The sequence below is a fragment of the Martelella alba genome, from assembly GCF_006516955.1.
Taxonomy (GTDB): domain Bacteria; phylum Pseudomonadota; class Alphaproteobacteria; order Rhizobiales; family Rhizobiaceae; genus Martelella; species Martelella alba.
In genome coordinates this window covers 55,443-170,785 of sequence record NZ_VHLG01000008.1, presented here as the reverse complement: position 1 = coordinate 170,785, position 115,343 = coordinate 55,443, and the positions used below count along the sequence as shown (strand labels likewise).

Annotated in this window: 103 protein-coding genes, 1 tRNA gene and 1 pseudogene (2 of these 105 cut by a window edge); 51 read left to right on the top strand and 54 right to left on the bottom strand. The window is 58.2% G+C overall.

All coding sequences use genetic code 11. From position 1 onward, the window contains the following. The 5 genes from FJU08_RS13510 to FJU08_RS13490 all read right to left on the bottom strand — a co-directional run. Window positions 1-887, bottom strand: partial view of a bifunctional diguanylate cyclase/phosphodiesterase gene (locus FJU08_RS13510; RefSeq protein WP_181409846.1) — the start only. 1,741 nt of this gene lie to the left of the window's left edge; 887 of the gene's 2,628 nt are visible here — the first part of the coding sequence; the start codon lies at window positions 885-887; its stop codon lies off the left edge, out of view. Between the two features lie 185 nt (window positions 888-1,072). Then, window positions 1,073-1,627, bottom strand: a complete 555-nt coding sequence (locus tag FJU08_RS13505) for an RBBP9/YdeN family alpha/beta hydrolase (protein ID WP_141149532.1) — start codon at window positions 1,625-1,627, stop codon at window positions 1,073-1,075. A gap of 92 nt (window positions 1,628-1,719) precedes the next feature. Then, the gene (gene purB / locus FJU08_RS13500; RefSeq protein WP_141149531.1) at window positions 1,720-3,027 is read right to left on the bottom strand and encodes an adenylosuccinate lyase; all 1,308 of its coding nucleotides are present in this window, start codon (window positions 3,025-3,027) and stop codon (window positions 1,720-1,722) included. A gap of 175 nt (window positions 3,028-3,202) precedes the next feature. After that, window positions 3,203-3,868: a ribulose-phosphate 3-epimerase gene (gene rpe, locus FJU08_RS13495; RefSeq protein WP_141149530.1), complete on the bottom strand. Its 666-nt coding sequence runs from the start codon at window positions 3,866-3,868 to the stop codon at window positions 3,203-3,205. Between the two features lie 52 nt (window positions 3,869-3,920). Then, the gene (locus FJU08_RS13490) at window positions 3,921-5,027 is read right to left on the bottom strand and encodes an ABC transporter substrate-binding protein (RefSeq protein WP_235890692.1); all 1,107 of its coding nucleotides are present in this window, start codon (window positions 5,025-5,027) and stop codon (window positions 3,921-3,923) included. A 169-nt stretch (window positions 5,028-5,196) separates the two neighbouring features. Between FJU08_RS13490 and FJU08_RS13485 the strand changes: the two genes are divergently transcribed. After that, complete coding sequence (locus tag FJU08_RS13485) at window positions 5,197-5,697, top strand: flavin reductase family protein (protein WP_235890691.1); 501 nt, start codon at window positions 5,197-5,199, stop codon at window positions 5,695-5,697. A gap of 298 nt (window positions 5,698-5,995) precedes the next feature. Here FJU08_RS13485 and FJU08_RS13480 read toward each other — a convergent pair whose 3' ends face one another. Then, a complete protein-coding gene (locus tag FJU08_RS13480) occupies window positions 5,996-7,432 on the bottom strand; it encodes a DEAD/DEAH box helicase (RefSeq protein ID WP_141149529.1) in 1,437 nt (478 codons plus the stop codon). 207 nt (window positions 7,433-7,639) lie between these two features. Next, window positions 7,640-8,104, bottom strand: a complete 465-nt coding sequence (gene bcp, locus FJU08_RS13475; RefSeq protein ID WP_141149528.1) for a thioredoxin-dependent thiol peroxidase — start codon at window positions 8,102-8,104, stop codon at window positions 7,640-7,642. 1,472 nt (window positions 8,105-9,576) lie between these two features. Between bcp and FJU08_RS13470 the strand changes: the two are divergent. Continuing rightward, window positions 9,577-11,799, top strand: a pseudogene (locus FJU08_RS13470) (YhdP family protein); the annotation flags it as partial. 491 nt (window positions 11,800-12,290) lie between these two features. Here FJU08_RS13470 and tyrS read toward each other — a convergent pair. After that, on the bottom strand, window positions 12,291-13,544 hold the full coding sequence (tyrS, locus tag FJU08_RS13465) for a tyrosine--tRNA ligase (RefSeq protein WP_141149526.1): 1,254 nt from the start codon (window positions 13,542-13,544) through the stop codon (window positions 12,291-12,293). A gap of 140 nt (window positions 13,545-13,684) precedes the next feature. On the opposite strand from tyrS, the gene FJU08_RS13460 reads away from it, so the two are divergent. Next, the gene (locus FJU08_RS13460; RefSeq protein ID WP_141149525.1) at window positions 13,685-14,227 is read left to right on the top strand and encodes a GNAT family N-acetyltransferase; all 543 of its coding nucleotides are present in this window, start codon (window positions 13,685-13,687) and stop codon (window positions 14,225-14,227) included. Window positions 14,228-14,279: 52 nt separating this feature from the next. On the opposite strand, the gene FJU08_RS13455 is transcribed toward FJU08_RS13460, so the two are convergent. Next, complete coding sequence (locus tag FJU08_RS13455) at window positions 14,280-14,957, bottom strand: alpha/beta hydrolase (protein ID WP_141149524.1); 678 nt, start codon at window positions 14,955-14,957, stop codon at window positions 14,280-14,282. Window positions 14,958-15,159: 202 nt separating this feature from the next. On the opposite strand from FJU08_RS13455, the gene FJU08_RS13450 reads away from it, so the two are divergent. The 10 genes from FJU08_RS13450 (at window position 15,160) to FJU08_RS13405 (ending at window position 23,939) form a co-directional block, all read left to right on the top strand. Then, window positions 15,160-16,326, top strand: a complete 1,167-nt coding sequence (locus FJU08_RS13450) for a cysteine desulfurase family protein (RefSeq protein ID WP_141149523.1) — start codon at window positions 15,160-15,162, stop codon at window positions 16,324-16,326. 243 nt (window positions 16,327-16,569) lie between these two features. Continuing rightward, complete coding sequence (sufB, locus tag FJU08_RS13445) at window positions 16,570-18,060, top strand: Fe-S cluster assembly protein SufB (protein WP_141149522.1); 1,491 nt, start codon at window positions 16,570-16,572, stop codon at window positions 18,058-18,060. After that, window positions 18,060-18,542: a cupin domain-containing protein gene (locus tag FJU08_RS13440; protein ID WP_141149521.1), complete on the top strand. Its 483-nt coding sequence runs from the start codon at window positions 18,060-18,062 to the stop codon at window positions 18,540-18,542. Before sufB ends, FJU08_RS13440 begins: the two co-directional genes overlap by 1 nt. A 13-nt stretch (window positions 18,543-18,555) precedes the next feature. Next, a complete protein-coding gene (gene sufC / locus FJU08_RS13435) occupies window positions 18,556-19,311 on the top strand; it encodes a Fe-S cluster assembly ATPase SufC (protein ID WP_141149520.1) in 756 nt (251 codons plus the stop codon). Between the two features lie 14 nt (window positions 19,312-19,325). Further along, window positions 19,326-20,597 carry a Fe-S cluster assembly protein SufD gene (sufD, locus tag FJU08_RS13430; protein ID WP_141149519.1) on the top strand — a complete coding sequence of 424 codons (1,272 nt, stop codon included), beginning with the start codon at window positions 19,326-19,328 and terminating at the stop codon, window positions 20,595-20,597. Beyond that, on the top strand, window positions 20,590-21,840 hold the full coding sequence (locus FJU08_RS13425; protein ID WP_141149518.1) for a cysteine desulfurase: 1,251 nt from the start codon (window positions 20,590-20,592) through the stop codon (window positions 21,838-21,840). Before sufD ends, FJU08_RS13425 begins: the two co-directional genes overlap by 8 nt. Before the next feature lie 10 nt (window positions 21,841-21,850). Further along, a complete protein-coding gene (locus FJU08_RS13420; RefSeq protein WP_141149517.1) occupies window positions 21,851-22,231 on the top strand; it encodes an SUF system Fe-S cluster assembly protein in 381 nt (126 codons plus the stop codon). A gap of 71 nt (window positions 22,232-22,302) precedes the next feature. Beyond that, entirely contained in the window at window positions 22,303-22,686 is a 384-nt protein-coding gene (gene sufA / locus FJU08_RS13415; RefSeq protein WP_141149516.1) for a Fe-S cluster assembly scaffold SufA, read from the top strand. Window positions 22,687-22,866: 180 nt separating this feature from the next. Beyond that, window positions 22,867-23,322, top strand: coding sequence for an Lrp/AsnC family transcriptional regulator (locus FJU08_RS13410; protein WP_141149515.1), 456 nt, complete (start codon window positions 22,867-22,869; stop codon window positions 23,320-23,322). After that, the gene (locus FJU08_RS13405) at window positions 23,319-23,939 is read left to right on the top strand and encodes a LysE family translocator (RefSeq protein WP_328592418.1); all 621 of its coding nucleotides are present in this window, start codon (window positions 23,319-23,321) and stop codon (window positions 23,937-23,939) included. The genes FJU08_RS13410 and FJU08_RS13405 overlap by 4 nt, the downstream gene beginning before the upstream one ends. Before the next feature lie 61 nt (window positions 23,940-24,000). Here FJU08_RS13405 and fumC read toward each other — a convergent pair whose 3' ends face one another. Beyond that, the gene (gene fumC, locus FJU08_RS13400; RefSeq protein ID WP_141149514.1) at window positions 24,001-25,392 is read right to left on the bottom strand and encodes a class II fumarate hydratase; all 1,392 of its coding nucleotides are present in this window, start codon (window positions 25,390-25,392) and stop codon (window positions 24,001-24,003) included. A 540-nt stretch (window positions 25,393-25,932) separates the two neighbouring features. On the opposite strand from fumC, the gene FJU08_RS13395 reads away from it, so the two are divergent. Further along, a complete protein-coding gene (locus tag FJU08_RS13395) occupies window positions 25,933-26,598 on the top strand; it encodes an aquaporin (RefSeq protein WP_141149513.1) in 666 nt (221 codons plus the stop codon). Window positions 26,599-26,787: 189 nt separating this feature from the next. Continuing rightward, window positions 26,788-28,734, top strand: coding sequence for a L,D-transpeptidase family protein (locus tag FJU08_RS13390; protein ID WP_235890690.1), 1,947 nt, complete (start codon window positions 26,788-26,790; stop codon window positions 28,732-28,734). A 92-nt stretch (window positions 28,735-28,826) separates the two neighbouring features. Here FJU08_RS13390 and gph read toward each other — a convergent pair whose 3' ends face one another. Together gph and FJU08_RS13380 are read right to left on the bottom strand one after the other, a co-directional pair. Then, on the bottom strand, window positions 28,827-29,495 hold the full coding sequence (gene gph / locus FJU08_RS13385) for a phosphoglycolate phosphatase (protein WP_141149512.1): 669 nt from the start codon (window positions 29,493-29,495) through the stop codon (window positions 28,827-28,829). A gap of 275 nt (window positions 29,496-29,770) precedes the next feature. Then, on the bottom strand, window positions 29,771-30,694 hold the full coding sequence (locus tag FJU08_RS13380; protein WP_141149511.1) for a hypothetical protein: 924 nt from the start codon (window positions 30,692-30,694) through the stop codon (window positions 29,771-29,773). Between the two features lie 244 nt (window positions 30,695-30,938). Between FJU08_RS13380 and FJU08_RS13375 the strand changes: the two genes are divergently transcribed. From FJU08_RS13375 to FJU08_RS13315, 13 genes are all read left to right on the top strand, one after another. After that, a complete protein-coding gene (locus FJU08_RS13375; protein ID WP_141149510.1) occupies window positions 30,939-31,901 on the top strand; it encodes a hypothetical protein in 963 nt (320 codons plus the stop codon). 258 nt (window positions 31,902-32,159) lie between these two features. After that, a complete protein-coding gene (rpiA, locus tag FJU08_RS13370) occupies window positions 32,160-32,858 on the top strand; it encodes a ribose-5-phosphate isomerase RpiA (protein ID WP_141149509.1) in 699 nt (232 codons plus the stop codon). 13 nt (window positions 32,859-32,871) lie between these two features. Then, entirely contained in the window at window positions 32,872-33,411 is a 540-nt protein-coding gene (locus tag FJU08_RS13365; protein ID WP_141149508.1) for a DUF2059 domain-containing protein, read from the top strand. Window positions 33,412-33,539: 128 nt separating this feature from the next. Beyond that, window positions 33,540-34,928, top strand: coding sequence for a glutathione-disulfide reductase (gene gor, locus FJU08_RS13360; RefSeq protein ID WP_141149507.1), 1,389 nt, complete (start codon window positions 33,540-33,542; stop codon window positions 34,926-34,928). Between the two features lie 309 nt (window positions 34,929-35,237). Next, window positions 35,238-36,107: a LysR family transcriptional regulator gene (locus tag FJU08_RS13355; RefSeq protein ID WP_141149506.1), complete on the top strand. Its 870-nt coding sequence runs from the start codon at window positions 35,238-35,240 to the stop codon at window positions 36,105-36,107. A gap of 110 nt (window positions 36,108-36,217) precedes the next feature. Then, window positions 36,218-37,597, top strand: coding sequence for a class II 3-deoxy-7-phosphoheptulonate synthase (locus FJU08_RS13350; RefSeq protein ID WP_141149505.1), 1,380 nt, complete (start codon window positions 36,218-36,220; stop codon window positions 37,595-37,597). Window positions 37,598-37,953: 356 nt separating this feature from the next. After that, window positions 37,954-39,633 carry an NAD+ synthase gene (locus FJU08_RS13345; RefSeq protein WP_141149562.1) on the top strand — a complete coding sequence of 560 codons (1,680 nt, stop codon included), beginning with the start codon at window positions 37,954-37,956 and terminating at the stop codon, window positions 39,631-39,633. Window positions 39,634-39,660: 27 nt separating this feature from the next. Next, window positions 39,661-40,491 (top strand): TolB family protein, encoded by an 831-nt coding sequence (locus tag FJU08_RS13340; protein ID WP_141149504.1) that lies wholly within the window; start codon window positions 39,661-39,663, stop codon window positions 40,489-40,491. 160 nt (window positions 40,492-40,651) lie between these two features. Next, entirely contained in the window at window positions 40,652-41,485 is an 834-nt protein-coding gene (locus tag FJU08_RS13335) for a UDP-2,3-diacylglucosamine diphosphatase (protein ID WP_141149503.1), read from the top strand. 267 nt (window positions 41,486-41,752) lie between these two features. Next, complete coding sequence (locus FJU08_RS13330; protein WP_407943711.1) at window positions 41,753-42,916, top strand: ABC transporter permease; 1,164 nt, start codon at window positions 41,753-41,755, stop codon at window positions 42,914-42,916. 8 nt (window positions 42,917-42,924) lie between these two features. Further along, window positions 42,925-43,743, top strand: coding sequence for an ABC transporter ATP-binding protein (locus FJU08_RS13325; protein WP_141149502.1), 819 nt, complete (start codon window positions 42,925-42,927; stop codon window positions 43,741-43,743). A gap of 9 nt (window positions 43,744-43,752) precedes the next feature. Continuing rightward, the gene (locus tag FJU08_RS13320; protein WP_141149501.1) at window positions 43,753-45,123 is read left to right on the top strand and encodes an MlaD family protein; all 1,371 of its coding nucleotides are present in this window, start codon (window positions 43,753-43,755) and stop codon (window positions 45,121-45,123) included. Window positions 45,124-45,284: 161 nt separating this feature from the next. Then, entirely contained in the window at window positions 45,285-45,881 is a 597-nt protein-coding gene (locus FJU08_RS13315; RefSeq protein ID WP_141149500.1) for an ABC-type transport auxiliary lipoprotein family protein, read from the top strand. 413 nt (window positions 45,882-46,294) lie between these two features. On the opposite strand, the gene FJU08_RS13310 is transcribed toward FJU08_RS13315, so the two are convergent. Beyond that, window positions 46,295-52,699, bottom strand: coding sequence for an apolipoprotein A-IV repeat region-like domain-containing protein (locus tag FJU08_RS13310; protein ID WP_181409845.1), 6,405 nt, complete (start codon window positions 52,697-52,699; stop codon window positions 46,295-46,297). A 529-nt stretch (window positions 52,700-53,228) separates the two neighbouring features. On the opposite strand from FJU08_RS13310, the gene FJU08_RS13305 reads away from it, so the two are divergent. Beyond that, window positions 53,229-53,549 (top strand): 2Fe-2S iron-sulfur cluster-binding protein, encoded by a 321-nt coding sequence (locus tag FJU08_RS13305; protein WP_141149498.1) that lies wholly within the window; start codon window positions 53,229-53,231, stop codon window positions 53,547-53,549. A 428-nt stretch (window positions 53,550-53,977) separates the two neighbouring features. On the opposite strand, the gene FJU08_RS13300 is transcribed toward FJU08_RS13305, so the two are convergent. From FJU08_RS13300 to FJU08_RS13260, 9 genes are all read right to left on the bottom strand, one after another. Then, on the bottom strand, window positions 53,978-54,517 hold the full coding sequence (locus FJU08_RS13300) for a hypothetical protein (RefSeq protein ID WP_141149497.1): 540 nt from the start codon (window positions 54,515-54,517) through the stop codon (window positions 53,978-53,980). A 77-nt stretch (window positions 54,518-54,594) separates the two neighbouring features. After that, window positions 54,595-55,683, bottom strand: coding sequence for a YcjF family protein (locus FJU08_RS13295; protein WP_141149496.1), 1,089 nt, complete (start codon window positions 55,681-55,683; stop codon window positions 54,595-54,597). Next, window positions 55,680-57,158, bottom strand: coding sequence for a YcjX family GTP-binding protein (locus tag FJU08_RS13290; protein WP_235890688.1), 1,479 nt, complete (start codon window positions 57,156-57,158; stop codon window positions 55,680-55,682). The genes FJU08_RS13295 and FJU08_RS13290 overlap by 4 nt, the downstream gene beginning before the upstream one ends. Window positions 57,159-57,236: 78 nt before the next feature. Then, on the bottom strand, window positions 57,237-58,289 hold the full coding sequence (locus FJU08_RS13285) for an ABC transporter ATP-binding protein (RefSeq protein ID WP_141149495.1): 1,053 nt from the start codon (window positions 58,287-58,289) through the stop codon (window positions 57,237-57,239). A gap of 13 nt (window positions 58,290-58,302) precedes the next feature. Next, window positions 58,303-59,568 (bottom strand): MGH1-like glycoside hydrolase domain-containing protein, encoded by a 1,266-nt coding sequence (locus FJU08_RS13280; RefSeq protein ID WP_141149494.1) that lies wholly within the window; start codon window positions 59,566-59,568, stop codon window positions 58,303-58,305. A 3-nt stretch (window positions 59,569-59,571) separates the two neighbouring features. After that, complete coding sequence (locus tag FJU08_RS13275; protein WP_141149493.1) at window positions 59,572-60,819, bottom strand: carbohydrate ABC transporter permease; 1,248 nt, start codon at window positions 60,817-60,819, stop codon at window positions 59,572-59,574. Further along, window positions 60,819-62,123: a carbohydrate ABC transporter permease gene (locus tag FJU08_RS13270; RefSeq protein WP_141149492.1), complete on the bottom strand. Its 1,305-nt coding sequence runs from the start codon at window positions 62,121-62,123 to the stop codon at window positions 60,819-60,821. The genes FJU08_RS13275 and FJU08_RS13270 overlap by 1 nt, the downstream gene beginning before the upstream one ends. A 61-nt stretch (window positions 62,124-62,184) precedes the next feature. After that, window positions 62,185-63,528: an ABC transporter substrate-binding protein gene (locus FJU08_RS13265; RefSeq protein WP_141149559.1), complete on the bottom strand. Its 1,344-nt coding sequence runs from the start codon at window positions 63,526-63,528 to the stop codon at window positions 62,185-62,187. 279 nt (window positions 63,529-63,807) lie between these two features. Continuing rightward, window positions 63,808-64,326 (bottom strand): SixA phosphatase family protein, encoded by a 519-nt coding sequence (locus FJU08_RS13260; protein ID WP_141149491.1) that lies wholly within the window; start codon window positions 64,324-64,326, stop codon window positions 63,808-63,810. A gap of 568 nt (window positions 64,327-64,894) precedes the next feature. On the opposite strand from FJU08_RS13260, the gene dksA reads away from it, so the two are divergent. Next, window positions 64,895-65,314, top strand: coding sequence for an RNA polymerase-binding protein DksA (dksA, locus tag FJU08_RS13255; RefSeq protein ID WP_141149558.1), 420 nt, complete (start codon window positions 64,895-64,897; stop codon window positions 65,312-65,314). A 110-nt stretch (window positions 65,315-65,424) separates the two neighbouring features. Here the strand turns inward: dksA and FJU08_RS13250 are convergent, their stop codons facing one another. Further along, a complete protein-coding gene (locus FJU08_RS13250) occupies window positions 65,425-65,787 on the bottom strand; it encodes a flagellar biosynthetic protein FliO (RefSeq protein WP_141149490.1) in 363 nt (120 codons plus the stop codon). A gap of 463 nt (window positions 65,788-66,250) precedes the next feature. On the opposite strand from FJU08_RS13250, the gene cckA reads away from it, so the two are divergent. After that, window positions 66,251-68,869 carry a cell cycle histidine kinase CckA gene (gene cckA / locus FJU08_RS13245; RefSeq protein WP_141149489.1) on the top strand — a complete coding sequence of 873 codons (2,619 nt, stop codon included), beginning with the start codon at window positions 66,251-66,253 and terminating at the stop codon, window positions 68,867-68,869. Between the two features lie 147 nt (window positions 68,870-69,016). Here cckA and FJU08_RS13240 read toward each other — a convergent pair whose 3' ends face one another. From FJU08_RS13240 to FJU08_RS13215, 6 genes are all read right to left on the bottom strand, one after another. Next, complete coding sequence (locus FJU08_RS13240) at window positions 69,017-69,274, bottom strand: helix-turn-helix domain-containing protein (RefSeq protein WP_141149488.1); 258 nt, start codon at window positions 69,272-69,274, stop codon at window positions 69,017-69,019. Between the two features lie 4 nt (window positions 69,275-69,278). After that, the gene (locus tag FJU08_RS13235; protein ID WP_141149487.1) at window positions 69,279-69,869 is read right to left on the bottom strand and encodes a hypothetical protein; all 591 of its coding nucleotides are present in this window, start codon (window positions 69,867-69,869) and stop codon (window positions 69,279-69,281) included. A 266-nt stretch (window positions 69,870-70,135) separates the two neighbouring features. Next, window positions 70,136-70,996, bottom strand: coding sequence for a GNAT family N-acetyltransferase (locus tag FJU08_RS13230; protein ID WP_141149486.1), 861 nt, complete (start codon window positions 70,994-70,996; stop codon window positions 70,136-70,138). 570 nt (window positions 70,997-71,566) lie between these two features. Continuing rightward, entirely contained in the window at window positions 71,567-73,552 is a 1,986-nt protein-coding gene (locus tag FJU08_RS13225; protein ID WP_141149485.1) for a bifunctional 2',3'-cyclic-nucleotide 2'-phosphodiesterase/3'-nucleotidase, read from the bottom strand. Window positions 73,553-73,835: 283 nt separating this feature from the next. Further along, window positions 73,836-74,297 carry an Lrp/AsnC family transcriptional regulator gene (locus FJU08_RS13220; RefSeq protein ID WP_235890687.1) on the bottom strand — a complete coding sequence of 154 codons (462 nt, stop codon included), beginning with the start codon at window positions 74,295-74,297 and terminating at the stop codon, window positions 73,836-73,838. A 98-nt stretch (window positions 74,298-74,395) separates the two neighbouring features. Beyond that, a complete protein-coding gene (locus FJU08_RS13215) occupies window positions 74,396-74,866 on the bottom strand; it encodes a DUF1203 domain-containing protein (protein ID WP_141149484.1) in 471 nt (156 codons plus the stop codon). Between the two features lie 177 nt (window positions 74,867-75,043). Here FJU08_RS13215 and FJU08_RS13210 point away from each other — a divergent pair, with 177 nt between their 5' ends. Next, complete coding sequence (locus tag FJU08_RS13210) at window positions 75,044-75,706, top strand: PadR family transcriptional regulator (RefSeq protein ID WP_235890686.1); 663 nt, start codon at window positions 75,044-75,046, stop codon at window positions 75,704-75,706. A 2-nt stretch (window positions 75,707-75,708) separates the two neighbouring features. Here FJU08_RS13210 and FJU08_RS13205 read toward each other — a convergent pair whose 3' ends face one another. The 8 genes from FJU08_RS13205 to FJU08_RS13170 form a co-directional block, all read right to left on the bottom strand. Further along, window positions 75,709-76,548 (bottom strand): putative nucleotide-diphospho-sugar transferase, encoded by an 840-nt coding sequence (locus tag FJU08_RS13205; protein WP_141149483.1) that lies wholly within the window; start codon window positions 76,546-76,548, stop codon window positions 75,709-75,711. Window positions 76,549-76,579: 31 nt separating this feature from the next. Next, window positions 76,580-77,140: a GNAT family N-acetyltransferase gene (locus FJU08_RS13200; RefSeq protein WP_141149482.1), complete on the bottom strand. Its 561-nt coding sequence runs from the start codon at window positions 77,138-77,140 to the stop codon at window positions 76,580-76,582. Between the two features lie 5 nt (window positions 77,141-77,145). Next, entirely contained in the window at window positions 77,146-78,000 is an 855-nt protein-coding gene (gene sseA / locus FJU08_RS13195) for a 3-mercaptopyruvate sulfurtransferase (RefSeq protein WP_141149481.1), read from the bottom strand. Between the two features lie 25 nt (window positions 78,001-78,025). Then, window positions 78,026-78,754 carry an alanyl-tRNA editing protein gene (locus FJU08_RS13190; protein ID WP_141149480.1) on the bottom strand — a complete coding sequence of 243 codons (729 nt, stop codon included), beginning with the start codon at window positions 78,752-78,754 and terminating at the stop codon, window positions 78,026-78,028. Between the two features lie 16 nt (window positions 78,755-78,770). After that, window positions 78,771-79,802, bottom strand: a complete 1,032-nt coding sequence (locus FJU08_RS13185; RefSeq protein ID WP_141149479.1) for a cysteine synthase A — start codon at window positions 79,800-79,802, stop codon at window positions 78,771-78,773. 102 nt (window positions 79,803-79,904) lie between these two features. After that, window positions 79,905-81,332 (bottom strand): cryptochrome/photolyase family protein, encoded by a 1,428-nt coding sequence (locus FJU08_RS13180; RefSeq protein WP_141149478.1) that lies wholly within the window; start codon window positions 81,330-81,332, stop codon window positions 79,905-79,907. Between the two features lie 72 nt (window positions 81,333-81,404). Then, complete coding sequence (locus tag FJU08_RS13175) at window positions 81,405-82,031, bottom strand: DAK2 domain-containing protein (protein WP_141149477.1); 627 nt, start codon at window positions 82,029-82,031, stop codon at window positions 81,405-81,407. Between the two features lie 199 nt (window positions 82,032-82,230). Further along, window positions 82,231-83,535, bottom strand: coding sequence for a L,D-transpeptidase family protein (locus FJU08_RS13170; protein WP_141149476.1), 1,305 nt, complete (start codon window positions 83,533-83,535; stop codon window positions 82,231-82,233). A gap of 115 nt (window positions 83,536-83,650) precedes the next feature. Between FJU08_RS13170 and FJU08_RS13165 the strand changes: the two genes are divergently transcribed. The 8 genes from FJU08_RS13165 (at window position 83,651) to FJU08_RS13130 (ending at window position 91,606) form a co-directional block, all read left to right on the top strand. Then, window positions 83,651-84,505: a DUF4432 family protein gene (locus FJU08_RS13165; RefSeq protein WP_141149475.1), complete on the top strand. Its 855-nt coding sequence runs from the start codon at window positions 83,651-83,653 to the stop codon at window positions 84,503-84,505. 103 nt (window positions 84,506-84,608) lie between these two features. Continuing rightward, the gene (locus FJU08_RS13160; protein ID WP_141149474.1) at window positions 84,609-84,947 is read left to right on the top strand and encodes a protein tyrosine phosphatase family protein; all 339 of its coding nucleotides are present in this window, start codon (window positions 84,609-84,611) and stop codon (window positions 84,945-84,947) included. A gap of 91 nt (window positions 84,948-85,038) precedes the next feature. Next, window positions 85,039-85,383: a RidA family protein gene (locus FJU08_RS13155; RefSeq protein ID WP_141149473.1), complete on the top strand. Its 345-nt coding sequence runs from the start codon at window positions 85,039-85,041 to the stop codon at window positions 85,381-85,383. Window positions 85,384-85,546: 163 nt separating this feature from the next. After that, window positions 85,547-86,263 (top strand): ribonuclease T2 family protein, encoded by a 717-nt coding sequence (locus tag FJU08_RS13150; protein WP_141149472.1) that lies wholly within the window; start codon window positions 85,547-85,549, stop codon window positions 86,261-86,263. Between the two features lie 203 nt (window positions 86,264-86,466). Further along, window positions 86,467-88,116 (top strand): energy-dependent translational throttle protein EttA, encoded by a 1,650-nt coding sequence (gene ettA, locus FJU08_RS13145; RefSeq protein ID WP_141149471.1) that lies wholly within the window; start codon window positions 86,467-86,469, stop codon window positions 88,114-88,116. A 181-nt stretch (window positions 88,117-88,297) separates the two neighbouring features. Then, window positions 88,298-89,302 (top strand): ArsR/SmtB family transcription factor, encoded by a 1,005-nt coding sequence (locus tag FJU08_RS13140; protein WP_141149470.1) that lies wholly within the window; start codon window positions 88,298-88,300, stop codon window positions 89,300-89,302. A 4-nt stretch (window positions 89,303-89,306) separates the two neighbouring features. Beyond that, the gene (locus FJU08_RS13135) at window positions 89,307-90,194 is read left to right on the top strand and encodes a methylenetetrahydrofolate reductase (RefSeq protein ID WP_141149469.1); all 888 of its coding nucleotides are present in this window, start codon (window positions 89,307-89,309) and stop codon (window positions 90,192-90,194) included. Window positions 90,195-90,334: 140 nt separating this feature from the next. Continuing rightward, window positions 90,335-91,606, top strand: a complete 1,272-nt coding sequence (locus FJU08_RS13130; RefSeq protein WP_141149468.1) for a tetratricopeptide repeat protein — start codon at window positions 90,335-90,337, stop codon at window positions 91,604-91,606. A gap of 65 nt (window positions 91,607-91,671) precedes the next feature. On the opposite strand, the gene FJU08_RS13125 is transcribed toward FJU08_RS13130, so the two are convergent. After that, window positions 91,672-93,555, bottom strand: coding sequence for an ABC-F family ATP-binding cassette domain-containing protein (locus tag FJU08_RS13125; RefSeq protein WP_141149467.1), 1,884 nt, complete (start codon window positions 93,553-93,555; stop codon window positions 91,672-91,674). A 189-nt stretch (window positions 93,556-93,744) separates the two neighbouring features. Here FJU08_RS13125 and FJU08_RS13120 point away from each other — a divergent pair, with 189 nt between their 5' ends. The 4 genes from FJU08_RS13120 (at window position 93,745) to FJU08_RS13105 (ending at window position 96,499) form a co-directional block, all read left to right on the top strand. Then, window positions 93,745-94,806 (top strand): MBL fold metallo-hydrolase, encoded by a 1,062-nt coding sequence (locus FJU08_RS13120; protein WP_141149466.1) that lies wholly within the window; start codon window positions 93,745-93,747, stop codon window positions 94,804-94,806. 95 nt (window positions 94,807-94,901) lie between these two features. Continuing rightward, on the top strand, window positions 94,902-95,201 hold the full coding sequence (locus FJU08_RS13115) for an ArsR/SmtB family transcription factor (protein ID WP_210245227.1): 300 nt from the start codon (window positions 94,902-94,904) through the stop codon (window positions 95,199-95,201). Between the two features lie 17 nt (window positions 95,202-95,218). Beyond that, window positions 95,219-96,253: a permease gene (locus FJU08_RS13110; protein WP_407943712.1), complete on the top strand. Its 1,035-nt coding sequence runs from the start codon at window positions 95,219-95,221 to the stop codon at window positions 96,251-96,253. A gap of 12 nt (window positions 96,254-96,265) precedes the next feature. Further along, window positions 96,266-96,499 carry a thioredoxin family protein gene (locus FJU08_RS13105; RefSeq protein ID WP_141149464.1) on the top strand — a complete coding sequence of 78 codons (234 nt, stop codon included), beginning with the start codon at window positions 96,266-96,268 and terminating at the stop codon, window positions 96,497-96,499. Window positions 96,500-96,517: 18 nt separating this feature from the next. Here FJU08_RS13105 and FJU08_RS13100 read toward each other — a convergent pair whose 3' ends face one another. The 3 genes from FJU08_RS13100 to FJU08_RS13090 all read right to left on the bottom strand — a co-directional run bounded on the left by FJU08_RS13100 (window position 96,518) and on the right by FJU08_RS13090 (window position 98,122). Next, complete coding sequence (locus tag FJU08_RS13100; RefSeq protein WP_141149554.1) at window positions 96,518-97,030, bottom strand: DinB family protein; 513 nt, start codon at window positions 97,028-97,030, stop codon at window positions 96,518-96,520. An 87-nt stretch (window positions 97,031-97,117) separates the two neighbouring features. Continuing rightward, window positions 97,118-97,477, bottom strand: coding sequence for a ribbon-helix-helix domain-containing protein (locus tag FJU08_RS13095; RefSeq protein WP_141149463.1), 360 nt, complete (start codon window positions 97,475-97,477; stop codon window positions 97,118-97,120). 78 nt (window positions 97,478-97,555) lie between these two features. Continuing rightward, entirely contained in the window at window positions 97,556-98,122 is a 567-nt protein-coding gene (locus FJU08_RS13090) for a DJ-1/PfpI family protein (RefSeq protein ID WP_141149462.1), read from the bottom strand. A 175-nt stretch (window positions 98,123-98,297) separates the two neighbouring features. On the opposite strand from FJU08_RS13090, the gene FJU08_RS13085 reads away from it, so the two are divergent. Next, window positions 98,298-98,963, top strand: coding sequence for a glutathione S-transferase family protein (locus FJU08_RS13085; protein WP_141149461.1), 666 nt, complete (start codon window positions 98,298-98,300; stop codon window positions 98,961-98,963). A gap of 113 nt (window positions 98,964-99,076) precedes the next feature. Continuing rightward, window positions 99,077-99,499, top strand: coding sequence for a nucleoside-diphosphate kinase (ndk, locus tag FJU08_RS13080; protein ID WP_141149460.1), 423 nt, complete (start codon window positions 99,077-99,079; stop codon window positions 99,497-99,499). 102 nt (window positions 99,500-99,601) lie between these two features. Here ndk and FJU08_RS13075 read toward each other — a convergent pair whose 3' ends face one another. The 6 genes from FJU08_RS13075 to FJU08_RS13050 form a co-directional block, all read right to left on the bottom strand. Beyond that, the gene (locus FJU08_RS13075) at window positions 99,602-100,309 is read right to left on the bottom strand and encodes a DJ-1/PfpI family protein (RefSeq protein ID WP_141149459.1); all 708 of its coding nucleotides are present in this window, start codon (window positions 100,307-100,309) and stop codon (window positions 99,602-99,604) included. Between the two features lie 117 nt (window positions 100,310-100,426). After that, window positions 100,427-100,888 carry a molybdenum cofactor biosynthesis protein MoaE gene (locus FJU08_RS13070; RefSeq protein WP_141149458.1) on the bottom strand — a complete coding sequence of 154 codons (462 nt, stop codon included), beginning with the start codon at window positions 100,886-100,888 and terminating at the stop codon, window positions 100,427-100,429. A gap of 4 nt (window positions 100,889-100,892) precedes the next feature. Next, window positions 100,893-101,147 carry a molybdopterin converting factor subunit 1 gene (moaD, locus tag FJU08_RS13065; RefSeq protein ID WP_141149457.1) on the bottom strand — a complete coding sequence of 85 codons (255 nt, stop codon included), beginning with the start codon at window positions 101,145-101,147 and terminating at the stop codon, window positions 100,893-100,895. Continuing rightward, entirely contained in the window at window positions 101,144-101,740 is a 597-nt protein-coding gene (gene pgsA, locus FJU08_RS13060; protein WP_141149456.1) for a CDP-diacylglycerol--glycerol-3-phosphate 3-phosphatidyltransferase, read from the bottom strand. Before pgsA ends, moaD begins: the two co-directional genes overlap by 4 nt. A gap of 186 nt (window positions 101,741-101,926) precedes the next feature. Beyond that, entirely contained in the window at window positions 101,927-103,954 is a 2,028-nt protein-coding gene (uvrC, locus tag FJU08_RS13055) for an excinuclease ABC subunit UvrC (protein WP_141149455.1), read from the bottom strand. After that, on the bottom strand, window positions 103,951-104,718 hold the full coding sequence (locus FJU08_RS13050; protein ID WP_141149454.1) for an SDR family oxidoreductase: 768 nt from the start codon (window positions 104,716-104,718) through the stop codon (window positions 103,951-103,953). The genes uvrC and FJU08_RS13050 overlap by 4 nt, the downstream gene beginning before the upstream one ends. Window positions 104,719-105,079: 361 nt before the next feature. On the opposite strand from FJU08_RS13050, the gene FJU08_RS13045 reads away from it, so the two are divergent. Next, complete coding sequence (locus tag FJU08_RS13045; RefSeq protein WP_141149453.1) at window positions 105,080-105,727, top strand: outer membrane protein; 648 nt, start codon at window positions 105,080-105,082, stop codon at window positions 105,725-105,727. Window positions 105,728-106,084: 357 nt separating this feature from the next. Here FJU08_RS13045 and FJU08_RS13040 read toward each other — a convergent pair whose 3' ends face one another. Then, window positions 106,085-106,684 carry a glutathione S-transferase gene (locus FJU08_RS13040; protein WP_141149553.1) on the bottom strand — a complete coding sequence of 200 codons (600 nt, stop codon included), beginning with the start codon at window positions 106,682-106,684 and terminating at the stop codon, window positions 106,085-106,087. A gap of 4 nt (window positions 106,685-106,688) precedes the next feature. Beyond that, the gene (locus tag FJU08_RS13035) at window positions 106,689-107,555 is read right to left on the bottom strand and encodes a 23S rRNA (adenine(2030)-N(6))-methyltransferase RlmJ (RefSeq protein WP_141149452.1); all 867 of its coding nucleotides are present in this window, start codon (window positions 107,553-107,555) and stop codon (window positions 106,689-106,691) included. A 204-nt stretch (window positions 107,556-107,759) separates the two neighbouring features. Here FJU08_RS13035 and FJU08_RS13030 point away from each other — a divergent pair, with 204 nt between their 5' ends. Next, window positions 107,760-108,362 (top strand): NUDIX domain-containing protein, encoded by a 603-nt coding sequence (locus FJU08_RS13030; RefSeq protein WP_141149451.1) that lies wholly within the window; start codon window positions 107,760-107,762, stop codon window positions 108,360-108,362. Next, complete coding sequence (locus tag FJU08_RS13025; protein ID WP_141149450.1) at window positions 108,326-108,937, top strand: hypothetical protein; 612 nt, start codon at window positions 108,326-108,328, stop codon at window positions 108,935-108,937. The genes FJU08_RS13030 and FJU08_RS13025 overlap by 37 nt, the downstream gene beginning before the upstream one ends. 36 nt (window positions 108,938-108,973) lie before the next feature. Here FJU08_RS13025 and FJU08_RS13020 read toward each other — a convergent pair whose 3' ends face one another. Continuing rightward, window positions 108,974-109,747, bottom strand: a complete 774-nt coding sequence (locus FJU08_RS13020; RefSeq protein WP_141149449.1) for an NAD kinase — start codon at window positions 109,745-109,747, stop codon at window positions 108,974-108,976. Window positions 109,748-109,914: 167 nt separating this feature from the next. On the opposite strand from FJU08_RS13020, the gene FJU08_RS13015 reads away from it, so the two are divergent. Beyond that, a tRNA-Thr gene (locus tag FJU08_RS13015) sits at window positions 109,915-109,990 on the top strand. A gap of 197 nt (window positions 109,991-110,187) precedes the next feature. Next, on the top strand, window positions 110,188-111,726 hold the full coding sequence (tig, locus tag FJU08_RS13010; RefSeq protein ID WP_141149552.1) for a trigger factor: 1,539 nt from the start codon (window positions 110,188-110,190) through the stop codon (window positions 111,724-111,726). 60 nt (window positions 111,727-111,786) lie between these two features. On the opposite strand, the gene FJU08_RS13005 is transcribed toward tig, so the two are convergent. The 4 genes from FJU08_RS13005 to map all read right to left on the bottom strand — a co-directional run. After that, window positions 111,787-112,605, bottom strand: coding sequence for an aminoglycoside phosphotransferase family protein (locus tag FJU08_RS13005; protein WP_141149448.1), 819 nt, complete (start codon window positions 112,603-112,605; stop codon window positions 111,787-111,789). A 24-nt stretch (window positions 112,606-112,629) separates the two neighbouring features. Then, a complete protein-coding gene (gene sthA / locus FJU08_RS13000) occupies window positions 112,630-114,039 on the bottom strand; it encodes a Si-specific NAD(P)(+) transhydrogenase (protein ID WP_141149447.1) in 1,410 nt (469 codons plus the stop codon). Between the two features lie 123 nt (window positions 114,040-114,162). Then, window positions 114,163-114,990, bottom strand: coding sequence for a RadC family protein (radC, locus tag FJU08_RS12995; RefSeq protein ID WP_141149446.1), 828 nt, complete (start codon window positions 114,988-114,990; stop codon window positions 114,163-114,165). Between the two features lie 13 nt (window positions 114,991-115,003). Next, window positions 115,004-115,343 carry the 3' portion of a type I methionyl aminopeptidase gene (gene map / locus FJU08_RS12990; RefSeq protein ID WP_141149445.1) on the bottom strand. The gene runs 494 nt beyond the window's last position, so the window shows 340 of its 834 coding nt (coding positions 495-834); the start codon falls outside the window, past its right edge; the stop codon is at window positions 115,004-115,006.

The window sequence follows — 115,343 nt, the reverse complement described above, 5'->3', positions numbered from 1 at the left end:
GTGGTGTTTTGCAGCAGGGCTTCTGCTTCCTTACGCTCCGTGATGTCCCTGTCGGTGCCGATGATCCGCGAAGGGCGACCGTCATCGTAGAATTCCACCGCATCGCCGCGACACTCGATCCAGATGTAGTGGCCGTCGGCATGCTTCTCGCGATATTCGAAATTCATAAAGGCAGGGTTGCCGATCTGCTGCTGCTGAATGGCATAGCGAACCCGCACCCTGTCGTCAGGGTGAAGCTGGTTGAGCCAGTCTTCGGTCGTGGCAAAGGGCATCGTGCTCGACAAAGCGGTGAGGCCACGCATCTGGTGCCAGGTTGGTGAATAGTATTTTTCGCCGGTGCGGTAGTTGTGGTCCCATACCCCGAGGCCGGAAGACATAAGGGCAAAGTTCCAGCGTTTGGCGCGCTTGGTCGCGTCCCGCTCCAGAATGCCCTCGGCGTCGAGTTCGCAGATATGCAGCAAAATGCGGCGTTGCGGGGCTGTTGTACCGGAAAGGCTCAGCGGGGCGGCAAGGGCCAGCACCGAGCGGCTGTTCTGCGCCGGCCTGTCGAGGCGGGTGATGATGTAGCGGGCCTTCTCATCGCGCCGTCCGATCCTGCGAAGAAAGCTGGTAAAGGCAACACGGTCCTCGGGATGGACTGCTGCGGCAAGTCCTATGACCTCGTCCTTGACCGGTTGAAACAGGTAGGTAAAGGCCGTGTTGGCACCGAGAACATCCAGCGAATCAGCATCAATAAGGGCAAATCCGATTGGCGAGCGCCCAAGTATAACCTCTGCGAAACCGAGATTGTCGCGCAGAAAATCCTCCAACGGTTCGGCAATCGATGACGTGATCACAGTTTCTCCGGCCAGAACACCCGCTTTTATCCCTTCGGAGTAAACGAACATGACTGGCTTTCGTTCCCGGAAAAGGGCAAGGCCAAAAAAGTTCGCCATCCGCAAGGGATGATACCAACAGTATAAATCGGCAGGTCGCCCCGCCCTTCGCCAATTGTACGCAATTGGTCAAAGTAGTGGAGCCGAATTGGCAACGGAAGTCAATTGTGGGTTTTTTTGCCGCTTATGCCGAAAGATCAAGCAGGCAGGCTGGCTAGGAAGCGGGCGAACATCAACGTTCCTTCGGGCCAGGGACCAAAACCGGCCTGCTCATTGACGTGTCCGGCGTCGCCGACATCGTGAAATTGCGAACCCCAGGCATTGGCGAGCGCGCCCGCATGGTCGAAAGCGCCGAAGGGATCATTGCGGCTGGCAATCAGGATGCTCGGAAAGGGCAGGGGATCGCGCGGGTAGGGACCGAAGGTCATCAGGTGTTTCGGACGGATTTTCGGATTGTCCGTCTCCGGCGGTGCGACCAGAAAGGCGCCTGCGATTTTTTTCTCAAAAGCAGGGATGGAATGAACCACGGTCGGGATGCCGAGTGAGTGGGCCACCAGCACGACGGGCCGTTCAGCGCGATTGACCTCCTCGACAAGTTTTGCCGTCCAGTCTTCAAAGACGGGCTTCGACCAGGCTTCCTGCTCAACGCGCCGGGCGGTCGAAAGCCTGTTCTGCCATCGTGTCTGCCAATGTCCGGGGCCGGAATTGGTGTAACCTGGAACGATGAGGATTTCCGCTTCTGAGACTTTCATGATGTCGAATGCTTTGGTTTTCTGTTGCCATTCAGTGTGGGGCGGCGTGCTGAGACCGCCCCTACTGACTTTTAATCAGTCGGTTCTGGCTGTCACGCCTCACCGAAGACACGACGGAAAATCGTGTCGACATGCTTGGTATGATAACCGAGGTCGAACTTTTCGCGGATCACCTCTTCGCTCAGCGCCTTGCGCACATCTTCGTCTGCCAGCAGTTCTTCGAGGAAATCCTTGCCCTGTTCCCAGACCTTCATGGCGTTGCGCTGAACCAGGCGATAGGCGTCCTCACGCGAGACACCGGCCTGGGTCAGTGCGAGAAGCACGCGCTGGGAATGGACAAGGCCGCGGAACTTGTTGAGGTTCTGCATCATATGCTCGGGATAGACCAGCAGCTTGTCGATGACGCCGGTGAGTCGCGCCAGCGCGAAATCAAGCGTAACGGTCGCATCCGGGCCGATCATGCGTTCGACGGAAGAATGCGAGATATCGCGTTCATGCCACAATGCGACATTTTCCATAGCTGGCAGGGCATAGCCGCGGACCATGCGCGCAAGGCCGGTCAGGTTTTCGGTCAGCACCGGATTGCGCTTGTGCGGCATGGCTGACGAGCCCTTCTGGCCCGGCGAGAAATATTCCTCCGCTTCCAGCACTTCGGTGCGCTGCAAATGGCGGATCTCGATGGAGAGACGTTCAACCGAAGATGCGATGACGCCAAGCGTTGCGAAGAACATGGCGTGGCGGTCGCGCGGAATGACCTGGGTGGAAACCGGCTCGGCCTTCAGCCCCAGGGCTTCGGCGACATGTTCCTCGACACGCGGATCGATATTGGCGAAGGTGCCGACAGCGCCCGAAATCGCGCAGGTGGCAATTTCCTCGCGGGCAGCGACCAGACGGTCCCGGCAGCGGGAAAATTCTGCATAGGCCTGGGCCAGCTTGACGCCGAAGGTCGTCGGCTCGGCATGAATACCGTGCGAACGGCCAATGGTGACAGTATCCTTGTGTTCAAACGCGCGGCGCTTGAGGGCTGCAAGCAGCCCGTCGAGATCTTCCAGCAGCAGGTCGCTGGCGCGCACCAGCTGCACATTGAAGCAGGTGTCGAGCACATCCGACGAGGTCATGCCCTGATGGACAAAGCGGGCATCGGGACCGACGATCTCTGCCAGATGGGTGAGGAAGGCGATGACATCATGCTTGGTGACGGCCTCGATCTCGTCAATGCGGGCAACATCGAAGGTCGCAGCATTTCCCTTTTCCCAGATCGTCTTCGCCGCGCTTTCGGGGATGACGCCGATCTCGGCAAGTGCAGTACAGGCATGCGCCTCGATCTCGAACCAGATCCGGAACTTGGTTTCCGGAGACCAGATCGCGGTCATTTGGGGGCGGGAATAGCGCGGGATCATGGGTCTTGTCCTTGTCAGCAGCTTCTTTGCGTTGCGCTTAGCAAAGTCGGGCCATGCTTTCAACGCGAGAAGCCATGCCCGGCCGGTCAGCAGGCGGAAATCACGCATGTTTCCCGCCTGCTGCGTCCGTTTCCTTGCCTTTTTGCGCTAAGGTTAAGGCAAAAAGGCAGCCGCCTTAGCGGCAGGCGGCCCGGATCGCCTCAATGGCGGGGGCGTAGCTGCCATTTTCCGGGCGGCCGAAAATGGCCGAGCCGGCGACAAGCGCGTTGGCACCAGCCTCGGTAACGGCACCGGCCGTATCGGGCGCAATGCCGCCATCAACCTCGAGATCGATCGGCCGGTCACCGATCAGTGCATTGGCCTGACGGATCTTTTCCAGCGTTGCCGGAATGAATTTCTGGCCACCGAAACCGGGATTGACGGTCATGATCAGGATCAGGTCGACGTCATCAATCACATTCTCGATCGCTGAAACCGGCGTGGCCGGGTTCAGCGCGACGCCGGCCTTCTTGCCGAGCTGTCGCACGGTCTGCAACGAGCGGTGCAGATGCGGGCCGGCCTCGGCGTGGACTGTGATGTAGTCGCAGCCAGCCTTGGCAAAGGCTTCGATATAGGGATCGGCAGGTGCGATCATCAAATGGCAGTCAAACACCGCATCTGTATAGGGGCGCAGCGCTTTGATGACCGCAGGACCGAAAGTGATGTTGGGAACGAAATGGCCGTCCATGATATCGAGATGAACCCAGTCGGCGCCCTGATCGATGACGGTTTTTACTTCATCGCCAAGGCGGGCGAAATCCGCCGAAAGGATCGACGGGGCAATATAGGTCGGGCGTTTCATCTTGGCACTCCAGAGGTGGATAGGGCTCTTTCCGGTCCGAAGCCGGCGAGCCTTACTGCTGATTTTTGCCGCTGGCAACGGGCACGAAATGGTCGTTTTGCCATTGCTGCAGCGTGAAGGAATTGCGGTTGAGATCGCTGTCCTCGCCAAAGACAACTTTGCCCATGGCAGTATCGAATGTGCCATTGGCCAGGATCGGGGTGAGGGCGTCAGGCTTGCCTTTTGCCGCCTGAGCTGTCTTGGCGGCAATCTCCACCGCTGCGGCTGCGGGAATGACATAGCCTTCGACGACGATATTGGCTTTTTCCGCCGCAGCGGCGATCGTTTTTGCCGGTGGCAGCTGAGCATAGACGGGCAGCGCCATCGCCTGCACGCCGTTCTCAAGGGCAACCGGTTCATTCTGGGCGCGCATGGAATCGCCTCCCATAATGGTCAGATCCGCCCCGGCGTTCCGCGCGTCGCGAGCGATGATTGCAATATCATTGCGGTCTCCGCCGATGAAGATATTGGTTGCTCCGACCTGGGCGAGACGTCTGACGAGCGAGCGCTGTTGCTCCTGTGCCGGGCGGAATGTGTCAATCAGGACTGGCTTCAGGCCAGCACTTTCCAGCGTGTTGCGAATGGTGTTGACGCTTTCGCGATAGGAAATTGTTCCATCATCCAGAAGGGCTACCGGCTTGCCGGCCCAGCGTTTCAGAAGAAGCTGGGCGATGGCTGCGGGCTGCTCCTGCTCGTCGGGTGCCAGACGAAACATCGGCCAGCCATTCTTTCTGGCATCATTCATTAACGGCGATGAGCGCACTGAAACGGTAATGGCCGGGATTTTCGCTTGGGCAAGGCCGGGCAAGGCAGCATCAAGCGTTTCGGAACAGAGAAAGCCGATTGCGATCTCCGCGCCGGCCTTGATCAGTGCGGGCGCCACGTCGGTACCGCTATTGTCGCAGGGTTCGTCAATGAAGGCGAGTTTGACGCCGGATTGTGCGGCCTGAAGGCGTGCGCCGTCTTCAATCTGCTGACCAAGAATGGCATAGGGCCCCGATTGCGGTGCAACGACGCCAATCACGGTCTGGTTCTGGGCGGCGAATGCCTGCGGGCCGGCCGACAGCGTCATGGCAAGCAACCAGCAGGTGTGAAACAGGGCGCGACTGGATTTCATCATACGGGCCGTCTTGCTCAAGCGTGCTGTTCATCTTCCGGTTCGTTTCTGTCATACCCCTTGCCATGGCCGGGAGCAACGCCGTAAGTAGGCCAGCCACGTCAAAGCGCCGGCCGAACGGGCGACTAGAAATGACAAGACGAAGTTTTCAAGCTTCCAGCGGAGTGAAATCTTGACCAACGACACATCGTCGCTTTCCAGCCGTTATCGGGATGCCATGGCGCATTACGCCGGGCATGTTCAGGTTGTTACCACGGCATCCGGCGGGGCATTGCGCGGGGTGACGGCAACGGCCTGCTGTTCCGTATCCGATGATCCGCCCACCGTGCTGGCCTGTGTCAATCGTCACAATGCCCGCAATGTGATCTTTCAGGAGAGTGGCAATTTTGCCGTCAATAGCCTGTCGAGTGAACAGCAGCCATTGGCTGATCTCTTTTCCGGGCGCACAGGTGTCGAAAATGACGAACGCTTTGATCATGCGGTCTGGGAATATGGCGTTTCCGGTGCGCCGATCCTTGCAGGCACCATGGCCACATTCGACTGCCAGTTGATCGAAGCCCGGGAAATGGCGACCCATTTTGTGCTGTTCGGTGCTGTTCAGGATGTGCGGATCGGTTCGGATCGCGAGCCGCTTCTTTACTTTGGTCGGGCCTATCGCCGGTTGGTAATTTGATGATCGTCATTTTGTTGGCTGATTTTGGTCAAAAAATAGACTTGACCAAAAAAGAGGCGAGTTTTAAGATCGGGGCATATTACAACGAGTAACAAATATGTCTGTTTCTATCGCCTTTTTGATGAAGCTAGGCCTATTCTAGCAATATTGCATCGCCTGCATCCTATTTGACCATGCAATTAGAACCGCCATTCGCTCCCAGAATGGCGGTTCTTTCTTGTGTCTGTGCAATTGGGAGCATCGGGCGAAAAGGTAGACGCCGGTTTTTCGCCAAACGGATGCTCTCGGCAATGCTTGATCAGGCCTTGGCGCCGATCAGCATGAAGGCGGGGATATCGTCGCCAAAGCCGACCGGTGTCGGCTCGTCATCGCGATCGCGGCGGCGCGAACGGCTGCGGTCATCATTTGCTGCGCGCGCTTTGCTGCTGCGCGTTTCAGATGATTTCTGTCGTGTCACGGATTTCTCCTCGGCTTCAGCCTGTTTGGGGGCTGCTGCCTTGCTCGCCTTCTTCTCGGTGCTTTCGGGTGTCTTGGCGGATTTGTCTGCGCCTTTGCCACGGCGGGTCCGGGGCTTGGGGGCCTCTTCCTCTTCGGCACCAAGTGTCGAGAGGTCGCCATCCAGCCAGTCGATCTTGCGGTCGATCAGTTTCTCAATTGCATCCAACGGCTTCACATCCTTGCGGGTGACGATGGTAAACGCCGAGCCCTTGCGTCCCGCGCGGCCGGTGCGGCCAATCCGGTGCACATAGTCTTCGGCATGAATGGGAACATCGAAATTGAAGACGTGGCTGACATCGGGGATATCGAGACCACGGGCGGCGACATCGGATGCGACCAGCAATGGCAGTTTCCCGTCACGGAAATTCTGCAGGATCGTGGTTCGCGAATGCTGATCCATGTCGCCATGGAGCGCGCCGGCCGAATAGCCGTGGCGCTGAAGCGAGCGCAGGAGATCGGCAACCGATTTCTTACGGTTGCAGAAAATGATGGCGTTCTTGAGTTCGCTTTGGGTGTCGATCAGCGAGCGCAGGGTTGAACGCTTTTCGTAATCCTTGACACCGGAAGCCACGACCTTCTGCTCTACCGTTGCGGCTGTCGAGGACGGCGGAGCGACCTCGATGCGGGTCGGATTCTGCAGGAAGCGGTCGGCAAGGCCCTGAATTTCCGGCGGCATCGTCGCAGAAAAGAACAAGGTTTGCCGCGTGAACGGGATCATCTTGGCGATGCGCTCGATGTCAGGAATAAAGCCCATGTCAAGCATGCGGTCAGCTTCATCAATGACGAGGATTTCGACGCCGGTCATCAAAAGTTTGCCGCGTTCGGCGTGGTCAAGCAGGCGGCCAGGTGTGCAGATCAGCACATCGGCGCCGCGCTCAAGCTTGCGGTCCTGTTCATCGAAGGACACGCCGCCGATCAGAAGCGCAACGTTCAGCTTGTGGTTCTTGCCGTATTTGTCGAAATTCTCGGCAACCTGGGCAGCCAGTTCGCGCGTCGGCTCAAGGATGAGCGTGCGGGGCATGCGTGCCCTTGCCCGGCCGCGCTCAAGCAGCGTCAGCATCGGCAAAACGAAGGAGGCGGTTTTACCCGTGCCTGTCTGCGCGATGCCACAGACATCGCGGCGCTCAAGCGCAACAGGGATGGCGCCCGCCTGGATCGGCGTCGGATCGGTGTAGCCGGCATCGGCCACGGCAGACAATACTTTGGGGCTGAGCCCAAGTTCCGAAAATGAGGTCAAAGGGAAACGTGTTCCGTGCTGTTTGTCACAAACCTGACGGATAAGGACTACCGCCATGCGAATTCACCAGCGCGGCTTATTATCAAATCACCGTAAAGTCAAGGAAAGTCGGCGGCTTCGCTTTATCTGGCTGTCAGATAGCTGCTTGTGTGCGGCAGGCTGGCTACAGTGTCAGCAGGCGCGTACCGCCGGCTTGCTTTACTGGCGTTATCCTTCGGTGATGGCAGCCAGAACGGCATCTGCATGACCATCGACCTTCACCTTGGCGAAGACCTTGACGATCCTGCCCTCTGGCGAGATGAGAAAGGTCGAGCGTTCAATGCCCATATAGGTTTTGCCATACATGCTTTTCTGTTTCCAAACACCATAGGCCTGGGCTACGGCATGGTCCTCATCGGCACCGAGCAGGACGGTGAGCGCATGCTTGTCAGCAAAGCGGGCGTGGCTCCTGGCGCTGTCGGGCGATATGCCGAGCACCACCGCATTGGCTGCCGCAAAGGCATCGGCTCTGGCGGTGAAATCGATGGCCTCAATTGTGCAGCCCTTTGTGTTGTCTTTGGGGTAAAAATAGAGCACCAGGTATTTGCCTTGCGCATCCTTGAGGCTGAAGCTTCCCTCAGCCAGCGGCACGGAAAAGTCGGGGGCAACATCGTTCGGCTTCAATTCTGTCATAAAATGTCTCCTGTTCAGGCTGCATTCAATTTCAATGTTCAAAAAATGTTACGCTGAACGTCGGGTTTCGGATTATCGTTTCGAGGCCTGAATCACATGCCGGACTTAAATCTGGTCATTTATATTTGGCATCATTGCGGCCATGCCTTAGGTCATGGGCGTGGAATCAGTTTCGGCGGCGACTGATAGAAACAAGTTCTGGATTGTGAGTCTTGGGTAAAAAACGGGGCGACGATAGATTTATACGGGGGGAGAAGACGCATTTTTCGCGTCGTGAAAGGCCCGCCCTGCATCATTTTCCCTCTGCACGGGCAGAAAAGCCGCTCATCGTTCGCTCCCGTCCGCGTCGCGGGATAGCACATGCCTGCGCGCGCTATATGGCGCACATCACGCTTGCGCTCGTTATCCTGATTGCCGCCATTGTCTATGTGATAGAAAGCGGCAGTGTTGACCGCTATCTCACCGAAAAGGCGCGCCAGCAGATCGGCCGCGCGATCTCGCCCGTTTATCATGCAGAGCTTGAAGCCTCGACGCTGAGACTCGGTGAGGGGTTGAAGCTGGAGCTCACGGTCAACGGTGTCTCGATCCGCTCGGCTGCGCATGAGCGTGTTGCCGATGTTCAGGAAATCGCGCTGGCCATCAATCCGCTGCGTCTCCTGATCGGCCAGCTGTCGATCAATTCCGTTTCTGTAAAAGGCGTGCGTTTCGATCCATCAGCTCTGCCTGAGGCCGGTCCCTTTCGCCTGACCGACCACCGGGTTGACGGGTTTCCCGTGCTGGTCGAGCAGATTTTCGATCAGACAGATTTGATTCGCGGTGTTCTGGAAACAGCGGAAACGCAGGAAATCGCCATAAGCGATCTGCGCTTTCCGCTTCCCAGCGCCACACCTGATCAGAGTGTCGATATCAATCTGCGCCAGGTGGAAATCCAGCTTATGGCCGGCGGTGTGCTGCGTGTTGACGGCCAGGTCGCGCTGGATGGCACCGTGTCCGGTGTGACTGCGGAAGCAGTCGCAAGGGACGGACGCACCGAAACACTTCAGGCCGAGGTCACCAATCTTCTCGTCACGCCGTTTCTTTTGAGGAAGAATAAAGAGGGAGAACCGGATATCGGGGTTGAGGCGACCACCGATGTTGCGGTTCAGCTCAAGCGCGCTGACGGGGACAAAAAATCCGATGCTCTGGTTGGACTTCATGTCAAAAGCGGGCGTTTCGTTGCCGATCGGATCGCTCGTCCCTTTAGCAATGCTCAGCTGAACTTAAGCTTCGACAATAACAAGAAGTCATTCGAACTCTCTGATTCTTCGATCAATTTTGATGGTAGCTATTTCCCGTTTTCGGGCGGTATCATCGATCTGGACCACATAAAACCGGATGCGGCCGGTGCTTTCGGCGTCGATTTTCTGGTCAGCGGGGGACAGTTCAAATCCCGTGAGCCGGGGCTTCCGCCGCTGCTTTTCGATGCGCAGGTCAGTGGTGCCTATCGTGCCGATGAGAAGGCGCTTGATCTTGACCGCATCATGGTGACAAGCCCGCAGGGCAATATGGATGGAGCCTTTACCGCAGTCTTCGGCGATGCAAGCCCGGCCTTGACCTTCAACGCCTCCATCGATGCGATGGATACCGAGGCCGTGAAGCAGATGTGGCCGTTCTGGATTGCGCGCAAACCGCGCGAATGGGTGACGGCCAATATCGGCGGAGGGCGGATTTCCAACGGCACGATCATGGTCGATATTCCTGCCGGCCGGATAGAGGGTGAGGGCATCCCGCTCAATCTCGGCAGCGACGAGTTGAAGATCGACTTTGATATTGACAAGTCGCGCCTGACGATCAAACCGACATTTCCTGATGTCATCGGTGCCTCCGCCCATGTGCTGATCGATGGGGAAAGGCTGAATGTTGCCATCCGATCGGGCTATTTTGATCTGGGCAATCAGGGAACAGTAGCCATCAGTGACGGGACTTTTGAGATTGCCGACACATCTCTGCATCCACCGGTGGGCAGGGTCGATGCGCTTTTGAGCGGGCAGGCACGCGCGATCGTGCAGTTGGCTGCCGATCCGCCGATCAATGCACTGGACAAGACCGATTTCACGCCTGCCGATTTTACCGGAACGGGCAGCGCGAGGGTGCGCGCCGAATTGCCAATCACGATCGATGACGGCACGTCCGAGCCGGATGATGGTCAGTTGCCGCGTTCATGGAGTGTTGACGCCGATCTCACTGATGTTGCCGTGGCAAAGCCGATTGATGGCCACACCGTCAGCAATATCGATGGCAAGCTTTCTATCGTTCCGGGCAAGCTGGCGCTGAAGGGGAAGGCTGCGGTCGATGGCGTTGCAATTGATATCGACTGGAGCCTGCCACTGGATAGCGAGGCGGGCTCAGCCTCGCTCAATATTGGCGGGACGCTGAGCGAGGCGCAGCGCGAAGCGATGTATCCCGGCCTGTCGACGATCCTGAAGGGGCCTGTTTCCATAGAAGCGAGCAGCAAGGGGAATGACGGCCAGGTGGTCTCGCTTGACCTGACCAAGTCAACCATGGTGCTGCCCTGGATCGGTTGGCAGAAACCTGCGGGCCAGAGCGCAAAACTGCGCTTCACGCTCAAGGCTGGCGATGGCGGCGTGAACCAGCTGAGCGATCTACAATTGTCGGGCAGCGGCCTTGCTGCGGCCGGTACGATCACCCTGGACAAGGAGGGCCTCAGCTCGCTCGACTTGTCGCATGTCAGCCTTACTGCGGATGATGACTTCAACGTCAGCATCAAGCGGGTGGAAGGCAATCTGGTCGTCAATGTATCCGGCAAGCGGTTTTCGGCTGAGCCGATGTTGTCCACCATCAAAAAGGACGGCCATCTGCCGACTGATGGCGGTAGCGGTGATGCCAAGCGCAAGAACGGTGCCGCTGGCAGTTCCGCTACGGATAATGTCTCGGTGTCAATTGCACTTGACCGCATCATGGGGCTTGGCGGGCGCTATATTGACCAGTCAAAGGGCTCGCTTTCCGTCGTGAACGGCGACGTTGATACGGCTGCATTGGGCGCACTTACTGCCACGGGCAAGTCCGTGTCCCTGCAGGTGGCGCCAACCGGGGATGGACGGCACGTCGTCAAACTCAACACTGACGGGGCGGGTTCATTGCTGCGCTTTCTTGGTGTCTATCCCAAGATGAGCGGCGGGCAGCTTGCCCTCAATATGATCGAGGCCGGCGGGAACTGGAGCGGCAATGTTGAAATCGAGGATTTTCGCATTATCGATGATGACCAGCTGAAGACTTTCCTGTCCGCGCCGTCCGGCCGTAACGGGCAGAGCCTCAATGCGCGCTTCAACAATCGGATCAATAGCAGCAATCAGCATTTTCAGCGTGCTTCGATCGATCTGGTCTATGCGCAGGGCGTGCTGCAAATCAACAATGGCGTATTGCGTGGCGAGCAGGTTGGGGCAACCTTCAAGGGGGTGGCGCGCGATGCTGCGGGCAATATCGACATGACCGGTACATTCATGCCGGCCTATGGCTTGAACCGGATCTTTGCAGAAATTCCGATCATCGGGCCAATCCTTGGCAATGGCAATGACAAGGGCCTGTTCGGGATTACCTTCAAGCTCACCGGCAAGAGCGAGAAGCCGCAGCTGGTGATCAACCCGCTCTCGGCGATTGCGCCAGGCGTGTTCCGCAAGATATTCGAATTTCAGTAGGCGCTGAGTGGCGGTGCCGTTCAAGAAGTAAGGCGCTTTCCGTGCCCCTTCAGGCTGCTGACAAACCGCCTCCCTTTTTTTCTGACGTCATGCCTGTGCTTGGTCCACAGGTATCCAGCCGCCGTGCGTCTGCGCGGCGAAAGACTCTGTCTATTCTATGCCTTATGGATCTGGATCCCCGTGGACCAAGCACGGGGATGACGACGGAGGGAGGGGCTACTCCACCTCAAACATGCAATATGAGTGGCTTTGTCAGGCGTCATCCTCGGCCTTGCGCCGAGGATCTGATCACCGTTCCACACGGTTGGCGCGTTCGTTGCACAAATTATTGTTTTTTTAACGGCTTTTATCCGAGGCGACGTCTCGTGTGATTGTGTGCTTGGATGCTCGGGACAAGCCCGAGCATGACGGCAGCGAACGGGAACGAGATTTGTCAACACGCTGAAGGGGCGCTTGCGGCGCCCCTTTACGATTTGTGCGATGTCTGAAACTCAGACCGGTTTGATCAGCACATGCTTCTTCTTGCCCAGCGAGATCTTGATCACCCCTTCGCCGGTCACTTCGCCGGTACCGACCATCAGGCGGTCATCGGAGACAGGCTTGTCGTTGAGCTTGACCGCACCGCCCTTGATGTGGCGGCGCGCTTCGCCATTGGAGGCGGCAAGCTCGGCCTGAACCAGAAGCGTCAGAATGCCGAGGCCGCCTTCGAGTTCGCCTGCCGCAACCTCGATTGTCGGCAGGTTGTCGCCATGCGCGCCTTCTTCGAAGGTTTTGCGCGCGGTTTCGGCAGCCTGTTCGGCGGCGTCGCGGCCATGCAGCATGGCGGTGACTTCCGTGGCCAGGATCTTCTTGACCTCGTTGATTTCCGCACCGCCAAGGGCAGAAAGACGGGCAATCTCGTCCATCGGCAGCGTCGTATAGAGCTTCAGGAAGCGCGACACATCGGCGTCTTCGGTGTTACGCCAGAACTGCCAGAAATCGTAGGCGGAGAGCATGTCGGGGTTGAGCCAGACAGCACCGGAGGCCGACTTGCCCATCTTGGCGCCCGACGAGGTGGTCAAAAGCGGCGCCGTCAGCGCGTAGAGCTGCGGCGTATCCATCCGGTGGCCAAGGTCGATACCATTGACGATATTGCCCCACTGATCAGAGCCGCCCATCTGCAGCCTGCAGCCGGTGCGCTGGTAGAGCTCGACGAAGTCATAGGCCTGGAGGATCATGTAGTTGAATTCCAGGAAGGACAGTGACTGTTCGCGGTCAAGGCGCGTCTTGACGCTGTCGAAGGACAGCATGCGGTTGACAGAGAAATGGCGTCCGACATCGCGCAGGAATTCGAGATAGTTGATCTCGCGCAGCCAGTCGGCATTATTGATCATCAGTGCCGGGCTGTCGCTGCGGTCATAGTCGAGGTAATTGGCGAAGACCCGTTTGATCGAAGCGATATTGTCCTCGATCATATCGATGGTCATCAGCTTGCGTGCCTCATCCTTGAAGGAGGGATCGCCGACCATGCCGGTACCACCGCCCATCAGCGAGATCGGCTGGTGGCCGCTCTTCTGGAACCAGTGCAGCAGCATGATCTGGATCAGCGACCCGGCATGCAGGCTTGGCGCCGTCGGGTCGAAGCCGATATAGGCCGTGACCTGCTCCTTCGCCAGAAGGTCATCAAGGCCGCTTTCATCGGAGATCTGATGAACGAAGCCGCGCTCTGATAGCGTGTGCAGGAATTCGGATTTAAACGTCGACATGGCCCAATCTTTTCGTTGATGTGTCCTGTTTGGTGCGGAACCGCCGCGCTTTAGCACGGTTTTCCCATGCTGTGCACCTGTTTTACGGGCGAAACTTGGGCTATTGCTGTCGCATTCAGTCCAGCCAAAGCAGACCTCCCATGCCCTTTGTGATTCCCGACCATCCCGTTCTTCAAAGCGAACGCTTCTGCTACGCGGTTTTTGCGCCGGAGGATGCCGCGATGCTGGCTGGTCTCCACTCAGATCCTGAGGGGGAGCGCTATCTGTTTCGCGATGGCATGATCTGGAGCGAAGATTATGCGGCATCTGAAATTGCCAAGTGGCGTCAGACCTTTATCGATCACGGCTACAGCAAGTTCAAGATTATCCGGAAAGCGGACGGGGCCTTTGTCGGGCGCGCCGGTTTCGGCTATCTCGAAGATGAAGGCGTTGCCGAGCTCGGCTACACGATTGCAAAGGCACAATGGGGGAATGGCTATGCGCGCGAAGCTGCAGCGGCGCTGGCACGATGGTTCCTGGCCCATGGCTGCGGCGAGCGTTTCATCGCTTTCGCCGTGCCGGAAAACGCGCCCTCGGTCGCGGTCTTGCGCAGGATCGGCATGCGCGAGACCGCGCCACTGACCGTCAAGGGGATCGTCTGCACCAGCTTTGAGATGACGCGCGGTGATCTGGCTGCGCAATAAATGAAAACGGCCGGGCAGAGCCGGCCGTGTCAAATCATCTGTTGCCTTCGTCTCAGCGGATGCGCTTCGGCGCAGGTTCGGGCGTCAGTTCGCCATCAAGCCGGCGGTCGAGATAATCCTCGCATTCAGACAGCAGCTCGTCGCTCTTGCCGGCGAAGAAGTGGTTGGCACCGGTGATCACCTTCTGGGTGATGAGAATGCCCTTCTGCGCCTTCAGCTTTTCCACAAGCCCGTTGACATCACGCTGCGGCGCGACCTTGTCGGCATCGCCGTGGATGATCAGGCCCGAAGACGGGCAGGGCGCCAGGAAGGAGAAGTCATAGATATTGGGCTGCGGCGCAATCGACATGAAGCCTTCGATTTCCGGGCGGCGCATCAAGAGCTGCATGCCGATCCAGGAACCGAAGGAATAGCCGGCGACCCAGCAGGTCTTCGAATCAGGATGCAGGCTCTGCACCCAGTCGAGCGCGGCAGCGGCATCCGACAATTCGCCAAGACCGTGGTCGAACTCGCCCTGGCTGCGGCCGATGCCGCGGAAATTGAAGCGCAGCGTGGTAAAACCGCGCTTCTGGAACATGTAGAAGAGCTCGTAGACGATCGGATTGTTCATCGTACCGCCAAACCGCGGATGCGGGTGCAGGACGATGGCAATCGGCGCGTTCTTCTCCTTGGACGGCTGGTAACGGCCCTCAAGGCGACCGGCCGGACCGTTGAAAATCACTTCAGGCATTGGCTCTCCGGAAAGGGTTCTCTTGTTTCGAACCGGTTAGCAGGAAAGTTGACTTGACTGTGATGGTCATCTTTTCTACAAATCAGTTTAGAACAATTCAAAAAGTCTGGCGCAAGCGCCATGGCTCACATAGGACAGGCGGCATGGTAATATCAAGGAAAATGCGCCATATCTCCGTTCTGAAGACTGGAAATCGGACAAAATGAGCATGTCGCGAACCTATCTCGACTGGAATGCAACGGCGATGCTTTTACCGGAAGCGCGCGCGGCTGCCATTGAAGGTCTCGATCTTGCCGGCAATGCATCCTCGGTCCATCGCGAGGGACGAGCCGTTCGGGCGCGGGTTGAAGCGGCCCGGCGGGCGGTCGGTGAGTTGGTGGAGGCTGATTCCGCACATGTCATTTTTACCGCCGGTGCCACGGAAGCATCGAACCTTGTTTTGACACCCGATTTTCGCATGGGGCGCTCGCCGGTCCGCCTTGGCGGCGTTTATGTTTCGGCGATCGAGCATCCGGCGATTTTCGAAGGTGGCCGTTTCGGCGGTGATCAGCGTCATGAAATACCGGTTCTGGCTGATGGCCGCGTGGATCTTGCTGCCCTTGAGGCGCTGCTGGCGACCCATGACAGGTCGAAGGGGCTGGCCATGGTGGCAATCATGCTGGTCTCCAACGAGACGGGCGTTATCCAGCCGGTGAAAAAGGCGGCCGAAATCGTTCACGCCCATGGCGGGCTTCTGGTCGTCGATGCGGTTCAGGCGGTCGGGCGTATTCCGGTTTCGATTGAAGATATCGGTGCAGATTTCCTGATCCTGTCGAGCCACAAGATCGGCGGGCCTAAGGGAATTGGCGCGCTGGTCAGCCGTGGCGAGACGCTGATGCCCGCACCGCTGGTGCGTGGCGGTGGACAGGAAAAGGGCCATCATTCCGGTACGGAAAATGTCCCGGCGATACTCGGTTTCGGTGCTGCTGCCGAATTTGCGGCAGTGGGGCTTGATGCGCGCAATCAGCGCATCGAAGGTCTGCGAAACCGGCTGGAAGCGGCTATGCGTGACCTGGCGCCGGATCTGGTGATCCATGGCGCGGCCAGTCCGCGCGTGGCCAATACCAGCTATTTCACACTGCCGGGCCTGAAGGCTGAAACGGGGCAGATCGCCTTTGATCTCGAAGGGATTGCGCTTTCGGCAGGTTCGGCCTGCTCATCCGGCAAGGTCGGCGAGAGCCATGTTCTGAAGGCCATGGGCGAGGATGCGCGCCAGGGCGCGCTACGAATTTCGCTCGGTTGGGAGACCGGCGATGATGATGTCGATGCAGCGATTGCGGCTTTCACGCGCATTGCCGGGCGGCTGAAACCGTCCGGGAAGGCAGCCTGAGGGCCAAAACGTCTGAATGCGATGCGGCAAGGGGTTAACAATTATCACTTGTCTCATTAAATGAAGCGGTAGGCACCGCTTGGAGCGCCGCGTGGCTTTGCAGATGACGCGGGAACACGCTCGAATAGTTAAGACTTTGCGCAGCATTCCGGGGTGGGTGGGCGATTTCGTCCAACCGGATGATTATGCAAGAAACACGAGAAGCCGCCGGACCTTGAATCCGGTATAAAGTGGAGTGATGATATGGCTGCCGTGAAGGAGACCGTCGATCAGGTCAAACAGATCGACGTTGATCAATATAAGTATGGTTTTGAGACCATGATCGAGGTGGACAAGGCCCCCAAGGGCCTGTCCGAAGACATTATCCGCTTCATCTCGCACAAGAAAAGCGAGCCGGACTGGATGCTGGAATGGCGGCTGGAAGCCTATCAGCGCTGGCTGTCGATGGAAGAACCCAGCTGGGCGCGCGTCGATTATCCGAAAATCGATTTCAACGACTATTACTACTATGCCGCGCCGAAATCCGTGACCGGGCCGAAGACGCTGGATGAAGTCGATCCGGAGCTTCTCGCGACCTATGAGAAACTCGGCATCCCGCTGAAGGAGCAGGAGATCCTGGCCGGCGTGCAGCAGCCGCAGCACCAGTCGACAACAGGCAAGGTTGCTGTCGATGCGGTGTTCGATTCGGTCTCTGTTGTCACCACCTTCAAGAAGGAACTCGCCAAGGCCGGCGTGATCTTCATGTCGATCTCCGAGGCGATCCGGGAATATCCCGATCTGGTGAGGAAATATCTCGGCTCGGTCGTTCCGCAGACCGATAATTTCTATGCGACGCTGAATTCGGCCGTCTTTACCGATGGGTCCTTCGTCTTCGTGCCCAAGGGCGTTCGCTGCCCGATGGAGCTGTCGACCTATTTCCGCATCAATGAGAAGAACACCGGCCAGTTCGAGCGCACGCTGATCATTGCCGAAGAAGGGGCCTATGTCTCCTATCTCGAGGGCTGCACGGCGCCGCAGCGCGACGAGAACCAGCTTCATGCCGCCGTGGTCGAGCTGATCGCGCTTGATGATGCCGAGATCAAATATTCCACCGTCCAGAACTGGTATCCGGGCGACAAGGACGGCAAGGGCGGTATCTATAATTTCGTCACCAAGCGCGGTGATTGCCGCGGCAAGAACTCCAAGATTTCCTGGACCCAGGTGGAAACCGGTTCGGCGATTACCTGGAAATACCCGTCCTGCATCCTGCGCGGCGACAATTCGCGCGGCGAATTCTACTCGATCGCCGTTTCCAACGGCCATCAGCAGATCGACAGCGGCACCAAGATGATCCATCTCGGCAAGAACACGTCGAGCCGCATCATCTCCAAGGGTATTTCGGCGGGTTTTTCCAACAATACCTATCGCGGTCAGGTTTCGGCCCACCGCCGGGCGGAGAATGCCCGCAATTTCACCCAGTGCGACAGCCTGCTGATCGGTGACAAATGCGGCGCGCATACGGTTCCCTATATCGAGGCCGGCAATGCATCCGCGCGCTTCGAGCATGAGGCGACGACGTCGAAGATTTCCGAGGATCAGCTGTTTTACTGCATGCAGCGCGGCATTCCCGAAGAAGAGGCGATCGCGCTGATCGTCAACGGCTTCGTCCGCGAGGTTATTCAGGAGCTGCCGATGGAATTCGCCGTCGAAGCGCAGAAGCTGATTGGCATCTCGCTGGAAGGGAGTGTCGGCTGATGAGGCCGGTCGTCAATATCGATGAGGTTCCGCTCATCGAGGCTTCAGCCGGCACGTTGTTTGCCGAGCGATACGCGCCTCTCGGCAGTGTCATCGGCGCAAGGAAGCTGGGCTATAACCTGACGATCGTTCCCCCGGGAAAGCGCTGCTGCCCGTTTCATAACCACCATACCCGGGAAGAGATGTTTTTCATCCTTTCAGGGGAAGGGACCTATCGTTATGGCGGTGAACATTTCCCGGTTCGCGCCGGTGATATTCTCTCTGCCCCGGCCGGTGGCCGCGAAACGGCGCACCATCTGATCAATACCGGAACACAGGACCTGAAATATCTCTGTGTTTCGACGATGCAAGAACCCGACCTTTGCGAGTACCCGGACTCTGACAAGTTTCTGGTGAGCTCGCGTCAGGACGGTTCAGACGAACCCTTTAGATTCATCGGCCGCAAGGCCGCCAGCCTCGATTATTTCGACGGCGAGATTTGACAGGACTTTAACCATGCTTGAGATCAAGAACCTGCATGCCCGTATTGCCGATGAAGGCACCGAAATCATCCGTGGCCTGAGCCTCACCATTCAGGACGGCGAGGTTGCCGCCATCATGGGGCCGAACGGCTCCGGCAAGTCGACACTCTCCTACATCCTCTCCGGTCGCGATGACTATGAGGTGACCGAGGGGGAGATCCTGTTCAACGGCGAAAACATCCTTGAACTGGACGCCGCTGAGCGCGCCGCCAAGGGCATTTTCCTGGCCTTCCAGTATCCGGTCGAGATCCCGGGTGTTGCCACCATGCAGTTCCTCAAGGTGGCGATCAACGAACAGCGCAAGGCACGCGGCGAGGCCGAGCTTTCGACGCCGGACTTCATCCGCAAGGTCAAGGCCGGTGCCGCTGAACTGAAAATCGATTTCGACATGCTGAAGCGTCCGCTCAATGTCGGCTTTTCCGGCGGCGAGAAGAAGCGCGCCGAAATCCTGCAGATGGCGCTTCTGGAGCCGAAGCTCTGCGTGCTTGACGAAACCGATTCGGGCCTCGATATCGACGCGCTGAAGATCGTCGCTGACGGTGTGAATGCGCTGCGCTCGCCGACCCGCTCGACCATGGTGATTACCCATTATCAGCGCCTGCTCGATTACATCGTGCCGGACACGGTCCATGTTCTCTACAAGGGTCAGATCATCAAGACCGGCGACAAGAGCCTGGCGCTGGAACTGGAAGCCAATGGCTATGCCGATATCATTGGTGCTGCGGCCTGAGCCGGGAGGGCGTGATGAATATGCAGAAAACCACGACGCTGACGGCGGCCGAACAGGCATTGATCGCCTCTTTCGGCGCAAAGCTCGGTGAACTGCCGGGCGATGCCGACGTCACTACGGCGCGCGACCGTCTTGTCAGTGCGCTTTCCACCACCGGTCTGCCGACACGGCGTGTCGAGGCCTGGCATTACACGGATCTGAAAAGCCTGCTGCGCGCCATTCCCGAAGCCGATGGCGAGAGTGTCGGTGGTGTTGCGCCGCTGCTGCAAGGCGCTTCCGTGCTGAAGCTCAACAATGGCGCCGCCCGCGAAACAGCCCTTGAGGGCGGTGTCTCGGTGAAGACGCTTGCCGATGTTATCGGCGAGGGCGGCTATGCCGAGGCGCTCGCTGTCTCGCGTCGCGATGATGCGATTTCGATGATCAATGGCGCATTGGTCAGCGATGGCTATGTCGTCGACGTGCCGGAAGGGGCAGCACTTGCCACGCCGGTGGAAATTCAGGCGGTTCACAGCGGCGGCCAGACCCATACCCGCAATGCGGTGACCATTGGCGACGGCGCTTCTGCAACGCTGGTGGAACAGCATTTTGCACCGGGGGATGCCCCGGCGCTTGTCAGCGCCGTAACAGCGCTTACCCTCGGCAAGGACACCGAGGTGACCTATATCATCCTGCAACGTCAGGGCGCAGCCGATACGCATCTCGGCAAGCTGAAGATTTCGCTTGGCGACAACGCGAAGCTGAAGCTTCTGGTGGTCAATGCCGGCGGCAAGCTGGTGCGCCAGGAGATTGATTGCGATGTGGTGGGCGAGGGGGCCGATCTGATGCTGCGCGGCGTCAATCTGCTCGGTGGCGATACCCATACCGACATCACCTTCACGCTCGGCCACAACGTGCCCAACACGACCTCGACCGAGACGATCCGCAATGTGGTGTTCGACCGTGCCCGCGGCGTCTTCCAGGGCATGATCCGGGTGGCGCCCGATGCGCAGAAGGTTGATGCCAAGATGGCCTGCAACACGCTGCTGATGACCGATGACGGTTCCTTCTCCGCCAAGCCGGAGTTGGAAATCTTTGCCGATGACGTGCAGTGCGGCCATGGCGCGACCGTCACCGATCTGGATCCCGTTCACCTCTATTACATGATGGCGCGCGGTATCCCGGAAAAGGTGGCCCGCGGCCTGTTGATCAATGCCTTCCTGGCAGAGATCGTCGAGGAACTGGAAAGCGAAGCGATCTCCGAGGCTGTCGAGGCGATCATCGCGGATTGGCTGGAGCGTCATGAATGAGGCTGTTTTAAAGGCGGGGTCACCCGCCTATGATGTTGAGGCGATCCGGGCGGATTTTCCGATCCTTGCGCGCGAGGTCTATGGCAAGCCGCTGGTCTATCTCGACAACGGCGCATCCGCACAGAAGCCGCAGGCTGTGATTGACGCGGTGTCCAATGCCTATGCCCACGAATATGCCAATGTGCATCGCGGCCTGCATTTTCTGTCCAATGCGGCAACCGATGCCTATGAGGCGGCGCGCGAGAAGGTGCGCCGTTTCCTCAATGCGCCATCCGTTGATGATATCGTCTTTACCAAGTCGTCCACCGAAGCGATCAACACGGTCGCCTATGGCTGGGCGATGGACAATATCGGAGAGGGCGACGAGATCGTCATCTCGATCATGGAGCATCACGCCAATATCGTGCCGTGGCATTTTGTGCGCGAGCGCAAGGGTGCCAAGCTCGTCTGGGCGCCGGTCGATGATGAGGGCGTGTTCCATATCGAGGATTTCGAGAAGTGCCTGACGGAGCGGACCAAGCTCGTCGCGCTGACGCATATGTCGAACGCGCTCGGCACGGTCGTCGATGTCAAGGAAGTCTGCCGTATCGCCCATGAACGTGGCATTCCGGTGCTGATCGACGGGTCGCAGGGCGCGGTTCACATGCCGGTCGATGTGCAGGATATCGATTGCGACTGGTACGCGGTGACCGGTCACAAGCTCTACGGTCCCTCCGGCATTGGCGTGCTTTACGGCAAGGCCGAGCGACTGGCATCGATGCGTCCGTTTCAGGGTGGCGGCGAGATGATCGGCGAGGTTTCGCTTGATCGTATTACCTATGCGGAGCCGCCGCATCGCTTCGAAGCGGGAACGCCGCCAATCGTCCAGGCGATCGGGCTTGGTGTCGCGCTTGATTACATGGAAGGCGTCGGCCGCGCTGCGATTGCTGAACACGAGGCTTCGCTGACCGCCTATGCGCGCGAGCAGCTGTCGCATGTGAATGCGCTGAAGGTTTTCGGCAATGCGCCGGACAAGGGCGGCATCTTTTCCTTCGCCATTGAAGGCATTCATGCGCATGACATTTCCACGATTATTGACCGGCGCGGCGTGGCTGTCAGGGCCGGTACCCATTGCGCCCAGCCGTTGCTCACCCGTTTCGGTGTGACCTCGACATGCCGCGCATCTTTCGGCATGTATAATACAAAGGCCGAGGTCGATGCATTGGTCGAGGCTCTCGACTATGCGCGATCTTTCTTCGCCTGAGGAGCATTTCATGGCAGTTGAAGAGCCCGATCATCGGGAAGAGTTGAAGCTTGAAGACAATGGATCGGCAATCCCGGCCGAGGAACTGGCACGCCTTGGCGATGATATCGTCTCGGCGCTGAAGACGGTCTATGACCCGGAAATTCCTGCCGATATCTTCGAGCTTGGCCTGATCTACAAGATCGATATCGAGGACGACCGCATGGTGAAGATCGCCATGACGCTGACCGCGCCCGGTTGCCCGGTTGCCGGTGAAATGCCGGCCTGGGTCGAAAATGCCGTTGGTGCCGTCGAAGGCGTGTCCGGTGTCGAGGTCGAGATGACCTTTGACCCGCCGTGGACGCCGGACCGTATGTCGGAAGAAGCCAAGGTTGCCGTCGGCTGGTATTGACCGGCCGGCTTTCAGCACACACATTGAACCTGGACGCCGGGCCTTGAACCCGGATGTTGAAGGAGAAGAATATGGGCTTTCAGGTCATTACCCTTACAGATGCCGCCGCGGCCCGCGTGCGTGAGATCGTTGCCGCTTCCGGCCCCGATGCCAAGGGCATCCGCGTTTCGATCAAGAAGGGCGGCTGTGCTGGCATGGAATATGAAGTGGCGCTGGTGAGCGAGCCGAACCCGCGCGACGACCTTACCGAGCGCGATGGCGCTTCCGTCTGGGTCGATCCGGCTGCCTCGCTTTATCTGCTCGGTACCGAAATGGATTTCGAAGTCACCAAGCTGAAAACCGGCTTTGTCTTCAACAATCCGAACCAAACATCTGCCTGCGGCTGCGGCGAATCCGTCGAACTCAAGGCCGCCGATCTGGCGGAACTAGCCAAGGCGCGCGAAGCGGCACATTGAGCCTACGTGCCCGCCTGACGTCTGCTCCGAAGTCAGTTTCTTTGATTGTACCGCAAATTCAGCGGTCAGACATATGAAAGACCGCAAAATTTGCGGTCTTTTTGTATTCCACCGACTGAATTTCTTGTCATTGGCGCTGAGGCGTGTCAGTGCTCGTGCCATCGGGTGGAACGGATCATCATGGACCGCACAGACCGCAAGATCATCAACCTGCTTGGCGCCGACGCGCGCCGTTCGCTTGCCGATATCGGGGCGGCGGTCGGTCTGTCGCAATCGGCGGTCAACGAGCGTATTCGCAAGCTGCAGGCGACCGGCGTGATCCGGCGCTTTACCGTCGAGGTCAGTCATCGCGCGCTGGACGAAAGCGTATTGGTCTTCATCCAGCTTCTGCTGGCAGCTGATACCGATGAGGAGGCGTTCCGCAGGGCGATGGCACGCCATCCGGATGTGCTGGAATGTCATCATGTGTCGGGTCGCTGGTCGTATCTTCTGAAACTGCGCTTCGCCGTGCTCGGCGATGTCGAGGCCTTTCTGGGCGAACTCAAAAGGGCTGGCTACATCGCCGCCAGCGAGACAATCATCACGCTCTCCACCGCACGAGAACGTTCATTTCGAGATGATGGAGATCCGTCATGATGCTGATGCCCCTCTTTCTCAAATCCCTGGTCATCGGCCTTGCCATTGCCGCACCGCTCGGGCCGATCGGTACGCTCTGCATCAACCGGACACTCAGGCGCGGATTTTTTGCCGGCTTTTCCGGCGGGTTCGGGACCGCTCTTGCGGATGCCACCTATGGTGCGCTGGCGGCGTTCGGCTTTTCCGCCTTTTCATCCGTGCTGGCGGTGGTTTCCATGCCGCTCGCGGTTGCGGGCGGGGCGTTTTTGATCTTTCTCGGCTGGCGTGATATGCGGCGCAGCGGTGTCGAGGCTGCACCGGACACGGCGGGCAATGATCTCGTCAAGACCTTCGCCACGACCTATCTTCTGACGATTGCCAATCCGGCGACGATCCTGTCCTTTGCCGCGATCTTTGCCGGCTTCGGCCTTGCCGATGTCGGACGCGGCCAGGCGGCACTGGTCGTCGTTTTTGGCATTTTCTGCGGCTCGCTTTTATGGTGGCTGTTTCTGTCCGGCCTCGTCGCCATCGTCCGGCACCGCCTGCCGGAAAGCTTCGCCCACTGGGTCGCGCGCGTCTCCGGCGGCGTTCTGATCGGTTTCGGCATGGTCGCGGTGGCGGCGGCGCTGAAGGTCTGAGACCATGAAAAATCCCGGCCGTTTCCGGCCGGGATCATCATTCCATCAGATGCAGATCCGATCAGTGCGGCGCAATCATCAGCTCCGGACGGACCAGTTCGTCATATTCGGCTTCGGTGACGAGGCCGGTGGCAAGAGCTTCCTCGCGCAGCGTGGTGTTGTTCTTGTGCGCGGTCTTGGCGATCTTGGCGGCAGCGTCGTAGCCGATCTTCGGCGCAAGTGCCGTGACCAGCATCAGCGAGCGTTCCAGACCTGCCTTGATGTTGTCTTCGCGGGCCTTGATGCCAACGACGCAGTTGTCAGTGAAGGAGAGGGCGGCGTCGCCCAAGAGCTGCACCGACTGCAGGAAGTTGTAGGCCATCATCGGATTGTAGACATTGAGCTCGAACTGGCCCTGGCTGCCGGCAAAGGTGAGTGCTGCCTGATTGCCGAAGATATGGGCGCAGACCTGGGTCATGGCTTCGTTCTGGGTCGGGTTGACCTTGCCCGGCATGATCGATGAGCCCGGCTCGTTTTCCGGTAGCGCCAGTTCGCCGAGGCCGGAACGCGGACCCGAGGCAAGATAGCGGATGTCGTTGGCGATCTTGAAGCAGGCGGCTGCAGCGGCGTTGATGGCGCCGTGGGCAAAGACCATGGCGTCGTGAGCGGCAAGTGCCTCAAACTTGTTCGGCGCGGTGACGAAGGGCAGACCGGTGATCTTGGCTGCTTCCTCGGCAACCTTTTCGGCAAAGCCGATCGGGGCGTTCAGGCCGGTGCCGACAGCGGTTCCGCCCTGGGCGAGCTCGTAAAGACCGGTCATCGACAGTTCGATGCGCTTGATAGCGGAGGCAACTTGCGCGGCATAGCCGGAGAATTCCTGTCCCAGCGTCAGCGGCGTGGCGTCCTGGGTGTGGGTGCGGCCGATCTTGATGATCGCTGCGAATTCCTTTTCCTTGGCCGCCAGGGCCTGCTGCAGGTGCTTCAGGTTCGGCAGCAGGTGGTGGGCAATCTGTTCCGCGCAGGCAATATGCATGGCTGTCGGATAGGTGTCGTTCGACGACTGGCTCATATTGACATGGTCATTCGGATGGACCGGCTTCTTCGAACCCATCTCGCCGCCGAGCATTTCGATTGCGCGGTTGGAGATCACCTCATTGGCGTTCATGTTCGACTGGGTGCCCGAACCGGTCTGCCAGACAACGAGCGGAAAATGGTCGTTGAGCTTGCCGTCGATGACTTCCTGGGCGGCGGCAACAATGGCTTCGCCAATCTTCGGATCGAGGCGGCCGAGTGCCATATTGGCGCGGGCGGCCGATTGCTTGACAACACCAAGCGCACGCACGATCGACAACGGCTGCTTTTCCCAGCCGATTTTGAAGTTGCCGAGCGAACGCTGGGCCTGGGCACCCCAGTAGCGATCGCTTGCGACCTCGATCGGGCCAAAGGTGTCGGTTTCGATACGGGTTGAAGTCATGTTTCCTCTACCTCTCTCGGCAATGGCGTTATGCGCCATGCAGTTCATCAAAAATCCGGTCAAATGACGTTGCAACATGCAATCGCGCGCCAACGTGTGATCTGTCAATAATCATGCCGAACTTATTCGGTTTAAGGGATGCAGAAAGCTGGATGAGCGCCCTTCGGCGTTGGCAAGTGCGATCGTTGGCGGCTGGAATCACGTCCCTTGGCGAATTCTGCATCCTGTCATTATGCAATTGTCCGCATTTTGTTGCGTTCTTGCGGACTAATAATTGCCAGGAAACTGCCGGACAGGTCCGGCCGCCAATCCTGCCTGCGCAAGTCAGTCAAACCCTGCGACCTTTTGTCTCCTGAAGGTTCAGAAGCCGCGTTGCGCGCCGCTTCTCCATCACCAAACACAATTTCGTTGCGGAATTCGATTGAGATCAAAGTGAAATGGTGTTGATGTACGTAAATCAAAAATCAGCGTCGAGGCGCTCCGTGCCGGTCTGGTTCTTGATTCGTGTCCGGGGAGGGCATGGCATTTCGGGAGAGTAGTATGAATGAACGTGTAAGTCGCGCGGCGGCCGAATTTGTGGGAACAGCCGCGCTGCTGGCAACGGTGATCGGTTCCGGCATCATGGCGGATACGTTGTCGGTAGGGGCGGCGGGTACGGCATTGTTCGGCAATGTCATCCCGACGGCTGCGATCCTCTACGTTCTGATTCTCGCATTGGGGCCGGTCTCCGGGGCGCATTTCAATCCCGTTGTGACGAGTGTCTTTCTCAAGCGCGGCGAAATCGGCGTTGTCGACGCCACCATCTATGTCGTCATGCAATGCGCTGGTGCCGTGTTTGGCGTCTGGATTGCCCATGCCATGTTCGATCTGTCTCTCCTTCAGGTCTCCGATCATGTCCGTAGCGGCCCGGGCCAGTGGCTCGGCGAATGGGTGGCGACCTTCGGGCTGATGCTCACCATCCTGTGTGTACGCGTCAGCAAACCTGATTCGGTGGCTGCGGCTGTTGCGCTCTATATCGCGTCGGCATGCTGGTTCACAGCCTCGACATCCTTTGCAAATCCGGCTGTTACCTTTGCCCGTGCCTTTTCCGACACCTATGCCGGCATTCGCCCGCAAGATGTTCTGCCCTTCATTCTTTTCCAGTTTTTGGGTGGCTTTGCCGGCCATTATTGCAGCGCGATATTCCTTGCTGCGCGCAAGAGGTGATTAACAGCCTGTTAATTGCACTTGGTTAAGGTCGCCTGAAATACCGTATCCTCCGCCGACAGTCAGGTGTTGTTAAAGTTCAACACAACCCTTGATATGATTGACAGGTAGCAGAAATGTTATTGGAGGCTATTGGTAGGACGGGGTAAGGTGACCCATCATTGTTTCCTTCAACTACGGGGAAGAAAATTGCGCATTAATCTGGCTACTCGCGTATCATCGCTCGCACTGGCGCTTTCCATATCGGCCGCCTTCGTGCCGTCCAGCGCCAACGCCTTGACGCTGATGGACATTATACGCGGGCGCAGCAAGGAGGCCGAACGGCCCGTGGTCAACCCGACCGTTCCGGTAATCACCGAACAGAAAAAGCCGGTCTATACGCCCAAGGTCAAGGTTCCCCAATACTTTACCTACAAGCCGGAGGCGCTGACGCGGGTTGCGATCAAGGATATCCGTGATCCGGTCGTGACGGGATCTATTCCTGCTGATGACCAGATGGTCGGTCCGCAGCCGCAGACCGAGGTTGCGTCGATTTCTGCAGGCTCCCCTGTCGCAAGCGATGCCGCCAATTCGATCGATCAGACGGTTTCCATCTCTGCCGACGATCCGCGTCAGGCCCTGACCACGGCAAAGGTGCGCGCCACCAAAGAGGTGGCCAATGCGCTGGAAGATTATTACAGCAATGGCGGTGCGCTGCTCTGGGTCAAGGACGGCGCGGTTACCGATCAGGCCAAGGCTGTTCTCGATCTCTTCGCGAAGGCGCAGGCGGTTGGTCTTGACCCGGCTGATTATGCCGTTGCCCTGCCGGAGCTTTCCAGTCTGACTGACGATGGCGAGGCCGATAATCAGGCGCTGATGCAGTTTGAACTGGCCCTGTCCGCGCGCGCGCTGGACTATGCATCAGATGCCTATCGCGGCCGGATCATCCCGGACAATATTTCCGACTATCATGATATGGATCGCAAGAAGATCGATTTCGTTGCCAAGCTCGATGCGCTTTCGACGAGTGATGATCAGGCAGCTTTCCTGCTGGAGCAGAACCCGCAGGATGCCCAGTTTGCAGCGCTTCAGAATGAATTGAAAAAGCTGCGCCATGCGGAAGATGGTGTCATGCCGATCGTTTTCGCGCCAGGTACGATGATCTATCCGGGCAAAACGGATGATCAGGTGCCCAAGCTTGTCAAGGCGATCTGGCGCAAGAGCCCGACCGAGTTCCGCAACGACCATGCCGATGTCTTCGCCCAATATGCGGATGAGCCGGTCTATTCGCCCGAGCTTGTTGCGCTGGTGAAGGATTTCCAGACCGCGAATAATCTTTCGCCGGATGGTGTGGTCGGTCCTGCGACTGTCCGCGCGCTTGATGTTGAGACCAATGCGGAAAAAATCGGCAAGGTCGTCGATGCCATGGAGCGCCGCCGCTGGTTGCCGGATGATCTGGGCGCGCGTTACGTCTTCATCAATCAGCCGGCCTTCCGTGTCTATTACCATGATGATCATGGTCAGAATTTCGACATGGGCGTTGTTGTCGGCAGCCCGCGGCATCAGACCAACTTCTTCATGGACAAGATCGAGACGGTCGAATTCAACCCTTACTGGGGCATTCCGCGTTCGATCATCATCAACGAATATCTGCCGAAGCTGCGGGCGAATCCGGCCTATTTCGATCAGATTGGCTATGAAGTCAGCATCGGCGGCAAGCGGATTTCCTCTGCGTCGGTCAACTGGGCGGCCGCGCCGATGGTCGATGTCCGCCAGCCGCCGGGCGAACGCAATGCACTGGGGGATCTGAAGATCCTCTTCCCCAACAGCCATGCAATCTACATGCATGACACGCCGCAGAAGGAATATTTCTCGCGTGACATGCGCGCACTCAGCCATGGTTGCGTGCGTCTGTCTGATCCAAACAAGATGGCCGCTGCCGTTCTTGGCGTTCCGGTGAGTGATGTCGAGGCGAATATTGCCGAGGGCGAGAACCACCAGGTTGATGTGCCGCAGCAGTTCCCGGTCTACCTGACCTATTTCACGGCCTGGCCGGACGCCAATGGTGAGGTCCAGTATTACAACGATGTCTATGACCGCGACATGTATCTCGACCGCGCCCTCAAGGCGACGACGGATGTCCGGGAAACCAGCTGATCTTTCGATCATCTGTGATTAACCGAAAGGCGCGTTCCTTCTGGAGCGTGCCTTTTCGTTTTTCATCCGGCTGAGGCAACGGCCTGAACGTCTCAGCCGATCAGCCTGTTGATCAGATCGACCGTCAGTTCATCATAATGGTCGATGATCCGGTCCGGGCCATATTCCCTGACTGGCTTGTCCGTATAGCCGAAACTGACGGCGATGGTGGCGACGCCCGCTGATTTTGCCGCGCCGATATCGTTGGAACTGTCGCCGATCATGACGCTGTTCTCCTTTGTCGCGCCAGCCTTTTCGATCGTTGCCAGGATGTGGCGGGGATCGGGTTTGCGGTTGGGGAAATCACCGCCGATGATGGTTCTGAAACGGTTCTTCAGTGCGAGGCCGGATAGCAGCCGGTCCGTCAGTTCATCGCGCTTGTTTGTGCATACGGCGAGGTCAAAACCGGCCGCTTCAAGGCGGTCGAGCGCTGCCTCAATGCCGGGATAGGGTTTGCTCTGCCCCGGCATATTGGCGATGTAATGCTCGGTGAAGCGGTTGAAGCAGAGCTCGAACATTTCCGGATCGAGCGGTTTTTGATGAAAGGCAAAAGCGCGCTCAATCATCACGCGGACGCCGCGTCCGACGAGGATATTGACCTGTTCAAGGGAAAAGGGCGGCAGTTCTGCTGCTTCGATGGCGTGGTTGAGGCTTTCGATGAGGTCCGGTGCTGTGTCGACCAGCGTTCCGTCAAGGTCGAAGATGACCAGTGTCGATGGCATTGTGTCTCCTTTTTGCTCCGGCTTTTCGGCAAAATGCCGCTAAATTGTCTGAAGCCGAGGATATCGCCTGAAATATCGGCGAGGGAAGTGCTTGCGGCAGCGAATTTCAGCAAGAAAATTCCTTCCGCAGGACGTATCTACCGGCGGGTGCCTCCGCGACAGCATTCTCTCTAGCGCGGTCTTTGTTGAGACGTTGTGGCCTGGATCAAACGGCGCAGGCAAAATCTGCCATCATGAAAATGGCGGGCGACGTCGTGGCGGATCTGGATGCTTGATCACAGGCGAAGGACCCGGAAAAAAGCATTGAGCATATGCGCCAGCTTCTTGTTTCGGCGGGAGCGTTTCTTCTGTTCAGGGGAGTGCGGCGGTTCATGTGTGATTGGCCCCCAATGGTTCACCATTGCGCAGTCAATGAAAAGCCGCCCGCCGCGTTCCCGGACCGCCGCGTTGAAAGGCACATGCTCGCATATTTCACGGCCGTCTGCGGCAAGGCCTCTATAGCGGAGACCGCGGATGGTGGTGAAGCGATAGATTCCCAGGCCGCCGAAGGCGCTCCACACTTCCACAAGACCCTTGTCGCGCGGCAATTGTAAGGTGTTGTCTGTGACGAAGCGTTTGTAGGCTTCTTCCCTGCTCATGTCTGCGGGGCGTCGTCTTATCCGTTCCCATATGTCATATGGGCAGTATTCCGGATGCCTGAGGGCCCAGAGGTCATAGTAGAAGCCGGGCTGATTGGGGAATAGGCCTGCCCAGCTGTGGTCGTCGCTCTTGATGCGCTGGGCGATGTAATCGATATCGAGCTCTGCATTGACGTCATCGAGATCGAGCTGGAGATAATAGGCGTTTTCCGGGTTCGTAACCGTTTTCTCCGCGAGGTTCATCAGGCGGTTGCGCAGATGGGCGACCCGGTCCGAGCGTTTCCAGTAACGTGCATCGACAAGGGGGTAGGTCTTGAAGATGCAATTCTGTTGCACCTGTGCGAATTGCGTGAGAATGCGCCTGGTGTCATCGACGGAACTGTTTTCCAGGAAAATGAAATGTGACCGGGCAAACTGCGCCGACAGGGCAGTGAGCTTGGGTAGCAGGGTCACAAGGGAATGTGCACAGTCGCGGGCCAGTCCGGCGATCACCAGTTCCTGCGGCCTGTCCTGAGTGATCGGTGGGGTTTCCGGTGGCTCCTGCAAAGCTTGATTCGGCAAGCCTGCTCTCCTTCATGGCTGAAAAATGCGCCTTGTACTGTGACACAAAGGAACGGCTGGCCGATTTGTCTAGTATATTATAATTATAATTTCGATAATTAAATCATTTCGAATTATTTCATGATGAAAATAAATATAAATATAATTATAAATTATACTTTTAAAAAATAATCGAAATATATTTTTGACTGATGTTTTGTAGAAATATAATTAAAAAAATAACACCTATGAATATTCATATTTCATGGGTGTTGTTTCGAAAATCGAAATTGTACTAGAGGCTAGATTGCTCGAAAAGGTCTGTAAACAACGAGGGTTTCAGGATTCGATCCATGTCGGCAGAGGGCAGGAGCTTGTTATCGCCGGACTGGCCCGGGATTGCGCGCATTCGCTGACTTCGCTCCTGCCGAAGCTCACTGCGTTGGCCGCGCGGTTTGAGCGATCGCACTTCATTTTCCTGGAAAACAGTTCCGTCGATGACACGAAGCGCATTCTCACGCAATTCGCACAGGTGCAACAGAATTGCATCTTCAAGAGCTTTCGTCTCATTGAGGTGCGGCATTGGAAACGATGCGACCGGCTTGCTTTTCTGCGGAATCACCTTGTTTCGCTGGCGGAAGAGGCTGTCGCGGCACCGGAGAAAGCCTACTACCTGCTGCTTGATCTCGACAATGTGAATTCAGAGATCGACATTGACTACCTCACGCATCTGATTGAGACCGATGACGGCAGCTGGGCCGGTCTGTTTGCCAATCAGCCCGATGCCTATTACGATTTATGGGCTCTGAGGCATCCCCTCATCTGCCCGACCGATGTCTGGAAGAAACGGGCTTCGTCGCTGCCGGGAAAAGGAAACAAGCATGCTGCCTTATCGAGCATCGATAGCATATGTTTCTCTCTGCCCCGTGATCATGGGCGTCTCGAAGTTGAAAGTGCTTTCGGGGGGCTGGGGTTGTACCGCTTGTCGGCAATCCGCGGCTGCCGATATATCGGCATGGATGAGGATAATGACCAGATCTGCGAGCATGTGGCCTTCAACAAAATGATCTGCGCAAATGGTGGCCGGCTGTTTGTCGACAGCGCATTGGTCAATCACAACAGCCTGGCCGAGCATGCGCCACCGCACACAGGCAGACAGCGCCGAACGCTGCGCTGGCGCAGGAAATATATGCGATTGTTGCGTATCGTCTACAGGCTCATTGCGTGATATCGGACTGTTTTTCTGCAATTGGTGATCGGATTCCTGCCATTTTGGCAGAAAACGTAAATCTCCTGCTTTCAGGCGACCTATACGGCCGCTCGCAGGTGGTGCTATGTCACCAGTCTTGCGGGCGGGAGGCACCTTCGTCAGGCCTTCGCTCTTGTCTGGAAGATAAGAGATCAATGGGAATTGGTGCAAAGGGTCTTTTGTTTGTCGTTCTTGGCGTGTACTAAGCCAGATACGAAAAAGAGGAGCACTGGACGCATGGACGCGCGTCAGTTGAAAGTGAAAGCTGCTGAAACGGCCCTTGGCTATGTCGAGAACGGGATGCGGCTTGGTATCGGGACGGGAAGTACCGCACGGGAATTCGTCGCCCTGCTTGGTGAAAAGGTTGCCGAAGGTTTTGAGATCATCGGTGTGCCGACCTCCGAGAGTACGGCGCGGCAGTGCCTGGAGCTCGGAATTCCGCTCAAGTCGCTTGATGAAGTGCTTGAGCTTGATCTGACCATTGATGGCGCCGATGAAATTGACCCGGCGCTGACCCTTATCAAGGGTGGCGGCGGTGCGCTTTTGCGCGAGAAGATCGTTGCTTCCTCTTCGCATCGCATGATTGTCATTGCCGACGAAACCAAGGTCGTTGAGACGCTGGGCGCCTTTCCGCTGCCGATCGAAATCAATCCCTTCGGCTCGGGTGCGACTCGCCTCGCCATCGAGAAAGCTGCGACGCGACTCGGCCTTTCTGGAGGCATGGATCTGCGTCGTTCCGGTGACGGGGTCTTCATGACTGATGGCGGACATTACATTCTTGATGCATCTTTTGGCCGCATTCCCGATGCACAGGCATTGTCCGATGCCTTGCACGCCATTCCGGGCGTGGTGGAGCATGGGCTTTTTATCAATATTGCAACGCTGGCCATTGTCGCGGGAGCGGATGGCGTGCGCACACTCGAAGCAAGCCAGTAACAGGAGTTTTTGAATGCTTGTCAAAGCGAAGGTCGGTCGTTCCATCGCGGTTGCTGTTGCCGCTCTCGGCATTGGTTTTTGCTCGGTCGCCTCCGCCCAGGAGGTTTCGCCGGAGCAGTTGCAGGCCGCACGTGGCGCGCTTGATGCGCTCGGCATCACCGAACAGTTCAATTCGATTTTGCCGGATCAGGCCGGGCTTGTGGAGGCACAGTTGCTGCAGGTCTATCCGAACTATGCCGATGAGATTGATGATGTCGTGACCAATGTGGCGGTTTCGCTTGCCTCGCGACGCAACGATCTGGAGCAGGAAGCAGCCCAGATCTATGCCAAGGTCTTTACGGTTGACGAATTGAAGCAGCTGACCGCCTTCTACGCTTCCGATGTTGGCAAGAAGTTCATTCAGTATGGCCCGATCGCCTCGCGCGAGCTCTCTCAGGCTGGCGATACCTGGGCGCAGGGCATTGCCCGTGATCTCAACCAGCAGGCCATGGCCGAGCTGACCAAAAAGATCGGCTCTGCCGGCGGTGCACCGGCGCCTGAACCCGCGAATTAATCGGTCCCCGAAAGGGTTGACTGTCATTTGTCATGTAAAGCCCGGCTTGCCGGGCTTTATTTTTGCGCGGCCAATCGCCATATGGCGGAAGACCTATTGATTGATGCATTGCAGCAAGGAGCGGATGGATGGACACCTATGACTATGACCTGTTTGTGATTGGCGGCGGTTCCGGTGGTGTCAGGGCCGGCCGGCTTGCCGCCTCAATGGGCAAAAAGGTCGCGATCGCCGAGGAATATCGCTTTGGCGGCACCTGTGTCATCCGCGGCTGCGTGCCGAAAAAGCTGTTCGTCTATGCCTCGCAATATCCCGAGCATTTTGAGGATGCGAAAGGCTATGGCTGGAATGTCGGCGAAAGCCGCTTTGACTGGTCAAGCCTGATGGCGGCGAAGGATAAGGAAATCGCCCGCCTTGAAGGGCTTTATCGCAAGGGTCTTGAAAATAACGGCGCCGATATTCTGGAAACGCGGGCCGTTCTGACAGGACCGCACACAGTCAAGCTGGTCGCCACCGGGCGCGAGGTGACCGCTGAAAAGATCCTGATTGCCGTTGGCGGTGCGCCGAACCATCATGGCGAATTGCCGGGGGCTGAATTCGCCATCTCCTCCAACGAGGCCTTCCATCTCGCGCAGCTGCCGGAAAAGATCGTGATTGCTGGCGGTGGTTATATCGCGGTCGAGTTTGCCAACATCTTCCATGGGCTGGGTGTCGAGACGACGCTGATCTATCGCGGAGAGGAAATTCTGCGCGGATTTGATATGGATCTTCGGTCTGCACTGCATGAGGCGATGGAAGAAAAAGGGATCCGCATCATCCTCGAAGACGTGATCACCGGTATTTCCAAGGCCGAAGATGGCACGTTGCATGCGCAGACCGGCAAGAATGGCACGCTTGAGGCGGGGCAGGTCATGCTGGCACTGGGGCGTTTGCCCAATACGACCGGACTCGGCCTTGAGGCCGCTGGCGTTGCCGTGAATGACAAGGGTGCCATTCTGGTCGACGACTATTCGCGCACCAATGTACCGGGCATTTTCGCGCTGGGCGATGTCACCGATCGGATCCAGCTGACGCCGGTGGCGATCCATGAGGCGATGTGTTTCATCGAGACGGAATACAAGGACAATCCGACCATTCCGGATCATGATCTCATCGCGACAGCGGTGTTTTCCCAGCCGGAAATCGGCACGGTTGGTCTGCCCGAGGATGCGGCGGCGAAGAAATATGATGAGCTTGAAGTCTATCTCGCCAAGTTCCGGCCGATGAAGGCGACGCTTTCCGGGCGTTCCGAACGCACGGTGATGAAGCTGATCGTCAATGCGGCGGACCGCAAGGTCGTGGGTGCGCATATTCTGGGGCATGATGCCGGTGAGATGGCGCAGCTGCTTGGCATTGTGCTGAAGAGCGGCGCCACCAAGGATGATTTCGACCGTACCATGGCCGTTCATCCGACCGCGTCGGAAGAGCTGGTGACGATGTACAGCCCGAGCTATCGGGTGAAGAATGGCGTACGCGTCTGAAGAGCGCCGCGCCGTCAAGACGCAGCAGCCGGGCGATCAGCCCGGCTGTGAGCGTGAGTTCGCGCCATTCGGGCGCTTCCAGCGGGTCGGCAAAGGGCGGGCGGCATCGCTCCGGCCGCGGCGGGGTTGCGGCAAGCCAGTCGTAAAGCATAATGATCTCCTGACCTTGTCTTCTGGATGACACAAAGCTAGGCGCTCCGGGGTCTGCGCTGTAGTGGTCTTCGATGAAAGGCGCTTTTCATTTTCGAACGTTCCGCCGGTGAGATGCTCCGGTAAAAGGCTATGGAGCGTGTTGCGGGAGTGGTGATAATGGCGGATGCAAGCTGGGACGACCTCCAGCTCTTTTTCGAGGTGGCCGAAACCGGGGGCTTGAGCGGTGCATCGCAGCGTACCGGGCAGAGCGCGCCGACCATCGGGCGCAAGATGCTGGCGCTGGAGCGCACGCTCGGCCGCTCGCTGTTTTTCCGCTCGCAGCGCGGCTACCGGCTGGCCCATGATGGTGAGATCCTGTTTGAGCGGGTCAAGATCATGCGTGAGGCAGCCAATGGCATTGCCGACTGGCACAAGGATGCCTTCGCGCTGCCGATTGTCGCGGTTTCCATCGAAACATGGCTTTCGGGCCTGGTGACGGATCATGTCGGTCAGATCCGTAGCGCCGAGGACCCGTTCCGCATCTGCTGCAATTCCGTGCGCCAGGGGCTGGATCTGACCTTCCGTGGCGCCGATGTGGCGGTGTTGTTTTCTGCCCCTGAAAGCGGCAATCTGGCGGTCAGGCGCAGCGTCAGGATGGCCTATGCCGTCTATCGGGCGCGTTCCGAGCGCGGCAATCATGATCTCCCCTGGATTTCGCTCGGCACCTCGATCGCCGAGACGGCAGCCGACCGCTATGTGTTTGAAAACCACGAGCCGGGCATCATGATCTGGACCGAGGATCGCCATTTGGTGCCGCGCCTGATCGAGCAGGGGGCAGGGCGCTCAATCCTGCCGGTGCATGAGGGAGACAGAAACGGGAAACTGATGCGGGAGAGCGACGTGATCGAAACATTGACGCATCCGCTCTTTATCGTCGCCCATGATGATGACCGCCACCGCCCGGAAATCCGTCTGGTGATCGAGCGCCTTGCGGCGCTTTTGAAGGCGCTGGAGCCGCGCCTGACAGGCGTTGGCGGGGTCAGCTAGGCGTTTGCCCGTTTGGGTATACAAACCGGCCTGAAGCGTCTATAAGCCCCCGATCCAGGGAGAGAGGCCGGTTCGGGCGTTCCGGACCGTTAGGACAGGTAGAAAAGACAATGGATAGAGCAACAAACTGGACACCGGGAAGCTGGCGCAAGAAGCCCATTCTGCAGGTGCCGGAATACCCGGATAAGGAAAAGCTTGCCGAAGCTGAGGCATCGCTTGCGAAATATCCGCCGCTCGTCTTTGCCGGCGAGGCCCGCCGTCTGAAATCGGCGCTGGCCAATGTCTGCGAGGGCAAGGGCTTTCTGCTGCAGGGCGGCGATTGTGCCGAGAGCTTTGCGGAACATGGCGCGGACACGATCCGCGACTTTTTCCGTGCCTTTTTGCAGATGGCCGTTGTCCTGACCTTTGGCGCCCAGCAGCCTGTGGTTAAGGTTGGCCGTATTGCCGGACAGTTCGCCAAGCCGCGTTCCAATCCGAATGAGACCATCAATGGTGTGACGCTGCCGAGCTATCGCGGTGACATCATCAATGGCATCGATTTTACCGAGGAAGCCCGTATTCCCGATCCGCAGCGTCAGCTGATGGCCTATCGCCAGTCGGCGGCAACGCTGAACCTGCTGCGCGCCTTTTCCATGGGTGGCTATGCCAATCTGGAAAATGTGCATCAGTGGATGCTTGGCTTCGTCAAGGACAGCCCCCAGGGCGAACGTTACAAGAAGCTGGCTGATCGCCTTTCGGAAACCATGTCCTTCATGCGGGCGATCGGTATTACCGCCGATTCCAACCATGCGCTGAGCGAAACCGATTTCTTCACCAGCCACGAGGCATTGCTGCTTGGCTATGAAGAAGCGCTGACACGCGTCGATTCGACCTCGGGTGACTGGTATGCCACCTCCGGCCACATGATCTGGATCGGCGACCGCACGCGCCAGGCCGATCATGCCCATGTCGAATATTGCCGCGGCATCAAGAACCCGATCGGGCTGAAATGTGGTCCCTCGCTTGCTGAAGACGATCTTCTGCGTCTGACGGATATTCTCAACCCTGACAATGAAGCCGGCCGGCTGACGCTGATCTGCCGCTTCGGCCACGACAAGGTTGCTGAACATCTGCCGCGCCTTATTCGCGCTGTCGAGCGTGAGGGCAAGAAGGTGGTCTGGTCCTGCGACCCGATGCATGGCAACACGATCACGCTCAACTCCTACAAGACGCGCCCCTTCGAGCGTATCCTGGCGGAGGTCGAGGCCTTCTTCCAGATCCACCGGTCCGAAGGTTCCTATCCGGGCGGCGTGCATGTGGAGATGACCGGCAAGGATGTGACGGAGTGCACCGGTGGCGCCTGGGCGCTGACCGGCGACGATCTTCACGACCGCTATCACACCCATTGCGATCCGCGTCTCAATGCCGACCAGGCGCTGGAACTGGCCTTCCTGATGGCCGAGCGGATGAAGAGCGCTTACGAGGAAAAGAAACTGGCGATCAACGAGTAATCGTTGCCGGCGATGCTTTGAAGCGGGGCCCTTTGTGGCCCCGTCAGACTGTTGACAAAGTCATTCAGCTTGTCTGTTCGGGGGTCATAACCACCGCTGCGTCGTCATCCCCGTGCTTGTCACGGGGATCCATAGTCTTAAAGATCTGAATAGGCAGTTTCTTTCGCCGCGCGGACGCGCGTCGGCTGGATGTCTGTGGACCAAGCACAGGCATGACGTTAGAGAAGGGGCTAGGGTTGTCTGCAGTCTGGCGGGGCCCTTTGTGGCCCCGTTTTCTTTTCGCGGCTTGAGCTTGATTGCAAAACATGGTGTGCATGGTATCGGTTCGCCGAACCGTTTTTTGAACAATTTGCATGATGGGCGACATTGCCATGATCACCGACCATATGAAAATCGCGCTCGCACAGCTCAACCCGACTGTCGGGGATGTGGCGGGCAATGTCGAAAAGCTGAAGGCCGCGCGCGAAAAGGCCGCTGCGGCCGGTGCCGATCTCATTGTTTCGACCGAGCTTTTCATTTCCGGTTATCAGCCCGAAGATCTGGTGATGAAACCGTCTTTTCTGGCAGCCTGCCTGAAGGGCGTTGAAGAACTGGCGGCGCTGACGGCCGATGGCGGCCCGGGCATGATTGTCGGTTTCCCGCGTCAGGGGGAAGCGGGACGGCACAATGCGGTCGCTGTGCTCGACGGAGGTGCCATCATTGCCATTCGCGACAAGGTCGATCTTCCGAATTACGGTGAGTTTGACGAGAAGCGCGTCTTCGTTCCGGGAGCGATGCCGGGCCCTGTCAATTTTCGCGGTGTGCGAATTGGTATTCCGATCTGCGAGGATATCTGGGGCGATCTCGGTGTCTGCGAGACGCTGGCCGAAAGCGGAGCGGAACTGCTGCTTTCACCCAATGGTTCGCCCTATTATCGCGGCAAGGTGGATATCCGCCATCAGGTGGTTCTGAAACAGGTGATCGAGACGGGGCTGCCGCTGGTCTATCTCAATACGGTCGGCGGTCAGGACGAGCTGGTCTATGACGGCGCCAGCTTCGGCTTCAATACTGATCGGACCCTGGCTTTCCAGGCGAGCGAATTTGCCACAGAGATCATCATGTCGGAATGGCAACGCGGCGATGAAGGCTGGAAGATCGTCAATGGCGGCTTTGCGCCGATCCCGACGGGCGAGGAGGCTGACTACCGCGCCTGTGTGCTTGGTCTTGGTGACTATGTGAATAAAAATGGCTTCAAAGGTGTGGTGCTGGGGCTTTCCGGCGGCATTGATTCTGCGCTCTGTGCTGCCATGGCGGTGGATGCGCTGGGGCCTGAGCGGGTGCATTGCGTCATGCTGCCCTATCGCTATACCTCCGATGATTCGCTCAAAGATGCGGCTGACTGTGCGAAGGCGATTGGCTGCCGCTACGATATCGTGCCGATCGAGGAGCCGGTCACCGGTTTCATGGCGACGCTTTCCGATATGTTTGAAGGCACGGAGGAAGGGATCACCGAGGAGAACCTTCAGAGCCGCACGCGCGGCACGATCCTGATGGCGATCTCCAACAAGTTCGGCTTCATGGTTGTCACCACGGGCAACAAATCGGAAATGTCGGTCGGTTACGCAACGCTTTACGGCGACATGAATGGCGGCTTCAACCCGATCAAGGACCTCTACAAGATGCAGGTCTATTCGATTTCCGACTGGCGCAACAGGCATCAGCTGGACGGCATGAAAGGTCCGGCGCTGAACCTTATCCCGCAGAATATCATTGATAAGAAACCCTCTGCTGAATTGCGCCCGAACCAGACCGATCAGGATTCGCTGCCGCCTTATCCGGCGCTTGATGACATGCTTGAATGCCTGGTGGAAAAGGAAATGGCGGTTGATGCGATCGTCGCGCGCGGTCATGACGCGGCGACCGTGCACCGGATCGAGCATTTGCTCTATATCGCCGAATACAAGCGTCGCCAGTCCGCGCCGGGCGTGAAAATCACCAAGAAGAATTTCGGCCGTGACCGGCGTTACCCGATTACCAACCGGTTCAGAGATCGCTAAGCGTGATTTTACGGAAGGGGAGTAGCGATGCGCAGTTCCGTTGAAATTTACGATCTGGCGAGCGGACAGTCCCGGGTGGTGTTTCAGTCCGAGGATCTGATCGAGGCACCCAACTGGTCGCCGGATGGGCGATGGCTCATGCTCAACAGCGATGGCCGTCTGTTCTGCCTTTCGCTTGGCGAGGCCAATCCGACGCTGCTGCCGATGGATACGGGCTTCGCCGTCAGATGTAACAACGACCATGGCATCTCCCCGGATGGCCGGACAATCGCCATTTCGGACAAGTGCGAATTTGGCAAGTCTGCGATCTATACCCTGCCGGTCGAAGGCGGCTCGCCGAAACTGGTAACCAGGAACCTGCCGTCCTATTGGCATGGCTGGTCACCGGATGGCAGCCACTTTGCCTATTGCGGCATCCGCGACGACCTCTTCGATATCTATACGATCGCTGCCACCGGCGGCGAGGAAACCCGGCTGACCCATGGCGAGGGGCGCAATGACGGGCCGGACTATTCGTATGACGGGCAATGGATCTATTTCAATTCCTCGCGCACGGGGCTGATGCAGATCTGGCGCATCCATCCGGACGGTACCGCGCTTGAGCAGATCACCTCCGACAATTACGGCAACTGGTTTGCCCACCCATCGCCCACCAATGACCGGGTTATCCTGATCTCCTATGCGCCGGATGTCTTCGATCACCCGCGCGACCAGAAGGTCGAGATCCGGATGATGGATATGGATGGCGGCAATCTGAAAACGCTGTTCGGCCTTTATGGCGGTCAGGGCACGATGAATTCACCCAACTGGGCGCCGGATGGCCACGCCTTCGCCTATGTGCGCTATTTTCCCGTCTGAGCCTGCCTGCGTAGCCGATTTAACGCGGTTTTGTGCCTTCTTCGCAACAGAACACCGCCATGGCCGCCGCGTGTCATCAAGGTGAAACACGACTCTGTTTTTACGTGCCTATCCTTTGAGCGATAGATGCCGCCATGATCATGCGGCCGGGGACAGGTCAATGGAACCCAGACAGTTCAGAACGCTTTTCATATCCGATGTCCATCTTGGATCGAAGGCCGCAAAGGCCGACTATCTCCTGGACTTCATGCGCCATCATGAGGCGGAGACGATCATTCTGGTCGGCGATATCGTTGACGGTTGGCGGCTCAAGCGCAGCTGGTACTGGCCGCAGCCTTTCAACGATGTGGTTCAGAAACTTTTGCGCAAGGCGCGAAAGGGCGCACGCATCATCTATATTCCCGGCAATCACGATGAGTTTCTGCGGGACTTTCCCGGCATGCATTTCGGCGGTGTCGAGGTGGCGCAGAAGATGATCTTCGAGGCGGGGGATGGCCGGAAATATCTCGTCATTCATGGTGATGAATTTGACGTTGTCGTGCGCCATGCCCGCGTGCTGGCCTATCTGGGCGACTGGGCCTATGACGCGGCAATCGCCATCAATGTGGTTCTTGCCGCTGTGCGCCGCAAACTCGGTTTTTCCTACTGGTCTTTCTCGGCCTGGGCCAAGCTGCAGGTCAAACATGCGGTCAATTTCATCGGCGAGTTTCAGCGCGTTGTCGTTGAAGAGGCGCGCAAGCAGGAGGTTGATGGCGTGATCTGCGGCCATATCCACCATGCCGTGATGGAGGACATGGACGGGATTGCCTATATCAATACCGGTGACTGGGTTGAAAGCTGTACCGCGATTGCCGAGCATTTCGACGGCACTTTCGAACTGATTACCTGGAATGAGATACGCGGCGAAGCCGGTGAGACGGAGGAAGAGCCTTCTGTTCTCGACGGTGGCGAGGTGATCGAGCAGGTTCTAAAGGCGGCTGGCAAAGCAGCCTGAGTGCAGGAGCGACATCGAAGCAACGCCGGAAAATTAAACAATGACAGGTTCCTAAAGGGGCTTGCATTCCTGCCTTCTCCATGAAAAGCCTTATCTTTATAGGCCGATAGGTAGCCGCACGGGTCGCGGCCCCAATTGTTCGTATTCTCTCTGCCAGGCTTGTTGTCCGCTGACACAGGCATAGGCGGGCGGATGCTGGCCAGAATATGAGGATTACCGGAGACTGCGGCAGGCCGTTGGCCAGACCGGACCGGGCAGGGATGGAAGTTGCGATTGGCGGAAGAAGCGCAGGCTATATTCGAGATCGATACGGCTGCCCCCGAGGGTAAGGTTCGGCTGAACCTCAAAGGCGCGTGGACCGTTCACGCTTCAAGGCAGTTTTTCGATCTGAGAAAGAAACGGATAGCGGAGCTCAAATCCGCCGGTGGTTCTTACGCGATTGTCGATCTGTCCGGTATCGGCCAGGTCGATACGGCGGGTGCCTGGCTGATCCGGCTGCTTCAGGATGATTGCCGGGACGCCGGGCTTGAACCTGAGCTCAGTCAGATGAATGACCGCATTGCGGAACTGATGGAAGCGATCCCGGACAAGCTTCCCGAGCCCGAAAAACCGCCGGTCGACAATCGCAGCCTTGGCCATCGCTTCGTCGAGCGGATCGGTCGCTCCACCGTTGCCGCCGGTCATGATATCTATGATGGTATTGGCTATTTCGGCGCGCTTTTCGTAGGGCTCTACAATGTTTTCACCCGGCGTTCCGGTGTGAATTTTGCGTCCATAACCTCGCAGCTTGATCACATGGGCGTGCGTGCTGTTCCGATCATCGCGCTGATGTCCTTTCTCGTCGGTGGCATCATTGCGCAGCAGGGCGCGTTCCAGCTGCGTTATTTCGGTGCCGAGCTTTTCGTGGTCGATCTGGTTGGCATTCTGCAGCTGCGCGAGATCGGTGTCCTCTTGACAGCGATCATGATTGCCGGGCGATCGGGCAGTGCGATCACGGCCGAAATCGGCGCGATGAAGATGCGTGAGGAGATCGATGCTCTCCGGGTGATGGGCTTCGATGCGATTGCGGTGCTGGTTTTCCCGCGCATGCTGGCGCTTCTGATCGCGCTTCCGCTGTTGACCATCGTCGCCAATTTCAGCGCCCTTGCAGGTGCGGCCATCGTCGTCGACATTTATTGCGGCATCACCTTCCAGACCTTCATGCAGCGCCTGCATGAGGCAGTGACGCTGTCGACCGTGATCTCCGGCATGGCCAAAGCGCCCTTCATGGCGCTTATCATTGCCATTGTCGCCTCGATGGAGGGCATGAAGGTTGGCGGCAGCGCCGAATCGCTTGGTAAGAAGGTGACTGCTGCCGTGGTGAAGGCAATTTTCATTGTGATCGTGGTTGATGGTATTTTCGCCATGTTCTATGCGGCAATCGATTTTTGAGGGCTCAGTTGGATCAGGACCAGAACGGCACAAGAGAAGAGACGCGGGAGACCATTCTGACGGTCCGGGGCCTGACCGTGGGTTTTGGCAGCGCGTCAAATGTGCTCGAAAATCTCGATCTGGATGTCTATCGCGGCGAGATCCTCGGCTTTGTCGGCGGGTCGGGGACCGGCAAGTCTGTGCTGATGCGCACGATTTTGCGGCTCAACCAGCGCAAGGCCGGCAGTATCAAGATCTTCGGCGGGGATTTCGATGAAATCGGCGTTGAACAGCGTCTGGCGATTGAAATGCGGCTCGGCGTTCTGTTTCAGCAGGGCGCGCTGTTTTCCGGGCTCACTGTCCTGGAAAATATCCAGGTGCCGATGCGCGAATATCTCGATCTTCCCAAATCGCTGATGGATGATCTGGCGCGGCTGAAGATTGAAATGGTTGGTTTGCGGCCCGAAGCAGCAAGCCGCTATCCTTCAGAGCTTTCCGGCGGCATGATCAAGCGTGCGGCGCTGGCCCGCGCCCTGGCGCTTGACCCAGATCTCGTTTTTCTCGATGAGCCGACATCAGGCCTTGACCCGATCGGCGCTGCCGAATTTGATGACCTTATCGCGCGTCTGCGTGATACGCTCGGGCTGACAGTCTATATGGTGACCCACGATCTGGACAGTATCAGCGCCGTCTGCGACCGTATTGCGGTGCTCGGAAAGAAGCGGGTTCTTGTCGAGGGAACGCTGGACACCATGCTTCAATATGATGATCCCTGGGTCAAAAGTTACTTCCGGGGCAAGCGGTCCCGGGCGATTTTCCAGAATACGGCCAGTGGCCAGAGCAGTTGACGGATAAATATGGAAACCAAAGCTAACTATTCCATCGTCGGTATTTTCGTTCTGATCGTGCTCGTGGCCGGCGCCGGCTTCATCTACTGGATCGAGCAATACGGACGGCAGGGGCCGATGGCCGAACTGGTGGTGCGCATTCCCGGATCCGCCAACGGGCTGAGCGTCGGCTCTGCCGTGCGGTTCAATGGCATTCAGGTCGGTTCGATCAACAAGCTCAGGATTGACCCACAGGATCCGCGATTTACCATTGCCGAAACAGTGGTGAAGGCTGATACACCGGTGCACAAATCAACCGTTGCCAAGCTGGAACTGTCAGGACTGACCGGTTCCGGCTATATCGAGCTTTCGGCAGGCGGCGAAAGCGGTCCCAACATTTTGCAGGAAGCGCTTGATAAAGACACCTATGCCACGTTGACGGCCGACAAATCGAGTTTGGCCAATCTTCTGGCAACAGCTGATCAGATCATGAAGCGGGTCGATGACACGATTAGCCAGGTTCAGGGGATGATCAACACGGTCAACACGCCGCTCACCCAGACGGTGAACAATATTCAGGACTTCACCACCGTCCTCAGCAAGAATTCGGATAATATCAATTCTTTCCTGTCTACCGTTGGCGAGTTGTCCGGCACGGTCAAGCAATTGTCCGGAAAACTGGACGAGACGCTGACCGGACTTGATAAGGTCATTGCCGCCGTCAACCCGGATCAGGTCGGCAATATCGTGTCGAACGCCGACAAGATCACCGAGAATGTTGCCGTTTCTTCGGAACATCTGAACGAAGTGATCGACCAGTTCAGCAAGACGGTGGAAACCTATAAGGGCATGGCCACGCAGGCTCAGTCGGCCTTCATGCAGATCAACGATATCATGGCGGCGATTGATCCGGAAAAGGTTGGCAGCTCGGTGGATGACCTGGCCTCGACCATGAATGATGCCAAGGCTGCGGTGAACTCGATCAAATCAGTGGCCGACAACGTCAACGCCCACAGCGATCAGATTGACAGCACGCTCACCAATCTGAGTGAATTGTCGAAGAAGCTGAATGATGCCTCGACGCGGGTCGATACGATCCTGACCAAGGTTGATACGCTGCTCGGTTCCGACGATACCAAGTCGCTCTCCGTCGAGGCGCGTGAGACCCTGGAATCGGTCCGGCAGGTGGCAGAGACGCTGAATAGCCGCATCGGACCGATTGCTGACAATCTCGACAGTTTCTCCGGCTCAGGGCTTCGGAATGTCAACGCGCTTATCGAGCAGTTGCGCACGACCATTACGACGCTTGACCGGACGGTTTCCGGGATAGCGCGTGATCCGCAGCAGCTTATCTTCGGTGGCCAGACGGTTAAACCCTATGACGGGCGCAGCCGCTATTGACGGATGACGGGCCGGGGATCACGAATAGTGTCGCAATCGCGCGCCACGAACTTGAAATGTTTTATAATTTTCGATTGAGTGCAAAGCTGGAAGGGCAACCGGAAAGCGGATCGGTGGGACTGATGAGAAACGTGAAGGCGACAAGGCAAGGACTGTATCGAATGGCTCGGCCCGCGCTTGCGGTAATGCTTGGTGCTGTTCTTGTTTCAGGCTGCGCCGTTCGTCCTACCAATGACACTTTTGCGCTTTCGGCAACGTCCGAAATTGCAGCGGTGAGTGCCACGACGGCCGCCAGAAAGAAGCTTCAGATTCTGGTGCCAACGCCCGGCGCAATGCAGGCATTGGCCGGCCAGGATATCGTGGTGCGGCTCCCCGGCTCGGAGATCCGCTACCTTTCCAAGGCGCAATGGGGCGATAATCTGCCAAATCTCGTCCAGGCCAATCTTGTCGCTGGACTTGAGCGGACGGGAGCATTTGGCGGTGTCGGCATGCCGGGGCAGGGACTGGCGATCGATTATCAGCTTGTCGTGGAAATTCGTGATTTCTCGATCGATGCTGCCGGTGGCGGTGCCGCCAATGTTTCATTCGCGGTCAAGCTGGTCGATGATCGCAGTGGTGTCGTCAAGGCGCAGAAGGTCTTTGATACCAAGGTCGGCGTCAATCCGACGGCCAGCAATGGTGTGCTTGTGAGTGCGCTGGATCAGGCCTCGGCCCAGGCAACCGCTGAGATCGTGGCCTGGGCGGTCTCGATTCTTTAGCACCGATCCGGCTTCTCAGTGAGGCCGGGATCGGTTGGCGGATGTTCTTTATGTGAATGCAATCGTCTGATGAAAGCGGCTTTCGGGCCGCTTTTTGCGTTTGCCAGCCCCGGCCGTCATGCGTGATAGACCGGCAATAAAAAAGGCGCCAGGGGCGCCTCCTGACTGCTGACAAGCTTCCCCCTTCGCTGACGTCATGCCTGTGCTTGGTCCGCAGGCATCCAGCCGCCGTACGTCTGCACGGTGAAAGAGTATTTTAATCCAATGCCCTGAAGAGCCTGGGTCCCCGTGAGGAGCACGGGGATGACGACTGAGGGGTGGTTCTTCGCTCAAACAGACAAATTGAAGGACTTTGTCAGCAATAAAAAAGGCGCCCGGGGCGCCTCTTTCACGTTTATTGCCCGCTTTGAGCTTCAGCGAAGACGCCCGGATGCATGGGCGAGCATGGTGTAGACCTTGCCGGTATCCGAGGTCAGGTAGGTCTGGACGACGGCCCGGTCACGGTGCTTCTCCATGACATCAGCGAGCAGCTTCTCGAAATCGGCGATGTAGCGGTCCACGGCCGTGCGGAAGTCGCGATCGCTCTCATATTTGGATTTGATCTCGTCAAAGGTGTGCTGACCCTTCAGCGTATAGAGTCGGCGGGTGAAGATGTCGCGTTCGCCCTGCTGATAACGGCGCCACAGATCAACCGATGCATCATGATCAATGGCGCGGGCGATATCGACCGACAGCGAATTGAGCGAGTCGACCACCTGATTCGGCTTGCGGTCGGCGGCGGACTGGCGCGGTGCGGACTGAACGCCGCGCGGGGCGCTTTCCTCACGCGCTGCAGCGCGCAGGAGATCGCTGATCCATCCATCGCCGCTTGGTGCCGCGGATGCGGCCTGGCGCTGACCTGCGGGCATCTGGCCGGGCGTCGTCGACAGTGACGGCGATGCGGATGCGGGCGAGCTGCTGCTACCCAGTTGCGGTGCGTCGCTGACCTGCGGCATGGCAGGCCGCTGGGGCAGGGAACCTGCCGGCGGGCTCATGCTCGGCCGGTCGTAGCTCGGCGCACTGCGTGCGGGCGCTGCGGCACTGGCAGGCGCATGCTGCGCTTGCGGCGGCGGTGCGATCTGCTGACGCGAGGCGCTGATCAGGCCGGAGATATCCTTCAGGGCGCGGATCTGGTCTTCGACGGCACGGCGCATATTGGTTGCCGATTCGCGGGCCTCTTCCGGCATGTCGTGGATACCGCGCTTGACGGCAGTGCGTGTGCTGTCGAGTTCGTCGCGGATTTCTGCGGAAATCTTGCGGATCTCTTCCGTCGCGCCGGCAAAGCGGCGGGCAGCGTCCTCGACCGAGCCTTTCAGTGTTTCGCGGATGGCCTGGGCGGAAAGCTCGGATGCCTTGCCCGTTTCGGCAACGGTGCGGCCAACCTCTTCCATGGAGGTGGAAATGCCGGAGCGCAGTCGTGTAGCCATCGCCTCGCTGTTGCGCTGGGTGTCGCTGATCGAGGCGGCAACGGCATCGGCTGCGGCCTTGAGGGCCGTTTCGATTTCGCCGGAGCGGCTGGCAAGTTCTTCCGACAGCTGGCTGAGCGCCGTCTGCCGTTCGGCAAGTGTTGAAGACAGGCCCGACTGTGCCCTTTCGATAAGCACCGATGCCTGGCTGAGGATCGAGGAATGGCTGTCGATCCGGCTGGCGATGTCGGAGATCGCCGACAGGGCGCCGCTGCTCGACTGGTCGAGCATTGCGATCTTGTCGTCGAGCATCTCGCCCGAGCGTGCCAGCGTTTCGGCGGCATTGGCGGATGTTCCCATCAGCTGCTGCGCAGTGGAGGCGAGGCGGCGATCGGCGACGGAGAGGTCGGCCGAGGCCTTCTCGATCATCTCGCTGAGCTGGGATTGGCTGATGCCGAGCGAGCTGATCAGCGCTTGAACATTCTCTGCCAGTGCATTGCTGTCATTGCGCAGGCTGTCGCCGGCACCCGCTGCCGCGCGGGCGATTTCCTCGGCGGCCTGGCGGCCTGTACCGGCATAGGTGGCAATCAGCGGCCGTGCCTTCTGCTCGATCAGGTTGTTAAGGTCGCTTGCATGGCCGGCAAGCATGGAATTCATGTCGCGGGCGCGCTCGTCCAGCGTCGTGCCGATTGCAGCGCTGCGCGCCTGCAGGGCACGGTCGACGGCACCGAGCGTTTCTTCAAGGGCCTTGGTCTGCTGGCTGAGATTGACGCGAATGGTTTCGCTGCGCTCTGCGACCTTGCGTTCGGTCTTCTGCAGTTCCTCGACCAGCTTGTCGGAGGAGGTGTTCATCATCGCGTTCAGATCGTCGGTGCGAACGGTGAGTTGCTGTTCGGCGCTGCTGATCGTCTGGCGGATGGCGCCAACCTGGCTGTCGATGCGCTGCATTGTCGCCGCAATGATCTCGGCGATACGGTTGCTGTTTTCGCTCGCGCTTTCGCCTGCGGCCTCTGCCTGGGCAGCCAGCCGGTTCTGCAGGTCACTGGCGCGGTTGAAAATGCTGCTTGTGCTGTTTTCGAGGCCCTGCATGAAGGATGCGCTTGTTGCTGAAAGCTGATCAGCAAAGTCGCGACCGGCGTCTTCCAGGAGCATGCGGGCCTGCTCGGCGCCGGCATTCATGCTGGCCGAGGTTTCGGCAAGCGTGCTGCGCAGATCGCCGGTCAGACGGTCGACCTGATCCTGCATCACCTGGTTGACATTGTTGAGGCCGGCATCAAGCGCGTTCTCCAGAGAAGAGAAGCGCTCGCCGATATGGCCAGCACCACTTTCGATGCTGCGTTCCAGCTGGGCACGTTGATTTTCCAGTGTCACCGACATGCGATCGCTTGCGGCCTGACCTGCATTTTCCAGACGTCGGGTCTTTTCATCCAGCATGCCGGTAAGGCGCGTATCAATTTGCTCACCGCTCTCGGCAAGTGCGCGGGCATGGGTCGATAGCGTGTCGGAAATCTGCAGGGCGGCATTCTCGCTTGCCTGTTCGAACATCCGTGTCTGTTCGCTCATCACACCAGCGACGCGTTCTGCGGTTCCGCGGCTTGCTTCTTCCACCTTTTCTGCATGGTGGGAGAGGGTCTGATCAAGCCTGGTCTGGGCATTTTCTGCGGCGGCGTCGAACCGGGTTGCGTGATTGCCAAGGGTCTGGTCGAGACGGTTCTGCGCATTTGCAGTGGCAACGTCGAAACGGTTGGCATGACCGGTGAGGATCTGGTCGACACGGCTGGCGGACTGCTCACCGGTTTCGCCAATATGCGCGGCGTGGGCCGCATAGGTGTTGGTGAGGCGTTCTTCATGGGCCGACAGGAGGTGATCCATGCGTGCTGCGGATTGTTCGCCTGTGTCGCTGATCCGTGCGGTATGGGTGTTGAGCGTTGCGTCGATCTGCTCTCGCGCCGAAGCCGTCGTTGCCTCAATGCGTCCGACATGGCTTTCAAGCGTGTGGTCAAGTCGGTTACGGGCGTCATCGCCGACATTGTCAATCCGCTGGGCGTAGTCCGAAAGGGCCGATGTCAGCTTGTCAGAGGCATTGCGCGCCGAATAATCGACTGAAGCGGCATGGCGGCTCAGGGCGTCATCGAGCTTTTCGCCGGTGGTCGTGATCGTGCTTTCAACACGCTGGGTGCCATCGCTTACCAGCGCATTGAGGCTGTTGATTCGCTCATCCAGACGGCCGGCATTTTCGGTCAGCGTCTGGTTGATGCCGTTGAAAGAGTTTTCGACCCTGCTGGTCATGGCTTCTGCCGACTGGCCGATCAGCTGGGCGGCGGTGCCGACCTTTTCTGCAATTGCACCGGCCGAGCCGCGCAAGCGCTGGTCCAATGCCTGGCCGGACTTGTCAATCATCTCGCGCAGGGCTTCCTCGCGGCCTTCGAATGACATTTCAAGCAGGCTGGTGGTTGCCGCAAGCGTGGCGCTTATATTGGTTGTTTCTTCAGCCAGTGTGTTTTCCAGCTGAGAGACCTGCTGGGTGAGCGCCGTCTCTATGGCCTTGCTGCCGCGCGCCATTGTCGCGTCGATCCGGCTGTCAGCGGTGGAAATTTGCGTGTCGAGGTGGCTCAGACGCTGATCGAGATTCTGGTCGAAGCGACCGAGCCGCTCATCCAGACTGCCGTCAAGCTGACGGATACGCCCGTCCATGCTATCACCGATCTGGCCGATGCGGTTGCCAAGCGTGCTGTCAAGCTGCTGCATGCGCCCATCGAAGCTGTCACCGATCTGGTTGATGCGGTTGTCGAAGCTTTTGTCGAACTCACCGATGCGGCTGTCGAGCTGATCAATGCGACCGTCAAAACTCTGGCCGATCTGGTTGATGCGACTATCGAGATTGCTGTCGAGCTTTTCGATGCGGCTATCGAGGTTGCCGTCCAGCTTTTCAATGCGGCTGTCGAGACTTTTGTCGAACTCGCCAATGCGACTGTCGATCTGGCCGATACGGCCGTCTATATTTTGACCGATCTGGCCGATACGGCTATCGAGATTGCCATCCAGCTTTTCAATGCGGCTGTCGAGACTTTTGTCGAACTCGCCAATTCGGCTGTCGATCTGGCCGATACGGCCGTCTATATTCTGACCGATCTGGTCAATGCGGCTGTCGAGGTTGCCGTCCAGCTTTTCAATGCGGCTGTCGAAGCTTCTGTCGAATTCGCCAATGCGGCTGTCAAGCTTCTCGATGCGGCCGTCAAAGCCTTGGCCGATGTGCTCGATACGCTCGTCGAGATGGCTGTCGAGCTTGGTCAGGCGGTCATCCAGCGTCTGTTCGATACGGTCGGTCTTGGTGTCGAGGGTGAAATCAAGCTCGATCAGGCGGTCGCCAAGGGCGGTGTCGAGATCGCGAACCCGGCCATCGAAGCTCTTGTCGATCTGCTCGATGCGGCCGTCGAGGCTCTGTTCCATGCGCTCAGCGCCATCACGCAGGCTGGCCTCCAGGCGGGTCTGCTGACCTTCATAGGCGTCGCGCAGTGATTTGCCGCCTTCCTCGAATGTTGCGGCGATACGGTTTTCGACGGCTTCGACATTCTTGTTGAAACTATCGGAGCGTTCGAAAAGGGTGTTTTCGAGCTTGCTCGATGCGGTGTCGAGCGATGCGGCGATCTGGCGATGTCCCTGGTCAAGCGACTGGTCGATGCGGCTGGCACCGGAATCAAGTGTCTGGGCGATGGCGTCCTCGCTTGTGCCAAGCGTGGCGGCGAGTGCCATGGTTTGGTCGGCAAAGCGCTGCTCAAAATCGTCACGCGCACTCGACAGAAGCGAATCGAGTGAGGAGCGGCCTTCCACAATGGCCTGGTTGAGCCGGCCGAGATTGTTGTCCAGCCTGTTCTCAAGCGCGCTGCTCTGCTCATCGAAACCGTCGGTGAAGCTTGTCAGGCGATCGCCAAGATTGGCCGAGAATCGGGTGATCGAGGCTTCGAGGCGCTGGTCGACGAAATTGCCGCGCTCCTCGATCTGGCGATCGATTTCGGCACCGGCTTCGCCGAGCTGCTGGTTGAAGCTCGCCTGGGTCTGGCTGATCGTGGCCGAAAGGCCGCCCATGATGCGGTCGAGCGCCTCGCTCATCGACTTTTCGCCGGTCTCTGCGGCATCGAGAAGCGCACGGGCACGATTGGTCAGAATATCGTCGAGTTCGCGGTTGCGCTCGGCAAGGCTTGCATTCAGCCGCTCTGCATCCTGGCTGAAGGAGGCGGCCTTGGTCTCAAATTCTCCGATCAGCGCGCGGCTGCTATCCGTCATCTGCGATGTGATCGATTCGAAGCGGTTTTCGAACAGGTCAGACAGCGACGCATGGGCACGCTCGAAACTTTCCTGAAGCGATGCGGAGCGCTGGTCGAGGCTTTCCTCGATCTTCTGCGCAGCGGTGCTTGAACGTTCTTCGATCAGGGCGGCGCGCGTTTCAAGCATTTCGGCAACGCCACCGCCGGCCGTGCTGACCGTGCGGGTCAGCTCGTCCATGGCAGAGGAGACATCCTTGCGCAGCTGGTCGTTGGTGCCGAGGATCGATGTGCGCAGGCGAGCAGCGTGGTTGATGACCGCCTCACGCTCGGCCGACAGTTCCTGCACCAGATTGCGAACGCGGATCTCATTATCCGCATAGGAGCGCTCCAGTGCGTTGACTTCCGAATGAACAAGGTTTTCCAGCTCGGTCGCCCGCGCGATTGTGCGTTCGATGCCTTCATTCATGGCATAGACTTCACGGCGCACGGCCTGGCCGACGCTGCGCACCTGCTGAACGCCGGTTTCATCGGGTTCTGCCAGACGCAGAGCCACTTCTGCCATCGAACGGGCTGCCTCATGCATGTCGCGGGCGCGCGCCATCATGATGGTCGAGGCAAAGAGCAGGAAGACCGGAATGAAGGTGAGGACGAGCGCGATGCCCATGCCGTTGATGGCGAAGATGGCACGCAGGGACGGTGCTGCGGAAATTTCTGACCCGAAGATCAGCATTGTTGTGCCGAGGCCGACAATCAGCCAGATCACCGCAGCGATGGAAACATTCTTCAGAACCGGAAAGATCGAGCGGCTGTCAAAAGCCCGAAGAATGTTGTGAGTCGAAAAACGTCCCGGATCGTTGGCGGGCTTGAATTCCGGAGACTTGGGACGATGCGAGGTCGCGCGTTGCGGGGCTTCGTTCTTGGGGGGACGCGCGGGGGCGTCCTGCGCCTGGCGACTGTCTTCACCTGTCGCGTTTTCCTCATGCCCGGCCGTGGCGTCGGCTTGTTTTTGCTGCGGTTCGTCGCCATCGGTCAGGTCAAACTCCAGGGCATCTTCCAATGCACTGATTGCCTTCTCGTCAAGCGAGGTTTCGCCGAGTTGTTTAGCCATGAATACGCCTCGTGACACGCGATCCGCAGCCATCCAACCCCGTCGACAGGGCAGATCGCGTCTGGATCATTAACTTTACTGCTTCACGCCCGATCGGGGAACATTTCCCGTCCGATACGCGCCAGAACCTTTGTGAAGACGGCCTTTGGCCTTCTTCGCAGGAGCCCGGAGAACCTGCGTGGGACCTGTTGAAACGGCAAATGTCTGCTATTTCAAGGGATTACCCTGTTTTCTAATGACATATTCACAAAATCCATACAACAAGGATCCGGTGTTCAGGGGCGGACGCTACCGGGTTGAGCGAGCCTAAACGGAATTCGGATGTCCAAAAACCAATCAAATTCCGACGTTTAACAAATATTAACCATAATGCGCCTTTTGTGAGGCCTTTGCTTCGTTCACGGTTCTGATCTGTGGACGGGTCGAAAGCGGGCTCTGGACCAGCCATATTATATTGACTGTTTCCCCGAATTCCCTGAATTAGGCGCATAGTCATGTATGCCACGAAAATAATGCGGAAGTCCTTAAAATGCTGAAACTGACAATTATCGCCAATGACGATACGCCTTATGAACTCGACGTACAGGAGGGTTCGACCGTCATGGAGAACGCGGTTCGCAACAGCGTGCCCGGTATTGAAGCTGAATGCGGCGGCGCCTGCGCCTGCGCGACCTGTCACGTCTATGTTGATGACGCCTGGATCGAGAAGGTCGGCGAACCTGAGCCCATGGAAGAGGATATGCTCGATTTCGCTTTCGATGTTCGCCCGAACTCGCGGCTGTCCTGTCAGATCAAGATGACCGGCGAGTTTGATGGCCTGGTCGTGCGCGTTCCCGAACGTCAAGGTTGATTTCCGGACAATACGGGGTTGGTTCCGTCAATGGCGCATGAAAAAGCCTCGCTTTTCGATGGGGGGACGAAAAGCGAGGCAAGGGCGCGCCGTTCTTCAGGGGCTGAAAATCCGTTGGATTTTCCGACGCGCCAAAAAAATCATGCAAGGTTATAGTGCTATAAATAATAATACTCTTTATGGCGATAACAAGGTTAACTAAGAAAAAAACTTAACGTGCATGTGTCAGTTATATTGAAGCAAAATATAATGTAATCCTTGATTGTTGCTTTTCAGCTATGCTTGCGCTGTCTTTGCAGGAAATCGCGTTCGAACGCAAAGAATAACAACTTTTGGTCGTATTTTTGGCTGCGCTCTTGGCCTTGGCGTTTATGTTTCAGTAGATTGTGTAGATTCTAAAATTTAAATCTTGGATTGTGTTTTGTTTTTCATCTGATTGACCCGACCGTGTGCGAATCGAGATGGCGTTCCAATGACAGCTCGATAACCGGCACGAGTCGTGAGGTACCATAAAGCGATATCGTGATGTTGAGCGTGTCATCGCCGTTAAGGGTCGTGATCAGCGCGCCGTCAATATCTTCGCGACTGATATCGAGAACCGCCTGCCGAGGGGTGACGCTGCCGCCGGTGACGTCCAGGCCTTCCCCGGCAGCGCCGTCGAGAAAGCGGCCGGTGAAACCCTGATCGCCTCTTTCGAAAACAGCCTCGACATGTTTGCTGAACAGGCCGGATCTGCAACTGCCTTGCAGCGTGAAACCGGTCTTCTGGCTGGTGAGCGGCTTACCGTCGAGAGAACAGGAGAAGCGTTTTCCTTTCATCGTGCCTCCGATGATCTCGCCCTTGCCGGACCATGCACCGGCGATGGCCGTGAAGAACGGGCTGTCGTCGGGTTCGGCCGCGGCTGGCAGACCGCTCATCAAAAGCGCGATGGCGGCGAGCCTGATCGTCCCTGTCTGGAATTTCGGCATGGTCATCTCCCGCTCGCGAATATGGCGTGGGCGACCGGTTTCGGCCGTTTTGGAGATGAGAGCATGCCTGTTATTGGTTAAGACTTGGTTTTGGCCGGATCGGGCCGCCCTTCGAGGTCGCGCTTCGAACCGGGCGCAAGATCGCCGATGAAATCGCCAATGCCGGGGCGCTTCAGTGCGCGGAAGGGCATGGGACGGCAAAGATCCATGGCAGCAATGCCTATCCGCGCCGTCATCAGCCCGTTGATGACGCCTTCACCGAAGCGGGCGGAGAGTTTCGAGGCGATGCCGTGTCCAAGCACCTGTTGCACGAGACCGTCGCCGACCGCTATCGATCCCGTGACGGCGAGGTGGGCCAGCACATCACGCATCAGCCGGAACATGCCGAGTGATCCCGGACGGCCACCGTAAAGTTCGGCCATGGCCCGGACAAGACGAATGGATTCATAGGCCACATAGGCAAGATCGACCACGGCGCGGGGACTAACGGCTGTGACGACGGAGACGCGCTTCGATGCGCCGACGATCAGGCTGCGGGCTTTCAGGTCGAGGGGGCCCATCAGCTCGCGTTCGGCCAGCGCGATCAGCTGCGGTGCGTCGACGACCTCGTCTTCGGTCTGTTTCAGCTTCTCGCGCCCGCGCGCGGTTTCAGCCTTGGCTGAAAGCAGCGTTTCAAGCTCCCGGACGACGGCGCGGGCTTTTTTCGGCTCCGCACTGCCATGGGCCTCTGCCGCTCTTTGCTTGATATGCTGGATGGCGCCGAGGCGGAAAATGGCAATCGCCTCGCGCACCAGGATCACGATGACGGCGGAAACGCCGATGATCACCGCACCAAGCGCCAGCCAGCCGAGCCAAGGCGCACGGTCAAACAGGCTGCGTACCAGATCATCAAGCGCCAGGCCGATGGCAAGGCTCAGCACGATGGAAAAGGCAAACGCCGCAAGTTTGGTGAAGGTGAAGCGGCGAGGCCGCATGGTAACGACGTCTTCTTCCGCCGCCGCGATTGCCTCGCGGATGAAGGGGTCGTCTTCATCTGGCGTCAGCTGCGCGGCCGGGGCTTCAAAATGCTGCGGCCGGCGCGGTTCCGCCGTCGCTGCCGCACTCTTCTTTTCGGCACCTTCAAGGTCAAAGGCGGCTGGCCGGCGGCTGTCTTTCTGGTCGCTCATCGCAGCCGGTCTCCCAATAGAAACTGCAGCGCCCGATCGAGGCGGATATGCGGGATCGTCACTTCGCCGCCTTCGTCTGCCGGTTCCAGTTCCGGCGGACGGAACCGGATGGCATTCATCTCGGTCAGCGGCTTTTGCGGTGCCCCGCCCTTTTTCAGCATGCGGAAGAAAGCATCCGGATTGGCGGGAAGATCACCGGGAAAAATGGCCGTCTTGCGGGTGCCGTCAAACATTTCTCCGCCGATCTTCTCGCCTGCGATCGGCGTGCCGACGATCACGGGCAAAATAGTCTCGCCATTCTCCACCGTCGCTTCGCGGGTGGCGCGCACCGAAGCTAGCGCCATGACCTCGATGCCGGCACCAGAGGCGCCGATGCGCTTTGCTGCATCGTCAACAAGCTTGCGGGTCAGCCGCTCCAGCCGGTCGTGGCTCTCGTGATGCAGGTGATCGGCCTTGGTCGCGGCGATCAGCACGCGGTCGATCCGGCGGGTGAGGAGGGCTGACAGCCAGGAATTACGTCCGGGCCGAAAGCAGGCCAGTACATCGGACAGCGCCCGTTCAAGGTCACTGACCGCCTCATTGCCGCGGCTTAGCGCCTGAAGTGCGTCAACCAGCACGATCTGACGATCCAGCCTTGCGAAATGATCGCGGAAGAAGGGCTTGACCACATGGGACTTGTAAGCCTCGAAGCGCTTTTCCATCATCGCGGCAAGCGAGCCGCGCCTGGCCCGACCTTCGGGCAGATCGGGAAGTGGCGCAAAGGTCAGTGCCGGGGAGCCTTCGAGATCGCCCGGCATCAGGAAGCGCCCCGGCGGCAATGTCGAAAGCGAGCGCTCATCTGCCCGGCATGCCGCCAGATAGGTCGAGAAGGTCTCGAAAAGCTGGCGTGCCGTCTTCTCGTCAGCCGGAGCGTCATAGTCGAGGCCTTTGGCAAAAGCGAACCAGTCCTTCGCCAGATCGGCGCGGATGCCATGGCTGGCCAGCTCCTGCGTTTTGCGGGAAAATTCGAAGAAATCCTGACCGAGAAGCGGAAGATCGAGTAGCCATTCTCCAGGATAATCAACGATATCAATGGCGATCTTGCCACGGGACAATAAGCGGCTCCAGCGACTGGTGCTTTCGAATTCAATCGTCAGGCGCAATTCGGAAATGGCACGGGTGGATTCCGGCCAGACGCGCTCGTCAAGCAGCCGCTCGATATGGGTTTCGTAGTCGAAGCGGGCGATATGTTCGTCTGGCTGTTCTTCCAGCCGCGTTGCCGAAATCCGCCCGGCGCGCATCGCCTCGAACATCGGCATGCGTCCGCCATGCAGGAGATTATGTACCAGTGCCGAGATGAACACGGTCTTGCCGGCACGTGACAGGCCAGTCACGCCGAGCCTTAAAGTCGGCTGAACCATGTCACCGGCCCGGTCGGCGAGATTATCGATCGCGATGCGGGCGCTGTCGCCAAGAGAAATATTGAGGGGCGTCAAAGGCAGGCTTTCCTATATTGCTGGACCCAATATAGGAAAATGCCGGGCCGGAAAAAAGGCTTCTTATCGTGCGGCGTATCAAAGCGCCAGTTCAGCGGCATCGAAGAAATGCAGATGCTGCGCACGGAAGGAAAGGCCGATCTCCTGGCCGCGAATGCCGGGTTCAATCTCGGCCACCCGCACGATCAGCCGCCCGGCCTTGCCGCAATCGACATAGAGAAAGGTGTCGGAGCCGAGATATTCAGCAATCTCCACCCGGCCCGATACAATGCCCTCTTTTGCTGCCACCACATCGATATGTTCCGGCCTTATGCCGAGCATGGTCGCTTCACCCATCTTCTGGCCCGGAAGCGGGCCGCCGCCATGATCCGGAATGGCAAAACGCCCCCCGGATGTGGTGCAGGGCAGGATGTTCATTTTCGGCGAGCCGATGAACTGGGCGACGAAGAGATTGTCCGGCCGTTCATAGAGATCGCGTGGCGTGCCGACCTGCATGATCTGTCCGTCCTTCAGCACAACAATGCGGTCGGCAAGCGTCATTGCCTCGACCTGGTCATGGGTCACATAGATCATGGTCGTGCCCAGCGTTTCGTGCAGGCGGGCGATCTCGAAGCGCATTTCAACCCGCAGTGCCGCGTCAAGGTTGGACAGCGGTTCGTCAAAGAGGAAGCCCTTCGGCTCGCGGACGATGGCACGGCCGATGGCCACGCGCTGGCGCTGGCCGCCCGAAAGCGCCTTGGGGCGGCGCTCAAGATAGTCATCGAGCCGTAAAATATCGGCAGCGCGCGAGACTTTTTCGTCAATCTCTGCTTTCGGGCTGCCGGCAGTCTTCAACGCAAAGCCCATATTGTCGCGCACATTCATATGCGGATAGAGCGCATAGGACTGGAACACCATCGACAGGCCGCGTTCAGAGGGCAGACGGTCCGTGACATCGTCGCCATCAAGCAGAATGCGGCCCCGGCTTGTCTCCTCCAGTCCGGAGATCATGCGCAGCAGCGTCGATTTTCCGCAGCCGGACGGGCCGACGAAGATGACGAATTCGCCGTCGGCGATTTCAAGGTCGATTCCCCTGATCACCTGCAGCTCACCAAACCATTTTTCGACATTTTCAAGCCGGATGGCACCCATGCCGTGTCTCCTCTCAAGTCTGATCCGCCCAGGCAAGGTGGATGGCCGCCGTCCAGGTGAACAGCTTGCCGCCCAGACCTTCGCCGGTCAGTGGATCGAAATATTCAAAAAAGCCGGACTGCTCGACCACGCGGCGCGTGTCATCTCGCAGCCGCTCGGCAATCTCGCCATGGCCCTTTTCGGCAAGGCCGATCGCGATCATGTAATTGACGACCGACCAGATCGGTCCACGCCAGTAGCGCCGCGATTCAAACCGGCTGTCGCGCGGGTCCCAGCTTGGAAAACCGAAAACGCATTCTTCCAGAATGGCACTGATTTCTGACAGCAGCCTGCGCTGCTGGTCTTCGGTTCCCGCATCGGCATAAAAAGCCATGGCCGAGGCATTCGTCAGCGCCGTTGAAAGCGTGCCGGACCGTAGATCCCTGGCGACGAAACCGCCAGCCTCCTCGCTCCAGAAGGACGAACAGCCTGCCTTGGCCTGCTTCACCCAGGTCTCTGCCTCGTTGCGGATGCCGGGTGCGCCGAATTCATCAGCGAGCTGCGCCAGATCGTGGTCGGCCCGCATCAGAGCGAACTGGACGCAGGGGTCGACCATGAAAAACGGGCCGTTGCGGGCGATTTCGAGATGATCCCAGCGGCAGTCATGGCCGAATTTCACGATGGTGAGGTAGCGGTTATATTGCTCCGCTGTCGGCCGTTCGGAGGGATCGACATGGGTGATATCGCGGCGCGGCAGATCACCAAGATCATCCGGTACTTCGATTGCATTCATGCCGACATCCCAGTCGGGGCAGTTGTCGCGGCCTGATTCCCAGGGATGGATGATCCCGACCACGCCGGTGTCATCAGGATCACGGAAATGGTGGAACCAGCGATGATAGCCGATCAGTTTTGGCAAAAGCGCCTTGGCGCGCGCCCGGTCCATCGCACCGCCGGTCTGCATCAGTGTCAGGATCGCGCTTGCCGCGACCGGCGGCTGGGAATGGCCTGAGCTTGGCGGCACGGTATTGGACTGCCACAGTTCGGGGCCGGGAAAATAATCCGGATCGGTCTTGTGGAAGATGATATGCGGCAGCATGCCATCCTCCCACTGGCCGGAGAACAGCGTTTCGATTTCTTCCCAGGCGCGATTGCGGTCGAAGGTGGCAAAACCGAGCGCTGCAAAGACCGAATCCCAGTTCCACTGATAGGGATAAAGTCTTGCTGTCGGCACGGTGTAACCGCCGCGATCATTGTCACGCAGGATATCGATGGCCTGCTGGCGGAGCGTTTTCTGCATGGTCTATCCCTTGACGCTACCGGCGGTGAGCCCGGATACCAAAAAGCGCTCGAACCACAGGAAGATGAACAGCACAGGCACCGTGGCAATCACGGCACCGGCCATCAGATGCTGGCGTGGCACTTCGGAGGAATTGAGCGAGACGACGCCGCGCGAGAGCGTGAACATGTTGATGTCGTCGAGAAACATGAAGGCGAACAGGAATTCGTTCCAGGCAATCATGAAAACGTAAAGCGCGACCGAGGCAAGCGCCGGAAGCGCCAGCGGCAGGGTGATCTTGAGGATCACGCCGGGGCGCTTCAGCCCGTCCATCAGGCCTGCTTCCTCAAGCTCCGAGGGCAGGCCGCGGAAATAGCCCTGCAGCATGTAGAGCGCGACCGGAATTGTGGTTGCCGGATAGACGATCATCAGCCCGACCAGCGAGTTACGCAGTCCCACTTGCGAGAAGACCGAATAGAGCGGGATCACCAGTACGATTGCCGGCACCATATAGATGAGCAGGATCGAGCGTGACAGAAAGGCCTGTCCGGGAAATTTCAACCGCGCCACTGAATAGGCGCCGGGAACGGCGAAGAGCAGGGTGATGATAACGGTCGCCACCGAGACGATGGCCGAATTCATCAGAAAGGTGCCGAAATGATAATTGGTGAACAGCTCGACATAGGAGCGCAGCAGATTGCCGATCCCTTGCGAAAGGTCGAGCGAGAAATCAAGCGGATTTGAAATCAGCGACTGCTGGCTTTTCAGGCTGGTCATCACCATCACGTAGAAGGGCAGGGCGACGACGATGGCAAACAGCGTCAGGCCTAAGCCTTTGGCGATCCGCAGCATCACGGTTTCAAGATGATAGCGATTGAGCCGGCCGGAGGGCTGGTCAAAAATCGCGGCGTGAACGCTCCACCAGGTCGCGAAAATGAAGAATAAAACACCGATCACCTGCAGCGCGGCGCTCTGATCGAGCGCGATGCCGAAAGGGCGCCCGAAGGTCAAAGCCAGAAGCACAGCCGTGATCGCGATCAGTACGGCGATCTGCAGCGATGCGCCGCGTCCGTCCGGGTTGGAGCGACTTCTGACCGGGGCCAGTGACATGATGGCCGCGCCGATGGCGCCGGCAAGGGCCGCAATGCCAACCGGCGGGGCGCTCGGCGCGCCGGTGATAAGGGTAAGCATAAGGCCAAATACAATCATCCAGGCCGCGCCCCAGACGGCCCCGGCGACAAGGGCGGCGAGGAAACCTGTTCCGATACGCATCAACCGTCATCCTGTGGCGAGAAGGTGAAGAAAAGCAGCGAGAAGGCGAGCAGAACCGCGAAGACGACAACGGCGACTGCAGCACCCGCGCCGAGATTGGAGATGGCGAAGGCCTGTTCATAGACATCGACGGTTAAGGTGCGCGTTCCCGCCCCCCCGCCGGTGAGCAGGAAAATGTCGTCGAACTTGTTGAAGGTCCAGATGAAGCGCAGCAGGAAGAGAACGGCGAGAATGCCGACCAGCTGTGGCAGCGATATATACCAGAATTGCTGCAGCGGCGTTGCCCCGTCAATTTCGGCCGCTTCATAGACATCGCTTGAAAGCGCCTGCATGCGCGCCAGAATAAACAGGAAGGCCAGCGGGAAATAGCGCCAGGCCTCAAAGGCGATGACGGTGGTGAGCGCGACGGGGAAGCCGAAGGTGAAGCCGAAAAGGCTGATATCAACGGAGCGCTGGCCAAAGAAATCAATCGGGGTTCCGATCATGCCCGCCTGCACCAGAAGTGCGTTTAGCGTGCCGGAATAGGGATCAAGCAAAATGATCCAGGTGAAGGCAACCGCGATCACCGGCGCGACATAGGGAAACAGAAACAGGCCACGCAGCACGGAGCGGCCGCGAAAATTCTGGTTTAGAAGCTGCGCCGCAAACAGGCCGAGCACCAGCGCGCTCAGCGTACCGAAAACGGTGTAATAAAAAGTCACCCGCAGCACGTGCCAGAAATCGGATGACGAAAAGACCTTGCGGTAATTATCCAGCGTGAAGGTCATATTGGTCAGCACATTGTCAGCCCTGCCGAAGTTCTGGGCCTCGCTGTCACGCGGATTGACCGGATCGGCGATATAGGCCTCATCTGCTGTGACCGGCAGCTTGATTGTTTCGCGAAACTTGGCGGGGATGTCGCCCAGCCTGCAGGTCAGTTCCTGACCGGCTAGGGCACAGCGAGGGTCAAGGTCTGAGACGGTCAGTCCCTTTGGCAGCGTATCGGAGAAACCGGCCTCGGCGATGATGGCTTTTTGTGATGTGTTGCGCAGCCGGTATTCGATTTCGGCCGTGTCGCCCGCCTGTTCCAGCGTGCCACGCAGGCGTTCATTGACCGAGAGCGTCGGTGCGCGCAGGTCGGAGAGCTGAACCGGCTTGAAGGAAATCCAGAAATTGGCGATCAGCGGCAAAAGCACAACCGCCAGCACGATCAGAAATGTCGGCGCAAGCATGCCATAGGCAAAGCGCATTTCGCGCCGCGCCATCCGTCCGAGCCTGTTGGGCGGAGCCGCGTTCTTCGCGCTGTCTACCGGCGCATCGGTCATGAAAAGGGCCTTTCACTGAAGATGGTGGACCGGGCGCCTGTCAGCGCCCGGCTCTGCCAGATCAGTTGATCTGCGAAAGCTCGTCATTCAGTTTGGCCACGGCATCGGGCCCGTCGATCTCGCCATCGATATATTCGCGGACCACCTGATTGAAGATCTGGGCATTGATCATCTTCGAGGCCAGCGCCAGCTGTCCTTCCTTCACGCCCCAGCGATTGCCGGTTTCCAGGCCCGTGACGATCTTCTGAACCGTTTCCGGCGGATAGAGATCTGCAAGCGGTGCCTTGCGGTCGACCCCGACCGGAAGCTTGGCCCAGCCATCAATGAACTTCGTCGGTTCGGCCTCAGTACCCCGACGGACCGGGAACTTGCCTTCCGGCGCCATGGACAGCGTGTCGAGATAGCCCTGATCCATCGAGAATTTGACGAAATCAGCCGCGATATCGGTATTGGCATCCGCCGTGACACCAAGATAACGCACATCCGCCCAGGCTGAACCATCGGGATTGGACGGACCGGAAAGCGTGGTGACGACATCGGTCTTCTGCGCCAGTTCGGTCGAGGTCGGGTCGTCATTGATGGTCGGCGGGGCCGAATCGCGCAGGCCCGCCAGTTCATCGAGAATGAAGGGCGACCAGATGATCATCGCCGCCTTGCCATCGAAATAAAGCGCGCGTGACTGCTGCCAATAAAGCTCGCCGGCCGGTGATGCGTCGGCAAGTGTCTTGTAGAAATCAAGGACTTCTATCGTTTTCTTCTCATCAAGCGGCTTGAAACCATCGGCATCGACCGGTGTGACGCCATTGGCGAGAAACACATGTTCGAGCACCTGGCTCATGAAGTTCTCGTCAATCTTGGTGGCAGCGACAAAGCCGTACATATCCGGCGGATTGTGCAGGGCCTTTATGGCGGTCTCGATATTGGCATAGGAGTTCGGCGGCGCCAGCCCCTTTTCATCGAAAAGGTCCTTGCGGTAGATGATCATCTGCGTCCAGCCGTCGACGGGAACGGCGGCGGTCATGCCGTCAAACTGCGCCATTTCGATCGGTCCGGGCGCGAAGGTATCTGTGCCGAGATCCTTGACGATCTCGTCATCGGTTTCGACATCAAGAATGCCGGCTTCTGACCAGGGCAACACATATTGCAAGGTGAGATAGATAACATCCGGCAGGTCACCGGCGGCAAAAGCCGCTGTCGCGCGTGTGCCGAGCTCGCTTTCGGTGACCGGGATCACCTGTACTTCATTGCCGGTCGCCTCCTTGAAGGCATCAGCTATCTGTTGCTGCTTGGCCAGTCGCTCCGGCTGTTCCTCGGTTGTCCAGAAGCGAATAGTGTCAGCATGAGCCAACGTAATACCACTTGCCGACAGCACAAGCGCTGCCGCCAACGGAGCAAGGATCCTCATCATGTTCCTCCCACATTCCTCAAGGTGTCGCGGCCGGAGGATACCGGTCCGCTTGGCTACCGGAGCGAATGATGTCCCGAAATGCAGGTGGCTTCCAGTACTCCCCCAGCTTGGCCGCCTGCGCCAGTCGGTTGTATCTCATAATGGATCCGGGACCGCTGCCGACGCAAAAACTTTACCGCGCATTGACAGTGAGTCAAGGCGAACCGGCGTCATTTCAGGGCGGCGGGGAAAGAAGAAAGGAAAATGATTCCAGAAAATGCCTGGAACGGGCAAAAGTTACGGGGTCAGGAATTCCGTCAATTTCCACTGTGGGCTGTCGTCAGGCTTGCCTTCGGTTGGGCCGGTAAAATCCAGGACGGCAACACCGGCAGTCGGGTAGCCGTAGGGGCAGGCCCGGTTGAAGGATTCGTAACCAGTCAGCATCAGAAGGATTTCCTCAATGCCCGGATTGTGGCCAACCACCATGATGCCTTCATAGGCATCTATATCCTCGATCATTTCGATATAGGTGATCGGGGCGGCTTGATAGAGATCATCTGAAAACTGCATGCGCGGCGTGCGCTCAAGCGCCCGATAGGCAGCGTCGGCCGTTTGCCGGCAGCGCATCGCCGATGAGGAGAGAATAAGGTCCGGCCTGTATCCTGCCGCCGCCAGCCGTCTGGCGATATGCTCAGCATCGATTTCTCCCCGGGCGGATAGCAGCCGGTCGTAATCGCGCATGGTCGGTTCCGGCCAGACGGCCTGGGCATGGCGTACGAGGAAAATCCGGTGGGGTGGGGGCGTGATGGGCGTCATCGTCAATCTCGGAAAAGCAAAATGCTTCTGGGCTGGTCTGTTCTTTTCGAGGCGTCACGGGGTCGGGTCTTGTGTTGCATAGCTCCATGCGCCGAATGCCGAAAGATGGCAAGAGACATCTCGCCAGCGTGACAAATGTCAGGGCATTTCAACAACCTTGGTTCTGACTGCAACTATGGGCGGGGGCAGAATGGCGTCAGAAGCGTTGCAACGCAATCCCCCTGGTGGCGCTGACATGAAACCGTGTTCGCTGTGGGGCGATTCGGGGCTTAAGTTGCGCCTCATGCGGGTGGTGGTCGCAGGAAACTTGTGAAAAACACATATTTTGAATTGCCCATCAATGCAGCAAATTTGCGTTCAAAATCTGCTTTTCTTCGCATGAAGAACGCGAAAAAAACTTAAAAACGGGAATTTTAGCGCTTGAAACACCCGGAATTGACAAAAATATAGCATGAAAGCCTATTTTTTTGACAGTTTTATAAATGCCCAAATTGAAAGCAAAGGCTTGAATGCCGCATCAGCTTTGATTATACACTCGCGGCGTGGGGTATTGTTCAGGAGAATGGCTTTGAACAAGAGCATTGACCTTAGTCGCTATGTTCTCTCCGATGATGAAGAGTTCATGAATCCCAATCAGCGGGCCTATTTTCGCGCCAAACTGATCGCCTGGAAGAATGACATTCTGCGCGAGGCACGGGAAACGCTCGAAAATCTTGCCACGGAAAGCGCCAATCATCCCGACCTGGCAGACCGTGCTTCCTCCGAAACCGACCGTTCCATTGAGCTTCGCGCAAGAGACAGGCAGCGTAAGCTTATTTCCAAGATTGATGCGGCATTGCGGCGCATTGATGATGGAACATATGGCTTTTGTGAGGAGACCGGCGAGCCGATTGGTCTGAAGCGATTGGATGCCCGGCCGATCGCCACCTTGTCGATCGAGGCACAGGAACGTCACGAAAGGCGCGAAAAAGTCTATCGTGACGAGTAAAACTGCACTCAAATAGCCGCGCTGATCAGGTGCGGCTATTTGCTTTTGGCTGCCATGTTACTCGGTGATCGGCGCCGGATTATTGTCCGACGCGATTTGCTTGCCTGCAATCATTGCGGCGGCGCGTCTTTCGCGTTCTCTTCGCCATTGCCTGCTTTGCGCTCTGCTTCTGCGCCATGGCGCGCCCCGATCGGGGCGGGGATGCGGGTTTCCAGCAAAATGTCGTTCGGGCCACCAATCATCACCAGATGTTCGACATTGTCGCGGCGGATCAAAACGACGCGGCGCTTCGCATCGACAGCGGCAGCATCAACCACCAGAAGACGCGGCCGCCTGTTGCGTCCACCCCGGATGAAGGGCGACGGCGGCCGATGGCGCAGCAAGAGCCAGATGCAGGCAATGGCCACGACAATTACGGCGACGGCGACTGCCGGATAGTTAAAGATTGTCTCGTCAAACAGAGACTGCATCATGTGCCCCCATGCTCCTTTCAATATGCCATTTTCCCGCTGAATCCGGTCCTGAAGCTGATCCATGCGGCAAAGATTGATCGATTCAAACTTGAGGTGGATTTTCTTTCGTCGATTCGACCTTTGGGCGTAATGTTGTGCTTCATATATATGGCCAAAAAGTCAATTTGAGGCAATCGCCTGAAGGTGCCTTCTTGGCCGATTTGCCAAACTATTGCGGCAGGCGTTTGTCACGATTGCGTGCGTGATTTTGCCGGCATCATGTGAGCGGACAGGCTCCTTTTGTGGGTGGTATCCGGGCGATTTGAAGACAAAACCCAAAATTAAGCTTTTTCGACCATTTTCAGCCCGATAATACTGTTGTTTCGCCTGCCCGGGTTGGCTTATCTCTCCCCGGCAAGGGCTGTTCCCATGAGATGGGGATGCAAGTGTCGGCGTTTGTCCGTCGACAAGGAATGAGGACATCATGAAGGCGGTCAAGCCTGAGAAAGACGGATTTGAACCGGTCGTGATCGGCGGACGGTGGACGGGGCTGGCGCTGCGTGTTGTGTTGCTGATTCTCGCTCTGGCCATTCTCTGCGGCCTTTATTTTCAGTATCGCTCCTTTTTTACGGCGGAGACCTATCTGATTGCGCTGGCGGTCCTTGCGGTGGTGGGCGTCTTCTTCATTATCTCACTGGTTCTTGGTCTTGTTCGCATGTTTCCCTCCGACGGGAACCGCCTGGTCGCAAAAGGTTTTCTTGATCAATATCCTGAAGCGGTAATCGTGACCGATCACAAGGACCGGATTATTTATACCAATTCGGCCTATGGCAAGCTGATCGGCGAGGCGGGCGTCACCCAAAGTCTGGATGCATTGTTTTCCGCTGAGGCCGAAAGCGCCGAAAGCCTTTACCGTCTCAGCCATGTCGTGCGCAGTGGTCAGGATGGCCAGGAGGAGTTCCGTCTTTCCCGGCCGCTTTCTGCGCGCCAAAGCAGTGCGGAGGATCCGCATTGGTACCGCCTGTCGGCTCGCTTCATGGCTGTCGAGAATGATCAGGGCAGGCATCGCAATCACCATGTCTGGCAGGTGCGCGACATCACCCAGGAGCGTCAGGAACAGGAGCGCTATTTCCGTGAACTGCAAAAGGCGATTGACTATCTTGACCATGCACCGGTCGGGTTTCTGACAGCGAACGGCGACGGCAGCGTTCAATATATCAATGCCACTTTCGCCGAATGGCTGGACATTGATCTTGCCGCCTTTGAGCCGGGCAGTCTGAGCCTCAGCGATATTCTGGCCGGCGAAGATATGGTGCTGCTGCGTTCGGTCTATGCAGCGCCCGGCGAGCGGCGCAGCGAGAGCATGGATGTTTCGCTGCGCCTGCCGAGTGGACGTCACATGCCGGTTCGGCTGCTGCATGATGTCTCAACCGCACGCGAGGGCAATATCGCAGAAAGCCGGACGGTTGTGCTGAAACGGCGCGATAATGAAAGCCTGGCCGGCGCCGGCGCCGAGCGCTTCTTCAACGACACGCCGATGGCGATTGCGACGGTGGCACGCAACGGCGCGCTGCTCGCAACAAATAGCCGTTTCCTTTCCATGTTCAGGGGGCTGGTCCGGCGTGAGGATGTTAACGGCACGGCGCAGATCGCATCGGTTATCGATGACGCCGATCGCACGAAAATGCAGGACGCGCTGCTTGCCGCAGCTGACGGGCAGGGTGAGATTGCGCCTTTCGAGGCGCGGCATGCTGTTGATGACGGGCGCCATTTCCGGTTCTTCGTCCATGCAAGCAATGGTGACGATGACGCGGTTGCGCTTGTCTATGTGATCGATATTTCCGAGCAGAAAGCGCTTGAGGCGCAGATGGCACGGACGCAGAAGCTCAATGCGGTTGGAACGCTCGCAGGCGGAATTGCGCATGATTTCAATAACGTACTGACGGCAATTCTTCTGTCGGCTGACCATCTTCTCCTGCAGTCGCGGCCAGCCGATCCCGATTTCGCCGACCTTATCGAGATCAAGCGCAATGCCAATCGCGCTTCACAGCTGGTGCGGCAGCTTCTCGCCTTCTCGCGGCAGCAGACCATGCGGCCTCAGGTGGTGGATCTTACCGATGTGATTGATGACATGCGGATGATGATCGAGCGCCTGACCGGTGGCGCAGATATCAAGCTGAAGATTGATTTCGAGCGTGATCTGTGGGCGGTGAAGACCGACCCGGGCCAGTTCGGTCAGGTTGTCACCAATCTCTGCGTCAATGCGCGGGACGCCATGCCGGAGGGCGGCACGCTGACGGTCAGGACGCGCAATGTGCCTGCTTCGGAAGTGGCTGCGCTCGGGGCGCGGGAAGTCCCGGAACGGGATTTCGTCATGGTAGAGGTGTCCGACACCGGCACGGGCATTTCGCCAGAAGTACTCGACAAGATCTTTGAACCATTCTTCACTACCAAGGATGTGGGCAAGGGTACGGGTCTCGGCCTTGCCATGGTGTACGGCATTGTCACGCAGTCGGGCGGTTTCATCCATCCGGTCTCTGAGCTTGGCAAGGGAACCAAATTCCTCATTCTTCTTCCGCGCCATCAGCGTGAGGCGACCGCGGCGATGGTCCATAAACATCAGCCAACCGATCATAAGGGCGTTCCGATCAATGCGGCCTTTTCAGAAGCTGCAACCGATGACGATGATGAAGCGCCCGTGCGGGAAGCCGAAATGGATCTGACCGGGCAGTCGGCAGTCGTCTTGCTGGTGGAAGATGAGGACGCCGTGCGCCGTTCCGGCAAGCGGATGCTGGAAATGCGCGGCTTTACCGTCCACGAAGCCGATACGGGCGTTCATGCGCTGAAGATTCTCACGGAGCTGGGCGGCAAGGTCGATATCGTCGTTTCCGACGTTGTCATGCCGGAAATGGATGGGCCGACGCTGCTGCGCGAGGCACGCAAGGATTATCCGGAGCTGAAGTTCATTTTCGTTTCGGGCTATGCCGATGATGCCTTCGCAAAGAACCTGCCAGAAGACGCTAAATTCGGCTTCCTGCCAAAGCCATATAATCTCAAGCAGCTGGTCGCCTCTGTCTGGGATATGCTGCGTGAAAACGGATAGCTGTAACCTATTGAATATATGAAGTGTCGCCTGAGTTCCGGCTTGAAACGCGTTCAATGCCGGTGGGGTCATCAACGTTGACTCCTGGCTGAGGCCTGGCGTTGGGGAGAGCGTGCTTTTGCCCGGGCGGGTGCTTGTCTGTGTGCCTCAGCTTCTAAGTTTGCGCAGACTGAGTGCTGCGCTCATGGTTTCGTCTTGCTTGTCCCGCCGGAATTCGAGCAGGTCCCCTGGCTGGCAGTCCAGAGTGGCGCAGATTTTCTCCAGTGTTTCGAAGCGAATGCCCTTTACCTTACCCGATTTCAGCAGCGACATATTCTGTTCGGTGATACCCACATGCTCGGCCAGCGTCTTGAGGCGCATTTTACGCAATGCAAGCATGACATCAAGATCGACGAGAATGGCCATGGCTTCAGATGATTTTTGCATTGCTGCGGTTTGCTTTCGCGGTCAGCAGCATGATGTGACCGGCGTAGACGAGAAGCCCGGTAAAAAGGATCACCGTCAGGTCATAGGCGTTGATGCCGAATATCTCCGGATCCCGGTAGTATGCCGGCCAGTAGGTTAGGACAGGCAATGTCAGGATATTCTGCATGAAGCGCAGGGCGAAATAGAGAAGGAGCGCCGAGAAACCACTCTTACGGAGCAGAATGCCTGCATCGCAGGCCAATTTGGCGTCGCAGACACACTGGCAAAGGAACTGCCGGCTCCTTTCCAGGCCGATGATGGCCGTGATGAGCACGGCGCTGATCAACGCATAGGAAAGGGTCGCGGCGGTTGGCGACATCAGATGTGGTTCGAGACCAAGCCTGGCGGCCATCAGAAGGGCGAAACCATCAAAATCCGTAGCCCATATCCACCCAATCCCTGCTGTGAGCAGCAAAAGGGCAATTTCCGCGCCTTGCGTCATGAGCACAAAACCTGCGCAGAGACGCTTCTGTCCGAGCCGGATTCCCGGCTGAGCTTGGCTGGTGTTTGTTGGTCTGGCTTTGACAGTCATCATGATAGGGTTTTCTTCAAACAATGCTCTCAAAGCCGGGCGTGAGACATTTCATCACTTTGCAGAGGGCACTCAAAGGTCGGAGGCGACCAGTTTGTGTCACTGGAAACCTCCTGTGTTATCGGATGAAATTATCGTAAAACGATAAGAGGCGGCGTTTGAAGTATAAAGTGGTTATAACTATTCTTTCAGTTCAGGGTTGCTTCCCTGGCGGTTTTGCAAATTTTGGAATTTAAAAATAGTAATTTAATATCAGTTTGTTATGGATTTCAAATGTGCATTTGCGTGAAGATGATGGCATCTTGTTGCAGTGGGAACAGGCCGCGCAGCATATGGCCGTTTTCAACGGTTTCGCCTCGTTTGGCGCTCGGGCAGATGATATCCGGCGTCAGGCGAATGTCGACACTCTGCCTTGCAAAGCCGAGTGCTGCGACAATTGCATCCAGGGTCGGGATCTTCGCCGCCACCACATCCAGAAGCATGAGTGTATCCTGGTCCAGCCCGTCAACAGCGACAACAGCATCGTGTTCAGGCAGGTGCATGACGGCGATCTCAGGCGTCAGCCAGGCTTTCAGCATGAACAATGCAGGGTGATCCGTGGCTGCGGCAATTGCTGATGTCGGGCTGCGCCGGGCAAACAGGGACTGCACAAGGGTGACGTCTGCAGGATCGGCAAGTGAGAGCTGGCGGTTGCATGGCGGACGGGAAGGGATGGCCGCCTTGGCATGGAAGCGGTGTTCCTTGAGCGAATGAAAGCCGAAGGGGCGATAGAGATCCGGGGTTCCCGTCGTCAGGATCATCAGTTCGGCATGACGATCGGCATAGGCCAATGCATGCTGCATCAAGCTGCGAAACAGGCCGCGGCCGCGCCATTCAGGACGAACGGCGACGGATTGAACGCCGAAGGCCTGCACGCATTCTCCCTTCAGCCAGAGTTGCCGCGCATAAAGGCTTACATTTGCGACCAGCCTGTCGCCCTGCCACCAGCCGAAGGCGATAACGCTCGGATCATGGCCGAGCCGGTCGAGCGGCGTGATGTCAACGGCGAAAATGTCGCCAATCAGCGCCTTGAGGCCTTTGCGTCCCTCGTCTGTGTGGGCGTAGTCGGAACGGAATTGAAGCGCTGCCATGTGGAAATTCCATCACTGCCATTGTTAGGATTGCTCTTTCGGATGGCGGGCAGAATAGATGATTGCGATGTGCACACAAGCGCCGACTGCCCTTCATTGGCGGGTTCGAGCATCGTCCGGTGCTCTCGATTCTTTCTTTTGATGCGCCAGCTTCTCGAAAGTCCGGCAACCACTTTTTCGCCCGACGCCAAGGCATGTCGGCAACATTGATATTTGTATCGTGAGGCTTCAGCCCGGTGCAGTCGCCATCTGCCTGATCGAGGGCATTGTTCAAGGGGCTTGGCGAAATGGAAAGGGCCACCCCGGAAGGTGGCCCTCAGACCGTTGACAAAGCCATTCATATTGCATGTTTGAGGTGGGGTAACCCCTCTCTCCGTCGTCATCCCCGTGCTTGTCACGGGGATCCAGATTCATAAGGCATTGAATAGACCAGTCCTTTCGCCGCGCGGACGCGCGTCGGCTGGATGCCTGTGACGAGCACAGGCATGACGCTAGAGAGGGGATAGGGTTTGTCAGCAATCTGCGGGCCACCCCGGAAGGTGGCCCTGTATGCGGTATAATTCGCTTGTCCTAGAGGACGATGCGATAGAGCGCGAAGCCGTTCTGACCGTCGCCGGCAGCTTCAATCTTGGCGCCCTTGACGTCGGCGATATAGTTCGTCGCGCGCGGGCCGGTCTCGAAAGTGGCCGTGGTGCCGGGCATCGGCTTGAAGGTCCAGTTGAAATCGGCCGACGGATTGATCGTGCCCTTGTCGACGATGTAGCGGACGATCACATCACGGTTGGTGTCGGGGCCGACAAAGACCACAACATCGGAGTTGATGTCGGGGAAATTACCGCCGCCGCCAGCGCGGTAATTATTGGTCGCGACAACGAATTTCTGCGTCTCGTCGATCGGCTTGCCGTCAAAGGCAAGGTTGACGATGCGGTGGGCATCGGGATTGGCGAGATCGCCATTCTTGGCGTAGCGGGCCGGCTGCGACAGGTCGATCTGATAGGTGACGCCGTCGATGACATCGAAATTGTAAGACGGGAAGTCAGGGTTGAGAAGCGGCGCGTCCTTCGACCCTTCGGCCACCTGATTGAACATGCCGGCCGACATTTCCAGCCATTCGCGCACCTGCGCGCCGTTGATGACGACCGCGCGGGTGGTGTTGGGATAGAGATAGAGGTCGGCGACATTCTTGATCGCGACATCACCGGCGGGAACTTCGGTGTAATAGTCCGGGCCGCCACGGCCGCCGCATTTGAACGGCGCTGCCGCCGACAGGATCGGCAGATCCTTGTAAGCGCCGTCCTTCAGCATGTCCTTGGTGTACCAGGTCTGCGCCTGCGAGACGATCTGCACCGACGGGTCATCGGCCACAAGTGCGAAATAGGACTGCAGCGGCGCCGAGGTCTTGCCGACGGGGGTGCGGACATAGGTTAGCGTTGCCTCATGATCGGTTTCAGCGGCATCGACGACGCGCTGGTCCGAGGCAACATCGGCGACCACCTTGCGGTCGGCGTCGCGGTGATAGATCGGGCGGGCTTCGCTGGTGAAGTCGACGATCTTCCAGCTATTGCCGTCCTTCTCCAGAAGCAGGTCGATCAGCCCCATATGCGAGCCCCAGAAGCCGGCCATGACAGCGGGCTTGCCCATCAGCGTGCCCTTGGTGGTATCGGCGCCGGCGATGTTCTGGAAATCGGTCGGGCCAGGGAACACCAGATGCTGGTGGCCGGTGAAGATCGCGTCAATGCCTTCGACGCCAGCGAGATAGAGCGAGGCATTTTCCATCATGTCGGAGGGGCCGGAGCCGTCAATGCCGGAATGGGACAGTGCGATGATAATGTCGGCGCCGTCTTCCTGCATCACCGGCACCCAGGCCTTTGCCGCCTCGACGATATCGCGCGTTTGCGCCTTGCCGGACAGGTTCTTTTCGTCCCAGGTCATGATCTGCGGCGGAACAAAGCCGATAAAGCCGATCTTGACCGGGCTGCTATTGCCAGCGCCATCGGTGATCATCTTTTCCTTGATCATGTAGGGCTTGAAGAACAACTGGTCATCGGTCGGATTAGCAGCAAGCTCACCCTTGGTCAGGTTGGCGCAGACATAGGGGAAATTGGCGCCGTTACAGACCTTGAACATGAAATCGAGGCCGTAATTGAACTCGTGATTGCCGAGCGTGCCGACCTCATAGCCGAGCACATTCATCGCCTTGATGACCGGGTGGACATCGCCGTCATTCATGCCGCGCTCATAGGCGATATAGTCGCCCATCGGGTTGCCCTGCAGAAAGTCGCCATTGTCGATCAGTAGCGAATTGGTCGATTCGGCGCGGATCGCATCAATGATCGATGCAGTGCGCGCAAGGCCCATCGTGTCATTGGGCTTGTCGGAATAATAGTCGTAAGGGAAGACGTTGACGTGGATATCGGTGGTTTCCATCAGGCGAAGATGGGCCTGATTATCCGCTGCGCGCGCCGAAAACGGGTGCAGCGTGATCAGGGTGGCACTGGCGGCAAGGCCTTTGAGAAGGCTGCGGCGGGAAATGGATTGCAGGTCAATCAAGGACATCGAGGTCTCCCACAGTCGAAATGGATGTATGGCAATCTTGATATGAGAACGTGCTTCACTCTCTGGCACCGGCACGTGACAGGCCAGTGACAGTGTTTCAACGCTGGCTGCATGCAAGTATCGGCTTAAGCGTCGCGGCGAACCGTAGCATGACAGATGACAATGTGAAGATTATTTTCCGTCTGGACAAAATTTTACACGAAATGCCGCAGGCGGCCTGAATTCGTGGTTGAAAAGACGAATAGGAAAAGGCCGGGGCGCAAGCACCCGGCCTGAGTGTGGTTCAGTCGATGCCGACGTTTACCCGTTCGATGACGGGGCGCAGTGCAAACGAGGAGTTGATCTGCGCCACATGGGGAAGGGCTGAGAGCCAGTCGCGGTGGATGCGCTCATAATCCTTCAGATCTTTGGCGGCGACACGCAGGATATAGTCATATTGTCCCGAGACCATGTAGCAGGCCAGCACGTTGGGGCAGCTGATTACGGCATCCTCGAATTCGGCCAGCGTGCGGGCAAACTGCCCGGATAGCGAAATATGGACGATTGCCACCATCTTGTAACCAAGCGCATCGGCCGATATCTTGGCCGTATAGCTCTCGATCACACTATTTTTCTCCAATATGTCGAGACGACGGGAGCAGGCGGAGGGCGACAGTCCGACCGTTTCGGCAAGTTCCGCATTGGTAATGCGACCATTGCGCTGAAGCGCTTTCAGGATCGCATGATCTATTTCATCCAGCTCCAAAACTAGGCATTCCTTCGAAAAAATCAATTTATACGCAATAATATACGATTTTGTCGCAAGGGCAACCCGTTGGGGCATCGATGCCGCCGAAATCGGCCTCAATCACGGACAACCCGGCACTGATAGCAGTTGTTGCGGGCCGAGCGAATATGCACATAGGCAATATCATCGCGCGACAGCAAATCGGCCGCTCGTGCTGCAATCTGCGGGGTCGGGGTAACCCTGCCGGTTCCGTAGACAATTCTGTCATCATCGCCATAGCCGCGCAGAATATAGTCAGGACTGTCCGCGAGGATCGGTGGCAGGCTGTCATCGGGTTCATAGCGGCGGCAGGCCTCGGCATGCAGAAAGATCGGTCCTGTCTCGGCATAGGGCTGCAGGGCCGGGAAGGGGCGATGCGCCAGAACAAGATAGGGTGCGCCGCTTGCCACAAGCTGCAGGCAATGGCGGCAGGGGACGCCATTGCCATCGGATATGCGCCGCTCCGGCGCCATATCATAGGCATCGTGACCACCCTGCCAGATCGTGTCGCAGGTCTCTGTCGCAAGGGCTTCAAACCGGATCGTCATATGGGGTTCCTCGTTATTTGTCGGATCTGCACCAGATTTGCCCTGCCGTCCGCCCTGGCGCCACCCGTTTCCTGTCGATTTCAAAAAAGATATATTTCGATATATCAAACTATTGTAATTTTGCGATATAAGTTTATTTTTAGATATATCGAAAACATAACGAAAAGGAATTTTGTTATGCGTGGCATGTATGATGAAGAGAAAATGGCCCGCTTCGGCAAGAAAATGCACGGCCGTGGCGAGCGGATGCGAGCGATGTTCGCTGCCGGTTTTGAGGGACGCGGCCCCGGCCGGGGACATGGTCGCCGTGGCGGCCCAGGCGGTTTTGGTGATGATGGAGAAGGCTTCGGCCGCGGCGGCCGCTTCCTGCGCCAGGGCAATATCCGCATTCTGGTGCTGAAGCTGATTGCTGATGAGCCGCGTCACGGCTATGAGATCATCAAGGCGATTGAGGATATGAGCGGTGGCGCCTATGCGCCGAGCCCGGGCGTGATCTATCCGACACTGTCCTTCCTCGAAGAAGGCGGATTCGTGCTGGCCGAGGCCGAGGGCAACAAGAAACGCTATCGGATTACCGAGGAGGGCCGCGCCCATCTCGACGAAAACGAGATGATCGCGAAAATGGCGATCAGGGCGCTTGAAATGATCGCGGCGCGCGCAACGGACCGGGACGAACAGCGCGGACGCGGTCGGCCTGCTGGCCGTGACGGTCTGCCGCGCAGCGTCGATGCGGCATTGCTCAACCTGCGCGAGGTCATTGCCCGCCGGCTGGAGCAGGATCCGGCCAATGCCAGCGAGATTGTCCGTGAACTGCTGAAGGTTGCCGACAGCCTGGAGTGACTTCAGTCCTGATCGTTTCCGCTGAGCGCCCACGTTCCGATATCCCCGGGACGCGGGCGTTTTTTCGTGGCATGCGCATCCTGCCACTCGTCAAGCAGGGCGAGGCGCTCGGCTTTGAGGATGTCACCAATATCGTTGATCCGTGTCGCACCCGGCTTGCGGATATGGTCCAGCAGGCGATGCGAATGGATGATTGTCGGGGCCGCGTCGAGCGGCTCCCAGGCATCCAGCATGGTCACGCGTCTGAGGTTGAATTCCGGCGGCAGGACATAGAAGCTGAGACCCGACGACCACAACATGTCCTTGAGGAAAACCTGATCGCGGCCGATCTCGGGGTGCGCATGATAGCGCCGTGCCCATTCAGCAAAGAAAGCCAGCATGACTGCCGACTTGCGATAGACCATGACGCCGGAATTGAGTTGCGGAAAGGCGTAGGGCGTTACCTCTTCAAGTCCCTGGCGCACCAGCTCAGACCTGCGTCTGACATCATGGGCGAGTGAAAGATCAAACCGGTCGGCGAGCGCGAAGAGATCGCCGAAGGAACGCAGAATAAGTGTGTCACAATCAAGGTAAAGCGTTCTATCAAAACGGCTTAGGGGAAGACATTCAAGTTTCGCACGATCATGATTTTTCGGAACCTTATGGACGGCATCGAAGATCTGGCGGTCCGCCCGCGCGAGATCATCGGTGAAAAGATCCACCGGAAGGCCGGGATTATGCGCCTTCAGCGTGATTGCCGACTGGCGGGCGAGGTCGCGATAATCATTGCCCGTCGCGACATAGATCACGCCGCAATTCCTGTGGCGCGGGACCGGTGCACCGGCGTTGCCTTCATCGTTCATGGGCGGCTTTCCGGTGCGGTTGTAGGTGACGTCAGAGCCCGCGGGCAAGCGCCAGCAATTCCGTGTCGGTCAATGGTTCGATCTCGCCTTCATAGGTTGAAACGGGCGAGAAGCCGAAGCGCTGATAGAGCTGGAGCGCGCGGGGGTGGTCGAGATTATTCGTCGTCGTCACCACTTTTTCCGGCTTGTCACCCCAGATGGCATAAAGCCCCTGCAGCAGGAACCACTTGCCGACACCAAGGCCGAGCGCCCGTTCGAACAGACCGAAATGAACCAGTTCGGTGACACCGTCAGTGCGGCGCTGATATTCATAAAAGCCGGCCGGTGCTCCTTCGATATAGAGCACCGTCACCGTTGTCATGTCGTTGTGAATGGTCTCCGACAGCTTTTCGTCACTCAGCCGCATGCGATCCACCCACTGCCAGCGCGAGCCGACCTGGCGGTAGAGGAAGCGATAATAGGGCAAGGGAATTTCCGGCACTCGCATCAGCGCGATATGGAGGTTGGCCGGGGCCGGCATATGGGTGCGCGGCGGTGCGGTCATCTCCAGTGCGGTGATGTGAACCGTGATTGGGCTCGCTGTTTTTGTCATGTCTGTCAGGCCTTCCCGGTGACAATCGGCGTATCGGCGAGGCTACCCCATTCCGACCATGACCCGTCATAAAGGCTGTTGTCGTCATGGCCGAGCGATTCGAGTGCAAGCGTGATAATGGCAGCGGTTACACCTGATCCGCAACTGGTCACAACCGGTTTTGACAGATCGATGCCGGCCTCCTCGAACATGGTGGCGAGAGTGCCGAGATCGCGGAAATGGCCATTTTCGGAAAATGCCGTGGCCGGCAGGTTTTTCGCACCCGGCATATGGCCGCCACGCATACCGGGACGAGGCTCGGGCTCTGTTGCTTCAAAACGTCCGGCGCCGCGTGCATCGGCAATCTGGGTCGTCCCCGAAGCCACAAGTTCGCGCATCTCGGCAAGCGAGGTAACACGTTCGGAGCGGAAATCCGTCTTGAAGCGCGTGGCTCTGGCTTCGCGCGTCTTGGTTTCGACTGGCCTTCCGGCGGCTTTCCAGCCGTCGAAGCCGCCATCCATCAGGAATACTGCATCGGCACCCATGACGCGGAGCATCCACCACAAGCGCGGCGCGGAGAAAAAGCCTGGGCCGTCATAAACGACGATGAGATCGCGGTTGGATACGCCGAGCCGTTCCATTTCCGTAGCGAATTTTTCCGGTGACGGCAGCGAATGCGGCAGGCCGGTCGACTGGTCACAAACCCTGTCATGGTCAAAGAAAGCCGCGCTCGGCACATGGGCCGCGGCATATTCGGCTGCACCATCGCGTCCGTGGGCTGGCAGGTACCAGGAGGCATCAATGATGGAAAAGCCCGGAGACGCGATGCGCTCCTCAACCCATTGCGGCGTTACGATGAACCGGCTCTTGCCCGTGCCCATGAGGATCTCCCTGTATGCTGGATTGTCAGGCCATGTCGGTGAAGCGGAGGCGGAACCGCCGGTTCTCACGCCCCTTCTTCTCGATCTTGCCGACTTCGATATTTCCGACTTCGCCGGTCGAGCGGACATGCGTACCGCCGCAGGGCTGGCTGTCCACGGCGGCGTTTTCGCCGATGACGACCAGTGAAACGCGCCCCATGCCCATCGGTGGACGGACATTCTTGGATTTGACGATGTCGGGATTGGCTGCAAGGTCTTCATCCGTGATCCACTGCACATAGATCGGATGGTCTTCTTCGACAAGCTGCATCAGCCGGGCGCTGACCTCAGTCTTGTCGACGGTCTCGCTCATGTCGAAATCAACACGTGCCTCATTCTCGCCGACGGATGCGCCGGTGATCGGGAAGGGGCAGACGACGGACAGGAGGTGGCAGGCCGTATGCATGCGCATCAGCCTGTGGCGGCGCGCCCAGTCGATTTCAAGCACGATTTCCTCGCCGGGGGCAGGGCTTGCCTCACCTTCGGCGGGAATGTGCAGAATGATGTCCTTTGTATCGCCGTGGCGTGTCACATCCAGCCGGATGGCGCTGCCATCCGCGCGTCTTGCCACGCCGCTATCCCCCGGCTGTCCGCCGGAGGTGGCGTAAAAAACGGTTTGATCCGTCTCGAAGCTGCCATCCTCATGCACTGCTGTCACAACCGACCGGCAACTGGCTGAATAGAAGTCGTCTCGGTAGAGGGCTGTGACGGGCATGGATTTCTGACACTTCTTATGCGAACGGAACGGCAATCTCCGTCTTGTTCTTCATCCATTCGGGCTGCGGCAGCCCTTTTTCCGCAAGGAAGGAAGGGTTGAACAGCTTCGACTGATACCGGTTTCCATAGTCACAAAGCACCGTGACGATGGTATGGCCGGGGCCGAGGGTGCGGGCAAGACGGATAGCACCTGCTATATTGATGCCCGATGATCCGCCAAGGCACAAGCCCTCATTCCTGACAAGTTGGAAGATAATCGGCAGGGCTTCACGATCGGGAATATTATAGGCGAAATCTGGCTCAAACCCTTCCAGATTGGCGGTGATCCGGCCTTGTCCGATGCCTTCGGTGATGGAATTGCCCGCACTTTTCAGTTCACCGGTGGTATAATAGGAGAAAAGAGCTGCCCCGTCGGGATCGGCAAGAGCGACCTTGATGCCAGGGTTCTTCTCCTTCAGCCCGATGCCGGTGCCGGCAAAGGTGCCGCCGGATCCGACCGCTGAAACAAAGCCGTCGACCTTACCGTCGAGATCGCGCCAGATTTCCTGCGCGGTGGTTTCGATATGGGCCTGACGGTTGGCGACATTATCAAACTGATTGGCCCAGATGGCGCCGTTCTCATCCGTGCGGGCCAATTCTTCGGCCAGCCGTCCGGACAGCTTTACGTAATTATTCGGGTCGCGATAGGGCTTGGCCGGAACCTCGATCAGCTCGGCGCCGAGAAGTCTTAGGGCATCCTTCTTTTCTTCAGCCTGCGTTTCAGGAATGACGATCACGGTGCGATAGCCGAGCGCCTTGGCCACCAGCGTCAGACCGATGCCGGTATTGCCGGCAGTGCCTTCGACAATCGTGCCGCCGGGGCGCAGCAGGCCGCGCCGCTCGGCATCGCGGATGATGTAAAGGGCGGCGCGATCCTTGACCGACTGGCCGGGATTGAGGAATTCGGCCTTGCCGAGAATTTCGCAGCCGGTCGCCTCGGATGCCGCGCGAAGACGGACAAGCGGGGTGTTGCCGATCAGATCGAGGACCGAAGGGGAGGCGGGCATGTGATGAAATCCTTGTTGATTTAAACGCTGACTTTTCCGGTGCGGGCATTCGAAAAACAAGAAATGATTTTGCGTGAAAGGCCTGATATTGAGGATCTCGTTTCACGCACTCAGGCTCTTATACGCAGCAAGCGCTCGGTCGCGGGCCTGCTTGTGGCTGACGACCGGTGCCGGATAGGTTTTGCCGAGGATAACGCCTGACTGGTTGAGGATGGTCTCCGGCGCCGCGAACGGGGCGTGGATATGTTTTTCTGGCAGTGCGGCAAGCTCGGGAACATAGCGGCGCACATAATCACCTTCAGGATCGAATTTTTGACCCTGCAGTACGGGGTTGAAAATGCGGAAAAACGGGGCTGCATCCGCGCCGGAACCAGCAACCCATTGCCAGCTGGCCGGGTTGGCGGCGGGATCGGCATCCACCAGCGTATCGCGGAACCAGGCTTCACCGCGCCGCCAGTCGATCATCAGATCCTTGATCAGGAAGGAGGCGGCGATCATGCGCACGCGGTTATGCATATAGCCTTCGCGCCAGAGCTGCCGCATGCCGGCATCGACAATCGGATAGCCGGTCAGGCCTTTGGTCCAGGCCTCAAAGCCCGCGTTGTTGCTATCCCAGTCAAAGCTGTCAAATTTCTTGTTCCAGTTTCTGTCTGCAAGGTCTGGCGCATGAAACAGAAGGTGGTAGCAGAAATCGCGCCAGACCAGTTCCTGCAGGAATTTCTTTCTGTCTTCTGCCGGTCCATCATGGGCATCGTCGATGGCGTGCCAGATCGTCGCTGGGCTGATCTCGCCAAGCGCCAGATGCGGCGACAGCATGGATGTGGCCGCGCGGGCGGGAATGTCGCGGGCCGCGCCATAGCCATCAAGCCGTTTTGACAGGAAAGCGGCGAGACGTTTGCGGGCGCCGTTCTCGCCGGGCATCCAGATGTCGCCGAAGCATTTCGCCCAGTCCGGCCGTGCCGTATAGAACTGCCAGCTCGAAAGCTGTTCGCTGTCGGGTTGTTTTTCCGGTGCTTTGAGGCGTTTCGGCGGGTCAGCAGGCGGCGGAACATGGAGGCCTGTCTGTAGTGCCTTCCAGAACGGGGTATAGACCTTGTAGGGTCCGCCGGTGCCGGTTTTCACCCTGCCTGGCTCATGCAGGATCTGTCCGCCAAAGCTTGTGACAGTCAGGCCATCTTCGCGCAGCGCCTGCTTGATGGCAGCATCGGTTGTCATGCCAGAAGGATCGTAGCGGCGGTTCCAGTAGATGGCATCGGCGCCGGTCGCGATAACGAGATCGCGCAGCACATCTAGGGCATCACCGCTTCTCAGGACAAGCGGCGTGCCAAGATCTGTGAGCGCCCGGCCAAGGGCTTCAAGTGATTTTTCCAGCCACCAGGCCTGCGCTGCCCCAAGCGCGCCATTGCCGTTAGTTTCGCGGATATAGACCGCCACGACCGGTCTGTCGCCCTCGGCTGCGGCCAGAAGGGCGTGATTGTCGGCAAGGCGCAGATCCTTGCGGAACCAGATAAGGGCGGGCCTTGGCGGCATGTCATGCTCCGGCAGTGTATTACGTTGTGCAGCATGTAGAGCGGCAGCCCGCCGGTGACCAGTGCCGGTCCACTATTCCTGCAGCGAATCCCGCATGGCCGAGATGATCAGCACGGCGGACGCCGCGCCAGCATTCATAACCTTGTTCGGATTGCCGAAGGGAAGTGCTGCCGTTGGCTCACCCGTGGCGGGTTCGGCTCCTTCCAGCGCTGCGTCGGCAGCGGCTGCAAGGCAGTCGAAAAGCGTACCGCCGCCTGCCTTTGTCGCCTGATAGGCATCAATGGCGGGTTGCCAGGCATCGACCATATTCTTGTCCGGCGCATGGGCCTGACCATGGGTGATGATGCCTTTGGCCATCGCGGCAAAGGCGAGATCGAACTGGCCAGAACTGATGACGGCCTTGCCCGGCAGGGCGCTGCCGGCCCGGCGAAAGGCCGAGGCGTAGAGCCGGGCCGAGCGGGAATCGACCGTCAGAAAGGTCTCGGCGGCCATGTCGAAGACGCCGGCCGGCGTGACCTTGGACGGATTCAGCGCTGCCAGCTGGTTTTCCATGGCGGTGAAACCCGCCATCATGACCTCACCGTGGTCGCCATCGCCATTGATGGTATCGAGCCGGCTCAGCCAGAGGCTGTTGCGGGAAATCGAAACGGCAATCTCTGAAAACATTCCGATAATATCAAATGAAGTAATGTCGCTCATATGTCTCCGTGATCATTAGTCAGAGAGGAAATCGCTGCGACTGCTTCCCCTCCGGCCCGTGGCCTGGTTGCTGTTCAGGTCAGTTAATCACGATAAGTGTACATGGAATTGATGTAAAAGAAGCCATTGATTTGAGCAATCATCAGATTTTGACGGCTTAGCGAAGACTTTTTTGACAGTTTTGCGAAAACATCATGCTTTAATCGGTAAAGGTCACCGTCACGCCGGGCGAAACCATGTGGGCAAGCTCGGTTGCATCCCAGTTGGTCAGGCGAACACAGCCATGCGAAGATGTCTTGCCGATCTTTTCCGGCTCTGGCGTGCCGTGAATGCCATAGGTCGGTTTCGAAAGCGCGATCCAGACATTACCGACGGGGCCGTTCGGGCCGGGATTGATGGTCAGCACCTTGTTATTATTGCCCTGTTTGAAGTTTTTCGACGGATTATAGGTATAGCTCGGATCAATGGCGATGCGCTCGACCGTGACCGTGCCGGAGGGCGAGGGCGTGTCCGATGAGCCGATCGTAGCGGGGTAGGCGGCAATCAACGCGCCGTCCGCATCATAGGCGCGCACCTGCTTGCGGCCCTTGTCGGCGATGATGGATGCAACCTTGCCTGTCTTTGGCGTCCCTGGATTGATGACCTTGATGACGGTGCCGGGACGGGTGAAGTCTGCATCCGGGTTCAGGCTGCGCAGGAAATTCTGATCCATGTGAAATTTTTCGGCCAGCATTTCGGCGACCGAGGTGTAGGACATGGCCGGCAATAGCGCTTTTTCACTGTAGTCGGTGGGAATGGCTGCGACATAGGGGCCGGCGGCATCCTTGGCGGTAATGGTATAGCTCTGGAAAGGCAGGCCGCCGCCGAGCGACAGATCGGACATGATCGCCTCGCTGTCATTGGGGTCCAGCCTCTGGCCGCTGGCCTCTTCATAGGCTGCAAGCGCCTTGCGGACATTGTCACCCATGCGGCCGTCGATGACGCCCGGTGAAAAGCCTTCACGGTCAAGCAGGACCTGCAGGGCGACCACTTTCATGTCGGGTTTGGAAGAGGCCGTCACCTTGGGGGCGATGGTCGTGTCCGGTCCCTGCCGCTGATAGGAGCCGGGATCGGCGGCCGGCGGCGGCGCCAGGTCGCGGCTGTCAACCTGGCCGCCATAATCGTCGAAATTGCCGTAGCCGCGATTGAAAGCTGCGCCATAGCTGCGCCCGTTTCCGTCTGGCGTACGGCCGCCATTGCGCACGGCGTAGCTGTCATATTGCCGCGCCGTCAGTTCGGTTGCGACCAGGTTGCCGTTGTAATCGAGCAGGATCCTGTGGCCGAAAGTGTCCTCGCCCATGATCACCGTACCCTCTTCCGGGATATAATCCAGGAGGGCGCCATTCGGTGCGACGAGAAAAATCTGCTGCCCGTCGCGGTATAGGGGCTGATGAGCATTCGCCAGAACCGGCATTGCCATCAGAGCCGTGAAAACCAGGCCGGGGATAAAAGATCTGAAGCGCATGAACCGACTAACTTTGCGTTGAGATAACGGGCTGCTTTGGACTAATCTAGACAATAAAGGCGGGCGGCGACCCGTTATAACGAAATCCAAAAAGCGAAACACCCTGGTAACAATCATGATAGAATTTGCAGCGGGAATCGGGCCGAATTTGGCCCTTGACCCAACTTCTGTGCTCGATATCGGCGCCCTTGTGGTCGCCGGCGTTGATATTGCCCCGAAAAGAGCAGTACCCGATGACGGAGATCCGCGAATCGACCATTCGCTGGAAGGTTTTCTTTTCACCTGCGGCCCGGATCATATCCGCCATCCGGAGCCGATCGGCGTTTCGGAAGAAACGTTTTATCCGCTCCATGGTTCCGCCTCGTCAAACGCGGCGAGCATCAAGTCACTGGAAAAGACAGATGCGGGGGCCGAATGTCTGGCTTCCATTCCTGTCAGAAATGCCGATGGCAGCGAAGCGCTGATCGAGCGCAGCTGGGCCATGGACGGCGTGACCGGTCTGGTGACGCTGAGGGATCGCGTGATCAATGTCGGGGACAGACCGTTTCCGGTGATGATGATGTATCATATCAATTTCGGCGCAAGGCATTTTGACGATGGTGTCGCTCTTGCCGATGTCGCTCTTGCTGAAGGCGGAAAAAGCCCTGACGGCGTGCTGCCCTGGCATTTTGGTGAAGGTGAACATGGCATTTTCTGCGTGCCGGCCGTGGCCGGACCGGATGGCTGGTCGAAGACCGTCCTGGGGCCGATCGCGGCGCTGGGCGGCCGGTCCTTCATTCTGGAGGTGGATACCGCGTCGCTTCCCTTTTTGCAGATCTGGCGCAATCAGGAGCGGCCTGCCCATATCCTCGGGATTGAGCCGGCTTCTCATCGCTGGGCTCCGCGGCGCGAACTGGCCGGTTCGGGTGAGCTTGAGGCTCTGGCGCCGGGGGCAGAAAAGGAATTTTCGCTGCGTTTCCGCTTCGCCTGATGGTGCTTGAGCCGGAAAGAAGGGTGGATCGCGACCGGATCCGCCCTTGCATCGGTGAGCATTTCACAGCATGGATGGCGAAGCGCAATTTCTGGAAAGTGCCATGGATATCCGCAAGATTGATGACGACTATTCCGTAAGCGGCCAGATCACGGTCGCTGATATCGAAATGCTGAAGTCGCTCGGCTTTCGCTCGATTGTTTGCAACAGGCCTGACGCCGAAGAGCCGGGCCAGCCCGCCTTTGCTGATGTTGCGGCTGCTGCCGAAGCTGCGGGGATCGAGATCGCCCATGTGCCGGTCGGTGGCATGGGGCTGACGGAGCAGGCCGTGATTGGCATGGTCGATGCGCTGGATGAATTGCCGCGGCCGATGCTCGGCTACTGCCGTTCGGGCGCGCGCTCCACGCGGATTTATGAAGCGGCCGAGCATATGCGCGGTTAATTCATATAAATCAAATCATTGACGATCCATCTTGATGATTTTGTTCATGGTGGGCGTCTTGCTGATACATAACATAAGAAAGATGAGCTAAATGACTGTAAAACGTATTAATGTCGGCCCTATCATGAGCGGCGCTGTTATTCATGGCAACACCGTCTATCTTTCCGGCCAGACCGGCGAAGGTGCGACTGTCACCGAGCAGGCCAAGGACTGCCTCGCCAAGGTCGATGCGCTTCTGGCGGAAGCAGGAACTGACAAGTCCAAGATCCTGCAGACGCTCATCTACCTTAAGGACATTCGCAATTTCGCCGAGATGAACGACGTCTGGAAGGCCTGGGTTGATCCGGCCAATACCCCGGCGCGTGCGACCAGCGAAGCCAGCCTTGCTGCACCGCATATCCTCGTTGAGTTCACCGTCATTGCCGCGCTCGACTGATCTGGCCGGGCGGATGCATCGGCTGATGCATGAAGCATAAGACATGATGATGCCCGGACGACGGCACTGTCGATCCGGGCATTTTTCTGCCAGCCCGCCATTTTTGTGTCTGACAGGTGCGGCAGTCTGGAAATAACACCAACGACGAAGCGGAGCTTGGGGAATGAGATACTGGATTGGGAGCCTGGCGATTTTGATGAGCATTGCCGGTGGCGTGCCAGCGATGGCAAAGTCGACATCGGCGATTTTGGCGATCAGCTGGCAGCCTGCCTTTTGTGAGGGCAATGGCAGCAAGGCCGAATGTAGCTCGCAGACGAAGGACCGCTTCGATGCGAGCCATTTCGCCCTGCACGGGCTCTGGCCGGTAAAGGATGAATATTGCGGTGTTTCCGCTGATCTTCAGGCCCAGGACAAGAGTGGCAACTGGACAGCACTGCCGGCGCTTGATCTGAGCGACGATCTGAAAAACTCGCTGGCTGAGGTTATGCCGGGCACGCAGTCCGGTCTTGATCGTCATGAATGGATCAAGCATGGCACCTGCACCCGTTTTACGCCGCAGAATTATTACCAGACAGCGGTGGATCTGCTGCAGCAGGTCAATGGTTCGGCCGTGCAAAAGGTGTTTGCGAACAATATCGGCAAGGAATTGACGGCTGTGGAGATCGGCAAGGCCTTTGATGATGCCTTCGGCAAGGGGGCCAGCAAACGTATCAAGATCAGCTGTGTCAGCGATGGCAATCGCCAGCTGATTGACGAGATCACCATCGGCCTTTCGGATCAATATGCACCGGGCATCGCGATGGAAACGCTGATCGACGGCGCCGGCAGCACCGATATCGGCTGTGATGGCGGTATCGTCGATGCTGTTGGCAATCAGTGAGGACTGGAAGGGTCGGGCTGGAGAGTTCGGCCCTTTTCGGCGCTTGGGGCTTGTCCAAAGCGGCATGGTGCCGGGGAGATTGACCGAAGGTTGTGGCTGCGGGGCGGGGAAAAACCGCCCTGTCGCATTGTAGGTTGCTTTGCTTTAGCCTAAATAGCGCCTCAAGATCCCCCCACGCGAGCGGAGCAGGAAACATTTAGCCCATGGCACGTCAGTTCATCTATCACATGGCCGGCCTCAACAAGGCCTATGGCGCCAAGAAGGTGCTTGAGAATATTCATCTGTCATTTTATCCCGACGCCAAGATCGGTATTCTCGGTCCCAACGGCGCCGGTAAGTCGACCGTCCTGAAGATCATGGCCGGTCTGGACAAGGAATTTACCGGCGAGGCCTGGCTGGCCGAAGGGGCGACCCTTGGCTATCTGCCGCAGGAGCCGCAGCTTGATCCGGAAAAGACGGTTATGGAAAACGCCATGGAAGGCGTTGCCAAGAAACAGGCTGTTCTTGATCGCTACAATGAGCTGATGATGAATTATTCCGACGAGACCGCCGACGAGGCGGCCCAGTTGCAGGATATCATCGACAGCCAGAACCTCTGGGATCTCGAAAGTCAGGTCGAAATGGCCATGGACGCGCTGCGCTGCCCGCCCGGCGATAGCGCGGTTGATAAGCTTTCCGGTGGTGAGCGTCGCCGCGTGGCATTGTGCAAGCTGCTTTTGTCGCAGCCTGACCTGCTGCTGCTTGATGAGCCGACCAACCATCTTGATGCCGAAACCATTGCATGGCTTGAAAAGCACCTGCGCGAATATCCCGGCGCCGTGCTGATGATCACCCATGACCGCTACTTCCTCGACAATGTCACGGGCTGGATTCTCGAACTCGATCGCGGTCGCGGCATTCCCTATGAGGGCAATTACACCGCCTATCTGGAAGCCAAGGCCAAGCGCATGGCGCAAGAGGGCCGTGAAGAGGCTGCCCGCCAGAAGTCGCTGTCGCGCGAACAGCAGTGGATTTCCTCAAGCCCGAAAGCCCGTCAGGCAAAGTCCAAGGCGCGTATCCGTGCCTATGATGAGCTGGTGGCGGCTGCTGCCGACCGGCGTCCCGGTGACGCACAGATCGTCATTCCGGCTGGCGAGCGTCTCGGCCAGGTGGTTATCGAGGCGGAAGGTCTTTCCAAGGGCTATGGTGACCGCCTGCTGATCGATGGTCTCGAATTCAAGCTGCCGCCGGGCGGTATTGTCGGCGTCATCGGACCCAACGGTGCGGGTAAGTCGACATTGTTCCGCATGATCACCGGCCAGGAAACGCCAGATTCAGGCGAAATCCGCGTTGGTGATACGGTCGAGCTTTCCTATGTCGACCAGAGCCGCGATGCACTGGACGGTAACAAGACGGTTTGGGAAGAGATCTCCGGCGGCAACGACATCATCAAGCTCGGCCCCCATGAAGTGAACAGCCGCGCCTATTGCGGCGCCTTCAACTTCAAGGGTGGCGATCAGCAGCAGAAGGTCGGCACGCTTTCCGGCGGTCAGCGCAACCGCGTTCACCTCGCCAAGATGCTGAAGTCCGGCGGCAATGTTCTGCTGCTCGACGAGCCGACCAACGACCTCGATACCGAAACGCTGTCGGCACTCGAAGAGGCGCTGGAAAGCTATGCTGGCTGCGCCGTTATCATCAGCCATGACCGTATGTTCCTTGACCGTCTGGCGACCCATATTCTCGCGTTTGAAGGCGATAGCCATGTCGAGTGGTTCGAGGGCAATTTCGAGGATTACGAGGCTGACAAGATCCGCCGTCTCGGTCCTGAAAGCGTCAATCCGAAGCGCGTCACTTACAAGCGGCTGACCCGCTGAGGCAATTTGTCGTCTGGAACTTTGGGAGAGGTCGCCTTCGGGCGGCCTTTTCTATATGTTGAGAAGATAGCTTGCAATATTTTGCGCGATCACATAAAGACATGTTTATGTCTTGATGGAGTGGTGCTGCCGGTCGCGATGGATTCGCCTTTGCCGGGCGGTGTCGCGGAATGGAAGAAGAATGGCAAGCTTCGGACTGGATGAACTGGTAGAGGTGCTGAAGGCAGCGGGAGAACCGAGCCGGCTGCGTCTGCTGTCATTGCTGGCCAGCGCCGATCTGACCGTTTCCGATCTGACGGATATTCTTGGCCAGTCCCAGCCGCGTATTTCGCGCCATCTGAAGCTTTTAGGCGAGGCGGGGCTGGTGGATCGCTATCAGGAAGGTGCCTGGGCCTATTTCCGGCTGCGCGAAGATGGCGGCGCCGTCAATCTGGCGCGCCAGCTTCTGGCCAGTGCTGCCGGCGATGATCCGACCCTTTTGCGCGATGCTGCGCGTCTCGCTTCGGTGCGTCAGCAGCGTTCCAAGCGGGCTCAGGCCTATTTCGCCCGTCATGCCGGTGAATGGGATGAGATGCGGCGTCTGCATGTGGCTGAAGAAGAGGTCGAGCGCTGCCTTGTCGATCTGGTCGGTACGAAACCGGTTCAGGCGCTGCTTGATCTCGGAACGGGTACCGGGCGGATGCTTTTGCTGTTGAAGGATATCTATCGCCGCGCTGTCGGGGTGGATGCGAGCCGTGACATGCTTGCCGTGGCGCGTGCCAATCTGGATGCCGAAGGTCTCAACCGGGCCGTGGTGCGGCTGGGCGATATCCTGAACCTGCCGCTGGAGCGGGAGGATTTCGATCTGGTGATCGTTCACCAGGTGCTGCATTTTCTTGACCACCCGGATCAGGCGATTGCCGAGGCCGCGCGGGTGCTGCGCCCTGAAGGGCGTCTTCTGGTGGTCGATTTTGCCCCGCATGATCTTGAATATCTGAGGGAGGAGCATGCCCATCTGAGGCTTGGCTTCTCGCATCAGACGATGGAGGACTGGATGACCCGCGCTGGCCTCAAGGTCGAACGCGTTGTCGATCTGCCGTCGGGCCATGAGGGCAGGGAAGCCCTTACGGTTTCCGTCTGGCTTGCGCGTGATCCGCGCCTTCTCGTTGCCGAACAAAAAGACACCCATTCAGTGAGGAGTGCCTGAACCCATGTCCCCGAACGCGACAGCAACGGATGATCTGCCCCGGATCTCCTTCGAGTTTTTCCCGCCGAAAAACCCGGATGCGGAAGAGCAGCTCTTCAAGGCCGTCAAGGTCCTTGCTGCCTATCAGCCGGATTTCGTCTCGGTCACCTATGGTGCCGGTGCTTCCAGCCGCACGCCGACCTTTGCCACCGTCAAGCGCATGCTGGCGGAGACCGATCTTGTGGTGGCATCGCATCTTACCGTGGTAAAGTCCACGCGTGCGGAGGTGGATGAGGTTATCGGCCAGTTTCGGGATATGGGCGTGACGCGTTTCGAGGGGCTGGATGATGATCCGCCCGGCGGCATCGGTACGGCCTATACGCCATTTCCGGGCGGTTACGCCAATGCGGCGGCTCTGGTTGAAGGTCTGCGCGGAATTGATGACTTTGATATTTCCGTTTCTGCCTATCCGGAAAAACATCCCGAGAGTGCTGATCGGGCGGCCGATATCGCCATGCTGAAGCTGAAGGCGGACAATGGTGCGAACCGGGCGTTGACGCAGTTCTTTTTCGACAATGATGTTTTCGAAAACTATCTCAATGCGGTGCGTGCCGCCGGCGTCAGCATTCCCGTCGTGCCGGGGATCATGCCGATCCAGAACATCAAGCAGCTGAAGAATTTCGCCGCGCTGTGCGGTGCATCGATCCCGGCCGCTGTCGAGGCGCGTTTCGAGGGGCTGGATGATGATCCGGCCGGGCGTTTCGAAGTGGCTGCCGATATCGCCGCCGAACAGGTGCTGGACCTGAAGCGCCGCGGCCTGACCGATTTCCATTTCTACACCATGAACCGTTCGAAGCTGATGAGTGCCGTTCTGGAACGGATCGGCTTTGCGGCTCTATCTGCGGTGTCCTGACGCTGATATATGACTTTATTTTTTACATGTAACACTATGAATAATAATATGTATTTATAGATTTTTGTTGCATGTGATATTGCCGTCAGGCTTTCTTGCCACCATCATCTCCTTATGCCGGATGGTGGAGGCAAGTTGGAATGGTCATAGCTTTAGCAAGCCGCGAGTGCGGGGCTCAGGATGGTGTACAGCATCGGCTCGAACGTCTATGGGGTGAAACTCGACGGGCTGAGGCCACGGGCGATTTCGAGGCGGCGCTCACCTGTGCGCTTGAAGCCAGGCACCTGGCGCCGGAAAATCCTGCAGTCTGGCATAGTGCTGGTTATTTCTATCTGCGGCTGGGCCGGTGGCAGAACGCGGCAGAGTGCGGCTTTGGCGCGATCGCTCTCTCACCGGATGACTTTATTGGTTACGATACCCTTGCGCATGCCTACGGCGAACTCGGACAGCGGGAGAAGGTTGCATGCTACGGCCGCAAGGCGCTGGAGCTGCGTGATATGCGCTTTTCCATACCGGTTGATTTTGATCCGGAAAAGGCGGCTCTGCCACCGCCGCCATCGCCCGAAACCCGACGCCATAATATCATTGCCTTTTCGCTCTTCGGCGATGCACCGCGTTATTGCGAAGTGGCATTGATGAATGCCGAGGCGGTGGACAGGGTTTATCCGGGGTGGATCTGTCGTTTCCATGTCGATCGTTCCGTTCCGAAGCACTATGTCGAGCGCCTGAAGGCGCTGGGCGCGGAAGTTGTCGGCATTGATGCCGCGCTTGCCCGATGGGCCGGGCCGATGTGGCGCTTTGCGGCCTATGACATGCCCGATGTGCACCGCGTGATCTTTCGCGACGCCGACTCGCTGATCACCGAACGCGAAGCCCGTATCGTCGGCGAATGGGTTGAGAGCGGAAAGCGATTTCATCATATCCGGGATTGGTACACGCATACGGAATTGCTGCATGCAGGGCTCTGGGGGGTGGTCGGCGGGGCGTTGCCCGCAATGGTGGGACTGGTGTCGCGCTTCAGGCGATTAAACCCCGAACCGAACCACTTTTCCGACCAGCATTTTCTGCGCGAACATGTCTGGCCCTATGCGAAAAAGAGCCTCTACATGCATGATTCATGGTTTGGTTTCGGCGATTCACAGCCGATTGATGCGGGAAAATGGATGGGGGATCATATCGGCGCCAATATCAGCCATGGCGGATTTGCGATAAAAGTCCAGCTACCCGATGGCGCTCGCGCTCACTGGGCGCTTCAGGAAAAAGCGGACCGGTCTGATGAGTGGCGAACGGTCTTTTCCTATTCCACAATCGTGCGCAAAGGTGAGGTTCGGGATCATCTTCCTTCGCCTTATCTGGAGCGCATTGAACGCGACATGCGCATTCAGCCTCTGCATTATGAACTGCCGCGATGACCTGTTCGAAGTGGTGATTTTTTCGAATGAAACATCGTAGAAACAATATATTGGGTGGCTTTATTCTAGTTCTGCATTGCTTCTTCATATTCGGCTGAAAGCATCAGCCATTCCTCTTCAACCCGGGTCAGTTCGGCTGCGGCATTGGCGCGTGCCTGGGCCATGACAGCTGCCTTTTCCGGCGATTTGGCATAGAGTTCAGGATCGGCAAGGTCGTTGTCGAGTTTGGCGATGATCTTTTCGATCTTGCCGGTTTTCTTCTCCGCCTCGTCAATCTTCTTCTTCAGTGGCGCAAGGGCTGCGCGCTTTTCGGCAGCTTCGCGCCGCTGGTCTGATTTGGAGCCGGTATCGGTCGCTGGCTCAGATTTTCTGGCCCTTGCCTTGCCGCCGGAAACGATCAGCGCGCGATAGTCCTCAAGGTCGCCGTCATAACTTTTAACCGTGCCGTCATGCACCAGCCACAGCCGGTCAACGGTTGCCTCGATCAGGTGCCGGTCATGGGAGATCAGGATGACGGCGCCAGGAAAATCGTTGAGCGCGGTGATCAGCGCGTTGCGGCTGTCAATGTCGAGATGGTTGGTCGGTTCGTCAAGGATCAGCAGGTTGGGCGCATCAAAGGCGGCAAGCCCCATCAGGAGCCGTGCCTTTTCGCCGCCGGACAGATCCTTCGCCTTGGTGTCCATCTTCTCGGTCGCAAGGCCCATCTGGGCGACGCGGGCGCGCACCCTGGCCTCGGGGGCTTCGGGCATGAGCTTTCGGACGTGATCGACGGCAGATTGCTCCGGGACAAGATCATCGATCTGATGCTGGGCGAAGAACCCGATCTTCAAACCGGGCGCGACTTTCAGAATACCGTCCTGCGGTGCAAGCCTGCCGGAGATGAATTTGGCGAAGGTCGATTTGCCGTTGCCGTTGGCACCAAGCAGCGCGATGCGGTCGTCATTATCGAGCCTTAGATCGAGTTTCGACAGGATCGGGCGGCCGGGTTCATAGCCGACAATACCGTTTTCGATGGCGACGATCGGTGAAGCCGGCTGCTTTTCCGGCTCGGGAAAGGAGAAGCCCTGGACATGATCCTCGATCACGGCCGCGACCGTCCCCATCCGTTCCAGCGCCTTGACACGGCTCTGCGCCTGCCGTGCCTTCGTTGCCTTGGCCTTGAAGCGGGTGATGAAGCTTTCCAGATGCTTGCGCGCCGCCTCGTTCTTGGCGCGCGCTTTCATCTGCAATTCGTCCGCTTCCGCCTTCTGCCGCTCAAACTGATCATAGGAGCCGCGATAGAAGGTCAGCTTCTTCTGGTCGAGGTGGATGATGGCATTGGCTGCGGTGTTCAGGAGATCGCGGTCATGGCTGATAATCAGCACACTATAGGGGTAGTGGCGGATATAGTCCTCCAGCCACAGCGTGCCTTCGAGATCGAGATAGTTGGTTGGCTCGTCGAGCAGCAAAAGGTCCGGCTCGGAAAACAGGACGGCGGCAAGCGCCACACGCATGCGCCAGCCGCCGGAAAAGGCGGCGGCAGGGCGAAGCTGGGCGGCCGCATCAAAGCCGAGACCGGAGAGAATGCTGGCGGCACGCGCTTCTGCCGAATGGGCGCCGATATCGGCCAGCCGCGTCTGGATTTCGGCGATCCGGTGCGGGTCTGTCGCAGTTTCTGCTTCGGCCAGAAGGGCAGTCCGCTCCTTGTCTGCTTTCAGCACGATTTCGATCAGCGGCTCCTGGGTGCCGGGCGCTTCCTGGGCGACCTGGCCGATGCGCGCGCGTTTGGGCAGGGACACAAAGCCGGTTTCGGAGGCGAGGTCGCCGGTAATGACCTTGAAGAGCGTGGATTTTCCCGCACCATTGCGCCCGACAATGCCGGCCTTCATCCCGTCAGGAATGGACACGGAAGCGTTTTCGATGAGCAGTCGCCCGGCGATGCGGACGGAGAGGTCGGAAATCGTGATCATGACCGCGGTTGTGTCCGAAATCGCCCGGCTTGGCAAGATGCCGAGAATATCGTTTGCGCCGTGAAAAATTCTGGCTGTGCTGTGTTGTGACTCCAAATCACCGCGGGACAGTCTTCGCAGTGCCCCCAACTTGCCATATTCCAATTCAGATTATCTTTATTAGTAATTGAAATTAAAGGGGGAATTTTAATGAGGGACAGTTTTTCCAATCTGTGTGCGGCCAGTCTTGTTACGGCCGCTATGTTCACGGTTTCCGCTCCTTGCCAGGCGGCGGAGGCGGACAGTGCTGTCGCGCGGTCACATGATGCGCGGATCATCTTGCTGGGCACGGGCGGCGGTCCGGTGGCCCAGTCCGGGCGCTCGGGTATTTCGACTTTGCTCATCGTCAATGGCACATCCTATCTGGTCGATGCGGGGCTCGGCACGGATCGGCAGCTGGCCAGCGCAGGATTTGATGTTGCCGATCTTTCGGCAATCTTCATCACCCATCAGCATCTCGATCACACGGCAAGCATTCCGTCGCTGATCATGACGGACTGGTTTGCCAAGGCCAATCAGGACAATCCTGTACCGCTCGTGCTTTACGGACCGCCGGCAACGCAGTTGCTGCTGGAAGACAGTCTGCACATGCTTGCAACTTCGGAGCGGATCTTTCGTGCCGGTATTCCCATGCTGAAGCCTGATACGGGCATGTTTGCCGCGCATGATATCGATCATGACGGGCTGGTCTATCGCGATGCCAATATCACCGTAACAGCGGCAGAAAATACCCACTTCCTAAATTCCTCAGAAGGTCCGGCCGGTCGCGACATTTCGTTTTCATATCGCTTTGACACGCCCTATGGCGCCATTGTCTTCACCGGGGATACCGGCAAGAGCGATGCCGTCACAGCACTGGCCAAGGGGGCTGCCGTGCTGGTGAGCGAGGTGCGGCTTCCCTATATCGATGCCAGCGGCAAAATGCTGACCGTGCCGAGCCATATGGTCGAGGGCGGAGCTGATGCCAAGGCCTATCGCGTTCATATGGAACAGGAACATCTCTCACCGCAAGACGTGGGCCAGATGGCGCATGATGCAGGCGTCGGTCTGGTGATCCTGTCGCATTTTGCCGGTGGACCTGACACGACGGTGAGCGATGACTTCACCACCGGCGTTGCCAGCCGCTTTTCCGGTCCGGTGATCGCCGGTCAGGACCTCATGGAATACGATCTCTTCGCCCAACCGGACGCATCGGCAGAAAAGGCCAACTGAATCGGCGGAATGCCGGCCATTTGTTCCAGATCAAGGAATACATACGTAAATGCGCATATGCGCATAAGCAGGTATAATGATCCGGGACAGGTGATATGGCGATGGTTCTTGATGTTCTTGCGGCGCTGGCCGAGCCGACACGGCTTTCGGCCATGGCTGTGCTCGCTGCCGATGGCAGGGAGCATTGCGTCTGCGAATTGATGCGCCATTGCCAGGCCACCCAGTCGCGCATGTCGCGGCATATGGGCGTGCTCAAGGCCGCGGGCCTTGTGGTTGACCGCCGCGATGCGCAATGGGTGCGCTATCGCCTCAATCCGGATCTGGATCCCATGCTTGGTGATGTCCTCAATGCGACCATCGCCTGCGTGGCAGAGGATGAGAGGAGGGTGGCATGAGCATGTCGACACCGCATATGGCGCACCGCCGGCCGGAATGGCTCTGGCATGTCGCGCTGATTCTGGCGCTGGTGGCGTGGTGGAATGTCTACCGCGTATTGCAGCCGTTTTCAGATTTTCTCGTCGGTCTTCTGCCCGTTGATCCCGCAAGCCACACCGGCGAGGCGCTGGCCTTCTTCTTCTATGACGTGCCGAAGGTCTTCATGCTGCTGGTGCTGGTGGTCTTCGGCATGGGCGTGGTGCGCAGCTTCTTCAGCCCGGAACGCACGCGGGCGCTCTTGGCCGGGCGGGCGCTCGGCATTGGCAATGTGCTTGCCGCCTGCCTTGGCGTGCTGACGCCTTTCTGTTCATGCTCGGCCGTGCCGCTTTTCATCGGCTTTGTCTCGGCTGGCGTTCCGCTCGGGGTCACATTCTCGTTTCTGATCGCCGCGCCGATGGTCAATGAGGTGGCGCTGATCCTGCTTTTCGGCCTTGTCGGCTGGCCGGTGGCGCTGGCCTATCTTGGCTTCGGTCTGGCCATCGCGGTTGCCGCCGGTCTGGTGATCGGGCGGCTGCACCTTGAAGGCTGGCTGCAGGATTGGGTGCGCGAGATCACCATGGATGCCGGGGCCGGGGCGCTGGATGAGGAGCGGCCGGCAATGCATGAACGCTATCTCGCCGCTCTTGCCGGGGTGAAGGAAATCGTCGGCAAGATCTGGCTCTACATCCTGCTCGGTATCGGTCTTGGCGCGTTGATCCATGGCTATGTGCCGGAAACGCTGATGGCCACCATCATGGGCGCTGATGCATGGTGGAGCGTGCCTGCTGCCGTGCTGATCGGCATTCCGATGTATTCCAATGCGGCCGGTGTGATCCCGATTGTCGAAGCGCTGATCGGCAAGGGGGCGGCGCTTGGAACAGTGCTCGCCTTCATGATGTCGGTGATTGCGCTCAGCCTGCCGGAAATGATCATCCTGCGTCAGGTGCTGACGCTGCGCCTGATTGCCGTGTTTATCGCGGTGGTTGGCAGCGGCATCCTGATGGTCGGATTTATGTTCAACCTGATGTTTTGAAGGAGATGACCCATGAAAACGGTCAAGGTCTACGGCCCCGGATGCAAGCGCTGCGAGGCAACCGCCAAGCTGATCGCCGATGCCGCTGCCCGTCACGGCGAGGAGATCAGCCTCGAAAAGGTCTCTGATCCCAAGGCAATCGCCATGGCCGGCGTCATGTCGACGCCGGGTGTCGCAATTGATGGCAAGTTGGTCCATGCCGGTGGCCTGCCGGACGAAGCCAAGGTCGAGGGCTGGTTTGCCTGAGGCGGTGTCACGGACAGATCATGCGAATGGCCGGCCTGCATCGGAACGCAGGAAATAGATCAGATCCATTTCCAGTGACGGCCGGCCAAGCGTTGTCAGCATCATGTGGATCTGGCCGCGATGGTGTGTCTGATGGTTGAAGAGATGCGCCAAAGCCTTTGAAATACTGTCATTATACTGTTCCGGCGGATTGCCGCGCATATAGCTGAAACGCCCGGCAAGCTGCGCTTCCGACAGGCTGTCGATATAGGCGATGATGGCCTGATCCTCGACCTCGCGGGCAAGCCGCAGGTCTTCGAAATCATCGCTGACGATGCTATCGAGCTTGACTGAGCCGGTATATTCGCCGGCAAAGCGCTTCATCCAGATCCGGTCGGTGAAGAGCAGATGATTGAGCGTGCCGTGTACGGAGTGAAAGAAGGCGCCGAGATCGCGGGTATAATCATCATAGGCGAGATGGGACGCGCTCGAATAGACCAGGCTATTGGCCCAGTTATTATAGGCGGCGAACATACGAAAATGCGACAGCATGGGGCTCTCCTTCATGGTTGCCGCCATCATAATCGAAATCGGCATGGCCTTTTTGTGAAACTATTTTATAGCCGCCATCGCCGCTGCTTATGCATGCAGGGCAGCAGCGGCGCGGCGGCGTTCCCGCTCAAGGATCGCACGGGCATCAAGCCCGGCAATGGCGCTGGCGGGCGGAATGTCGCCTTCGGCCTGAAGCGCCAGAAAACGTCCGCAACAGACCCTGAGGAATGAGGTGAAATTGCCGAGATCATGCCCGGCATCGATCGATTCGCGATAGAGCCGGCTGATCAGCTGGGTGACGCTGAGGCCATCGCGTTCGGCAATCGCGCCGAGTGTGTCCCAGAAAAAGCGCTCCAGCCGCACACTCGTCACCACCCCGTCAATCCTGACGGAGCGGCTGACGCTTTCCCAGAGAGCCGGATCGGCCCCGATAAACAGTCTGCACATGATTTCCTCCCGGTTCTCCCGGGGGCACTATAGTCCGCCAGGGGCTGCAACTAAAGCGCCCCCGGCGTTCCGTTTTAGTCAGGCAAGCAGTGCCATGAACTGGCTAAGCCATGCCGGATGTGCGGGCCATGCCGGGGCGGTTACCAGCTTGCCGTCGGTCACGGCGTCGGTGACGGCGATATCGGCATAGCTTCCACCGGCGAGCTTTACCTCGGGGGCGCAGGCCGGGTAGGCCGAGCAGGTACGGCCGGACAGGACGCCGGCTGCCGCCAGTATCTGCGCGCCGTGGCAGATCGCCGCCACCGGCTTGTCCGCCTCGAAGAAGTGGCGCACCATGGCGATCACGGTGCTGTTGAGGCGCAGATATTCCGGTGCACGGCCGCCCGGAATGACCAGCGCGTCGTAATCGGCCGGGTTGATTGTATCGAAATCCGCCGTCAGCGCGAAGCGGTGGCCGGGCTTTTCCGAATAGGTCTGGTCGCCCTCGAAATCGTGAATCGCAGTTGGAACCGTGTCGCCAGCCTTCTTGTCCGGGCAGACCGCATCAACGCTGTGGCCGACGGCCAGTAGCGTCTGGAACGGAACCATGGTTTCGTAGTCCTCGGTGAAATCACCGGTAATCATCAGGATCTTCCTGGCTGCCATTGTCTCCTCCCGTGTTCAATGTGCCAGGTTGAAACTAGCAAAAGACAATTCCGTGCGGGTAGCATCGGCATACTACCGTTCGCTCAGCGGAACTGGTGCGCATCTCAGACCATGGCCCGTCTTGCAATTTACCGCCCTTTGGTCAAACCTGCCTGCCCAACAGAGGAGTTCATCAATGACACGGGTTCTCTATACGCTCTGCGGTGCCGACAGCGCTGTGCCTTTTTCGCCTCATTGCTGGAAAGTGGTTATGGCGCTGAGGCACAAGGGCCTCGAATTTGAGGAAAAGCCAACAGCTTTTACCGAGATCCCGAAGCTTGAGAACGGCTTTTCGAAGACGGTGCCGATCCTGCTGGACGGCGACAAGCTGGTTTCCGACAGCTTCGCCATCGCGCTCTATCTGGAGCAGGCCTATCCGGACGCACCGTCGCTGTTCAAGGGCGAGGGCGGCATGGCCATGGCCCGCTTTGTCGAGGCCTGGTCGCAGACAACACTGCATCCGGCAGTCACCAGGATGGCGGTCAAGGATATTCATGACATGCTTGGCCCCGTCGATCAGAGCTATTTCCGGGAAAGCCGCGAGAAGATGCTCGGCATGACGCTTGAAGAGGTGGCCACGGGCCGCGAAGCAGAAGCCGAACAGTTTGGCCGCAAGTTGCAGCCGCTGCGCCAGATGCTGAAGAGCCAGCCCTTTATCGGCGGTGCGAGCCCGCTATTTGCCGATTACATTGTGTTCGGTGCGCTGCGCTGGCTGTCCATGACCGCTAAAATCGCGGTCATGGAGCCGAATGATCCGGTTACCGCATGGTATGAGCGCTGCATTGAGGTTGCCGGTGTCTGAGGCGACATCGTGACGCTTCAGTGAAAATATCCATGCCACCTTGTTTTCAAGGGCTTTGCCGGGTAAACACCGGCTCAATTTCTTGAAGAACACTCTGTCAGAGGACGAATGACATGGCGATTGAACGCACCTTTTCGATGATCAAGCCTGATGCCACCAAGCGCAACCTGACCGGCGCCATTATCAAGATGCTGGAAGAAAACGGCCTGGCCGTTGTCGCTTCCAAGCGCGTCTGGATGTCGCGTCGCGAAGCGGAAGCCTTCTATGCCGAGCACAAGGAACGCCCCTTCTTCGGTGAACTGGTTGAGTTCATGAGCTCGGGCCCGACCGTCGTTCAGGTTCTCGAAGGTGAAAATGCCGTTCTCAAGAACCGCGAAATCATGGGTGCGACCAACCCGGAAAAGGCTGACGAAGGCACGATCCGCAAGACCTTCGCGCTGTCGATGGGCGAAAACTCGGTTCACGGTTCCGACGCCGTTGAAACCGCCAAGCGCGAAATCGGTTTCTGGTTCTCTGAAACCGAAATTGTTGGCTGATTTCAAAAGTCTGACGGACTTTTATGAGGCAATTAATAAAGCCGTCCGGAGTGATCCGGGCGGCTTTTTCAGTCGCGAGAACGCGGATGGTTCGCGGCGTCTTCAGTCCTTCAATTCCTTCAGCCGCTCGGCCGCGCGTTCGCTGGCTGCGCGTCTTGTGGAGAGGAACATATGCAGCCGGGCGCGGACGCTGTCGACGATCTCTTCCGGTGCCGTGCGCGGCGATCCGCAATTATAGGGCGGCTGAGGATCATATTCCATCTGCAACTGGATCTGCTGCGCCGTGCGCTTGTCTGTGAGCGATTCGACGACTTTGAGCGCAAAATCGATCCCGGAGGTGACGCCTGCGCCGGTGATGCGGTTGCGGTCGGTGACGACCCGCTCTGCCACCGGTTTGGCACCAAAGATTGAAAGCTGGTCAAGGCAGGTCCAGTGGCAGGTGGCGTTATAGCCGCGCAACAGGCCGGCGGCGCCGAGGATCAGCGAGCCGGTGCATACCGAGGTGACGAGCTTGCAGCCCGGCGCGATGCGCCGGAGAAAGGCAAGCGTTTCCTCGTCATCCATCACCGCGATTTGCCCAGGCCCGCCGGGCACGCAAATCATGTCGAGCGAGCGACACTGATTATAGGTGGTGTTTGGCATGATCCTGAGGCCGCGATCGACGATCACCGGATCGGTATTGCGCCAGAGATACTTGATTTCGGTTCCCTGCATCCTGCTGAGCACGTCAGCCGGACCGAACAGGTCAAGCTGGGTGAGCCCCGGATACATGATGAACCCGATGGTAAGCTGAGAATTGTTCTCTGCCATGGCTTCCCTCGAAAAACCGCATCAGGGAGCGTTCAGACTCAATCGATTTGAACCGCTCCATAAGACAAGAGCATAGCGCCGACATATGACGGGACAAGGGCGGTGAAAAAAAGAATTTCAGTCCCAGCGTCGGGCTGCGCTGTCGTCGCTGTCCTTTGCCTCGACCCAGCTACTGCTGCTTCCGTCAGTCAGGTGTTCCTTTTTCCAGAAGGGGGCTGACGTCTTGAGGAAGTCCATCATGAAGGATGCGCCATCAAAGGCGGCTTGGCGGTGCGGTGCAGCGGCAATGACCACAACAATGTTCTCGCCGGGCGCAATCCTGCCGAAGCGATGAATTGCCGTCAGCCCGAGAAGCGAGAAGCGGTCTATGGCTTCATTGGCAATGCGGGTCATTTCCGCCTCGGCCATGCCCGGATAGTGCTCCAGTTCAAGCGCGGCGAGCGTGCCTGCCTCATCCCGGCAAAGGCCGGTAAAGGTTACCGTCGCGCCGATATCCCTCCGCCCTTCGCTCAGTGCACGCATTTCGGCGGTGATGTCGAAATCTTCGGCCTGAACGCGGATTGTCGGTTTTGCCGCCATGATCTCAGCCGCCCGTCATCGGCGGAAAGAGGGCGATCTCGGAGGCACCGGCGATTGGCATGTCGTGTTCGGCATGCATCTTGTCGAGTGCGACGCGGATGAAGCGTTCCTGTTCCAGCGCATGGGCGTAATTGTCGCCGCGCTGCTTCAGGAAGCCGAGCAGGTCCGCAACCGTAGAAACCGTCGCGGGCAGGGCGATTTCCTCTTCCTGCTGGCCGATGCGCTCACGCACCCAGGCAAAGTAGACAAGTTTCGTCACTTCTCCGCCTCCACCACATGTTTCAGGCCGGCCCGGAAATAGTCGTAGCCGGTATACATGGTCAGTACGGCGGCGACCCACAAAAGGGCGATGCCGAGACTGGTTGTGTAGGGGAAGATCTTGTCGCCAGCCGGTCCCGCCAGCAGCATGCCGATCGCGATCATCTGGAAGGTCGTCTTCCATTTGGCGATCCGGGTGACGGGAACGGAAACCGAAAGCGTTGCGAGATATTCGCGCAGCCCCGAGACAAGCACTTCGCGGCAGAGGATGATGATTGCCGCCCAAAGGGTCCATCCGGCAATGACGCGCTCCACATCGGCGGCCAGCAGCAGCAGGCAAGTCGATACCAACAGCTTGTCGGCGATCGGGTCGAGCATGCGGCCGATATTGGATTGCTGATTCCAGGCGCGCGCCAGATAGCCGTCAAAGAAATCCGTCACCGAGGCGAGGATGAAGATGGCCAGCGCCGTCCAGCGCGCCGGGTCCGAGCTCGACAGGTCGCCCTGAACGAAAAAGCACAGCACGATCAGCGGAACCGCAAGGATACGGCCATAGGTCAAAAGGTTCGGGATATTCAGCGCTTTGGAGGCCATGACTTTATTCCATCATTTCGCCGCCCTTTTTTGGGAGGGGGCGCCTTGTGCGCCGGCTGGGAGAGGCCGGTTTGATAATCAATTCGAACATTACTGCGGAGTTTACCAGAATTGGGAGCGTCGGCCACGCCGGTCAATCATGAATTTGTTAAACTTTGTCTCTGAGGCGGCAAAGCCACATTTCGTCTATTCGCTGCCATTATCGTTGAAATGATTGTAGATCAGCTTAGCCATGGCTTCGGAAATGCCATCGACGGATGTGAGATCGCTTACGCCCGCACGTGAGACCGCCTTGGCCGTGCCGAAATGCTGCAAGAGCGCCCGCTTTCTGGACGGGCCGATGCCGGCGATTTCGTCGAGCGGGTTCTTGACCAGCGCCTTCTTGCGCCGCGCCCGGTGCGAGCCGATGGCGAAGCGGTGGGCCTCATCGCGCAGGCGCTGGATGAAGTAAAGCACCGGGTCGCGCGGCGGCAGGGAAAAATCGGCGCGGCCATCCATGAAGAAACGCTCGCGGCCCGCCTCACGGTCAGCGCCCTTGGCGATACCGATCGCGGTGACGGCATTGCGAATGCCAAGCTCGTCAAGGATTGCCCGCACGGCCGTCATCTGGCCCTGGCCGCCGTCAATGAGAATCACATCCGGCCAGGCCGGGAAGGCGGCATCGTCCTCGCTGTCGGTGGCAGGCGGCGCGGAGCGGTCGGGAATGCCATGTTCCTTGATCAGCCGGGTGAAGCGGCGGGTCATGACTTCGCGCATCATGCCGAAGTCATCGCCGGGCGTGATATCGGTCGAGCGGATATTGAACTTGCGATACTGGCCTTTGACGAAACCATCCGGTCCGGCAACCACCATGCCGCCAACGGCATTGGTGCCCATGATGTGGGAGTTGTCGTAGATCTCGATCCGGCGAGGTGCATAGCCAAGGCCAAATGTTTCGGCGAAACCGGCAAGAAGCCGGGTCTGGGTTGCCGTTTCCGCCAGCTTGCGCCCATGCGCCTCACGGGCATTGGCTTCCACCTGGGCAACGACATCGCGCTTTTCGCCGCGTTTTGGCACGGCGATCTGCACCCGGCGTCCGGCGCGTTCGGACAGCGCCTCCTCCAGAAGCGTCATCTCTTCAATGTCCTCCGACAGCAGGATCTGCCGCGGAACAGGCTTGTCATCGTAGAACTGGGCGAGGAAGGCATTGAGAATTTCCGCGCCGCTGAGCGTCGGATCGGCTTTCGGGAAATAGGCACGGTTGCCCCAGTTCTGCCCGGTGCGGAAGAAGAAGACCTGAATGCAGCAAAGCCCGCCTTCATGGTGGATCGCAAACACATCCGCTTCCTCGATCCCGCTCGGATTGACGTCTTGACGACCGAGTACATGGGAGAGGGCGGCAAGACGGTCGCGATAGACCGCAGCGCGCTCGAAATCGAGATCCTCGGCCGCCGCATTCATGGCGGTGGCAAGCTGGCCCTGAACGCTCTGGCTCTTGCCAGAGAGGAAGGCGCGGGCCTCGTCAATCAGACGGTCATATTCTTCCGGCGGGATCTCGTTGGTGCAGGGGCCGGCACAACGCTTGATCTGAAACAGCAAGCAAGGACGCGTGCGGCTTTCGAAAACACTGTCGGTGCAGGAGCGGATCAGGAAGGCGCGCTGCATGGCGTTGATCGTACGTCCAACCGCACTGGCGGAGGCAAAGGGGCCGAAATAATCGCCCTTTCGCGCCCGCGCGCCGCGATGCTTGTAGAGCGCCGGAGCCCGGTGATCGCCGGTAATCAGAATATAGGGAAAGGATTTGTCATCGCGAAGAAGAACATTAAAACGAGGTCGCAACCTTTTGATAAGATTGGCTTCGAGAAGGAGGGCTTCCGTCTCCGTGCGCGTCGTGACAAATTCCATATGCGCGGTCTGGGTGATCATCCGGGTGATGCGGTTGGAGTGCCCGCGCCCTTGCGCATAGTTGGTGACGCGTTTCTTCAGTGATCGGGCCTTGCCGACATAAAGCACATCACCGTTGGCATTCATCATCCGGTAGACGCCGGGACTGTTCGGCAGGTGCTTGACGAATTCGCCGATCAGTTCCGCGCCCTTCAGGTCGTGTTCAACAAGCTTGCCATCATTCCACGAGATTGCAGTGCTTGCCCCGGCCGGCTGAGCCTCGACCGTCTCGGCATCATTGTCGTCGTCTTCATAGATGATGCCGCCATCGGCCGGAGATTTGCTTGTCATTCCGGTATTCCTGTCACATCCGGCGTCTCCCAGGCAAGATGCTGGCCGCCATCAAGGGCGATCATCTGGCCGGTAATCGAGGGCGTGTCAAAAAGAAAGCGAATGGTACGTCCGAATTCATCAAGGCCAGGGCCGCGTTTCAGGATGAGACCGTCAATCTGCCGGTCGAAGTCTTCCTGCGCCTGCCGTTCACTCTTCATGCTGGGACCGGGACCGATGGCATTGACGCGGATGCGCGGTGCAAAGGCCTGCGCCATGGTCTGGGTGGCGGTCCACAGGGCGGACTTGGAAAGCGTGTAGCTGAAGAAGCGGGGATTGAGGGCAAAGACGCGCTGATCGATCATGTTGACGATCAGGCCGTTCTGGTTTTTCGGAAGCTGGCGCAGCATCGCGGCACCGAGAATCAGTGGTGCCTTGAGGTGGATGGCAAAGTGGGCTTCAAAGCGAGCGGCGTCGAAGGCTTCCGCACTGTCATCCATGAAAATGGAGGCATTGTTGACAAGAAGGTCTACCGGCCCGAGCCTGTCTGCAACGTCTTTCAGAAGACCATCCGTTTGTGCTGGATCGGTGAGGTCTGCCTGAAAGAAGGCGGCGTGACCGCCACCTTGCACAATCGCGTCGACAAGTGCCTTGGCTTCATCGTGCGAGCGGTGGGCGTGCACTGCCACATTGTGGCCGGATTTCGCCAGATCGAAAGCGATTGCCCGTCCCAGTCGACGGGCCGCCCCTGTAACCAGAACGGTGCTCTTGAAGGCGGCCGGCATTGTCATTCTCCACGCCATGAACGAATTGCAGTCCCTTCATATAGGTGAATCTATTGCAGGGGGAAGGGTTACACTTCTGTCATTTTGGAAGGAGTGTTGAATGTTATTTTGTCTTGTTGTTGGTTTAAATTTTCATCTCGTCTTTGTATTCATTACATTTACATAGTATTAACTATAATCTAGGTTCTTCTGCGTCAAATTTAAATATAGTGTTAACTATAAATCACCACAAAAAATTCGTAATATTGCTATTTTCCAGGCGCAATCCTATTTAATTTATACAAGCAGAGCCGGGATGAGGGTTGACGGATCGTAGTATAGCGGCCACCCGACCGGTCTGAATTGACCAAGGAGAATTAAGATGCGGATCTGGACAAAGACTCTTCTCGCCGCTGCCGCTTCCACCGCGATGGGCGCCGGCGTTGCATCGGCTGCAGATGCAGTCGTAAACACCCAGTCCTATGAGCCGGCCCCGGCAATGACCTACAGCGCCCCCAAGACCAATAACTGGGGTGGTGCTTATGTCGGTGGCGCCCTCAATTATGACTGGGGCACTTTCAATGGTGGTGATTTCAACGCCTCTGGCTTTGGCGGAACGCTGTTCGGCGGTTACAACCTTCAGGACGGTTCGGTTGTCTACGGCGTTGAAGGCGATCTTTCGAATTCGAGCCAGGAGCAGACCATCGGGGCCGCCCATTTCGAACAGGGCTGGAACGGCTCGATGCGCGGGCGTGTCGGCTATTCGCTCGACCCGGTTCTGATTTACGGCACTGCCGGTGTCGCCGCAACGGACACCAAGGCTGTCGACTACAGCTCGAGCAAGAGCGAAGGTGCATGGGGCTACACGGTTGGTGCCGGTGCTGAAGCGATGATCACCGACAACCTGTCGGCACGTCTTGAATATCGTTACACGGATTACGGCGATCAGACCTATAATCTGAGCTCTGGCAGCTACAAGAAGGGCTTTGAGGAAAACACTATCAAGGCCGGTCTTGCCTTCCACTTCTGATCTGATGCAGATCATTGTCGCGACTGCGACACGAAAGCCCGCCGGGAAACCGGCGGGCTTAGACTGTTGACAAAGCCATTCATATTGCATGTTTGATGTGGCACAGCCCCTCCCTCTGTCGTCATCCCCGTGCTTGTCACGGGGATCCAGATTCATAAGGCATTGAATAGATCAGTCCTTTCGCCGCGCGGACGCGCGTCGGCTGGATGCCTGTGACAAGCACAGGCATGACGTCAGAAAAAGGAGCAAGGTTTGTCAGCAATCTGAGCCCGTCGGGAAACCGGCGGGCTTTCTGCTGTTTCAGAGCTTTTCCATGTTTCCGCATGGAAACCGGGGTCCGGTTTTGCTGAAAACGGCCTAAACCTTCGGGCGGGTGTCGGCAAAGGCGGGAAAGCGTTCCTGGAAAGCTGCGGGCCATTCCGTCAGCCGTACGCGCGCTTCCTCCCACTGGCCGGGGAAGCGGATCATCAGATAGGCAAGCAGGCTTGCAAGGGCAAAATGACCGGCATTGAGCTTGTTGCCGATCTTCGGCGGATCGGCTTCCAGCACATCGAGGCCGCGGCGGACCTTTTCCCACTGACGTTCGACCCATGGACCGTGCCAGGTTTCCGGCGAGCGGAACCGGGTCTCATAAACCACCAGCAGGGCTGCATCGGTAATGCCGTCACAAAGCGCTTCCATGCGTTCGACACGGGCACGCTTTTCGGCGCTGTGCGGATAGATGTGTGCGTCTTCGCTGAGGCTGTCCATGTAGTGCATGATGACGCGGCTGTCGAAAAAGGATTCGCCGTCTTCGCTCACGAGTGTCGGGATTTTGCCCAGCGGGTTGACCGCCAGCAGCTCAGCCGGGTTCTCAGGCGTGGCGACATGCACTTCCTCGATCGGCAGTGCAAGATAGCGGGCGGCCATGCGAACCTTGGCGGAATAGGGTGAGGCGGGCGAGCAATAGAGTTTCATCATATCAGTCTTCCTCGGTAATATGTTCTCCGGTGATCCAGAAGCAGCGCTGGCTGGCGAAGCGGTCCTGAGCCAGAATGTCCTTCATCTCCGGTAATATGGCATGCAGTTCCTGTTTCAGTGTGAAGGGCGGATTGACGATGATCATGCCGGTTCCTGTCAGCCCGGTCGTGTTGCGGTCGCTTTTGACCGACATTTCGGCGCAGAGGACTTTCGGGATTTTCAGCGCTTCGAGCGCACCATGAAATTCCTTGACCGGTGCGCCCTTTTTCAGCGGATACCAGAAGCAGTAGGTGCCGGTGGCAAAACGCCGCCAGGCCCGGGCAAGGCCGACAACCATGCGGTCGAACTCGCCGTCGCGCTCGAAGGGCGGATCGACAAGAACGAGGCCGCGACGTTCTTTCGGCGGCAGATGGCTGCCGAGCGACAGCCAGCCGTCAAGCTCGGTCACGCGAACCTGATGGTCGCCGGAAAACAGGGCGTGCAGGTGCCCGGCATCTTCCGGGTGGAGCTCGATGGCCGAAAGCCGGTCCTGTGGCCGCATCAGGTGGCGGGCGAGCATGGGGGAGCCTGGATAGCGATTGATGCCGCCTTCGGGATTGAGTGTTCTGACGCTTTGAAGATAAGGCGCCAGCAGATCGGCGGTCACGGGGGAGAGATCCGCCTCCAGCAGGCGGGCAATGCCCTCGCGCCATTCGCCGGTCTTCTGTGCTTCGTCTGAGGTCAGGTCGTAAAGGCCGATCCCGGCATGGGTGTCAAGGATGCGAAAGGCGGCCTCCTTGCGCTGAAAATAGGTGATCATCCGCGCAAAGATTGCGTGTTTGAACACATCAGCGAAATTTCCGGCGTGGTAGATGTGGCGATAATTCATAGATGGCTCGCTTCTCGCATCGCGCGACGCTGATATGGCTCGCCGCGCCTTCGGATAGTTCTTAGGTGTGTGGCCGGTGAAAGACAAGTGGAGTGGCGGCGGGACTGGTGACACGGGCGCGCCGCATTGCTAAGAGCGGTTGCAGTGCGATTTTGCAGTGCCGTGCGAGAAACGGGCCTGACTGAGGCCGGAAATGGATTGGGAATGACCGATAAGACATCAGACCGTGTCAGTATTCTTGAGACGAAACAGATCTATAGCGGCTGGACGACACTCAATGCCTATCGTTTCTCCTATGCAAAGGCGAATGGTGAAGCCTATGAGGTGACTTGGGAAGTCTGCATGCGGCCCGAAGCCGCTGCGGTTCTGGTATTTGATCGAGATCTCGGCAAGTTTGTATTCGTGCGGCAGTTTCGCATGCCGGCCTATCTGAGCATGGATGGCGATGGTTTCATGCTTGAGGTGGCGGCCGGTCTGATCGATGATGGCGAAGTGCCGCTGAAAGCGGCGCAGCGGGAAGTTCTGGAGGAAACGGGCTTTCGTGTTGAGGCACTCCACCACGTGCTCACGACCCTTACCGCGCCTGGCCTGATGACGGAACATATCCACTGTTATGCCACTATTGTCGATGCTGGCATGCGGGTCGCCGAAGGCGGTGGGCTCGACGAGGAAAACGAGGATCTGGAGATTGTCACCATCGGTTTTGATGAGGCAATTGCCATGGTCGTTTCCGGCGAAATTGTCGATGCCAAGACCGTGATCCTGCTGCAATGGGCGGCGATGAACCGGAGCTTCTTCGGGCTTTAGGCTGGATCTCCGGACTATCGAAAAACACGAATTTTAGTTCATTTTCCCTTTTATTACTTTCTTCCCATCGGCAAACCATGCCGAGCGATCAGGGGGAGTTGAGTATGAGAGCCAATAATGAACACACAGCCGCGTCCGCAGCCCGGTCTTCGACCAGCGAGCCGGTGCCAGAAACAGACGCTGCCGCTGAGCGGCGGCGCAAGATTGAAGAACGCAATGTGAGGTGGCGGAATGAATTTGCCGAGCGCGGTGATTTCTGGCGGGAAGTCTTCGCTTCTGTGCGCAATCGCGACATCAAACGCATGCGCAGTCTGATGTCGCTATCGCCAGACCTGAGGCTGATTCTAGAGCAGATAGACCGCGATTCAGACATGAAAATGACGTCTGGCGGGGCAGGTTCTCAGCCGCGTCAGCAGGAAGGCAGCGCGGCCTGCGGGGCAGGGGCGAAGGCGGATGACGGCCCATCAACCTCTGCGGCAGAGCCTCAGCCGAACATTTCCCAAGGTGCCACTGCCTCGTATGCATCGGACCCGGCTTCAAGCAATGAGCCAATGCGCCAAAGCGGTGGTCGGTAAAGGTCCGGGGCTTGGGGAAATGGGGCGTGCTTTGCCTCAGTCTGAAAACTGCTCTGCCAGAATACGTTCCGACCATGACCGGTTGGGGTCGGAGAGCACTTTGGCGCGTGTGTGGGCGTCCTGTTCGATCCGCACATGAAGCACACTCTTGACTTCCGTGTGGTCGGCTACAGCGTTGACCGGCCGCTTCTGCGGCTCCAGCACATGAATGTCGACCACTGAATTGTCCGGCAGCAGTGCACCGCGCCAGCGCCGCGGCCTGAAGGCGCTGATCGGCGTGATCGCCAGAAGCGGGGCTTCCAGCGGAATGATCGGGCCGTGGACGGACAGGTTATAGGCTGTTGAGCCCGCCGGTGTTGCTACCAGAATGCCGTCGCAGGCGAGTTCGCCCAGCCGTTCCTTGCCGTCGATCTCGATCTTCAGCTTGGCGGCCTGATAAGACTGACGGATCATCGAGACCTCATTGATGGCCAGCGCAATGGACGTCGTGCCGTCGGCATTGGTGGTCGTCATTCGCAATGGGCACAGCGTGTTGATATCGGCAACCGACAGGCGCTCAAACAGATTGTCGGTGGCATAATCATTCATCAGAAAGCCGACCGAGCCGCGATTCATGCCATAGACCAGCTTGCCGGAATTCATGGTGTCATGCAGCACCTGCAGCATGAAACCGTCGCCGCCAAGGGCGACGATATAATCGGCCTGCTGGACGGGGACGTTTCCGTAAAGGGTCTCAAGCTCACTCAACGCCTTCTGGGCGTCTTCAGCATGGGAGGCGAGGAAACAGAGCGCGGGGCTATGATCGGGCATGTATCTCTCTTCGCGTCGCGTTTCGGCGGGGCCTGAATAACGGGTCTTCAATGCCATCCTTCGGTCGTATAGCGAAGGGATATTGCCGTTTCATACGAAAATACAGGCGAAAGGTTTAATTTTTTCGTTTTACAGCAGCGGCAAATCTGCTAGTGGGCATGGCCAATGCCCTTGTAGCTCAGTTGGTAGAGCATCTGATTTGTAATCAGAGGGTCGCGGGTTCGAATCCTGCCGGGGGCACCAAAGCCGCGACTGGGCGCGCTTTTTACGCGTTTGCCGCGCTTCGAAGTGATACGCCCGTGCGCCATTTTGCCCAAGCGCCGTTGCTTGCCAAAATGCCGAGACAATTGCATGAAGTCACGCCCGGCTGGCGCCGACGCTTGTGCGCATTAAACCCAACGGCCCGTGAAGAACGGCCGAGATGAATTGAAGGTATGAATATGCAGGTAACCGAAACGCTCGCTGAAGGGCTGAAGCGCGAAATCAAGGTCGTCGTTCCGGCTGATGATCTGAAGGCGCGGATGAACGAGCGTCTGGCCGAGGCTAAGGACAAGGTTCGCATCAATGGCTTTCGTCCGGGTAAAGTGCCGGTCGCGCATCTGAAGAAGCTGTACGGCAAGTCAATCATGGCCGAGCTCGTCAACGAGCTTTTGAACCAGAAGCCGCAGGAAGTCATCACCGAGCGTGGTGAACGTGCTGCCGGTCAGCCGAAGATTGACATGACCGAGGATGAGGCTGAGGCTGAGAAGGTTCTCGCCGGCGAAGCCGATTTCGAATTCACGGTTGCCTATGAAGTTCTGCCGAGCTTCGAAGTTCAGCCGACCGATGGCTTCAAGGTCACCCGTCAGGTTGTCGAGATTTCCGAAGAGGAAGTCGAGGAGCAGGTCAAGGCCGTGGCTGAAAGCGCCCGTTCCTATGAGACCAAGGACGGTGCTGCCGAAGATGGCGACCGCGTCACCATGGACTATGTCGGCAAGATCGACGGTGAAGCCTTTGAGGGCGGTACCGACAGCGATAGCCAGCTGGTTCTCGGCTCGAATCGTTTCATCCCGGGCTTTGAAGAACAGCTCGTTGGCGCCAAGGCTGGCGACGAAAAGCAGGTCAAGGTCACCTTCCCGGAGGAATATCCGGCAGCACACCTGGCCGGCAAGGAAGCCACTTTTGACGTAACCGTTAAGGAAGTCGCAAGCGCCGGTGAACTGGAAATCAACGACGAACTTGCTGAAAAGCTGGGTCTGGAAAGTGCCGAGCGTCTGCGCGAAATCGTTCGCGAGCAGATCCAGGGCCAGTACACCCAGTTCACCCGCCAGAAGGTCAAGCGTCAGCTGCTCGATCAGCTCGACGGTCAGTATTCCTTTGAAGCGCCGAGCACGCTGGTTGAAGCTGAGTTTGAAAACATCTGGCGTCAGGTCAATGCCGACCTTCAGCAGTCAGGCAAGACCTTCGAAGATGAAGACACGACTGAAGAGGAAGCCCGCGAAGAATATCGCAAGCTTGCTGAACGTCGCGTCCGTCTCGGCCTGGTTCTCTCCGAAATCGGCGAGAAGGTTGGTGTTGAAGTCAAGGATGACGAGTTGCAGCGTGCCCTTTACGACCAGATGCGCCAGTATCCCGGTCAGGAGCAGGAAATTCTGAAGTTCTTCCGTGAAACGCCCGGTGCTGCTGCTTCGCTGCGTGCCCCGATCTTCGAAGAGAAGGTCGTTGACCATCTGCTCGAAACGATTGACGTCACCGACGTGGTCGTTTCCAAGGAAGAACTGATGGCGGATGACGAGGACGAGGCTGAAGAAGCCAAGTCCGAGGAAAAGCCTGCCGAAAAGAAGAAGGCGCCTGCCAAGAAGAAGGCTGCTCCCAAGGCTGCGGCGGCTGAAGAAGCACCCGCTGCCGAGGCTGCTGAAAAGAAGCCTGCACCGAAGAAGAAGGCACCTGCCAAGAAGAAGGCGGCTCCCAAGGCTGACGACGCCGCTTCTGAAGAATAAGGCACTCTGCTTTATTAGTTGCGAAAGGCCGCCCCTGAGGCGGCCTTTTTGCGTTTGGGTTCAGTTTTGCAGCTGGCCGAGCGCCATTGCAGCTATGTCGAGATCAATGCGGGTTCTCTGTGCGTCCTCTCCGGTAAACCAGACAGCCGAGAGGCCACACCATGCGACGAGCCACTGCAAAAGGCGCATCGGATCAAGATTGGCGCCCTCACAAACGGCTTGCAGTCTGGCGGCGAAGCGTTCCGGTGCTCTGGCGATGGCGATGTCGGGATCAGCCATGTCCGGATTGGTGAACAGGCAGCAATATTCGAAATAGCGTTCGCCGATCAGGCCCTTGGGATCGATTGCGAGAAAACCGCGTTCGCCGAAATCAAGAACATTCTCGTGGTGCAGGTCGCCGTGCAGCGGCAGGACATCCTGGCTGGTTGCGATGAGGCTGCGGCTAAAACGATGCGCTGTCGAAAACAGTCCGCCATGCCGATCGGCTGCGGGTTCAAGTGCCGCGAACCATCGATCGAGTGGAATGAGCCTCGCAGGAGGGACATCCGGACCGGCGTGAAGGCGTCTTGCGGTGTTGCAGAGGATAGTGGTGGCCGCCTTGTCTGCGCCTGCAGTTGCCATTCTGCCGAGCGAGCGCGATCCCGTGGCGCGTTCCATCAGCACCACAGCGCCCTTACGTGCGAGGATGCGCGCGGCACCGTTTCCGTTCCAGGCCTCAAGGAGATCGAAACCAAATTCCTCCTCCAGGGCGCCAGCGTATTTGAGCATTGCCGGGCCCTGGGGGGATGTTACGGGAAGGAGCGTTGCCGTATGGGTTTCAAACGGTTCCCCATCGGGCTTCAGACACCAGGCGCGAAGGTAGAACTCGAGTTCGTGCAATATCGCTCTTCCCCGGCCGTTCAGTCAGCCGTCATCGCCCTTCAGCTGCACCATGCGGTTCCATGCATCAAGGCCGGCGATCTTGTAGGCTTCGGCGAGGGTCGGGTAATTGAAGGTGTTTTCGACGAAATATTCGACCGTGCCCTTCAGGTTCAAAACCGCCTGACCGATATGGATCAGCTCGGTTGCGCCTTCGCCGACAATGTGGATGCCGAGCAGGCGATGGGTCTTCAGCGAGAAGATCATCTTCAAAAGACCGTTCTGCAGTCCCATGATGTGGCCGCGTGAGGTCTCGCGGAAAAAGGCCACACCGCATTCATAGGGAATGCCGCGCTGCTGCACTTCCTCTTCCGTCATGCCGCAGGTCGACATTTCCGGAACGGCATAGATGCCATAGGGGAAATATTGCGGCGGTTCTTCTGCCGGTGCGCCGACAGCGTGGCGGGCAGCGATACGGCCCTGTTCCATCGAGGTGGAGGCGAGGGCCGGAAAGCCGATCACGTCCCCGGCGGCATAGATGTTGGGAACGGCGGTCTGGAAGGTGATTGGATCAACCTTCAGCCGTCCGCGATGGTCTGCTTCCAGGCCGACGGCGGCCAGATTGAGCGTGTCGGTAGCCCCCTGGCGTCCGGCGGCAAACAGCACCGATTCGGCCAGCAGCGTACGTCCGCCCTGCAAGGTGACGCGGCATTTTCCCGAAGGATCGATTTCAACGCCTTCGGCACCCTGACCGAACAGCAGCTTGATATTGCGGTCGCGCAGCTGGGCGGTGAAGTTGAAGCGGATCTCACTGTCAATGAAGTCCAGCATGGTATCGCGCGGCTCAACCACCGTCACCAGCGTATCGAGAGCGGAAAAGATGGTGGCATATTCGATGCCGATAACACCGGCGCCGACCACCACCATGGAGCGCGGGATCTGCTTGATGTTGAGCAGTTCGTCGCTGTCGAGCACTTTCTGGCCGTCAAAGGGGATATGCGGCGGCCGATAGGGGCGAGTGCCGACAGAGACCAGAACCGATTTGGCATGCACACGCTGGATCTCACCGGTATCCTTTTCGATCTCGATCGTGTTGGCATCGATGAAATGGGCAAAGCCACGGACCTGATCAACGCGATTGCGCTCGAACTGCCATTCAAGAACATCGATTTCATAGTCGAGCGTCTTGAGCAGACGCGCGCGTAGATCATCGGCGGTGATATTGTGCTTGACGCGGTAGGAGCGGCCGTAAAAGCCGCGCTCGCGCCAGCCCGTCAGGTTCAGCACTGTTTCACGCATCGTCTTCGACGGGATTGTTCCGGTATGCACCGAAACCCCACCGATCTGCGTGCCCTTGTCGATGACAAGCGTCTTCTTGCCAAGCTTGGAAGCCTGGATGGCGCCGCGACGGCCCGCAGGTCCGCTGCCAATCACGACCAGATCGTAAGAATCCATAAAACTACCCCGGTGAATTTGAAAAGGAATGGAATAGGACTGCCCCAGTTTTGATTATTGCACAGATAGTCCTCTAATTTAATGGTTTCATTAAACGGTTCTGACAGGTGCAGGCGCTGCGGTCTAGATCAGCCGCAGACCTCTAAAGCTGACATGACCATCCTTGCCGATGATAATGTGGTCGTGAATGGTGATACCGAGCGGCTTGGCACTGTTGATGATGGTCTGCGTCATGTCGATATCGGCGCGCGATGGCGTCGGGTCGCCGGACGGATGATTGTGGACGAGGATGATGGCGGTTGCGGAAAGATCAAGCGCGCGTTTCACCACTTCACGCGGATAGACCGGCGTATGATCGACCGTCCCGATCCCCTGGATTTCGTCGGCAATGAGTTTGTTGCGCTTGTCGAGAAACAGGATGCGGAACTGCTCGCGCGTCTCATGCGCCATGGCGGCGGTGCAGTAGTCGATCACCGATGACCACGATGCGAGGATAGGCCGTTCCTTCAGCGTGCTCTTGAGCGAGCGCTGGGCAAGCGCCGAAATCAGTTTCAGATCGGTGGCCACCGTCTCGCCAATGCCGCTCACTTCCTGAAGCAGCTCGGCCGGGGCACCGAAAACGCCGGCCAGCGAGCCGAACCGATCAAGAAGAGCCTTGGCGATTGGCTTGGTGTCGCGCCGTGGAATCAGCCGGAACAGCAGCAGTTCGAGGATCTCGTAATCAGCCAGAGAATCGGCGCCGCGTTCGCGGAAGCGGTTGCGCAGCCGGTCGCGGTGGCCGTGATAGTGGTTTCCGGCCGCCGCCTGCAAGGCAGCCGTCGCCCTTTGCTGGGCATGCGGTTTTTCAGCCGGTTGCTCAGCGAAAAAGCTACGCTCGTCCTGCTCCTCGCTTTCGAGCGAGGAGGGTTCCGAAAATGCTCCGCCATGCTGTTTCTCAGGTCGTTTGACCATGAAAGGCGATCCCTCAGGATAGCGGCGGCAGGCCCGGCCGGTCCTGGCCTGCAGCGGAAAGGGTGAAGATTTCACAGCCATCGGCTGTTACACCGACGCAGTGCTCATATTGGGCCGTCAGCGAACGATCCCGCGTCACTGCCGTCCAGCCATCATTCAGAACCTTTACATGCGGTTTGCCGAGATTAAGCATCGGTTCAATGGTGAAGATCATGCCCTCCTTGAGAACCGGACCGTCTTCGGGGTGGCCGTAATGCAGGATATTGGGTGTGTCATGGAAAAGCCTTCCGACGCCGTGGCCGCAGAAATCACGAACCACAGAGCAGCGCTCGGCCTCGGCATAGGTCTGGATC

Coding starts and splice junctions, on each gene's coding strand:
- FJU08_RS13505 (WP_141149532.1), bottom strand. CDS start 1,627: ATGAAAGTCTCAGAAGCGGAAATCCTCATCGTTCCAGGTTACACCAAT.
- purB (WP_141149531.1), bottom strand. CDS start 3,027: ATGATCCCGCGCTATTCCCGCCCCCAAATGACCGCGATCTGGTCTCCG.
- rpe (WP_141149530.1), bottom strand. CDS start 3,868: ATGAAACGCCCGACCTATATTGCCCCGTCGATCCTTTCGGCGGATTTC.
- FJU08_RS13490 (WP_235890692.1), bottom strand. CDS start 5,027: ATGATGAAATCCAGTCGCGCCCTGTTTCACACCTGCTGGTTGCTTGCC.
- bcp (WP_141149528.1), bottom strand. CDS start 8,104: ATGACAGAATTGAAGCCGAACGATGTTGCCCCCGACTTTTCCGTGCCG.
- tyrS (WP_141149526.1), bottom strand. CDS start 13,544: ATGTCGACGTTTAAATCCGAATTCCTGCACACGCTATCAGAGCGCGGC.
- FJU08_RS13460 (WP_141149525.1), top strand. CDS start 13,685: ATGCCCTTTGTGATTCCCGACCATCCCGTTCTTCAAAGCGAACGCTTC.
- FJU08_RS13455 (WP_141149524.1), bottom strand. CDS start 14,957: ATGCCTGAAGTGATTTTCAACGGTCCGGCCGGTCGCCTTGAGGGCCGT.
- FJU08_RS13450 (WP_141149523.1), top strand. CDS start 15,160: ATGAGCATGTCGCGAACCTATCTCGACTGGAATGCAACGGCGATGCTT.
- sufB (WP_141149522.1), top strand. CDS start 16,570: ATGGCTGCCGTGAAGGAGACCGTCGATCAGGTCAAACAGATCGACGTT.
- FJU08_RS13440 (WP_141149521.1), top strand. CDS start 18,060: ATGAGGCCGGTCGTCAATATCGATGAGGTTCCGCTCATCGAGGCTTCA.
- sufC (WP_141149520.1), top strand. CDS start 18,556: ATGCTTGAGATCAAGAACCTGCATGCCCGTATTGCCGATGAAGGCACC.
- sufD (WP_141149519.1), top strand. CDS start 19,326: ATGAATATGCAGAAAACCACGACGCTGACGGCGGCCGAACAGGCATTG.
- FJU08_RS13425 (WP_141149518.1), top strand. CDS start 20,590: ATGAATGAGGCTGTTTTAAAGGCGGGGTCACCCGCCTATGATGTTGAG.
- FJU08_RS13420 (WP_141149517.1), top strand. CDS start 21,851: ATGGCAGTTGAAGAGCCCGATCATCGGGAAGAGTTGAAGCTTGAAGAC.
- sufA (WP_141149516.1), top strand. CDS start 22,303: ATGGGCTTTCAGGTCATTACCCTTACAGATGCCGCCGCGGCCCGCGTG.
- FJU08_RS13410 (WP_141149515.1), top strand. CDS start 22,867: ATGGACCGCACAGACCGCAAGATCATCAACCTGCTTGGCGCCGACGCG.
- FJU08_RS13405 (WP_328592418.1), top strand. CDS start 23,319: ATGATGCTGATGCCCCTCTTTCTCAAATCCCTGGTCATCGGCCTTGCC.
- fumC (WP_141149514.1), bottom strand. CDS start 25,392: ATGACTTCAACCCGTATCGAAACCGACACCTTTGGCCCGATCGAGGTC.
- FJU08_RS13395 (WP_141149513.1), top strand. CDS start 25,933: ATGAATGAACGTGTAAGTCGCGCGGCGGCCGAATTTGTGGGAACAGCC.
- gph (WP_141149512.1), bottom strand. CDS start 29,495: ATGCCATCGACACTGGTCATCTTCGACCTTGACGGAACGCTGGTCGAC.
- FJU08_RS13375 (WP_141149510.1), top strand. CDS start 30,939: ATGGGTGTTGTTTCGAAAATCGAAATTGTACTAGAGGCTAGATTGCTC.
- rpiA (WP_141149509.1), top strand. CDS start 32,160: ATGGACGCGCGTCAGTTGAAAGTGAAAGCTGCTGAAACGGCCCTTGGC.
- FJU08_RS13365 (WP_141149508.1), top strand. CDS start 32,872: ATGCTTGTCAAAGCGAAGGTCGGTCGTTCCATCGCGGTTGCTGTTGCC.
- gor (WP_141149507.1), top strand. CDS start 33,540: ATGGACACCTATGACTATGACCTGTTTGTGATTGGCGGCGGTTCCGGT.
- FJU08_RS13355 (WP_141149506.1), top strand. CDS start 35,238: ATGGCGGATGCAAGCTGGGACGACCTCCAGCTCTTTTTCGAGGTGGCC.
- FJU08_RS13350 (WP_141149505.1), top strand. CDS start 36,218: ATGGATAGAGCAACAAACTGGACACCGGGAAGCTGGCGCAAGAAGCCC.
- FJU08_RS13345 (WP_141149562.1), top strand. CDS start 37,954: ATGGGCGACATTGCCATGATCACCGACCATATGAAAATCGCGCTCGCA.
- FJU08_RS13340 (WP_141149504.1), top strand. CDS start 39,661: ATGCGCAGTTCCGTTGAAATTTACGATCTGGCGAGCGGACAGTCCCGG.
- FJU08_RS13335 (WP_141149503.1), top strand. CDS start 40,652: ATGGAACCCAGACAGTTCAGAACGCTTTTCATATCCGATGTCCATCTT.
- FJU08_RS13320 (WP_141149501.1), top strand. CDS start 43,753: ATGGAAACCAAAGCTAACTATTCCATCGTCGGTATTTTCGTTCTGATC.
- FJU08_RS13315 (WP_141149500.1), top strand. CDS start 45,285: ATGGCTCGGCCCGCGCTTGCGGTAATGCTTGGTGCTGTTCTTGTTTCA.
- FJU08_RS13310 (WP_181409845.1), bottom strand. CDS start 52,699: ATGGCTAAACAACTCGGCGAAACCTCGCTTGACGAGAAGGCAATCAGT.
- FJU08_RS13305 (WP_141149498.1), top strand. CDS start 53,229: ATGCTGAAACTGACAATTATCGCCAATGACGATACGCCTTATGAACTC.
- FJU08_RS13300 (WP_141149497.1), bottom strand. CDS start 54,517: ATGCCGAAATTCCAGACAGGGACGATCAGGCTCGCCGCCATCGCGCTT.
- FJU08_RS13295 (WP_141149496.1), bottom strand. CDS start 55,683: ATGAGCGACCAGAAAGACAGCCGCCGGCCAGCCGCCTTTGACCTTGAA.
- FJU08_RS13285 (WP_141149495.1), bottom strand. CDS start 58,289: ATGGGTGCCATCCGGCTTGAAAATGTCGAAAAATGGTTTGGTGAGCTG.
- FJU08_RS13280 (WP_141149494.1), bottom strand. CDS start 59,568: ATGCAGAAAACGCTCCGCCAGCAGGCCATCGATATCCTGCGTGACAAT.
- FJU08_RS13275 (WP_141149493.1), bottom strand. CDS start 60,819: ATGCGTATCGGAACAGGTTTCCTCGCCGCCCTTGTCGCCGGGGCCGTC.
- FJU08_RS13270 (WP_141149492.1), bottom strand. CDS start 62,123: ATGACCGATGCGCCGGTAGACAGCGCGAAGAACGCGGCTCCGCCCAAC.
- FJU08_RS13265 (WP_141149559.1), bottom strand. CDS start 63,528: ATGAGGATCCTTGCTCCGTTGGCGGCAGCGCTTGTGCTGTCGGCAAGT.
- FJU08_RS13260 (WP_141149491.1), bottom strand. CDS start 64,326: ATGACGCCCATCACGCCCCCACCCCACCGGATTTTCCTCGTACGCCAT.
- FJU08_RS13250 (WP_141149490.1), bottom strand. CDS start 65,787: ATGATGCAGTCTCTGTTTGACGAGACAATCTTTAACTATCCGGCAGTC.
- cckA (WP_141149489.1), top strand. CDS start 66,251: ATGAAGGCGGTCAAGCCTGAGAAAGACGGATTTGAACCGGTCGTGATC.
- FJU08_RS13240 (WP_141149488.1), bottom strand. CDS start 69,274: ATGGCCATTCTCGTCGATCTTGATGTCATGCTTGCATTGCGTAAAATG.
- FJU08_RS13235 (WP_141149487.1), bottom strand. CDS start 69,869: ATGATGACTGTCAAAGCCAGACCAACAAACACCAGCCAAGCTCAGCCG.
- FJU08_RS13230 (WP_141149486.1), bottom strand. CDS start 70,996: ATGGCAGCGCTTCAATTCCGTTCCGACTACGCCCACACAGACGAGGGA.
- FJU08_RS13225 (WP_141149485.1), bottom strand. CDS start 73,552: ATGTCCTTGATTGACCTGCAATCCATTTCCCGCCGCAGCCTTCTCAAA.
- FJU08_RS13215 (WP_141149484.1), bottom strand. CDS start 74,866: ATGACGATCCGGTTTGAAGCCCTTGCGACAGAGACCTGCGACACGATC.
- FJU08_RS13210 (WP_235890686.1), top strand. CDS start 75,044: ATGCGTGGCATGTATGATGAAGAGAAAATGGCCCGCTTCGGCAAGAAA.
- FJU08_RS13205 (WP_141149483.1), bottom strand. CDS start 76,548: ATGAACGATGAAGGCAACGCCGGTGCACCGGTCCCGCGCCACAGGAAT.
- FJU08_RS13200 (WP_141149482.1), bottom strand. CDS start 77,140: ATGACAAAAACAGCGAGCCCAATCACGGTTCACATCACCGCACTGGAG.
- sseA (WP_141149481.1), bottom strand. CDS start 78,000: ATGGGCACGGGCAAGAGCCGGTTCATCGTAACGCCGCAATGGGTTGAG.
- FJU08_RS13190 (WP_141149480.1), bottom strand. CDS start 78,754: ATGCCCGTCACAGCCCTCTACCGAGACGACTTCTATTCAGCCAGTTGC.
- FJU08_RS13185 (WP_141149479.1), bottom strand. CDS start 79,802: ATGCCCGCCTCCCCTTCGGTCCTCGATCTGATCGGCAACACCCCGCTT.
- FJU08_RS13180 (WP_141149478.1), bottom strand. CDS start 81,332: ATGCCGCCAAGGCCCGCCCTTATCTGGTTCCGCAAGGATCTGCGCCTT.
- FJU08_RS13175 (WP_141149477.1), bottom strand. CDS start 82,031: ATGAGCGACATTACTTCATTTGATATTATCGGAATGTTTTCAGAGATT.
- FJU08_RS13170 (WP_141149476.1), bottom strand. CDS start 83,535: ATGCGCTTCAGATCTTTTATCCCCGGCCTGGTTTTCACGGCTCTGATG.
- FJU08_RS13165 (WP_141149475.1), top strand. CDS start 83,651: ATGATAGAATTTGCAGCGGGAATCGGGCCGAATTTGGCCCTTGACCCA.
- FJU08_RS13160 (WP_141149474.1), top strand. CDS start 84,609: ATGGATATCCGCAAGATTGATGACGACTATTCCGTAAGCGGCCAGATC.
- FJU08_RS13155 (WP_141149473.1), top strand. CDS start 85,039: ATGACTGTAAAACGTATTAATGTCGGCCCTATCATGAGCGGCGCTGTT.
- FJU08_RS13150 (WP_141149472.1), top strand. CDS start 85,547: ATGAGATACTGGATTGGGAGCCTGGCGATTTTGATGAGCATTGCCGGT.
- ettA (WP_141149471.1), top strand. CDS start 86,467: ATGGCACGTCAGTTCATCTATCACATGGCCGGCCTCAACAAGGCCTAT.
- FJU08_RS13140 (WP_141149470.1), top strand. CDS start 88,298: ATGGCAAGCTTCGGACTGGATGAACTGGTAGAGGTGCTGAAGGCAGCG.
- FJU08_RS13135 (WP_141149469.1), top strand. CDS start 89,307: ATGTCCCCGAACGCGACAGCAACGGATGATCTGCCCCGGATCTCCTTC.
- FJU08_RS13130 (WP_141149468.1), top strand. CDS start 90,335: ATGGTCATAGCTTTAGCAAGCCGCGAGTGCGGGGCTCAGGATGGTGTA.
- FJU08_RS13125 (WP_141149467.1), bottom strand. CDS start 93,555: ATGATCACGATTTCCGACCTCTCCGTCCGCATCGCCGGGCGACTGCTC.
- FJU08_RS13120 (WP_141149466.1), top strand. CDS start 93,745: ATGAGGGACAGTTTTTCCAATCTGTGTGCGGCCAGTCTTGTTACGGCC.
- FJU08_RS13115 (WP_210245227.1), top strand. CDS start 94,902: ATGGCGATGGTTCTTGATGTTCTTGCGGCGCTGGCCGAGCCGACACGG.
- FJU08_RS13110 (WP_407943712.1), top strand. CDS start 95,219: ATGGCGCACCGCCGGCCGGAATGGCTCTGGCATGTCGCGCTGATTCTG.
- FJU08_RS13105 (WP_141149464.1), top strand. CDS start 96,266: ATGAAAACGGTCAAGGTCTACGGCCCCGGATGCAAGCGCTGCGAGGCA.
- FJU08_RS13100 (WP_141149554.1), bottom strand. CDS start 97,030: ATGCTGTCGCATTTTCGTATGTTCGCCGCCTATAATAACTGGGCCAAT.
- FJU08_RS13095 (WP_141149463.1), bottom strand. CDS start 97,477: ATGTGCAGACTGTTTATCGGGGCCGATCCGGCTCTCTGGGAAAGCGTC.
- FJU08_RS13090 (WP_141149462.1), bottom strand. CDS start 98,122: ATGGCAGCCAGGAAGATCCTGATGATTACCGGTGATTTCACCGAGGAC.
- FJU08_RS13085 (WP_141149461.1), top strand. CDS start 98,298: ATGACACGGGTTCTCTATACGCTCTGCGGTGCCGACAGCGCTGTGCCT.
- ndk (WP_141149460.1), top strand. CDS start 99,077: ATGGCGATTGAACGCACCTTTTCGATGATCAAGCCTGATGCCACCAAG.
- FJU08_RS13075 (WP_141149459.1), bottom strand. CDS start 100,309: ATGGCAGAGAACAATTCTCAGCTTACCATCGGGTTCATCATGTATCCG.
- FJU08_RS13070 (WP_141149458.1), bottom strand. CDS start 100,888: ATGGCGGCAAAACCGACAATCCGCGTTCAGGCCGAAGATTTCGACATC.
- pgsA (WP_141149456.1), bottom strand. CDS start 101,740: ATGGCCTCCAAAGCGCTGAATATCCCGAACCTTTTGACCTATGGCCGT.
- uvrC (WP_141149455.1), bottom strand. CDS start 103,954: ATGACAAGCAAATCTCCGGCCGATGGCGGCATCATCTATGAAGACGAC.
- FJU08_RS13050 (WP_141149454.1), bottom strand. CDS start 104,718: ATGCCGGCCGCCTTCAAGAGCACCGTTCTGGTTACAGGGGCGGCCCGT.
- FJU08_RS13045 (WP_141149453.1), top strand. CDS start 105,080: ATGCGGATCTGGACAAAGACTCTTCTCGCCGCTGCCGCTTCCACCGCG.
- FJU08_RS13040 (WP_141149553.1), bottom strand. CDS start 106,684: ATGAAACTCTATTGCTCGCCCGCCTCACCCTATTCCGCCAAGGTTCGC.
- FJU08_RS13035 (WP_141149452.1), bottom strand. CDS start 107,555: ATGAATTATCGCCACATCTACCACGCCGGAAATTTCGCTGATGTGTTC.
- FJU08_RS13030 (WP_141149451.1), top strand. CDS start 107,760: ATGACCGATAAGACATCAGACCGTGTCAGTATTCTTGAGACGAAACAG.
- FJU08_RS13025 (WP_141149450.1), top strand. CDS start 108,326: ATGGGCGGCGATGAACCGGAGCTTCTTCGGGCTTTAGGCTGGATCTCC.
- FJU08_RS13020 (WP_141149449.1), bottom strand. CDS start 109,747: ATGCCCGATCATAGCCCCGCGCTCTGTTTCCTCGCCTCCCATGCTGAA.
- tig (WP_141149552.1), top strand. CDS start 110,188: ATGCAGGTAACCGAAACGCTCGCTGAAGGGCTGAAGCGCGAAATCAAG.
- sthA (WP_141149447.1), bottom strand. CDS start 114,039: ATGGATTCTTACGATCTGGTCGTGATTGGCAGCGGACCTGCGGGCCGT.
- radC (WP_141149446.1), bottom strand. CDS start 114,990: ATGGTCAAACGACCTGAGAAACAGCATGGCGGAGCATTTTCGGAACCC.